Origin of the sequence: Nocardia sp. NPDC051981 (assembly GCF_040680715.1) — a bacterium.
GTDB lineage: Bacteria > Actinomycetota > Actinomycetes > Mycobacteriales > Mycobacteriaceae > Nocardia.
This window is the reverse complement of sequence record NZ_JBFAXK010000011.1, coordinates 1-115,343: the sequence shown is the minus strand read 5'-3', so window position 1 is coordinate 115,343 and position 115,343 is coordinate 1. Positions and strand designations below refer to the sequence as shown.

At 68.9% G+C, this 115,343-nt stretch carries 105 protein-coding genes and 1 pseudogene (1 of these 106 running past the window's edge); 67 read left to right on the top strand and 39 right to left on the bottom strand.

Going from position 1 to position 115,343, the window contains the following annotated elements:
* On the bottom strand, window positions 1-183 hold the 5' end (the start) of the coding sequence (locus AB0L60_RS20690) for a PASTA domain-containing protein (RefSeq protein WP_364616246.1). 1,818 nt of this gene lie to the left of the window's left edge; 183 of the gene's 2,001 nt are visible here — the first part of the coding sequence; the start codon lies at window positions 181-183; its stop codon lies off the left edge, out of view.
* A 120-nt stretch (window positions 184-303) separates the two neighbouring features.
* Between AB0L60_RS20690 and AB0L60_RS20685 the strand changes: the two genes are divergently transcribed.
* Window positions 304-672, top strand: coding sequence for an Rv2175c family DNA-binding protein (locus AB0L60_RS20685; RefSeq protein ID WP_354843075.1), 369 nt, complete (start codon window positions 304-306; stop codon window positions 670-672).
* Between the two features lie 206 nt (window positions 673-878).
* Here the strand turns inward: AB0L60_RS20685 and AB0L60_RS20680 are convergent, their stop codons facing one another.
* The 4 genes from AB0L60_RS20680 to AB0L60_RS20665 form a co-directional block, all read right to left on the bottom strand.
* Window positions 879-1,832, bottom strand: a complete 954-nt coding sequence (locus tag AB0L60_RS20680) for a phytoene/squalene synthase family protein (RefSeq protein WP_364616242.1) — start codon at window positions 1,830-1,832, stop codon at window positions 879-881.
* 11 nt (window positions 1,833-1,843) lie between these two features.
* The gene (locus AB0L60_RS20675; RefSeq protein WP_364616239.1) at window positions 1,844-3,505 is read right to left on the bottom strand and encodes an alpha-(1->6)-mannopyranosyltransferase A; all 1,662 of its coding nucleotides are present in this window, start codon (window positions 3,503-3,505) and stop codon (window positions 1,844-1,846) included.
* A gap of 63 nt (window positions 3,506-3,568) precedes the next feature.
* Complete coding sequence (gene crtI, locus AB0L60_RS20670) at window positions 3,569-5,182, bottom strand: phytoene desaturase family protein (protein WP_364616236.1); 1,614 nt, start codon at window positions 5,180-5,182, stop codon at window positions 3,569-3,571.
* Between the two features lie 25 nt (window positions 5,183-5,207).
* The gene (locus tag AB0L60_RS20665; protein WP_364616233.1) at window positions 5,208-6,353 is read right to left on the bottom strand and encodes a polyprenyl synthetase family protein; all 1,146 of its coding nucleotides are present in this window, start codon (window positions 6,351-6,353) and stop codon (window positions 5,208-5,210) included.
* Window positions 6,354-6,492: 139 nt separating this feature from the next.
* Between AB0L60_RS20665 and AB0L60_RS20660 the strand changes: the two genes are divergently transcribed.
* Together AB0L60_RS20660 and AB0L60_RS20655 are read left to right on the top strand one after the other, a co-directional pair.
* Entirely contained in the window at window positions 6,493-7,491 is a 999-nt protein-coding gene (locus AB0L60_RS20660) for a methylenetetrahydrofolate reductase (protein ID WP_364616230.1), read from the top strand.
* A 93-nt stretch (window positions 7,492-7,584) separates the two neighbouring features.
* On the top strand, window positions 7,585-8,370 hold the full coding sequence (locus AB0L60_RS20655) for a hypothetical protein (RefSeq protein WP_364616227.1): 786 nt from the start codon (window positions 7,585-7,587) through the stop codon (window positions 8,368-8,370).
* A gap of 9 nt (window positions 8,371-8,379) precedes the next feature.
* Here the strand turns inward: AB0L60_RS20655 and AB0L60_RS20650 are convergent, their stop codons facing one another.
* The 5 genes from AB0L60_RS20650 to AB0L60_RS20630 form a co-directional block, all read right to left on the bottom strand.
* Entirely contained in the window at window positions 8,380-9,546 is a 1,167-nt protein-coding gene (locus AB0L60_RS20650) for a glycosyltransferase family 2 protein (RefSeq protein ID WP_364616224.1), read from the bottom strand.
* Entirely contained in the window at window positions 9,543-10,226 is a 684-nt protein-coding gene (locus tag AB0L60_RS20645; protein WP_364616221.1) for a DUF3153 domain-containing protein, read from the bottom strand. The genes AB0L60_RS20650 and AB0L60_RS20645 overlap by 4 nt, the downstream gene beginning before the upstream one ends.
* Window positions 10,227-10,334: 108 nt before the next feature.
* Window positions 10,335-11,147, bottom strand: coding sequence for a carotenoid biosynthesis protein (locus AB0L60_RS20640; protein ID WP_364616219.1), 813 nt, complete (start codon window positions 11,145-11,147; stop codon window positions 10,335-10,337).
* A 261-nt stretch (window positions 11,148-11,408) separates the two neighbouring features.
* Window positions 11,409-13,025 carry an NAD(P)/FAD-dependent oxidoreductase gene (locus AB0L60_RS20635; RefSeq protein WP_364616217.1) on the bottom strand — a complete coding sequence of 539 codons (1,617 nt, stop codon included), beginning with the start codon at window positions 13,023-13,025 and terminating at the stop codon, window positions 11,409-11,411.
* Entirely contained in the window at window positions 13,022-13,633 is a 612-nt protein-coding gene (locus tag AB0L60_RS20630; protein WP_354843045.1) for an N-acetyltransferase, read from the bottom strand. The genes AB0L60_RS20635 and AB0L60_RS20630 overlap by 4 nt, the downstream gene beginning before the upstream one ends.
* A gap of 208 nt (window positions 13,634-13,841) precedes the next feature.
* Between AB0L60_RS20630 and AB0L60_RS20625 the strand changes: the two genes are divergently transcribed.
* The 23 genes from AB0L60_RS20625 to AB0L60_RS20515 all read left to right on the top strand — a co-directional run bounded on the left by AB0L60_RS20625 (window position 13,842) and on the right by AB0L60_RS20515 (window position 39,994).
* Window positions 13,842-14,282 (top strand): SAV_6107 family HEPN domain-containing protein, encoded by a 441-nt coding sequence (locus AB0L60_RS20625; protein WP_354843042.1) that lies wholly within the window; start codon window positions 13,842-13,844, stop codon window positions 14,280-14,282.
* Between the two features lie 125 nt (window positions 14,283-14,407).
* Window positions 14,408-14,833 carry a DUF3040 domain-containing protein gene (locus tag AB0L60_RS20620; protein ID WP_364616212.1) on the top strand — a complete coding sequence of 142 codons (426 nt, stop codon included), beginning with the start codon at window positions 14,408-14,410 and terminating at the stop codon, window positions 14,831-14,833.
* Between the two features lie 460 nt (window positions 14,834-15,293).
* Window positions 15,294-15,725 carry a division/cell wall cluster transcriptional repressor MraZ gene (mraZ, locus tag AB0L60_RS20615; protein WP_213560465.1) on the top strand — a complete coding sequence of 144 codons (432 nt, stop codon included), beginning with the start codon at window positions 15,294-15,296 and terminating at the stop codon, window positions 15,723-15,725.
* A gap of 184 nt (window positions 15,726-15,909) precedes the next feature.
* Window positions 15,910-16,890: a 16S rRNA (cytosine(1402)-N(4))-methyltransferase RsmH gene (rsmH, locus tag AB0L60_RS20610; RefSeq protein WP_364616208.1), complete on the top strand. Its 981-nt coding sequence runs from the start codon at window positions 15,910-15,912 to the stop codon at window positions 16,888-16,890.
* A gap of 55 nt (window positions 16,891-16,945) precedes the next feature.
* Window positions 16,946-17,614: a hypothetical protein gene (locus AB0L60_RS20605; protein ID WP_364616205.1), complete on the top strand. Its 669-nt coding sequence runs from the start codon at window positions 16,946-16,948 to the stop codon at window positions 17,612-17,614.
* Between the two features lie 235 nt (window positions 17,615-17,849).
* Window positions 17,850-19,607, top strand: coding sequence for a penicillin-binding protein 2 (locus tag AB0L60_RS20600; RefSeq protein ID WP_364616561.1), 1,758 nt, complete (start codon window positions 17,850-17,852; stop codon window positions 19,605-19,607).
* Window positions 19,608-19,846: 239 nt separating this feature from the next.
* Window positions 19,847-21,463 carry a UDP-N-acetylmuramoyl-L-alanyl-D-glutamate--2,6-diaminopimelate ligase gene (locus tag AB0L60_RS20595; protein WP_364616202.1) on the top strand — a complete coding sequence of 539 codons (1,617 nt, stop codon included), beginning with the start codon at window positions 19,847-19,849 and terminating at the stop codon, window positions 21,461-21,463.
* Window positions 21,460-22,944, top strand: coding sequence for a UDP-N-acetylmuramoyl-tripeptide--D-alanyl-D-alanine ligase (gene murF, locus AB0L60_RS20590; RefSeq protein ID WP_364616199.1), 1,485 nt, complete (start codon window positions 21,460-21,462; stop codon window positions 22,942-22,944). Before AB0L60_RS20595 ends, murF begins: the two co-directional genes overlap by 4 nt.
* On the top strand, window positions 22,941-24,017 hold the full coding sequence (gene mraY / locus AB0L60_RS20585) for a phospho-N-acetylmuramoyl-pentapeptide-transferase (protein ID WP_354843024.1): 1,077 nt from the start codon (window positions 22,941-22,943) through the stop codon (window positions 24,015-24,017). The genes murF and mraY overlap by 4 nt, the downstream gene beginning before the upstream one ends.
* A gap of 49 nt (window positions 24,018-24,066) precedes the next feature.
* Entirely contained in the window at window positions 24,067-25,509 is a 1,443-nt protein-coding gene (gene murD / locus AB0L60_RS20580) for a UDP-N-acetylmuramoyl-L-alanine--D-glutamate ligase (RefSeq protein WP_364616559.1), read from the top strand.
* The gene (ftsW, locus tag AB0L60_RS20575) at window positions 25,506-27,005 is read left to right on the top strand and encodes a putative lipid II flippase FtsW (protein ID WP_364616195.1); all 1,500 of its coding nucleotides are present in this window, start codon (window positions 25,506-25,508) and stop codon (window positions 27,003-27,005) included. The genes murD and ftsW overlap by 4 nt, the downstream gene beginning before the upstream one ends.
* A gap of 77 nt (window positions 27,006-27,082) precedes the next feature.
* Window positions 27,083-28,528: a UDP-N-acetylmuramate--L-alanine ligase gene (gene murC, locus AB0L60_RS20570; RefSeq protein WP_364616557.1), complete on the top strand. Its 1,446-nt coding sequence runs from the start codon at window positions 27,083-27,085 to the stop codon at window positions 28,526-28,528.
* 6 nt (window positions 28,529-28,534) lie between these two features.
* On the top strand, window positions 28,535-29,395 hold the full coding sequence (locus tag AB0L60_RS20565) for an FtsQ-type POTRA domain-containing protein (protein ID WP_364616192.1): 861 nt from the start codon (window positions 28,535-28,537) through the stop codon (window positions 29,393-29,395).
* 320 nt (window positions 29,396-29,715) lie between these two features.
* Window positions 29,716-30,969 (top strand): cell division protein FtsZ, encoded by a 1,254-nt coding sequence (gene ftsZ, locus AB0L60_RS20560; RefSeq protein ID WP_364616188.1) that lies wholly within the window; start codon window positions 29,716-29,718, stop codon window positions 30,967-30,969.
* Between the two features lie 139 nt (window positions 30,970-31,108).
* Window positions 31,109-31,849, top strand: a complete 741-nt coding sequence (gene pgeF, locus AB0L60_RS20555) for a peptidoglycan editing factor PgeF (RefSeq protein ID WP_364616185.1) — start codon at window positions 31,109-31,111, stop codon at window positions 31,847-31,849.
* Entirely contained in the window at window positions 31,846-32,619 is a 774-nt protein-coding gene (locus AB0L60_RS20550) for a YggS family pyridoxal phosphate-dependent enzyme (protein WP_364616182.1), read from the top strand. Before pgeF ends, AB0L60_RS20550 begins: the two co-directional genes overlap by 4 nt.
* A gap of 104 nt (window positions 32,620-32,723) precedes the next feature.
* Entirely contained in the window at window positions 32,724-33,521 is a 798-nt protein-coding gene (gene sepF, locus AB0L60_RS20545) for a cell division protein SepF (RefSeq protein WP_364616179.1), read from the top strand.
* Window positions 33,522-34,006: 485 nt separating this feature from the next.
* On the top strand, window positions 34,007-34,309 hold the full coding sequence (locus tag AB0L60_RS20540) for a YggT family protein (RefSeq protein ID WP_364616176.1): 303 nt from the start codon (window positions 34,007-34,009) through the stop codon (window positions 34,307-34,309).
* Window positions 34,310-34,381: 72 nt separating this feature from the next.
* Window positions 34,382-35,212, top strand: coding sequence for a DivIVA domain-containing protein (locus tag AB0L60_RS20535; RefSeq protein ID WP_357005481.1), 831 nt, complete (start codon window positions 34,382-34,384; stop codon window positions 35,210-35,212).
* A 126-nt stretch (window positions 35,213-35,338) separates the two neighbouring features.
* The gene (locus tag AB0L60_RS20530) at window positions 35,339-35,542 is read left to right on the top strand and encodes a hypothetical protein (protein ID WP_354843223.1); all 204 of its coding nucleotides are present in this window, start codon (window positions 35,339-35,341) and stop codon (window positions 35,540-35,542) included.
* A gap of 311 nt (window positions 35,543-35,853) precedes the next feature.
* Window positions 35,854-39,033: an isoleucine--tRNA ligase gene (ileS, locus tag AB0L60_RS20525; protein ID WP_364616171.1), complete on the top strand. Its 3,180-nt coding sequence runs from the start codon at window positions 35,854-35,856 to the stop codon at window positions 39,031-39,033.
* A 13-nt stretch (window positions 39,034-39,046) separates the two neighbouring features.
* A complete protein-coding gene (locus tag AB0L60_RS20520) occupies window positions 39,047-39,220 on the top strand; it encodes a type II toxin-antitoxin system RelE/ParE family toxin (protein WP_364616168.1) in 174 nt (57 codons plus the stop codon).
* A gap of 237 nt (window positions 39,221-39,457) precedes the next feature.
* On the top strand, window positions 39,458-39,994 hold the full coding sequence (locus AB0L60_RS20515; RefSeq protein ID WP_364616165.1) for an NlpC/P60 family protein: 537 nt from the start codon (window positions 39,458-39,460) through the stop codon (window positions 39,992-39,994).
* A 6-nt stretch (window positions 39,995-40,000) separates the two neighbouring features.
* On the opposite strand, the gene AB0L60_RS20510 is transcribed toward AB0L60_RS20515, so the two are convergent.
* On the bottom strand, window positions 40,001-40,414 hold the full coding sequence (locus AB0L60_RS20510) for an organic hydroperoxide resistance protein (protein ID WP_364616162.1): 414 nt from the start codon (window positions 40,412-40,414) through the stop codon (window positions 40,001-40,003).
* A gap of 110 nt (window positions 40,415-40,524) precedes the next feature.
* Here AB0L60_RS20510 and AB0L60_RS20505 point away from each other — a divergent pair, with 110 nt between their 5' ends.
* Window positions 40,525-41,064 (top strand): TetR/AcrR family transcriptional regulator, encoded by a 540-nt coding sequence (locus AB0L60_RS20505; protein WP_364616159.1) that lies wholly within the window; start codon window positions 40,525-40,527, stop codon window positions 41,062-41,064.
* A 7-nt stretch (window positions 41,065-41,071) separates the two neighbouring features.
* On the opposite strand, the gene AB0L60_RS20500 is transcribed toward AB0L60_RS20505, so the two are convergent.
* Window positions 41,072-42,139 carry a hypothetical protein gene (locus AB0L60_RS20500; protein WP_364616155.1) on the bottom strand — a complete coding sequence of 356 codons (1,068 nt, stop codon included), beginning with the start codon at window positions 42,137-42,139 and terminating at the stop codon, window positions 41,072-41,074.
* Window positions 42,140-42,194: 55 nt separating this feature from the next.
* Here AB0L60_RS20500 and AB0L60_RS20495 point away from each other — a divergent pair, with 55 nt between their 5' ends.
* Entirely contained in the window at window positions 42,195-42,641 is a 447-nt protein-coding gene (locus tag AB0L60_RS20495) for a MarR family transcriptional regulator (RefSeq protein ID WP_364616152.1), read from the top strand.
* A 42-nt stretch (window positions 42,642-42,683) separates the two neighbouring features.
* Here AB0L60_RS20495 and AB0L60_RS20490 read toward each other — a convergent pair whose 3' ends face one another.
* Complete coding sequence (locus AB0L60_RS20490; protein WP_364616149.1) at window positions 42,684-43,691, bottom strand: alpha/beta hydrolase family protein; 1,008 nt, start codon at window positions 43,689-43,691, stop codon at window positions 42,684-42,686.
* A gap of 223 nt (window positions 43,692-43,914) precedes the next feature.
* Window positions 43,915-44,793 carry a UTP--glucose-1-phosphate uridylyltransferase gene (locus AB0L60_RS20485; RefSeq protein ID WP_354842978.1) on the bottom strand — a complete coding sequence of 293 codons (879 nt, stop codon included), beginning with the start codon at window positions 44,791-44,793 and terminating at the stop codon, window positions 43,915-43,917.
* A gap of 176 nt (window positions 44,794-44,969) precedes the next feature.
* Here AB0L60_RS20485 and AB0L60_RS20480 point away from each other — a divergent pair, with 176 nt between their 5' ends.
* From AB0L60_RS20480 to AB0L60_RS20460, 5 genes are all read left to right on the top strand, one after another.
* The gene (locus tag AB0L60_RS20480) at window positions 44,970-46,349 is read left to right on the top strand and encodes a DNA polymerase IV (RefSeq protein WP_364616553.1); all 1,380 of its coding nucleotides are present in this window, start codon (window positions 44,970-44,972) and stop codon (window positions 46,347-46,349) included.
* A gap of 252 nt (window positions 46,350-46,601) precedes the next feature.
* Window positions 46,602-47,102: a hypothetical protein gene (locus AB0L60_RS20475; RefSeq protein WP_364616146.1), complete on the top strand. Its 501-nt coding sequence runs from the start codon at window positions 46,602-46,604 to the stop codon at window positions 47,100-47,102.
* A 238-nt stretch (window positions 47,103-47,340) separates the two neighbouring features.
* Window positions 47,341-47,601, top strand: a complete 261-nt coding sequence (locus AB0L60_RS20470; RefSeq protein WP_364616143.1) for a hypothetical protein — start codon at window positions 47,341-47,343, stop codon at window positions 47,599-47,601.
* Between the two features lie 11 nt (window positions 47,602-47,612).
* Entirely contained in the window at window positions 47,613-51,062 is a 3,450-nt protein-coding gene (locus AB0L60_RS20465) for a hypothetical protein (RefSeq protein WP_364616140.1), read from the top strand.
* Between the two features lie 350 nt (window positions 51,063-51,412).
* The gene (locus AB0L60_RS20460) at window positions 51,413-54,712 is read left to right on the top strand and encodes an arabinosyltransferase domain-containing protein (protein ID WP_364616137.1); all 3,300 of its coding nucleotides are present in this window, start codon (window positions 51,413-51,415) and stop codon (window positions 54,710-54,712) included.
* Between the two features lie 117 nt (window positions 54,713-54,829).
* Here the strand turns inward: AB0L60_RS20460 and AB0L60_RS20455 are convergent, their stop codons facing one another.
* From AB0L60_RS20455 to AB0L60_RS20445, 3 genes are all read right to left on the bottom strand, one after another.
* Window positions 54,830-55,291 (bottom strand): VOC family protein, encoded by a 462-nt coding sequence (locus AB0L60_RS20455; protein ID WP_364616134.1) that lies wholly within the window; start codon window positions 55,289-55,291, stop codon window positions 54,830-54,832.
* 121 nt (window positions 55,292-55,412) lie between these two features.
* Window positions 55,413-56,126 (bottom strand): hypothetical protein, encoded by a 714-nt coding sequence (locus AB0L60_RS20450; RefSeq protein WP_364616131.1) that lies wholly within the window; start codon window positions 56,124-56,126, stop codon window positions 55,413-55,415.
* A complete protein-coding gene (locus AB0L60_RS20445; RefSeq protein WP_364616128.1) occupies window positions 56,114-57,121 on the bottom strand; it encodes a hypothetical protein in 1,008 nt (335 codons plus the stop codon). Before AB0L60_RS20445 ends, AB0L60_RS20450 begins: the two co-directional genes overlap by 13 nt.
* A gap of 164 nt (window positions 57,122-57,285) precedes the next feature.
* On the opposite strand from AB0L60_RS20445, the gene lspA reads away from it, so the two are divergent.
* From lspA to AB0L60_RS20425, 4 genes are all read left to right on the top strand, one after another.
* Window positions 57,286-57,843, top strand: a complete 558-nt coding sequence (gene lspA, locus AB0L60_RS20440) for a signal peptidase II (RefSeq protein WP_364616550.1) — start codon at window positions 57,286-57,288, stop codon at window positions 57,841-57,843.
* Window positions 57,840-58,766, top strand: coding sequence for an RluA family pseudouridine synthase (locus AB0L60_RS20435; protein WP_364616125.1), 927 nt, complete (start codon window positions 57,840-57,842; stop codon window positions 58,764-58,766). The genes lspA and AB0L60_RS20435 overlap by 4 nt, the downstream gene beginning before the upstream one ends.
* A gap of 13 nt (window positions 58,767-58,779) precedes the next feature.
* On the top strand, window positions 58,780-59,442 hold the full coding sequence (locus AB0L60_RS20430) for a hypothetical protein (protein ID WP_364616122.1): 663 nt from the start codon (window positions 58,780-58,782) through the stop codon (window positions 59,440-59,442).
* A 178-nt stretch (window positions 59,443-59,620) separates the two neighbouring features.
* Entirely contained in the window at window positions 59,621-59,725 is a 105-nt protein-coding gene (locus AB0L60_RS20425) for an AraC family transcriptional regulator (RefSeq protein WP_364616547.1), read from the top strand.
* 356 nt (window positions 59,726-60,081) lie between these two features.
* Here the strand turns inward: AB0L60_RS20425 and AB0L60_RS20420 are convergent, their stop codons facing one another.
* Complete coding sequence (locus tag AB0L60_RS20420) at window positions 60,082-60,870, bottom strand: inositol monophosphatase family protein (RefSeq protein WP_364616119.1); 789 nt, start codon at window positions 60,868-60,870, stop codon at window positions 60,082-60,084.
* A 109-nt stretch (window positions 60,871-60,979) separates the two neighbouring features.
* Here AB0L60_RS20420 and AB0L60_RS20415 point away from each other — a divergent pair, with 109 nt between their 5' ends.
* Window positions 60,980-62,431, top strand: coding sequence for a DUF222 domain-containing protein (locus tag AB0L60_RS20415; RefSeq protein ID WP_364616115.1), 1,452 nt, complete (start codon window positions 60,980-60,982; stop codon window positions 62,429-62,431).
* A gap of 2 nt (window positions 62,432-62,433) precedes the next feature.
* Window positions 62,434-62,611 (top strand): annotated as a pseudogene (locus tag AB0L60_RS20410) (IS110 family transposase); the annotation flags it as partial.
* Window positions 62,612-62,812: 201 nt separating this feature from the next.
* Here the strand turns inward: AB0L60_RS20410 and AB0L60_RS20405 are convergent.
* From AB0L60_RS20405 to AB0L60_RS20395, 3 genes are all read right to left on the bottom strand, one after another.
* Window positions 62,813-62,995 carry a hypothetical protein gene (locus AB0L60_RS20405; protein WP_364616112.1) on the bottom strand — a complete coding sequence of 61 codons (183 nt, stop codon included), beginning with the start codon at window positions 62,993-62,995 and terminating at the stop codon, window positions 62,813-62,815.
* Window positions 62,996-63,292: 297 nt separating this feature from the next.
* Window positions 63,293-63,814 (bottom strand): pyridoxamine 5'-phosphate oxidase family protein, encoded by a 522-nt coding sequence (locus AB0L60_RS20400; protein WP_364616109.1) that lies wholly within the window; start codon window positions 63,812-63,814, stop codon window positions 63,293-63,295.
* Between the two features lie 69 nt (window positions 63,815-63,883).
* On the bottom strand, window positions 63,884-64,669 hold the full coding sequence (locus AB0L60_RS20395; RefSeq protein ID WP_364616106.1) for an acyl-ACP thioesterase domain-containing protein: 786 nt from the start codon (window positions 64,667-64,669) through the stop codon (window positions 63,884-63,886).
* A gap of 201 nt (window positions 64,670-64,870) precedes the next feature.
* Here AB0L60_RS20395 and AB0L60_RS20390 point away from each other — a divergent pair, with 201 nt between their 5' ends.
* The gene (locus AB0L60_RS20390; protein ID WP_364616103.1) at window positions 64,871-65,782 is read left to right on the top strand and encodes an ADP-ribosylglycohydrolase family protein; all 912 of its coding nucleotides are present in this window, start codon (window positions 64,871-64,873) and stop codon (window positions 65,780-65,782) included.
* Between the two features lie 5 nt (window positions 65,783-65,787).
* Here the strand turns inward: AB0L60_RS20390 and AB0L60_RS20385 are convergent, their stop codons facing one another.
* Together AB0L60_RS20385 and AB0L60_RS20380 are read right to left on the bottom strand one after the other, a co-directional pair.
* Window positions 65,788-66,615, bottom strand: coding sequence for a PhzF family phenazine biosynthesis protein (locus tag AB0L60_RS20385; protein ID WP_364616100.1), 828 nt, complete (start codon window positions 66,613-66,615; stop codon window positions 65,788-65,790).
* Between the two features lie 187 nt (window positions 66,616-66,802).
* Window positions 66,803-69,238 (bottom strand): cation-translocating P-type ATPase, encoded by a 2,436-nt coding sequence (locus AB0L60_RS20380; protein ID WP_364616097.1) that lies wholly within the window; start codon window positions 69,236-69,238, stop codon window positions 66,803-66,805.
* Between the two features lie 217 nt (window positions 69,239-69,455).
* Here AB0L60_RS20380 and rarD point away from each other — a divergent pair, with 217 nt between their 5' ends.
* Complete coding sequence (gene rarD / locus AB0L60_RS20375; RefSeq protein ID WP_364616544.1) at window positions 69,456-70,322, top strand: EamA family transporter RarD; 867 nt, start codon at window positions 69,456-69,458, stop codon at window positions 70,320-70,322.
* A 48-nt stretch (window positions 70,323-70,370) separates the two neighbouring features.
* Here the strand turns inward: rarD and AB0L60_RS20370 are convergent, their stop codons facing one another.
* Genes AB0L60_RS20370 through AB0L60_RS20360 form a run of 3 tightly spaced genes read right to left on the bottom strand, consistent with a single transcriptional unit; the run spans window position 70,371 to window position 73,164 of the window.
* A complete protein-coding gene (locus AB0L60_RS20370) occupies window positions 70,371-71,423 on the bottom strand; it encodes an ABC transporter substrate-binding protein (protein WP_364616094.1) in 1,053 nt (350 codons plus the stop codon).
* Window positions 71,424-71,426: 3 nt separating this feature from the next.
* Complete coding sequence (locus tag AB0L60_RS20365) at window positions 71,427-72,314, bottom strand: ABC transporter permease (RefSeq protein ID WP_364616091.1); 888 nt, start codon at window positions 72,312-72,314, stop codon at window positions 71,427-71,429.
* Window positions 72,304-73,164, bottom strand: coding sequence for an ABC transporter ATP-binding protein (locus tag AB0L60_RS20360; protein ID WP_364616088.1), 861 nt, complete (start codon window positions 73,162-73,164; stop codon window positions 72,304-72,306). The genes AB0L60_RS20365 and AB0L60_RS20360 overlap by 11 nt, the downstream gene beginning before the upstream one ends.
* A gap of 161 nt (window positions 73,165-73,325) precedes the next feature.
* Between AB0L60_RS20360 and AB0L60_RS20355 the strand changes: the two genes are divergently transcribed.
* The 3 genes from AB0L60_RS20355 to AB0L60_RS20345 all read left to right on the top strand — a co-directional run bounded on the left by AB0L60_RS20355 (window position 73,326) and on the right by AB0L60_RS20345 (window position 76,614).
* Window positions 73,326-75,389, top strand: coding sequence for an ATP-binding protein (locus AB0L60_RS20355; RefSeq protein WP_364616085.1), 2,064 nt, complete (start codon window positions 73,326-73,328; stop codon window positions 75,387-75,389).
* On the top strand, window positions 75,371-76,054 hold the full coding sequence (locus AB0L60_RS20350; protein WP_364616082.1) for a response regulator: 684 nt from the start codon (window positions 75,371-75,373) through the stop codon (window positions 76,052-76,054). Before AB0L60_RS20355 ends, AB0L60_RS20350 begins: the two co-directional genes overlap by 19 nt.
* A 161-nt stretch (window positions 76,055-76,215) precedes the next feature.
* On the top strand, window positions 76,216-76,614 hold the full coding sequence (locus AB0L60_RS20345) for a VOC family protein (RefSeq protein WP_364616541.1): 399 nt from the start codon (window positions 76,216-76,218) through the stop codon (window positions 76,612-76,614).
* Window positions 76,615-76,642: 28 nt separating this feature from the next.
* On the opposite strand, the gene AB0L60_RS20340 is transcribed toward AB0L60_RS20345, so the two are convergent.
* Together AB0L60_RS20340 and AB0L60_RS20335 are read right to left on the bottom strand one after the other, a co-directional pair.
* Window positions 76,643-77,257, bottom strand: coding sequence for a methyltransferase domain-containing protein (locus AB0L60_RS20340; RefSeq protein WP_364616079.1), 615 nt, complete (start codon window positions 77,255-77,257; stop codon window positions 76,643-76,645).
* Between the two features lie 59 nt (window positions 77,258-77,316).
* Complete coding sequence (locus AB0L60_RS20335) at window positions 77,317-78,708, bottom strand: alpha/beta fold hydrolase (protein WP_364616076.1); 1,392 nt, start codon at window positions 78,706-78,708, stop codon at window positions 77,317-77,319.
* Window positions 78,709-78,887: 179 nt separating this feature from the next.
* On the opposite strand from AB0L60_RS20335, the gene AB0L60_RS20330 reads away from it, so the two are divergent.
* Entirely contained in the window at window positions 78,888-80,147 is a 1,260-nt protein-coding gene (locus AB0L60_RS20330; RefSeq protein ID WP_364616073.1) for a serine hydrolase domain-containing protein, read from the top strand.
* 115 nt (window positions 80,148-80,262) lie between these two features.
* A complete protein-coding gene (gene dnaE, locus AB0L60_RS20325; RefSeq protein WP_364616070.1) occupies window positions 80,263-83,817 on the top strand; it encodes a DNA polymerase III subunit alpha in 3,555 nt (1,184 codons plus the stop codon).
* 164 nt (window positions 83,818-83,981) lie between these two features.
* On the opposite strand, the gene AB0L60_RS20320 is transcribed toward dnaE, so the two are convergent.
* Complete coding sequence (locus AB0L60_RS20320; protein ID WP_364616067.1) at window positions 83,982-84,206, bottom strand: hypothetical protein; 225 nt, start codon at window positions 84,204-84,206, stop codon at window positions 83,982-83,984.
* 86 nt (window positions 84,207-84,292) lie between these two features.
* On the opposite strand from AB0L60_RS20320, the gene AB0L60_RS20315 reads away from it, so the two are divergent.
* Both AB0L60_RS20315 and ilvA read left to right on the top strand, forming a co-directional pair.
* Window positions 84,293-84,730, top strand: coding sequence for a nitroreductase family deazaflavin-dependent oxidoreductase (locus tag AB0L60_RS20315; RefSeq protein ID WP_364616064.1), 438 nt, complete (start codon window positions 84,293-84,295; stop codon window positions 84,728-84,730).
* Between the two features lie 124 nt (window positions 84,731-84,854).
* On the top strand, window positions 84,855-86,210 hold the full coding sequence (gene ilvA / locus AB0L60_RS20310; protein ID WP_364616061.1) for a threonine ammonia-lyase IlvA: 1,356 nt from the start codon (window positions 84,855-84,857) through the stop codon (window positions 86,208-86,210).
* Between the two features lie 65 nt (window positions 86,211-86,275).
* Here the strand turns inward: ilvA and AB0L60_RS20305 are convergent, their stop codons facing one another.
* Complete coding sequence (locus AB0L60_RS20305) at window positions 86,276-86,953, bottom strand: response regulator (protein WP_364616058.1); 678 nt, start codon at window positions 86,951-86,953, stop codon at window positions 86,276-86,278.
* A gap of 189 nt (window positions 86,954-87,142) precedes the next feature.
* On the opposite strand from AB0L60_RS20305, the gene AB0L60_RS20300 reads away from it, so the two are divergent.
* Complete coding sequence (locus AB0L60_RS20300; RefSeq protein WP_364616055.1) at window positions 87,143-88,315, top strand: DUF2235 domain-containing protein; 1,173 nt, start codon at window positions 87,143-87,145, stop codon at window positions 88,313-88,315.
* 12 nt (window positions 88,316-88,327) lie between these two features.
* On the opposite strand, the gene treY is transcribed toward AB0L60_RS20300, so the two are convergent.
* Genes treY through AB0L60_RS20285 form a run of 3 tightly spaced genes read right to left on the bottom strand, consistent with a single transcriptional unit; the run spans window position 88,328 to window position 93,427 of the window.
* A complete protein-coding gene (gene treY / locus AB0L60_RS20295; RefSeq protein WP_364616052.1) occupies window positions 88,328-90,736 on the bottom strand; it encodes a malto-oligosyltrehalose synthase in 2,409 nt (802 codons plus the stop codon).
* Window positions 90,737-90,747: 11 nt separating this feature from the next.
* Window positions 90,748-92,859 carry a glycogen debranching protein GlgX gene (glgX, locus tag AB0L60_RS20290; protein ID WP_364616049.1) on the bottom strand — a complete coding sequence of 704 codons (2,112 nt, stop codon included), beginning with the start codon at window positions 92,857-92,859 and terminating at the stop codon, window positions 90,748-90,750.
* Window positions 92,860-92,869: 10 nt separating this feature from the next.
* Window positions 92,870-93,427, bottom strand: coding sequence for a helix-turn-helix domain-containing GNAT family N-acetyltransferase (locus AB0L60_RS20285; RefSeq protein ID WP_364616046.1), 558 nt, complete (start codon window positions 93,425-93,427; stop codon window positions 92,870-92,872).
* 194 nt (window positions 93,428-93,621) lie between these two features.
* Between AB0L60_RS20285 and AB0L60_RS20280 the strand changes: the two genes are divergently transcribed.
* From AB0L60_RS20280 to AB0L60_RS20265, 4 genes are all read left to right on the top strand, one after another.
* Entirely contained in the window at window positions 93,622-94,869 is a 1,248-nt protein-coding gene (locus tag AB0L60_RS20280; RefSeq protein ID WP_364616538.1) for an adenosylmethionine--8-amino-7-oxononanoate transaminase, read from the top strand.
* A gap of 55 nt (window positions 94,870-94,924) precedes the next feature.
* Entirely contained in the window at window positions 94,925-95,425 is a 501-nt protein-coding gene (locus AB0L60_RS20275; protein WP_364616043.1) for a MarR family transcriptional regulator, read from the top strand.
* Window positions 95,422-96,231: an ATP-binding cassette domain-containing protein gene (locus AB0L60_RS20270; protein ID WP_364616040.1), complete on the top strand. Its 810-nt coding sequence runs from the start codon at window positions 95,422-95,424 to the stop codon at window positions 96,229-96,231. The genes AB0L60_RS20275 and AB0L60_RS20270 overlap by 4 nt, the downstream gene beginning before the upstream one ends.
* 64 nt (window positions 96,232-96,295) lie before the next feature.
* Window positions 96,296-97,036: an ABC transporter permease gene (locus AB0L60_RS20265; protein WP_364616535.1), complete on the top strand. Its 741-nt coding sequence runs from the start codon at window positions 96,296-96,298 to the stop codon at window positions 97,034-97,036.
* Between the two features lie 57 nt (window positions 97,037-97,093).
* Here AB0L60_RS20265 and AB0L60_RS20260 read toward each other — a convergent pair whose 3' ends face one another.
* A complete protein-coding gene (locus AB0L60_RS20260; protein WP_354842875.1) occupies window positions 97,094-97,387 on the bottom strand; it encodes a hypothetical protein in 294 nt (97 codons plus the stop codon).
* A 105-nt stretch (window positions 97,388-97,492) separates the two neighbouring features.
* Between AB0L60_RS20260 and AB0L60_RS20255 the strand changes: the two genes are divergently transcribed.
* The 8 genes from AB0L60_RS20255 (at window position 97,493) to AB0L60_RS20220 (ending at window position 105,877) form a co-directional block, all read left to right on the top strand.
* Window positions 97,493-98,647, top strand: a complete 1,155-nt coding sequence (locus AB0L60_RS20255; protein WP_364616036.1) for an 8-amino-7-oxononanoate synthase — start codon at window positions 97,493-97,495, stop codon at window positions 98,645-98,647.
* On the top strand, window positions 98,644-99,336 hold the full coding sequence (gene bioD, locus AB0L60_RS20250; protein ID WP_364616033.1) for a dethiobiotin synthase: 693 nt from the start codon (window positions 98,644-98,646) through the stop codon (window positions 99,334-99,336). The genes AB0L60_RS20255 and bioD overlap by 4 nt, the downstream gene beginning before the upstream one ends.
* Before the next feature lie 155 nt (window positions 99,337-99,491).
* Complete coding sequence (locus AB0L60_RS20245; RefSeq protein ID WP_364616030.1) at window positions 99,492-100,715, top strand: DUF1800 family protein; 1,224 nt, start codon at window positions 99,492-99,494, stop codon at window positions 100,713-100,715.
* A 16-nt stretch (window positions 100,716-100,731) separates the two neighbouring features.
* Window positions 100,732-101,988, top strand: a complete 1,257-nt coding sequence (locus AB0L60_RS20240) for a DUF1501 domain-containing protein (protein WP_364616027.1) — start codon at window positions 100,732-100,734, stop codon at window positions 101,986-101,988.
* Window positions 101,985-102,674, top strand: a complete 690-nt coding sequence (locus AB0L60_RS20235) for a response regulator transcription factor (protein WP_364616024.1) — start codon at window positions 101,985-101,987, stop codon at window positions 102,672-102,674. Before AB0L60_RS20240 ends, AB0L60_RS20235 begins: the two co-directional genes overlap by 4 nt.
* The gene (locus tag AB0L60_RS20230) at window positions 102,671-104,068 is read left to right on the top strand and encodes a HAMP domain-containing sensor histidine kinase (RefSeq protein ID WP_364616021.1); all 1,398 of its coding nucleotides are present in this window, start codon (window positions 102,671-102,673) and stop codon (window positions 104,066-104,068) included. The genes AB0L60_RS20235 and AB0L60_RS20230 overlap by 4 nt, the downstream gene beginning before the upstream one ends.
* A 30-nt stretch (window positions 104,069-104,098) precedes the next feature.
* A complete protein-coding gene (locus tag AB0L60_RS20225) occupies window positions 104,099-104,566 on the top strand; it encodes an SRPBCC domain-containing protein (protein WP_364616018.1) in 468 nt (155 codons plus the stop codon).
* 162 nt (window positions 104,567-104,728) lie between these two features.
* Complete coding sequence (locus tag AB0L60_RS20220; RefSeq protein WP_364616015.1) at window positions 104,729-105,877, top strand: alpha/beta hydrolase; 1,149 nt, start codon at window positions 104,729-104,731, stop codon at window positions 105,875-105,877.
* Window positions 105,878-105,922: 45 nt separating this feature from the next.
* On the opposite strand, the gene AB0L60_RS20215 is transcribed toward AB0L60_RS20220, so the two are convergent.
* Complete coding sequence (locus AB0L60_RS20215; RefSeq protein WP_354842849.1) at window positions 105,923-106,507, bottom strand: TetR/AcrR family transcriptional regulator C-terminal domain-containing protein; 585 nt, start codon at window positions 106,505-106,507, stop codon at window positions 105,923-105,925.
* 111 nt (window positions 106,508-106,618) lie between these two features.
* On the opposite strand from AB0L60_RS20215, the gene bioB reads away from it, so the two are divergent.
* From bioB to AB0L60_RS20200, 3 genes are all read left to right on the top strand, one after another.
* Window positions 106,619-107,656, top strand: coding sequence for a biotin synthase BioB (gene bioB, locus AB0L60_RS20210; protein WP_354842846.1), 1,038 nt, complete (start codon window positions 106,619-106,621; stop codon window positions 107,654-107,656).
* 101 nt (window positions 107,657-107,757) lie between these two features.
* Window positions 107,758-107,973 carry a hypothetical protein gene (locus AB0L60_RS20205; protein WP_354843205.1) on the top strand — a complete coding sequence of 72 codons (216 nt, stop codon included), beginning with the start codon at window positions 107,758-107,760 and terminating at the stop codon, window positions 107,971-107,973.
* Window positions 107,973-108,689 carry a DUF2567 domain-containing protein gene (locus AB0L60_RS20200; protein WP_364616010.1) on the top strand — a complete coding sequence of 239 codons (717 nt, stop codon included), beginning with the start codon at window positions 107,973-107,975 and terminating at the stop codon, window positions 108,687-108,689. The genes AB0L60_RS20205 and AB0L60_RS20200 overlap by 1 nt, the downstream gene beginning before the upstream one ends.
* A 263-nt stretch (window positions 108,690-108,952) precedes the next feature.
* Here the strand turns inward: AB0L60_RS20200 and AB0L60_RS20195 are convergent, their stop codons facing one another.
* The 3 genes from AB0L60_RS20195 to AB0L60_RS20185 all read right to left on the bottom strand — a co-directional run bounded on the left by AB0L60_RS20195 (window position 108,953) and on the right by AB0L60_RS20185 (window position 110,833).
* The gene (locus tag AB0L60_RS20195) at window positions 108,953-109,534 is read right to left on the bottom strand and encodes a carboxymuconolactone decarboxylase family protein (RefSeq protein WP_364616007.1); all 582 of its coding nucleotides are present in this window, start codon (window positions 109,532-109,534) and stop codon (window positions 108,953-108,955) included.
* Window positions 109,534-109,851 (bottom strand): hypothetical protein, encoded by a 318-nt coding sequence (locus AB0L60_RS20190; RefSeq protein ID WP_364616004.1) that lies wholly within the window; start codon window positions 109,849-109,851, stop codon window positions 109,534-109,536. The genes AB0L60_RS20195 and AB0L60_RS20190 overlap by 1 nt, the downstream gene beginning before the upstream one ends.
* 103 nt (window positions 109,852-109,954) lie before the next feature.
* On the bottom strand, window positions 109,955-110,833 hold the full coding sequence (locus AB0L60_RS20185; protein ID WP_364616001.1) for an alpha/beta hydrolase: 879 nt from the start codon (window positions 110,831-110,833) through the stop codon (window positions 109,955-109,957).
* 231 nt (window positions 110,834-111,064) lie between these two features.
* Between AB0L60_RS20185 and AB0L60_RS20180 the strand changes: the two genes are divergently transcribed.
* Both AB0L60_RS20180 and AB0L60_RS20175 read left to right on the top strand, forming a co-directional pair.
* On the top strand, window positions 111,065-111,928 hold the full coding sequence (locus tag AB0L60_RS20180; protein ID WP_364615998.1) for a helix-turn-helix domain-containing protein: 864 nt from the start codon (window positions 111,065-111,067) through the stop codon (window positions 111,926-111,928).
* Window positions 111,929-112,025: 97 nt separating this feature from the next.
* Entirely contained in the window at window positions 112,026-113,027 is a 1,002-nt protein-coding gene (locus tag AB0L60_RS20175; RefSeq protein ID WP_364615995.1) for a methyltransferase, read from the top strand.
* A 153-nt stretch (window positions 113,028-113,180) separates the two neighbouring features.
* Here AB0L60_RS20175 and AB0L60_RS20170 read toward each other — a convergent pair whose 3' ends face one another.
* A complete protein-coding gene (locus tag AB0L60_RS20170) occupies window positions 113,181-113,669 on the bottom strand; it encodes an aminoglycoside nucleotidyltransferase (protein WP_364615992.1) in 489 nt (162 codons plus the stop codon).
* A gap of 388 nt (window positions 113,670-114,057) precedes the next feature.
* On the opposite strand from AB0L60_RS20170, the gene AB0L60_RS20165 reads away from it, so the two are divergent.
* Window positions 114,058-115,343: 4Fe-4S dicluster domain-containing protein (locus AB0L60_RS20165; protein ID WP_364615989.1), on the top strand; the 1,286-nt coding region annotated here is incomplete at its 3' end.

The window sequence follows — 115,343 nt, the reverse complement described above, 5'->3', positions numbered from 1 at the left end:
GAGTTTGGCCACGGCCCGCGCCTCGAGCTCGAAGCGGGTGAGGAATTGCGGATCGCTGGCGAACTTCGGGTCCATCACCTTGATGGCGACCGGTCGATCCAATCTGGTGTCCACCCCCCGGAACACCATGGACATGCCACCACGCGCGATCGGCGCATCGATGCGGTAGCGCCCTTCCAGCATCTGGCCGATCAAACTGCAACCCTTCCGATTTTCCCGAGTCCGCCCGGTGCGGCTCACCCGATGGTAGTCGCGTCGGGGTGTGATGCGACGGTCGCGACGCGAGAGACTACCGTGGTCGGCGTGAGTGCCTTTCCATGCAGCGAAGACGTCCTGCCGGATTCGGTGACCCTGATCCCGCTGCCCGACGTGGCCGACCAGTTGGGCATGGTGGTCACCCGGGTTCACCAGATGCTGCGCGACCACCAGATCCTCGCCGTCCGCCGGGACGGCGTGGCCGGTATCCCGAAGGAGTTCTTCGACTCCACGGGCGCCGTCGCCAAGCATCTGACCGGTCTGATCACGGTGATGCGCGACGGCAAGTACACCGACGAGGAAATCCTCGAGTGGATCTACACCGAGGACGACAGCCTCCCCGGCCGTCCCATCGACGCCATCCACGGCCCGCTGGCCCGTGAGGTCCTGCGCCGCGCCGCGGCCGACCCCTTCTGAGCCGCCTCCCGCCTCCCCGCGGCTCATCCGCCTCTCCGCGCCTCTTGCCGGTCGTGGGGAGCCCCCTCACGTAGGTCGCCGGGCCGACGGTAGGGAGCGGGTTGGCTTATGGGCGTACCCGACGAGTTACCCGCACGGCGCCAAATCAGTTGGCGCCCAGCGATCGGGACACCTGCGGGTCGTGTCGTGTTTCGAGCGGCCCGCAGTCAGTTCTGGTTGACGCGCCGGGTAGTGGCAAGTTCCTGTGCCGCGACGCGTAACCGGCGATGCCGCGGTACCACCGCTCGGCGGGTGAAGACGGCGTAGTCGGCGCGTTCGATCTCGTCGAGGATGCCGCCGTAGAGCGTGGCCGCGGTACGGATGGCCGGGCGCACGCGGGGGCTGAGCAGTTCTATGCCAGGGGTGGCGCGGCGGTAGACGCCGCGGTTGACGGCGATCAGGTGGGCCAGCGCGCGTCGGACCCGCGGGTCCGTGCGGCCGGATTCCCGGCAGTGATGTAGTAGTCCGGCGTCCACACCGAAGGCCGCCAGTTCGTCGGCGGGCAGGTATACCCGCCCGCGATCGAGGTCCTCGCCGATATCGCGCAGGAAGTTGGTGAGCTGGAAGGCCTCTCCCAGCGCCGCCGCCGCGGGTTCGGCATTGGCCACCGGGACGACGGTGCCCAGTACCGGCAGTAGTTGCAGTCCGATGGCGGCCGCCGAGCCGCGCATGTAGTCGCGCAGGTCGGCCATGGTGGGGTAGCGGTCGCGATACTGCGGCCCGCCGGGGATGTCCATGCGCATGGAGTCCAGGAACACCCAGAAGTGTTCGGCGGCAATCGAATACCTGCGGATGGTGTCGGACACCGCGAGCAGCGCCGGGTCCTCGGGCCTGTCGCCCGCGTCGATGGGCGCGTTCACCAGGCGGGCCCGCAGCTCGTGTTCGATCCGATCCAGTCGCGCCGCGGATTCCGCTGCGCGACTGGGCGCGTCGCTCGCGTCGACGATGTCGTCGACCGTCCGGGCGAAGGCGTACAGCGCGTGCACGGCCGGTCTTCGCTCCGGTTCCAGCAGCCGGGTAGCCAGGAAGTAGGTGCGGCCGTGGGCGGCCGCGATCCGGCGGCAGTCGCGGTAGGCGCGGTCGAGTCGTCCGGAATCCGGCAGTACGGTCCGGTCGGGCACGGCGGGCTGGTTCACGCCGGGCCGGGCGCGGGCGCGACGCCGAGCTGATCGGCCGGGCGGGCGGCCCGCAGCTTCAGCGGATCCATCGTGCACAGCGACAGCGCCGCCACCACGGCCGCGAGGATGGCCAGCGTGCCGTGCACGGAATTGGTCACGGGCGAACCGTCCGGCTGGAACACCAGCATGAGCCAGGTGCACAACCCCACCAGCACCTGCAGGGTCCGGGTGGACAGCGCGAATCCGGCGGCCAGCGCCAGCGGCCACGAGTAGTACCAGGGCAATGCCGCGGGCGAGAGGATCACGATGGCCACGAACGCGACGAGAATGCCGAGCACGGCCTCCCGCTCACTATTCCTGAACCGCCACCAGGCCCACACCAGGCCGGCCACCATCACGACCGCGCACAGGGTGCGAGTCCACGGCAGCACCGACTCCAACGGCAGCGGGGTCACCCAGCTGACCACGTGCGCCATGATGGTCGGCAGCGACAGCCAGTTGATGATCTTCTTGGACCCGGACAGCGCGGTGAGCCAGCCGATCTGGTGGTCCCGCAGGCCGGTGGCCCAGGTGGCCAGCGCGAACACGGCCGCGAAGATGGCCACGCCGAGCGCGGTGATCTTGGCGAAGGTGCGGATCGGATGCGGCAGATCGCCCTCGTCCTGCGCCGCGCGTCGCTCGCGTTCGTGAATCATCCAGATCCACACCAGGAAGGGCAGTGCCACACCGGCGGTCGCCTTCACCGCCACCCCGATCGCGACCACCACGATGCCCGCCACGTGATGATGCTCGAGCACCAGCGCGATGCCCGCGGCCATCAGGCCCACCATCAGCATCTCGTTGTGCACGCCGCCGATCAGGTGGATCAGCACCAGCGGATTCAGCACCGCCAGCCACAGCGCGATGGTCGGCTTGCCGCCCAGATGCTTGGTCAGATGTGGGATCGCCCACACCATCAGCACCAGACCCGGCAGCATCACCAGCCGCAGCGCGATGGTGCCCGCCACCACATTGTCACCGGTGATGGTGGTGATGGCCCGCCCGATCAGCAGGAAGACCGGACCGTACGGCGCGGTCGTGTTGAGCCAGACGGGGCTCACATTGTCCAGTACCGCAGCGGCATTCGCCTTCAACTCCGACGGACCGAACACGTACGGGTTGATGTGGTCGCGGAGCATCGCGCCCTGGGCCAGATACGAGTAGGCGTCGCGGCTGAACAGGGGGACCGAGAACAGCAGCGGGAAGATCCAGATGCCGACGATGGCGCGCAGTTCGTTGAGCGACACGGTGGCGCCCGGCTGCTTGCCGATCACGATGCGCCCCAGCCGGACCCACGCGGTGATCATGGCGATGACGCCGAGCCACACGAACACCGACGACAGCACCAGCCCATGCCCGAACCGCAGCCACGACAGGTGCATGACCTCGAGCAGCGGGTCGCTGCGCCGCACACTGCCCGCGCCGAACCCGCCGAAGGTGATCAGCAGGGCGCCGAAGAATCCGAGCGTCGCCGCGTGTCCCTCGGGGCTGCGGGTGAAGTCGGAGGCGTGGCGCAGCCAGCGCTGCGTGGCGGTGCCCTCGGTGGCGGGGGCGCTCGGGATGGCCGGTTCGGCCGGTGCGAGGCGCGTGGCGCCCGCGGCCTCCGGGGTGGCGGCGTCCATGGAGGGGGTCGGCATAGGCGGTCGTTCCCCCCGGAAAGGTAGGCGGCGGCAGCCGCGTTGGTTCAGGACGCGGTCAGTCTAGTGTGTGGGCGCGGGGGCCACAGCCCCGGAGTCGGCGGATCCGATACCGGCATGTCGTGGATCGCCAGTCAGGCGCGCCGCTGCCAGTTTCCCGGACAACAGCACGGTCGGCACGCCGACACCGGGCACGGTGCCCGAGCCTGCGAGAACCACATTCGCGCGGCCCCGCACCAGATTCCGGGTGCGGAACGGCCCGGTCTGCCGGAACAGGTGCGCGGCCGAGAACGGGGTGCCGGCGATCATGCCCTTGTCCCGCCAGGTGCGCGGGGTGTCGAGGTGGTCGATCCGGAAGTATCGCGAAATGCCTTGATAGCCGCGCTCTTCCAGGGCGGCGAGCAGTTCGCGCAGGTAGTGGGGGCCGAGCTGTTCCCAGGCCAGGGGCGCGGCGTCGAGATTCGGGCACGGGGCCAGCAGCGAGAGCGGCTCGTAGCGCACGGTGTCGCGCAGGTGCCCGTCCCGGTCGATGTGCTGTTCAGCGCGCTCGATGTAGAGGGTCGGATCGGTGAGCGCGGGCCGGGTGAGCAGCAGCGAGGGATCGCTCATCAGCCGCCCGTGGCCGCGCCGGGCGGCGATCTCGCGGAAGGTCCGGTCCCACTCCTGGCCGAAGTCGATGGTGTGATGCGCCTGCACGGGCCAACTCTGGGCGACGGCGGCCGGAATCGTGCCGTGCGCCACCACCGCCGACGGTGAGGCCCGCAGTCCGATCCGGCGCCGCAGCCCGAAGCGCGGCAGCGATCCGAGGTCGGCGGTCACCACGACGGCGTCGCAGTCGAAGACCCGTCCGTCTGCGGTGCGCACGGCGGTGGCCCGCCGGCCTGCGTAGTCGATGCCGATCACCTCGGCGTTCAGTTCGAGCGTCCCGCCCGCGGCGGTGAACGCGCGGCCGAGCGCCTGGGCGATGGCCCGCATCCCGCCCTCGGGGTAGGTGACGCCCAGGCAGGTGTCCATGTACGGGATCGCGCCGTACACCCCGAGCGCCCGGTTCGGCGCCATCCCCGCGAACAGGGCCTGGAAGCTGAACAGCCGCGCCACCTCCGGGTCCCGCACCAGTCGCCGGACCTTGGGCCCGAGCCGCCCGAACGCGCCGAGCCGCACCAGTTTCGCCAGCGCCACCCGCTTCTCCGGAATCCGCACCATGTCCAGCGGGGAATCGAAGTTGGTGTCCATGAACTGCCGGAACTCGGCCTCGTACACGTCTTTCAGCCAGCCGCGCAGCAGCCGGTAGCGGTGCGCCGTGCCCGGCCCGCGCACCTGCGCGACCTCGGCCGCCATCTGGTCCTCGTCGGAGTAGACGCCGATCTCGGAGCCGTCCGCGAACCGCGCCCGATACGCCGGGGCCAGATCCAGGATCCGCAGGCCGACCGACTCGCGCGTCTGCCCGACCACCGCGAGCGTCTCGTCGATGAGCTCGGGCAGGGTGAGAATCGTTGCCCCGGAGTCGATCTCGTAGTCCGGTCCGCGATACGCGCCGACCCGCCCGCCCGGGCGATCATCGCGTTCCAGGATGGTCACCTGCCGTCCGGCCGCCACCAGGTGCAGCGCGGCGGCCAGCCCGGACAGTCCGGCACCGATCACCACGACCCGATCGGCCGGTCCCCCAACAGTTCTCATGCCCCGCACCCTCGCACCCGGCCGGTCAGTAGGAGCGCGCGGTGGCGGCCAGGGCCATGGCGCGCAGCTGCCGTTTGGCGTCCGGGGTGGCGGTGCTGGCGTCCAGGGCGGTGAGCGCCTGGTCGGTGAGCGAGCCGATCCGCTTCTCCACGGCGTCGGCCGCGCCGAGTTCGGTGAGGACCGTACGCAATTCGGCGACCTGCTCGGGGGTGATGTCGGTGCCGAGGCTGGAGCGGATGAGGTCCGCGGCGGCCGGGGCGGTGGCGTCGGCGCGCCGCAGGGCCTCGGCGATGAGGACGGTGCGCTTGCCCTCGCGCAGGTCGTCGCCGGAGGGCTTGCCGGTGACGGCGGGATCGCCGAAGACGCCGAGCAGGTCGTCGCGCAGTTGGAAGGCGATGCCGATATCGGTGCCGAATTCGCGGTAGGCGGCGACCAGCTCGGGGGAGGCCCCGGCCAGCGCCGCGCCCAGGTGCAGCGGGCGCTCGATGGTGTATGCCGCGGTCTTGTACCGGTTGATCCGCAGCGCGGCCTCCACGGTCTCGTCGCCGGCGGACTCGCCGTGGATGTCGAGCAGCTGACCGCCCAGCACCTCGGTGCGCATGGCCGCCCACACCGGGGCGAAGCGCGCGGCGGCGTCGGCGGGCAGGCCGGCGTCGCGGGTCATGTCGTCGGCCCAGGCCAGGGCCAGATCGCCGATGAGGATGGCGACGCTCACGCCGTAGTGGTCGCTGTCACCCACCCAGCGCTGATCCCGGTGCCGCTGTTCGTAATCCACGTGCACGGTCGGGAAGCCACGCCGGGTGCGCGAGGAGTCGATGATGTCGTCGTGGATGAGCGCGCACGCCTGCACCAGTTCCAGCGCCGAGCACGCGGTGAGCACGGCGTCGGCGTCGGGGTCCTCGGCGCTGCGGCCCGCGCCCAGCCAGCCGGTCCACGCGAAGGAGGGCCGGGTCCGCTTGCCGCCGCGAATGACGAAGTCCTCCAGGGCCGCCGCCGCATCCAGGAACACCGGTCCGAGCGGCGCGACGATCGGTTCCCGGGTGCGGAAGAAGGCGATGAGACGGTCCTCCACGGCGGCGACGAGTGATCCCGCGCCGACCGGGTGGCGGGTCGGGGTACCGGGTCCGGCGGACAGGGGAGCCTCCTTGGTGAGAGCCGCGGCGCGGCGCATGCGCAGCCAGCGGGGTTGTGTCCGACTCTACCGACCACCGTGTCGCCGACGGGAATCGGTCGGGTTCGAATCGGTCTCACCTGCTGGGATAAGCGCAGGTCGCGGTCCAGCACCCGGTGCGGGCCCGTAAAATGTTCGCGTGAGTTTCGACAATGTACGGGGATATTCGACCCCAGGCCGAGTTTCCCGCACGCCTCGGGCGTCCGGAACTCGCTCCATAGTTCAGCAGCTGGGCCCGCGCCCGGACGGGTCGATTCCGTTCTCGGTCGAGTTCAATCCGCCGCGCGACGCCGCCGGTGAGGCACGGCTGTGGCGGGCCGCACGCGAGTTCGAGCGGCTGCACCCGGCCTTCGTGTCCATGACCTACGGTGCGGGCGGCTCCACCCGCGATCGCACCATCCGGGTCACCGGCCAGCTGGCGCGTGAGACCACGCTGCTCACGGTCGCGCACCTGACCGCGGTGGATCACTCGGTTGCCGAGCTGCGGTCGATCGTCGGCGCCTACGCCGACGCCGGCATCCGGAATCTGCTGGTACTGCGCGGCGATCCGCCCGGCGACGTGCTGGGGGAGTGGGTCAAGCACCCCGAGGGCGTCGAGTACGCCGACGAACTCGTGCGCATCGTCCGTGACCTGGGCGACTTCCATGTGGGTGTGGCCTCGTTCCCGCAGGGCCACCCGCGCTCCACCGACCTCGACCAGGACACCCACTTCCTGGTGTCGAAACTCCGTGCGGGCGCGGAGTATTCGATCACCCAGATGTTCTTCGACGTGGAGCACTATCTGCGCCTGCGGGATCGGGCCATCGCCTGCGATCCGGTCGAGGGCGCCAAGCCGATCATTCCCGAGCTCATGCCGGTCACCTCGCTGCGCACGGTGCAGCGCGCGGAGGAGCTGTCGGGCCGTCCGCTGCCGGCCGCGGTGATGGAGCGGCTGCGGAAGGCCGCGGGCGACGGGCCGGAGGAGGATCGCGCCGCGGTCCGCGAGGTCGGCATCGAGATCGCCACGGAGATGGCCCAGCGCCTCATCGCCGAGGGCGCGCCCTGCCTGCATTTCATCACGCTGAATTTCGCCAAGACCACCAGCGAAGTTCTAGCGAACCTTGGTTACACCATGTCGGCGACTCCGGCGAACGCCTGATCCAGCCACCCGGCATGCCGGATCAAATCCCAGGTATGTGCTGGTCAGCGGAGTAGCGTCGCCCTCGATTCGTGACCTCGAGGGGAGCTATCCATGTCCGTGTTCCACAGTCTCGTCCGTGTCGCAGGCGCTGTCGGCGCCTGCGCCGTCCTGACTGCCGCCGGTCCGGCAACCCTGGCCGGCCCGGCCGCCGCGGCCCCCGCCGATTCGCCCGCGGCGGCCGTAACCCAGGAGGCGGCCGCCGCCCTGGCAGCCATCACCGCCGTGGGCAATACCGCCGGGTCCGATCGATCGGCCAGATCCAATACCGCCGGCCCATCCGACTGGCTCTCGGCCTACGATCAAGCCGTCGACGGCTTGAAGGCCCTGGGCATCCAGCCCTTCCTCTACCCGACCGCCTCCCCCTTCTGCCTCGGCGGCACCACCCTCGGCATCGCCCCCGGCGTGGCGGGCGCCATCCCCGGCCCGTGGCCCAAGTACACGGTGTCCATTCCCGGCCTCGATCTTTCGGCCGTCAAGGCGGGTCAGACCATGTTCGCCTTCGTCCCCTACGGCATCAGCCCCGACGGCGCCGACACCTCCGGCATGCAGGTCGCCTGGTTCAACCTGTCCACCGGCCGCGGCGGCCTCGTCCCCATGGGTCCCCTGAGTCAGGTCCTCAACGCCATGATCCCGCCCCAGGTCCCCGCCGAACTCCGCCCCACGGTCGAACAGGCCGTCCACGACTACTTCACCGCCGCGCTCCCCGTCGGCGGCGTCCGCGCGGTCCCCGTCACCACCGGCTCCGGCACCGTCCTCGCCGCCGTCTTCGGCACCGTTCGCAACGGCACCTCCACCTGCTTCTTCCTCCCGACCATCGGCATGGCCCCCGTCTCCTGACGGGCAGGGTCAGCGGGTGCCGAGCGGGCGGTCCCTCCAGCGCAGCCCGCCCGCCCGGTGCGCGCGATGGGAGCGGGCCGACAGCGTCAGGTAGACCGCGACCGACAACGGGTGTGCCAGCGCGGCAACGACATCCGCGCTGCCCGGGGTGCCCCCGCTCTCGGTCGAGCGGGCCAGCAGCCGGGCGGTGACCGCTGCGCCGTAACCCAGCAGTCCCATCCGGCGCAGCCGCCCCCGCCCGCAGATCGCTGCCAGTGGCGGGGCCCAGAACGCCAGGGCCGCAATCGAACCGACCGCGAGGCTGCCGGCCGGGCCGCCGTAGGCGGACCACAGCCAGCGGGTGTATCCCTCGGTCAGTTCATTGGCGTTGCGGTACATCCGTGTTTCGGCGAGGGGACCCGCCGTAACCAGGGCGGTGTGGCCTCCGCTGCGGCGGAGGCGGCGGGCGATCGCCAGGTCTTCGGTCATGCTGTCGGCGACGGTCGCGTGACCACCGAGGGCGGCGTAGGCCGCGGCGTCGAAGACCAGGAACTGGCCGCAGGCTACGGCCATCGAGGGGCGCAGGGTGCGGTTGGCCAGGGCGACGGGCAAGGTCGAGGCCCAGGACCAGCACAGGAGCGGCTGGATGAGGCGCTCCACGGGCGATTCGGCGCGCTGCCGAGGCCACGGGCACACCAGGTCCGCTGGGGCCGAACGCAATTCGCGCACGGCTGCCGCCAGCGCGGCGGGCGCGAGTCGGATGTCGGCGTCGAGGAAGATCAGCGCGCCGGCGCGGGATCCGGATGTGGGCGGCTCGAGGGCGAGATCGGCCAGGCGGGCGCAGGCGGCGGTCTTGCCGGTCCAGCCGGGGGCGGGATCGATGTCGTTGCGGGAGAGCAGGAATCGGTTGTCGTCGCCGATGGCGGTGCGGGCGGCGGCGGTGGTGCCGTCGGTGGAGCCGTCGTCGAGGATGAGGATCCGGAGCCGTGGAATGCCCTGCTGGGCACGCAGATCGGCGATGAGGGCGGGGATGCGGGCGGCCTCGTTGCGAGCGGGGACGCAGACCGTGACCGGTTCGGTGACGGGTCGGTCGGCCGGCCGGAGGCGGCGGGTGCCGAGGCGGTTCGCCAGGGCGGTGGCGGCGCCGAGGGCGGCGACGGCGCTACCGGCCGCCACCGCCCTGGCGGCGAGGGTCATCGAGTCTTGGTGCGATCGGGGCGCAGCCAGCGGGCCGCGCGGACGTAGGCCGGCGGGTCGGGGTTGCGGGTCATGAAGGCGAGGACCGCGACCACGGCCGCCACCGCGAGGGTGATGCCGCCGACGATGCCCGCCCAGCCGGCGAAGGAGCGCGTATTCGGGTCCGCGTAGCCGACTTCCGCGCGCAGCGTGCTGACATCGCCGGCGGGAAGCTTCCAGGACACCACGGAGTCGCCCTCGCGGGTGCCGTTGGTGGTGGCGACGCGCGCCGGGAAGGCCACGGTCAGCTGCACGTCGGAACCCTGGGGCGGCAGGCTCTTCAGGTCCACCCGGCCGGTCAGGGTGACCAGGTCGCCGGTGCGGCTGAAGACCAGGTTGAACATGCCGGAGGTCTGGTCGGACATGCCGCCCAGCTGCTGCACCTCACCGAAGGTGAGGTCGTCGAAATACACCTGGCTGCCGACGTATCCGTCCTGCGTGTAGGAATCCACCCGCACCTTGCCCTGCAAGCCGTCGGGCGCCTTCAGCTGCGGCCCCTTGTCCTTGTCGTTCTGGGGCACGGCCGCCGCGACGATGCGGCCCGACACCCGGTCATTGGAGGACACACCCATCGACACCTGCACCCGCAGGCATCCGGTCAGCATGACGGCGAGCCCCGCGAACAGGACTACGGCCAGCATCCGCACCCACCGGCGCGGTCGCCGCGCTCCCGATGCGCTGGGATCCGACGGTGTCATGGATTCGGGCGTTTCCTCTGCTGTCGACATGTTGGGACTCGGCTGCACGGGTCACATCGTGCCATGCGCCCCGGGCCACAGGGTGATTCGACGGGCGCTCAGCGTCCGAACCAGCGGAATCCCCAGCAGACCGAGCCCACAGAACCCGTAGCCGGCCGAGATCGGCAGCCCCAGGAACACCGCGTGCGCCAGCGTCGAGCCCAGCCAGGTCCACAGGAACAACGCCACCGGCACCATTCGCGCCGCGCCGGTATCCGGAGCGGTCCGATCCCACCACTCCAGCAATCCCGCCATCGCCAGCGCGACCGCGAACCAGCCGGCATAGTTGGTAACCGGAATCTGGCCCAGCCCGGGCAGTCCGGCTACCGTCGAGCGCCACGTCCACCGCCCATCCGCGACCATCTGTGGATCCAGGAACAGATCCCACCCGACGGCCCCGAGCGCCGTCAGCGAAATCCGTCCGGCCGCACCACGAACCAGTATCCCGGCCACCACCCACACCGGATACAGGCCACCGGTCCAGGCCAGCGGCACGATCAGCGGCACCCCGAGCAGCTCGGGCCCCAGCCGCCCGCTCGCATAGTCGTAGCTACCGAACGGGAACCCGGTCGCGATCCCCAGCGCCTCCGCACCGAACCCGATCCCGGACACGATCGCCAGCAAACCCACAGCCCACCGCACCCCGTGCGTCACCCCGGCATGCACGAGGGCCGTCCCCAGCGAGAGCAATACGACCGCCACGGTCACCCGATCCCGCACCACCCCGTGCGACAGCGGATACGCAATCTGCATCAGCACCAGCAACACCGCCGGGATCGCAGTGATCCTCGTGGCCTGGTCGGCCGCCGCGGTCAACGTATGCATCCGGCTGCCCACCATGTCCCGATCAGCCGATCTCCGGGCCGGTCGCCGTGTCGGACCCGCGACTGCTCGGCGGCCGGATGGTCGAAACGGGACGGCATCCGCGAACCGGCCGTCGAGGGTGCGGTGCGGGCCACGTCACCGCCGGCGCCGTACAGGAGGCGGGCCGCGCGCCGGTCCGCCATGCGGTATCGCCGCCGGGTGCCGTCGGCTCCGGTTCAGCCGCAACCGGATTCGCGGCGGAGCAGGATAGTCCGGGGTCCGTCATCGACGCGGCGCGAGGAGGCGGCGCGGTCGCAGGTCGTGTTCGACCAGGCGGGCCGCGCTGCGTCCGCTCGCACCGGAGACGCCGCCGCCGGGATGCGTGGACGCGCCCGTGAGGTACAGCCCCGGCGCCCCCGGAACCCGCTGCCCCGAGAGTTCGGGCAACGGCCGCCACATGAACATCTGGTCGATGGACATCTCGACGTGCATGACATTGCCGCCCAGCAGGCCCATCTCGCGTTCCAGGTCGGCGGGCGTCTGGACGAAGCGCTGCGTCACCGTCCCGGCGAATCCCGGTGCGTGCGCGTCGACTTCGGCGATGATGCGGTCGGCCTCGCGGTCGGCGTGCGCGGACCAGGCGGTGCCGTCGGCCAGGTCATAGGGATGCCACTGCGACCACAGCGTGACCTGATGCTCGCCCGCGGGCGCGATGCTCGGATCCAGGGCGCTGAAACTCATGGCCAGCACGACCGGTCGCGGCGGCAGATCCCCGGCCAGCGCGGCGCCGTGCGCGCGGCGCAGGTCGCGGCGATCGGTGACGAGAAGCTGCAGCCCGTGGGCGGACTCGGCGGTCTCCGCGCCCGGATACCGGGGCAGGTCGCTGAGTGCGGCCCGCACCACCATGCCGATGCCCGGCCCCACCCGGATGCGCCGCCGCCAGCCGGCGAGCACCCTGGCGTCGAATCCGCCCTGCTCCAACAGGTTCAGCGTGGTGAGGATGTGGGTGCCCGCGATCACGGTGTCCGCCTGCACGTTTCGCCCGTCCGCGGTGCGCACCTCCCAGGCGTCCCCGGTCCGGGCGATGGCGGTGACCGCGTCCCCGGCGCTCACGATGCCGCCGTCGGACTTCAGCCGCGCCACCAGCGCCGTCGTCAGCGCCCCGCTGCCGCCGACCGCCCGTCCAGGCGGCAGTGTGTGCATGAGTGCCGCGAATCCCACCATGGGCGCGGACCCGGGTTCGGACATGGGTGGCCCGGACTGTGCGCCGAACCAGGCCAGCGCGGCCTTGAGCCGTTCACTGTCGAAGAGGCTGTCCAGCAACGCGTCTCCGGTCTGCATCATCTCCCGCGACAGGGCCCCGGCACTGGTGCGGCCGGTCGCCCCGGCGGCCTCGCGAGGGTCCATGCCCCAGAACGCCTTCAGCAGGTTCCCGCCCGTCGGCGTCGCCGAGAACGCCCGCATCACCCGGGCGCTGCGCGGCCCCCACACCGTCACGAACCGTCGATACGCCTCGGCATCCCGTTCCCCGCACGCCGCCGCGATGGACGCGCAGGTCCGGTCCACATCGCGATGGAACACGATCGGCGGCAGCCCGCTCCCGGGCGGTGCGGGCGCGAAAGCCCATGGGTCGCAGTCGATGTACCGCAGCCCGAACCGGGCCAGCTCCAGTTCCTCGATGATCCCGGTGTGCCGGATCATGATGTGCGCCGACGAGCCCCGATCGACCAGGTGACCCGGGAACCGTTCCACGGTGGACACCGCCCCGCCCAGCACGGTGTCGCGCTCGAGCACCTCGACCCGATGCCCGGCCCGCGCCAGATAGCAGGCCGCGACCAGCGCATTGTGCCCGGAACCGACGATGACGACGCGGCGGGCGCCGAGGTCGCCGCGGCTCACAGGGGCAGCCGCCGGCCGAGCACCGCGAAGCGCCGGGTGTCGCCGGAGAAGATGAAGTGCCGCACCACATCTCCGAACCCCTGCCGCCGATACAGCCGCCAGGCCCGGTTGGATTCCCGATCCACCTCGGGTGTGGACAGCAGCACGGTCGGCTCGGGCCGGTTCTGCAGCAGCCGGGTGAGCAGGATCTCGCCGAGCCCGCGGCCCTGGGCCGCCGGGTGCACGTGCAGCTCGGTGAGTTCGAAGTAGTCCGAAAGCAGTTCTCGTGCGGCGTGTTCAGGCCATCCGGTGCGCCGCATGCCGCTGTACACCTGCTGGTGCCACCACTGGTGCGGCGCGCCGTGATACCCGTAGGCGATGGCCACGATGGGCGCGGTGCGCAGGTCGAGCCGTCCGTCGTCGTCGGGCAGCACCGCCGCCACCGCCTGCCAGCCGGGCCGGGTGGTGTGCTCGGTCCACATGGGCGCGCGCTGGTGTTCGGTGCCGCGCGGGTAGTCCATCGCCGCCACGTAGACCGAGAGGGCGTCGTGCAGCCGGTGCCGCAGGGTAGCGGCCGACAGGTCGACCACCACGGGCGCGGGCGTCGGTTTGGGGGTGACTGCGGTCATCGGCTGGACGCAACTCTCGTTGGCGCGGACGGATGGGTCGACAGTAGCGCCACGCGGAGGCGTCAACTTGTCGGTGGGTCTCTCTATATTCAAACGCACGAGAAACCTTCGAATATCTGTTCGATCTTTCCGGCGGGCGAAATGCCTGATCGGGACCGGATGTCCTCCTGGAAGGCGAATCAGGTGTACGAGTGGGGAGGTACCCGAAATGAGCGGGAAAACTGAACGACCGGGCCATCCCGGCCGCGCCGGCGATCTACTGCGCAAGGCGGACGGTCTATTGCTGGCAGCCCAGGGGGAAACCGACCCGGCGGAGCGCTTTCGTACGGCCTACCTCGCCGCCCTGCGCGGTGCGGGCGCTGTGCTGGCCCTCACAGGGGCAGACCGCGCGCCCCGCGCGCGTTCTCGCAACGCCTGGGTCCTGATGCAGCGCGCGGCACCGGAATTCGTGATGTGGGCGGACTATTTCACCGGTCAATCCGAGACCAGAGCGGCCCTGGAGGCCGGGTTGCCGCGGCCCATCGACGATCGCCGCGCGGACGAGTTCGCTTCGCGGGTAAACGCATTCCTGCACGACGTGGCGGACCTGCTGGCCGCCGCCGCCCGCCTGCGCCCCAGTTCAGGGTGGGTAACCGGAATGCTGGCGTGAGTATCGGCGAGTAGGTGGTCGCGGTCTGATCGAACTCGTATTATTGGTGACAGACAGCCGCCAAGGTCGGCTATCCGTCGCTTACCCGGAGGCGACCGCCACCACCTAGTGCCGGGGGAGGTACCGTGCCACTCTCCGAGCACGAGCAGCGCATGCTCGAACAGATCGAGAGCGCGCTCTATGCTGAGGATCCGAAGTTCGCCTCGACTGTTCGGGGTGGACGGTTACGTTCTGCCACCGGTCGACGCAGACTTCAGGCGGCCGCCCTGTTCGTCCTCGGTCTGTTCCTATTGGTGGCCGGTATTGCCGCACCGTTCAAGCCGGGCGGCTTCCCGATCATCAGTCTGGTCGGATTCATCGTCATGTTCAGCGCGGGTGTGCTGTTGCTGATCGGTGGCCCTCGGATGGGTGCGCCGAGCAGTCGCGGCTCCGATGCGCATCCCAGCGCGGGTGGCGCTCCCGGCGCCGGCCGCGGGAAGCCCCGGAAGCAGGGCGGGTTCTCCGCGCGGATGGAGGACCGGTTCCGCAAGAGGTTCGAACAGGACAGTTGACCGGGCTGCCGTGCCGCCGAAGGCTTTCGGCGCCGCGCGGCAGCGGACCGTGATCGGCTAACTGAATATCCAGCGACACGCCGTGGCGCCACACCGATTTGAGGTGTGGCGCCACGGCGTTTCTCGTTGGCGCCGATTCGGCGTGTCGGGTGCGGTCGGGGACTCCCCACACCTCCCCACGGGGCTTCCCGACCGCGCCCCACGAATGCCGGAAATGCACGCTATCTGCGGGTTTGCTGGCGGTTTTCGGATGCCCGCCGGCGCGCGTCGCGCGTGTCGGGGGAACTGGGCGAAATCTCCCCCACCTCGGTGATAGCTGGTGTGACCTGCGAAGTTAGCCAAGTGGGGACCGAGATCACCGACGCTTTCGATTGAAAGTGGGGGAAAGTGGGGTAATGTGGAGCCCGCACTACAGGAGGCCGAACAGTCGAGAGGGTGATCCGGCAGGAGGTGTCGAGGCTTGTTTCTCGGGACCTATACCCCTCGGTTGGACGACAAAGGGCGACTGACGTTGCCTGCGAAGTTCCGGGACGAGCTGGCGGGAGGGTTGATGGTCACGAAGGGACAGGACCACAGCCTTGCCGTGTATCCCAAGGACGAGTTCACCGCGCTGGCGCGGAGAGCCGCGGCGGCATCCCGGTCCAATCCGCAGGCCCGCGCATTCGTCCGGGCCTTGGCCGCTTCCAGTGATGAGCAGCGTCCGGACGCACAGGGCCGGATCATGCTGTCGGCCGAGCATCGCCGCTACGCCAATCTGTCCAAGGATTGCGTGGTGATCGGCTCGGTCGACTTCCTCGAAATATGGGACAAGACGGCGTGGGATTCCTACCTCGCCGAACACGAGGAGGATTACTCGCAGGCCAGAGACGAGTCGCTGGGCGAGATCTTCTAGCCCGCAACGAGGCGAGTGCCCTGCGGCCTCTGCCCGACACCGACCCTGACGTACTTCCCCAACGCCAGGTGCGGTGCTTCGGTCAGAGACCACGGGGCATTCGCCCAATTCGAAGGTCCTTTTCGCTAGCGACCCCAGGTGGCCGTGCGAATGAAACGTGAGGCAGGAATTCCGGGAGGTCGACGTGCACCGAGGCAGTGACGGCCCCCGCCATGTTCCGGTTCTCCTTCATCGCGCCGACGAAATCCTCGGTCCCGCACTGCATTCCGAGGGTGCGGTCTACCTGGACTGCACGCTGGGGCTCGGCGGTCATGCCGAGTACTTCCTGCAGACGTACCCGAACATCCGCCTGGTCGGGCTGGATCGCGACGCCGCGGCGCTGAAACTGGCGGGCGAGCGACTAGCCCCGTTTCGGGACCGGATCACCCTGGTGCACACCAGGTATGACGGCATCGCGCCCGCGCTGGAGCAGGCCGGGCTACCCGACAAGGGTTCGGTCAGCGCGATTCTGATGGACCTGGGTGTGTCCTCCATGCAGCTGGACGAGGCCGACCGCGGCTTCGCCTACTCCATCGACGCACCGCTGGACATGCGGATGGACTCCAGCACCGGTCCCACGGCCGCCGACGTGCTCAACACCTACAGCCACGGCGAGCTGGCCCGGGTGCTGAAAACCTATGGTGAGGAACGGTTCGCGGGCAAGATCGCCGCCGAGATCGTGCGGCGTCGCCAGCGCACCCCGTTCACCACCAGCGCGCAGCTGGTGGAGCTGCTCTACGACGCCATCCCGGCCGCGGCCCGGCGCACGGGCGGGCATCCGGCCAAGCGCACCTTCCAGGCCTTGCGGGTGGAGGTCAACCGCGAACTGGAGTCCCTGGAGGCCGCGCTGCCCGCGGCGCTGGACGCGCTGGCCCCGGGCGGCCGCATCGTGGTCATGAGTTACCAGTCCCTGGAGGACCGGGTGGTGAAGGCGGCGCTGGCCAAGCGGTCGGTATCGCGCACCCCCCTGGGCCTGCCGGTCGAATTGCCGGGTATGGGACCGGAATTCAGGATTCTGACCCGCGGCGCGGAGAAGGCCACCGAGCAGGAGATCGAGGACAACCCGCGGGCCGCTCCGGTGCGCATGCGGGCGGCCGAACGGATCGTAGGGGAGGAGCAATCGTGAGGTTCCGGGGTGGAACGGCGCATCGAGCGGGCATCCGCTGGATCGGAGCCGCACTATGACGATCAGGACGCAGGCGACGGGCCGGGGGGCCCGCCGGGTGCAGGCCGCCGAACGGGTGAAATCGGGTGCGGCGCAACGGGCCTACGCGCGCCGGCGCAATCGGGAGGGCGGGGCCGACCTGCCGGGTATGCGCCGCGGTCGGCGCAGCGATCCGATGCCGCGCGGCCGCATGTCCTTCGTGGCCACCATCATCGCGCTGCTGGGCTGCGGTCTGGCGCTGACGCTGCTGCTCACCACCCGCGCCACCGAGGACAGCTATCAGCTCGGCGATCAGCGCCGCGCCAACCAGAAGCTGTCCGACGAGCGGGACGCGCTGCAGCGTGAGGTGGCCTCCGCCGATTCGGCTCCCGAATTGGCCAAGCGCGCAGCCGAACTGGGCATGATCCCGGCCAAGGATCCGGCCCGGCTGGTGATCGGCCCGGACGGTCAGGTCACCGTGGTCGGCAATCCGCAGCCCGCCGAGGGCGCGCCCGCACCGCCGCTCAACACGACGCCGCCGGCCCCCCCGCCGCCATCGAAGCTGCAGCAGGCTCAGGGTGAGCGGGTGGTCCCGGTGACCACGACGCCCGCCCCGCCGAGCACCACCGCCGCGAATCCCGTTCCGGCGGCGCCGATCACGATTCCGCAGAACCCGCAGGTGCAGGCGAACGGAGCGCCCCGATGAGCCGCGCCGCGGCGCCGGCGAACGGGGCTGGTCGATGAGCCCTACCCGCGCGGGGCGCGGGCGCGATTCCGGCCGGGGCCGGTCCGATTCCGGTCGAGGGCGGGTCGCCGCCGCCGGCCGGAGCCGGTCGGGTTCCGGCCGTGCCGGTTCGGGGCCGGGCCGGCAGTCCAGACCGCGGCCCGCTCCGGGATTGGACTCGGGCACGCGCTTCCGGTTCGGGGTGGGCCGGCTGGTCATGCTGGTGGCGCTCGCGGTGGCGGCCATCCAATTGCTGTGGGTGCAGAGTATTTCCGCGCCGAAGCTGTCGGCGGAGGCGGCCAGCCAGCGCACCGTGAAGGTGGCCGATCCGGCCAACCGGGGGCCGATCACGGATCGGTACGGGAAGTCGCTGGCATTCACCATCGCGGCGAAGGAGCTGAGCTTCCAGCCGGTGCGGGTGCGCAAGGATTTGGCGGACGCGCACGACAAGACGCCGAAGACCGCGCCGGATCCGGATGATCGGCTGGCGGCCATCGCGAAATACATTCACGAGAAGCTGGGCAATGACGCGCCTGAGAAGGACATCCTGGCCAAGCTGAAGAGCGACGAGCCGTTCGTGTACCTCGCGCGGAATGTGGACCCCCGGGTCGCCTCGGACATCACTCTGCAGTTCCCCGAGGTCGGGATGGATCGGCAGGATATGCGCGAGTACCCGGGTGGGTCCCTGGCCGCCAATGTGATCGGCGCGACCGGCTGGGACGGGCACGGCCAGATCGGCCTGGAGTCCTCGATGGACGCGCTGCTGGCCGGCTCCGACGGCTCGGAGACCTACGACCGCGGCTCCGACGGCGCGGTGATCCCGGGTTCGTGGCGTGATCGCCAGCCCGCGGTGAACGGCTACGGCCTCGAGCTCACCCTGGATTCGGATCTGCAGTACTACGTGCAGCAGCAGGTGCAGCAGGCCAAGGACCTCTCGGGCGCGAGCGCGGCCTCGGCGGTGGTGCTGGACGTGCACACCGGCCAGGTGCTGGCGATGGCCAATGACAACACCTTCAATCCCGCCATGGGACCGCGGTATTGGTCCACCACCGATCTGGGCAATCCGTCGGTGCAGGAGGTGTTCGAGCCGGGCTCCGTGAACAAGATCGTCACCGCGGCCGCGGCCATCGAGTACGGCCTCACCACTCCCGATGAGGTGCATCAGGTTCCGGGCAGCATCTTCATGGGCGGCGTCACCGTGCACGACGCCTGGGAGCACGGTGTCGCCCCCTACACGACCACCGGCATCTTCGGTAAGTCCTCGAACGTGGGCACCCTGATGCTGGCGCAGCGCGTCGGCGAGGACCGCTATTTCGACATGCTCAAGAAGTTCGGCCTGGGCCAGCGCACCGGCGTCGGGCTGCCGGGTGAGAGCGCGGGCGTGGTGCCCGCCCGGGACCAGTGGTCCGGCTCCACCTTCGCCAACCTGCCCATCGGCCAGGGCCTTTCGATGACGACCCTGCAGATGACCGCCATGTACCAGGCCATCGCCAATGACGGCGTGCGGATGCCGCCGCGCATCGTGAAGGCCAAGATCGCCCCGGACGGCACCCGCACGGAGGAGGAGCCGCCGGAGGGCGTCAGGGTGGTCACCCCGCAGACCGCGCAGACGCTGCGCCAGATGTTCCAGGCCATCGTGCAGAAGGATCCGCGTGGTATCCAGAGCGGCACCGGCAGTCCGGCCGCCGTGGAGGGCTATCAGATCGCGGGCAAGACCGGCACGGCCCAGCAGATCGACCCGAAGTGCCGCTGCTATTCCAGCGACCGCTACTGGATCACCTTCGCGGGCATGGCCCCCGCCGACAATCCCCGCTATGTCATCGGCATGATGCTGGATGCGCCGGTGCGCAGCTCCGACGGCAGTGGCGGCGGTTCGGCCGCGCCCCTGTTCCACAGCATCGCCTCGTGGCTGTTGCAGCGCGACCGCATCCCGCCGTCGCCGCCTGCCAAACAGCTGATTCTGCAGGCGAGTTAGAGCAGGGAGCGGATGGTTGTGACGCCCATCGCCGCCGGTGCGTACACCGGCGGGTGACGGAACTCCGCCGTGCCGATAGCGCGTCGATCGAACACAGGTAACCTGACACGTCGATCCGGTCATCCGGACCGATTCATGCATATGACCGCCCCTTGGAGAGGAGCTTCGTGCCCGCGCAGTCGGTTCCGTACAGCGGTGATCGAGCAGAGCCGCCGAGCGGAAGAACGGCGGAGCCGCAGGTGCTTCGGCCCGCCGCGCCGCCGGCGACCACCCTGCGCGCGGTGGCGGAGCTGACGGGCGCGCGGCCCGCGGAATTCGCAGTGGCTCTCGAGGACATCCAGGTCACCGGCATCGAGCAGCGCTCGAACGCGGTGCTGCCGGGTGACCTGTTCGCCAGTCTGGCCGGAGCCCACGCGCACGGCGCGCGCTTCGCCCACGACGCGGTCGAGCGTGGCGCGGTCGCGGTGTTCACCGATCCGGCGGGCGCGGAACTGATCGGCGAGATCGCCGTCCCGGTGCTCGTACACGACGCGCCGCGCACGGTGCTCGGCGAGTTGTCCTCGGCCCTTTACAGTGATCCGTCTCGCAAACTCCGCATCGTCGGTATCACCGGTACGTCCGGCAAGACGACCACGTCGTATCTGGTGGAGGCCGGGCTCGCCGCGGCCGGGCTGCGCACCGCCCTGATCGGCACCATCGAGACCCGTATCGGCGGCGTCCGGGTGCCCTCGGCGCTCACCACGCCCGAGGCTCCGCAGCTGCACGCCATGTTCGCGCTCATGGTCGAGCGGGGTGTGGACGCGGTGGTCATGGAGGTCTCCAGTCATGCCCTGGCGCTGGGCCGGGTGGACGGGGTGAGTTTCGCGGTCGGCGCGTTCACCAACCTGTCCCAGGACCACCTCGACTTCCACTCCGATTTCGAGGACTATTTCGCCGCCAAGCGCCGCCTGTTCATTCCGGACGGGCCGGACTCGGCCGCCGCGGCGCGCCCGTCGGTAGCCGCGCGCACGGCCGTGATCTGTGTCGACGACACGTGGGGCCGGCGCCTGGCAGACGACGTATCCGACTGTCTCGCAGCCGGATCCGGTGATACCACCGGCCGCTTGCGTACCGTGGCGACCCGGCCGGGCGTGCCCGCGGACTGGACCGCCGGTGCGGCCACCGCCGGACTGGGCGGCACCCAGGAGTTCACCGCTTCGGGGCCGGGTGTCAATGTGGATGTGCGGCTGCGGCTTCCGGGTGCGTACAACATCGCCAATGGAATCCTGGCCGTCGCGGTGTGCGCGGCAGCCGGGGTCGAGGCGGAGACTGCCGCTGCGGCGCTCGGCACGGTTGATGTGCCGGGCCGCATGCAGCGGGTGGATAAGGGTCAGGAGTTTCTGGCCGTGGTCGATTACGCGCACAAGCCCGCCGCGATCGAATCGGTCGTGGCGACCCTGCGCACGTGGTTGGCCGAAAAGGGGGAGGGCCGTCTGGCCGTAGTGGTGGGTGCGGGCGGTGATCGCGATGCCGGCAAGCGGCCCCTGATGGGTGCGGCGGCGGCGCGCGGCAGCGACCTGGCCATCATTACCGACGACAATCCGCGCAGCGAGGACCCGGCCGCCATCCGCGCCGCGGTGCTCGCCGGTGCCAGACAGGTACCGGTCGCGGAACGCGGTGAGGTCCGGGAGGTTGGGGACCGGGCGGCCGCGATCAAGACCGCCGTCGACTGGGCGCAGCCCGGCGACGTGGTGCTGGTCGCGGGCAAGGGACATGAGACAGGGCAGGAGATTTCAGGCGTGAAGCATCCGTTCGACGACCGCGAGGTACTCGCGGCCGCCCTGTCGGAAAAGACGAGGGACCTGACGCTTTCATGATCGAGATGACTTTGCGGGAGATCGCGGAGGTCGTCGGCGGCACGCTGCACGACGCCCCCGATCCCGAGGCGAAGGTCACCGGCTCGGCCGAATTCGATTCGCGCCGTATCGGTTCCGGTGACCTGTTCCTGGCGCTGCCCGGTGAGCGCGCCGACGGCCACGACTTCGCGGCGCAGGCCGTCGCGCAGGGCGCGGTCGCGGTGCTGGCCGCCCGGCCCGTCGGGGTGCCCGCCATCGTGGTGACACCCCGCCCCGGGAACACGCGCGCCATCGCGCTGGCCCACGACACCGACGGCTCCGGCGCGGCGGTGCTGGACGCGCTGGCCGCGCTGGCCCGCGTCAGTGTGGACCGGCTGGTCCGGGCCGGGAACCTGACGGTGGTCGGGGTGACCGGTTCCGCGGGCAAGACCTCCACCAAGGATCTGCTGGCGGCGGCGCTTGCCCCGCTGGGACCCGTTGTGGCCCCGCCCGGTTCGTTCAACAACGAGCTCGGCCACCCGTGGACCGCGCTGCGCGCCGACGCCGGCACCCGCTTCCTGGTGCTCGAGCTGTCCGCCCGCGGGCCCGGGCACATCAAGGCGCTGACCGAGATCGCCCCGCCGGGCGTGGGTGTGGTGCTCAATGTCGGCACCGCGCACCTGGGCGAGTTCGGCAGCCGCGAGGTCATCGCGCAGACCAAAGGCGAACTCGTCGAGGCGCTTCCGGCCTCCGGCCTGGCCGTCCTGAACGCCGACGACCACCTGGTCGCCAAGATGGCCGAACGGACCGCCGCCCGTGTGGTGACCGTCGGCCACGCCGCGCAGGCCGATGTCCGCGCCTCCGACGTGGTGCTCGACGATCGGGCCCGCGCCCGATTCACCTTGCACGCCAACGGCGAATCGATCGAGATCCAGCTGGCCGTGCACGGTGAGCACCAGGTCGGCAATGCGCTGTCCGCGGCCGCCGTCGCCCTGGACCAGGGCGCGGACCTCGCGACCGTCGCGCGGGCGCTGTCCGGCGCTACCGCCGTCTCGGCGCACCGTATGGACGTGCGGACCCGTGCCGACGGCGTCACCGTCGTCAACGACTCCTACAACGCCAACCCGGATTCGGTGCGCGCCGCGCTCAAGGCGCTGGTCACCATGTCCAAGGCCGGGACCGAGCCGCGCCCCAGCTGGGCGATACTCGGCGAAATGGCGGAACTGGGCGAGGAATCCGTCCTCGAGCACGACCGGATCGGCCGCCTGGTGGTGCGCCTGGATGTGGATCGGCTGGTCGTGGTCGGCCAGGGCCGCCCCGTGCGGGCCCTGTTCCAGGGCGCGGTGCAGGAGGGCTCCTGGGGTGAGGAGGCCGTCCACGTGCCGGACATCGACGCGGCCATCGCCCTGCTCGACGAGGAATTGGAGCCGGGTGCGGTGGTGCTGGTGAAGGGTTCGAACTCCGCGGGCCTGTGGACGGTCGCCGACCATCTGATCGGTGCGGATCAGGAGGCCGCGCGATGACCCAGATCCTCTTGTCGGCGGCCATCGCGCTGACCGTCTCCATCCTGCTGACCCCCGTGGTGATCCGCTACTTCGCCAAACAGGGCTTCGGACAGGAGATCCGGGTCGACGGCCCCGAGAGCCACAAGGCCAAACGCGGCACCCCCACCATGGGCGGCGTGGCCATCATGATCGGCATGTGGGCCGGCTACCTCGGTTCGCACCTGATCTCCATGACCTACGGCGAGCCGGGCCCCTCGGCCTCGGGCCTGCTGGTCATGGGCCTGGCCACCGCGCTGGGCTTCGTCGGCTTCACCGATGACCTGATCAAGCTGCGCAAGCAGCGCAACCTGGGCCTGACCGCCGCCGGCAAGTACATCGGCCAGCTCACCGCGGCCGTCGTCTTCGGCGTCCTGGCCCTGCAGTTCAAGAACATTCACGGCCTGACCCCCGGTGACAAGCGCCTGTCCTACACGCGTGACATCAATACGCTCTCGATGAGCGTGGTGGTCTTCCTGGCATTCGTCTGCCTGCTGGTGGTGGCCTGGTCCAACGCGGTGAACCTGACCGACGGCCTGGACGGCCTGGCCGCCGGCTCGATGAGCCTGGTGCTGGGCGCGTACATGATCATCACCTTCTGGCAGTGGCGTAACTCCTGCTCCGCGCACGCGGTCGCGGGCTGCTACCAGGTTCGGGATCCGCTCGATCTGGCCCTGGTCTGCGCCGCCGGCGGTGCGGCCTGTATCGGCTTCCTATGGTGGAATGCCGCGCCCGCCAAGATCTTCATGGGCGACACCGGCTCGCTGATGCTGGGCGGTCTGCTCGCGGGCCTGTCCATCACCACCCGCACCGAGCTGCTGATGGTCGTCATCGGCGCGCTGTTCGTGGCCGAGGCCGCGTCGGTGGTGCTGCAGGTGGCGGTCTTCCGCGCCACGCGCAATCGTCTGTTCAAGATGGCACCGTTCCATCACCACTTCGAGCTGAGCGGGTGGGCAGAGACCTCGGTCATCATCCGGTTCTGGTTGCTGGCCGGTATGGCCTCGGCGATCGGACTGGGCCTGTTCTACAGCGAATATCTTTCTGCGGCAGGGTGAGTGAGCAATGTCCGAACATTCTCCGAGGGTCCTGCGGTCGCCGGGGCCCATGCTCGAATTCCTGCGTGGCCGTGATGTGCTGGTGGCCGGTTGGGGCGTCTCCGGACGCTCGCTGATCGAGCCGCTGCAGGACATCGGCGCGCGCCCGGTGGTCACCGACAGCGGCGAGAAGGCGCTCACCGAGGCCGCCGAACTGGGCCTGGGCACCGCCACCAGCGCCGACCTGCTCAAACCCGATGCGCTGCAACGTTTCGCGCTGGTGATCACCAGCCCGGGCTGGCGGCCGGACTCCCCGGTGCTGGTCTCGGCCGTCGCCGAGGGCATTCCGGTGTGGGGCGATGTCGAGTTCGCCTGGTGGGTCGATCAGGCCCGGATCTACGGCCCGGTCCGCAAGTGGCTGGTGGTGACCGGCACCAACGGCAAGACCACCACCACCCAGATGACGCACTCCATCCTGCGCGCCGCCGGAATTCCCTCGGTGGCCTGCGGCAATATCGGCCTGCCCATCCTGGACGCGCTGCGCCGCACTCCGGGCCCGCAGATCCTGGCGGTGGAACTGTCCTCGTTCCAGCTGCACTGGGCGCCGTCGGTGCGCCCGGAGGCCGGCGTGGTGCTGAACGTGGCCGAGGATCACCTGGATTGGCACGGCGGCCTGGACGCCTACGCCGCCGCCAAGGCGCGCGCGCTGACCGGACGGGTCGGCGTGGTCGGCCTGGACGACGCCGTCGCCGCGGCGCTGGCGCGAAAGTCCAAGGCGCGCCGCACCGTCGGCTTCCGCATCGGCGTCCCCGCCGACGGCGAGCTGGGTGTGGTGGACGGCAAGCTGCTCGACCGTGCCTTCACCAAGGCCGCCATCCTGGCCGAGGTCGGCGACATCAGCCCGCAGGGCCCGGCCGGTGTGGCCGACGCCCTGGCCGCCGCCGCTCTGACCCGATCCATCGACGTGGCACCGCAGTTCGTGAAGGAGGGCCTGCAGGAGCACAAGGTCGGACCGCACCGGGCGGCCTTCGTGCGGGAGCTGTCCGGCGTGGAATTCATCGACGACTCCAAGGCCACCAACCCGCACGCCGCGCGCTCGTCGATCCTGGCCCACCCCAGCGTGATCTGGGTGGCCGGCGGTCAGCTCAAGGGCGCCAGCGTCGAGGACCTCATCGAGGAATGCCGCGACCATCTCGTCGCGGCCGTGCTGTTCGGCCAGGACGCGCCGGCGATCGCGGCCGCACTCACGCGACACGCGCCCGATGTGCCGGTCGTGGAGCTGAATTCGGGGGACGATGCTCGGATGGGTGACCCCTTCACCGAGATCGAGCCCGAAGCGGTGATGGCGCGCGCGGTGCGCGTGGCGGCGGGCTTCGCCCACCGCGGCGATACCGTGCTGCTGGCCCCGGCCGCGGCGTCCCTGGACATGTTCGCCGACTACACGCACCGCGGCCGCAGCTTCGTGGCCGCCGTGCAGGCCCTGGACGAGAAGGACATCGGGAGAACCGAATGACGACGGCGACGCCGCGGCGGGCCGGGAACCAGACCCAGCGACCGAGAATCGGATGGTTCGGGGCCTGGCTGGCCCGCCCGCTGGCGTCGTTCCATCTCGTGGTGGCGATCGCGGTGCTGCTCACCGTGCTGGGCCTGGTCATGGTGCTCTCGGCGTCCAGCGTCGAGTCCTACGCCGACGGCGGCTCGGCCTATCGGCTGTTCATCCAGCAGGCGGTGCTGGCCGTCTTCGGCGCGGTGCTGTTCTATATCGCGCTGCGGGTTCCGATGCGGGTGATGCGCCGGTTGTCGTTCCCGGTTTTCGCGCTGTCGGTGGTGCTGCTGGTGCTGGTGCTCATCCCCGGTATCGGCAGTGAGGTGCAGGGTTCGCGGCGCTGGTTCGACCTCGGCGTGGTGTCGGTGCAGCCCTCGGAGATCGTGAAAGTCACTCTGGTGGTGTGGGGTTCGCACCTGCTCGCCTCCCGGCAGACCGAAAAGGCCGGGTACAAGGACATTCTCATGCCGCTGGTGCCCGCGGGCCTGCTGGTGTGCTTCCTGGTCGTGCTGGAACCCAACCTGTCCACCACCATCGCGCTCGGCATCGTGCTGACCTCGCTGCTGTGGTTCGGTGGGCTGCCGCTGCGCATGTTCGTGACCATCGCGGTCTCGGGCGGTGTCGCGGCGGCGATCCTGGCGCTCTCGGCCGGCTACCGGTCCGACCGCATGCGCGCCTTCTTCAGTCCGGGCGACGACCCGCAGGGCATCGGCTACCAGGCCCGGCAGGCCATGTACTCGCTGGCCGACGGCGGCATCTGGGGTCGCGGCCTGGGCCAGTCCCGGGCCAAGTGGAGCTATCTGCCCAACGCGCACAACGACTTCATCTTCGCCATCATCGGCGAGGAACTCGGGTTCCTCGGATGTGCGCTGGTGCTGGGGCTTTTCGCACTCTTCGTCTACGCCGGATTGCGGATCGCGACCCGCTCGGTGGATCCGTTCATCCGGCTGCTCACCGCCTCGGCCACCACCTGGATCACCTGTCAGGCGCTGATCAATGTCGGCTATGTCGTCGGTTTGCTGCCGGTGACCGGTCTGCAGCTGCCGCTGGTGTCGGCGGGTGGTTCCTCGCTGGCCATCACGCTGCTCATGTTCGGCATCATCGCCAATGCCGCCCGGCACGAGCCCGAGGCGGTGGCGGCCCTGCACGCGGGCCAGGACGGCCGCTTCAGCCGGCTGCTGCGCCTGCCGAAGCCCGAGCTGTACTCGCCCGCGCGGGCGCAGGCCTCCCGGGCCCGCAGCAAGGCCAAAGCCAAGGCGAAGGCCAAGGTGAAGTCCGCCCCGCAGCGGCGCGCGCTACCCTCGGGTCGGAGCCGGGGCGGCTCGGAGTCACCGGCGCGGCGGTCGATAGATTCGGATTCGGCCCGGCGCACCAGCCGCTCCACGGAGTCGTGGCGCAGCACCCGGGCCTGGGAGCCCAACTATCCGATGAAACACGCCAGGGAACGGGGTAATTCGAGGTGACAGTGGAGCGGCCGGACAGCGATGTGGGAACCGCCGAGGCTCACACCGACCTACCCGACCATCTGCAACGCGTGCACATGATCGGCATCGGTGGTGCCGGTATGTCCGGAATCGCCCGAATTCTCCTGTCGCGTGGCGGCATGGTCTCCGGCTCCGACGCCAAGGAGAGCCGCGGCGTGCTGGCCCTGCGGGCGCGCGGCGCGCAGGTGCGCATCGGCCACGACGCCGGCGCCCTGGACCTGCTGCCCGGCGGTCCCACCGCCGTGGTGACCACCTACGCCGCTATTCCCAAGACCAATCCCGAGCTGGTGGAGGCGCATCGGCGCGGCGTGCCGGTGCTGCTGCGCCCGGCCGTGCTGGCCTCGCTCATGCAGGGTCACAAGACGCTGCTGGTGTCGGGCACGCACGGCAAGACCTCGACCACCTCCATGCTGGTGGTGGCCCTGCAGCACTGCGGGTACGACCCGTCCTTCGCCGTCGGGGGCGAACTCAACGAGGCCGGCACCAATGCCCACCACGGCACCGGCGGCATCTTCGTGGCCGAGGCCGACGAGAGCGACGGGTCGCTGCTGCAGTACGCGCCCGACGTCGCGGTGGTCACCAATATCGAGTCCGACCACCTGGACTACTTCGGCACGGACGAGGCCTACGTCCAGGTCTTCGACGACTTCGTGGACCGGCTCGAACCGGGCGGCCGCCTGGTGGTGTGCGTGGACGATCCGGGCTCGCTGGGCCTGGCGCGGCGGTCGGTGGCCCGGCTGGCCGAGGATCCGCGCGGCATCCAGGTGATCGGTTACGGCTCCGGCGATTTCGCCACGTCCGGTGTCCCGGTCGGCGCGCAGCTGCTGTCCTGGGAGCCGCGCGATGTCGGCGGCGTGGCCGTCTTCCAGCTCGCCGACGAGCATGCCCCGCGCACCCTGCGCCTGTCGGTGCCCGGCCGGCATATGGCCCTCAATGCGCTGGGCGCGCTGCTGGCCGCCCGCGCGACCGGCGCCGATATGGGCGAGATCATCCAGGGCCTGGAGGGTTTCGGCGGCGTGCACCGCCGTTTCCAGCTCACCGGACGCGAGAACGGCGTGCGCGTTTTCGACGATTACGCCCACCACCCGACCGAGGTGCGCGCGGTGCTCTCCGCCGCCGCCGAACTGGTCGCGCAGGAGGCGCGTGACGGCGCGCGCTCGCGGCCGGGCCGGGTGATCGTGGTGTTCCAGCCCCACTTGTACAGCCGCACCGCCACTTTCGCGACCGAGTTCGGCGCGGCGCTGTCGCTGGCCGACGAGGTGGTGGTGCTCGATGTGTACGGCGCGCGTGAAGAACCGCTGCCGGGTGTGAACGGCGCGCTGGTGGCCAACGCGGTCACCAAACCCGTGCACTATCAGCCGGATATGTCCCGGGTCGGCAAGCAGGTGGGCGCGCTGGCGCGGCCCGGCGACGTGGTGATCACCATGGGCGCGGGCGATGTGACCATGCTGGGCAGCCAGATTCTGGACGGGCTGCGCGCACGACCCTCACACGGACGGTGAGCCACCGTGGGCTCGGGTGGGGGAGCGGCGGATCGGCCGGATCCGGCCGCCGGCGATAGCTACGACGCGGACGATTACGACACCGAATCCGCTGTGGCAGCGGACAACAGCGCCGAGTCCGCGGGCGAGAGCGCGGCGGCCCGGCGGGCCCGGCTGCGCCGTGGGCGGGTCCGCCGCGAATCGCGGATCGTGGCGGCGTGGCAGTCGCGCTGGGTGCGGTGGGGAGCCCTGGCCGGGGTCGTGGTGCTGATCGCGTTCGGACTGGTCGCCTGGTTCACGCCACTGCTGTCGGTGCGCACGGTGCAGGTGGACGGGCTGAGTGCCGTTCCGGAACAACAAGTTCAGGACGCGCTGGAGGTACCGGACGGTCTGTCCATGATGCGGCTGGACACCAATGCGATGGCCGAACGGGTATCGCAGCTGCCCAAGGTCCGTTCCGTGCGCGTACAGCGGGTGTTCCCGTCCACGGTCCGGGTGACGGTGGTGGAGCGCATCCCCGTGCTGTACTTCGACAGTCCCGACGGCGCCCATCTGCTCGATTGCGACAGCGTGGAATTCGCGATCGAGCCGCCGGGACCGGGGATCCCCAAACTGGTGACCGATCATCCGGGCGGATCGGACCCGGCGACCAAGGCCGCGGTGGCCGTCATGGCCGCGATTCCTGTTCCGCTGCGCGACGAGGTCGGCGTGGGAGCGGTTGTGGCCCGCTCGGTTTCGGATATTGCCCTCGAGTTGCGTGACGGCCGGACCGTGCTCTGGGGCGGAACCGCCGACTCCGCGCGCAAGGCCGCGGTGGTCGGACCCCTGCTTTCCCAGCCGGGCAAGGTATTCGATGTTTCGAGTCCGAATCTGGTCACGGTAAAGTGAGCGATACCCATTGGGCTGCCGAAATTTTCGGTGGTTTGCCGGAAGGGCACCGTCGGTTCCGATCCAGGGCCGGAGGGCAACCGTCCACGATACGATGCTCGGGTGGGTCGGACGAGTCGAATCACACAAGATTCTGATGCTCGGTTCGGCGCGCCTGCGCCCGTAACGCGGTGGCTGCGAATACCGTTCGGCACCAGTCGGATACTTGACATAACGCTGAACCTATGGTTGAGGGTTTATCGGACCGAGACCATAGTGCCGGTATTTTGCGAGTAGCCGAAGACGACAAGCTGTTTCAGATCGAAGGAAGGCGAGAGCCCATGACGCCCCCGCACAACTACCTTGCTGTGATCAAGGTCGTCGGTATCGGCGGCGGCGGCGTGAACGCCGTCAACCGGATGATCGAACAGGGACTCAAGGGAGTCGAGTTCATCGCCGTCAACACCGACGCGCAGGCGTTGTTGATGTCGGATGCGGACGTGAAGCTCGATGTCGGCCGGGAACTCACCCGCGGTCTGGGCGCCGGCGCCGATCCGGAGGTCGGCCGCAAGGCCGCCGAGGATCACAAGGACGAGATCGAGGAAGTCCTCAAGGGCGCCGACATGGTCTTCGTGACCGCCGGCGAGGGTGGCGGCACCGGCACCGGCGGCGCGCCGGTCGTGGCCTCCATCGCGCGCAAGCTCGGCGCGCTCACCATCGGTGTTGTGACGCGGCCGTTCTCGTTCGAGGGCAAGCGCCGCAGCAACCAGGCCGAGGCCGGCATCCAGGCGCTGCGCGAGTCCTGCGACACCCTCATCGTCATTCCGAACGACCGGCTGCTGCAGCTCGGCGACGCGGCCGTGAGCCTGATGGACGCCTTCCGCTCCGCCGACGAGGTGCTGCTCAACGGTGTTCAGGGCATCACCGACCTGATCACCACCCCGGGTCTGATCAATGTCGACTTCGCCGACGTCAAATCGGTCATGTCCGGTGCGGGCTCGGCCCTCATGGGCATCGGCTCGGCCCGCGGCGAGGGCCGGTCGGTGAAGGCCGCTGAGGCAGCGATCAATTCGCCGCTGCTGGAAGCATCCATGGACGGCGCGCACGGCGTGCTGCTGTCCATCGCGGGCGGCTCCGACCTCGGCCTGTTCGAGATCAACGAGGCCGCCTCGCTGGTGCAGGAGGCCGCGCACATCGAGGCCAACATCATCTTCGGTACGGTCATCGACGATTCCCTCGGCGATGAGGTCCGCGTCACCGTGATCGCCGCCGGCTTCGACGGCAGCGGCCCCTCCCGGCGTATCGAGCCCGCGGTCAGCCGGTTCACCAATACCAGCGGCACCGCGAGCGCCAGCGCCGGAAGCGTCGGCCGCTCACCCGAATACACCTCGGCCCGCACCTCCGAGCCCGCTCCCGCCCCGCGCCCCGAGCCGGCCCCGCCGCCGCAGCCGGTCGCCGAGCGCGGCCCGGCCCCGTCCTACAGCGCGCCCCGGCCGGCCGTGGACCCGACGGTCGCGAGCAACACTCGCGGCCACATCCAGCCCCCGGACGCCGATGACGACGACGTCGACGTCCCCTCGTTCATGCGCCGCTGACGTTGTGCCACTGACGGATTCATCCACCGCGCCCGCTCCGGCTCCGGAGCGGGCGCGATGTCGTTCCCGGGCGGTGGTGTCGTTGCGGGCGCGGTGGTGAGTTCGAGGTTGCCCGCCGGTGACTACTACCCTCGAAGGCATGACAGCAGCGGCACGGGTATTTCGGACCAGACGGGTTGTGACGACGCGGGCGGGCGGGTTCTCGGCCGCGCCCTACGACTCGTTCAACCTGGGCGATCACGTGGGTGATGATCCGGAGGCGGTGCGGCGCAATCGGGTTCGGCTCGCGGAGAACCTCGGGCTCGCACCGGACCACCTGGTGTGGATGGAGCAGATCCACGGCCGGAACGTCGAGATCGTGGACGGGCCGCGCGCCGAGCCGGTACCCGCCACCGATGCGCTGGTGACCACCCGCCGCGATCTCGCGCTGGTGGTGCTGACCGCCGACTGCGTGCCGATCCTGCTGTCCGACGACGAGGCCGGCGTCATCGCCGCCGTGCACGCGGGGCGGATCGGGGCCCGGATCGGGATCGTGCCGCGAGTGCTGGAGGCCATGATGTCGCTGGGCGCGCAGCCCGAGCGCATCGGCGCGTTCCTCGGCCCGGCGGCCAGCGGTCGCCAGTACGAGGTGCCCGCCGCCATGCGCGCGGATGTCGAGGCGCATCTGCCCGGCAGCGCGACCACCACGGTCAAGGGCACGCCCGGCCTGGATCTGCGCGCGGGCATCCGCCGGCAACTGGAGGCGGCCGGCGTGGGCGCGGTCGCGGTGGATCCGCGGTGCACCATCGAGGACCGGACGCTGTTCTCGCACCGCCGCGACGCGCCGACCGGACGACTCGCCGGTGTGATTTGGATGTCATCCGAGGGAGTTTCAGAATGACCGAAAGCTTCACCGCCGCAGAGGGATCCGATGCGGCGCAGGTCACGTCCGCCGGTGGTCGCGCCGGCGAGCTCGCCACCGCCCTGTCGGTGCTCAGCGAGCGAATCGACGCAGCGTGCGCGGCCGCGGGCCGGGCGCCGGGTTCGGTGCGCCTGCTGCCGGTCACCAAGTTCTTCCCCGCCTCGGATATCGAGATCCTCTATGGATTGGGCTGCCGCGAGTTCGGCGAGTCCCGTGAGCAGGAGGCGGCGGGCAAGGTGGCGCAGCTGCGACACCTGTCCCAGATACGCTGGGACTTCATCGGACGCCTGCAGCGGAACAAGGCGAAATCCGTTGCACGCTGGGCCGATACCGTCTACTCGGTGGACAGCGACCGGCTCGCGAGCGCCCTCGACGCCGCCGCGGAGGCCGCACTGGACGACGGATCCCGCACGACCCCCTTGCGCGTGCTGCTCCAGGTGTCCCTGGACGCGGACCCGTCCCGCGGCGGCGCCCGCGACGCGGCCCTGTACGCGCTCGCCGATCAGGTCGCCGCCTCGCGATCCCTGCAGCTCGCGGGCCTGATGGCCATCCCGCCGCTGGACGTGGAACCGGATGCCGCCTTCGAGCAACTGGCCCGCATCCACGCCGCATTAACGACTGTCCACCCCGATGCGAAAGAACTGTCGGCGGGCATGTCCGGCGACTTGGAGTCGGCCATCCGCCATGGATCCACCTGCGTGCGTGTCGGTACAGCCCTGATGGGCACGCGACCGATAACCTCGGCGTAGCAAAGAAACCTCACCAGTCACATTCGAAACATATGCTTGGTGACAGACGAGGACTGAGCAGGACAACACCCCAGGCCAACCGGGGCCGAAGGAAGGTCGACCAGATGAGCACGCTGCACAAGTTCAAGGCGTACTTCGGGATGGTTCCGCTCGAGGATTACGAAGACGATTACGTCGACGACCGCGGAGCCGCCCGGAGCGCCGATGAGCGTGGCCAGCGTCGTCCCCGGCCCTACGCCGAACGCGAGCGCGATTACGACCGATACGGCGAGGGCCGCTACGACGACGAGCCCGCCTACGAGCCGTCCTACAAGGCGCCCTACAAGCCCGGGTACAGCGTGTCCCGCCGGGACGACTACGCCGACGACCACCGCGAGCGCGACCACCGCGACCGCTACGACGCCGACGACCGTTACGACGCGCCCCGTCGTCCCACCCGCATCGACACTGCCCCGTCCAGCCGCACCCGTGCCATGGGCGGCAGCGCGCCCTCGGTGCGCGGCAGCACCCGCGGTGCGCTCGCGATGGATACCGATGCGGAGCGGCGCATCGAGGAGCTGCGGGAGCAGGAGCGCCGGATCGAGGCGGCCCGCCGTCCCCAGATCTTCGAGGACGGAGGCACCTTGTCCAAGATCACCACGCTGCGCCCGCGCACCTACGCGGAGGCCGCCATCATCGGTGAGCGCTTCCGCGACGGCACCCCGGTGATCATGGACCTGGTCGAGATGAGCAACTCCGACGCCCGCCGCCTGGTGGACTTCGCCGCGGGCCTGGCCTTCGCCCTGCGTGGTTCATTCGACAAGGTCGCCACCAAGGTGTTCCTGCTCTCACCGGCGGACGTGGACGTCTCCGCCGAGGAGCGCCGCCGGATCGCGGAAAACGGCTTCTACAACCAGAAGTGACGAGCTGCCGCAGCCGCGAGTACGCGGAGGCGGCAGCCGGGGTTCGACCGTTGCGCCAAAACTGAACGGCGGCAACGAATTGCGTTCGTCAACGGGGGTTGCGAAATAGTCGCGGGGGATTCGTGGGGGAGTCTTGCGCCCGAGTTGTCGGGTATCGCACGCTCATTCGGATGGGCATGTCATGAATCACATGCCTGGACCCGGGCTCTAGATGTGGTCCCTTTGCTGGGGTTCCCCAGAAGTTCGCGGCCCGCCTCGGCCTCGATTGCGCTTCGCCTCCCCGCGCTTGGAGCGGAGGAGCGAACCGGGGGAGCGTAGCAGGGAAGGCCGAGGTAACAGGGCCGCGGACCCGCCCGGAGCGAAGCGGAGGGCAATCGGACACAGCCGAGGTAACAGGGCCGCGGACCCGCCCGGAGCGAAGCGGAGGGCAATCGGGTCCAGTGTTTCTATTTTGCTGATCATGGAATCTAGGGCACAGTGGTGCGGTGGCCCTGTTCCAGGTGTTGAACCTACTGCTGTTCCTCTTCTGGCTGCTGCTGATCAGCCGAGTCATCGTCGAGTTCATCCGCAGCTTCGCGCGAGACTGGCGGCCGACGGGCTTCGTGGTGATCATCCTGGAGGTGGTCTTCACGGTCACCGACCCTCCGGTGAAACTTCTGAGGCGTTTGATACCCCCAGTGAATCTTGGGGGAATTCGGCTCGATCTGTCCATTATGGTCCTGCTTTTCATCGTGTTCATCTTGATGACGATCACGGGCCAGGCAGGGCAGTCGATTGCTCAGGTGTGACAGAATGGCCGGAAAGAAAGCTTGCCCAGATCTACCGCTAGATCTCCATACGAAGCGTGAAGGGATCGTTCCATGCCGCTGACCCCCGCCGATGTTCATAACGTCGCGTTCAGCAAACCGCCGATCGGGAAGCGCGGCTACAACGAGGATGAAGTCGATGCCTTCCTCGACCTGGTCGAGCAGGAGCTCTCACGCCTCATCGAGGAGAACGCTGATCTTCGCCAGCGAGTTGCCGAGTTGGACGCGGAACTGGCTGACGCCAAGAAGAATCGGGGTCCCGCGGTTCAGCCGGTGAAGGCGCCCGTCGCGCCGGAGCCCATCAAGGCCGCTCCGCCGCCGCCCCCGGCCCCCATGCCGGCTCCGGTCCCGGTGGCCGCCGTCAAGCAGGACGCGCCCTCCGCGGACGCGAATCTGCAGGCCGCCAAGGTGCTTTCGCTGGCCCAGGAGATGGCCGACCGCCTCACCTCCGATGCCAAGACCGAGGCCGAGCAGCTGCTGGCCAACGCCCGGGCCAACTCCGAGCGCCTGGTCAGCGACGCGCGTACGCGTTCCGAGGCGATGATCGCCGATGCCCGCCAGAAGGCCGAGGCCATGCTGTCCGACGCGCAGACCCGCTCGGATTCCCAGCTGCGCCAGGCGAAGGAGAAGGCCGACGCCCTGCAGGCCGACGCCGAGCGCAAGCACACCGAGATCATGGCCACCATCACCCAGCAGCGCAGCGTGCTGGAGAGCCGGATCGAGCAGCTCAAGACCTTCGAGCGCGAATACCGTGTGCGCCTGAAGTCCTACCTGGAATCGCAGCTGGAGGAGCTGGAGAACCGTGGTTCGGCGGTCCCGGTCGACGGCGGCGAGTTCGGCCAGGATGCGTCCGGCAACGGCGCACTTCTCAAGGGCAGCAAGTAAAGTCGTAGATACGGCCAGCGATGCCAGGTCGCGCGGGACGAACTCCCGGGTGGCGCGGTATCGCCGCCAACCTTTCGAGTCCTCCGATAGCCGTCGCTATCGAAGCCCAACGAGGGGGTGGTGCACTTGCTCGTGGTGACGCTCGCGCTCGCAGCCGTGGGTTTCGGCCTGCTGGTGACCGCACTGACCACCGGTTCGGTGATCTGGGCATGGGGCTGCATCATCGTGTGCGTGATAGGCGCGGTGCTGCTGCTCGTCAGTGCGTTGTCGCTGCGGACCGATGACGAGGACACCTCGTCACGGCCGGGTGGAAGACATGCGAAGCACTAGTGGGGCGGGTCCGCGGAATATCCACTGGACCGGCCCCGCTAGACTGTAGAGAGCTATACGGCGTTGATCCGGCCATCACCGGGGAGCTTTCGGAAGAACGGCGGGCGTCTGCGTTCAGCAGTGAACGACAGGCCCTCGCTCACTAGAACCGAACGGGTGAGCCCGTCACAGCTCACAACGAGAGGCTCGGTCCTGCAAGGGTTTTCGTGATCCTGGACCGGGCAAGCGGGGTGGTACCGCGGTTACGGCGCACCGAGCGCCGGCATCGTCCCCGTGCCCACAGTGCTGGCACGAGGAGCTGAGAGGCCGCGATGGCGGACGAGACCACCACCCGAAGCGCATATCCGCGCGTTGACCTGAGCCGGACGTCCGGTCAGGTGTCGTTCCCTGAGCTGGAGCAGCGGGTCCTGGACTATTGGGCCGCCGACGACACCTTCCGTGCCAGCATCGAGAACCGTTCCGATGCAGAGGAATTCGTCTTCTACGACGGCCCGCCCTTCGCCAATGGGTTGCCGCACTACGGCCATCTGCTCACCGGATACGTCAAGGATTTGATCCCGCGATTCCAAACCATGCGCGGGAAGAAGGTGGAACGACGATTCGGTTGGGATACTCACGGCCTCCCCGCGGAAATCGAAGCGGAGAAGCAGCTCGGTATCACGGACAAATCACAGATCGATGCCATGGGTCTCGCGGAATTCAATGCCGCGTGCAAATCCTCGGTACTTCGCTACACGAACGAGTGGCGTAACTATGTGACACGCCAGGCCCGGTGGGTCGACTTCGACAACGACTACAAAACCCTCGACCTCGACTTCATGGAATCGGTCATGTGGGCGTTCAAGTCGCTGTACGACAAGGGCCTGATCTATCAGGGCTTCCGGGTACTGCCCTACAGCTGGTACGAGCAGACCCCGCTGTCCAATCAGGAGGCGCGGCTCGACGACTCCTACCGGATGCGCCAGGATCCGGCGGTCACCGTCGACATGGTGCTGCGGGTTCCCGCCGAGCACCCGCTGCGCGCGCTGGACGGCGCCAACGCCCTCATCTGGACCACCACGCCGTGGACGCTGCCGTCCAACCTGGCGATCGCGGTGCACCCCGACATCACCTACGCCCACGTCCAGGGCAAGGACGGCAAGCGGTACGTGCTTGCCGCCGAGCGGGTCTCGCACTACGCGCGCGAGCTGGGCGAGGAACCGACTGTGCTGTCCGAGTATTCGGGCGCGGCGCTGGAGGGCCTGCACTATCTGCCGCCTTTCGACTTCTTCCTCGGCCACCCGAACGCGCACCGGGTGCTCAACGCCGACTACGTGACCACCGACTCCGGTACCGGCGTGGTGCATCTGGCGCCCGCGTTCGGTGAGGAGGACATGGATGTGGCCTCCGCCAATGGAATCGAGGTCGTGCAGCCCCTCGACCCGGGCGGCAAGTTCACCTCCATGGTGCCGCCCTACGAGGGCCTCATGGTCTTCGACGCCAATCCGGTCATCATCAAGGACCTCAAGGCCGCCGGAAAGCTGTTGCGGCACGAGACCATCGAGCACTCCTACCCGCACAGCTGGCGCTCGGGCCAGCCGCTGATCTACATGGCGGTGCCGTCCTGGTTCGTGGCGGTCACCACCTTCCGCGACCGTATGGTGGAGCTCAACAAGGAGATCACCTGGGTTCCCGAGCACATCCGTGACGGCCAGTTCGGCAAGTGGCTGCAGAACGCGCACGACTGGAACATCAGCCGCAACCGCTACTGGGGTGCGCCCATCCCGGTATGGATCTCCGACGACCCGGCCTACCCGCGCGTGGACGTGTACGGCTCGCTGGATCAGCTGGAGCAGGACTTCGGCGTGCGGCCGAGCGATCTGCACCGGCCCGGCATCGACGAGCTGGTGCGCCCGAATCCCGATGACCCGACCGGGAAGTCGATGATGCGGCGCACGCCCGAGGTGCTGGACTGCTGGTTCGAGTCGGGCTCCATGCCGTACGCGCAGGTGCACTACCCGTTCGAGAACAAGGAATGGTTCGAGGGCACCCCTACGGAGTCCACGGACGGCACCGCCGTCGCTGCCGCGCACAGCCCCGGCGACTTCATCGTCGAGTACAACGGCCAGACCCGCGGCTGGTTCTACAATCTGCACATCCTGTCCACCGCGCTGTTCGACCGCCCGGCCTTCAAATCGGTGGTGGCGCACGGCATCGTGCTCGGCGACGACGGCCTCAAGATGTCCAAGTCCAAGGGCAACTACCCGGACGTCAACGAGGTCTTCGACCGCGACGGCTCCGATGCCATGCGGTGGTTCCTCATGGCGTCCCCGGTGCTGCGCGGCGGCAACCTCATCGTCACCGAGCGCGGTATCCGCGAGGGTGTCAGCCAGGCCCTGCGCCCGCTCTGGAACGCGTGGACCTTCCTGCAGCTCTACGCCTCCAAGCCGGGTACCTGGCGCACGGACTCGGCGAACGTGCTGGACCGCTACATCCTGGCCAAGCTGGCGCAGACCCGCGATGTCATGACCGACGCCCTCGAGATCTACGACATCGCGACGGCCTGCGACGAGCTGCGCACCTTCGCCGACGCGCTCACCAATTGGTATGTGCGCCGGTCGCGTTCGCGCTTCTGGGAAGAAGACCGCGACGCCATCGACACCCTGCACACGGTGCTCGAGGTGACCACCCGGCTGGCGGCCCCGCTGCTGCCGCTGCTGACCGAGGTGATCTGGCGCGGCCTCACCGGCGAGCGCTCGGTGCACCTGGCCGACTGGCCGAGCGACACCGACCTGCCGCACGATGCCGAACTGGTGTCGGCCATGGACGAGGTCCGCACGGTCTGCTCCACGGTGCTGAGCCTGCGCAAGGCCCAGAACCTGCGCGTGCGGCTGCCGCTCTCGGAGGTCACCGTGGCCGCCGCCGACGCGGAACGCCTGCGGCCCTTCGTGGATCTGATCGCCGACGAGGTGAACGTCAAGAAGGTCGACCTCACCACCGATGTGGCCGCGCACGGCCGCTTCGAGCTCGTGGTGAACGCCCGCGCCGCCGGACCGCGCCTGGGCAAGGAGGTCCAGACGGTCATCAAGGCGGTCAAGGCGGGGGAGTGGAGCGAAGCCGCCGACGGCACGGTGTCCGCCGCCGGCATCGCCCTGCTGCCGGAGGAGTACACCCAGCGCCTGGTCGCCGCCGAACCCGAATCCACCGCCGCCCTGCCCGGCAATATCGGTCTGGTGGTGCTGAATTCGGCGGTCACCGAGGAGCTGGAGGCCGAGGGCTGGGCCCGCGACCTCATCCGCGACCTGCAGGAGACCCGCAAGTCCCTGGGCCTGGACGTCTCCGACCGCATCACGGTCGTGCTCGAAGTCCCGGCCGAGCGCCTGGGCTGGGCGGAGACCCACCGCGAGCTGATCGCGGGCGAAATCCTCGCCACCACACTGTCTCTCGGTGAGGTGGATGCGGATGCCCCCGAGATCGTCGGCGGCGTGAAGGTCTCGATCGTCAAGGCATAGCCACGTTTGATCGTTGCCGAAGAAGCCAGGGGCGGAACCGAACCGGTTCCGCCCCTTCACTTTTCGTCGGAAGCGGGACGCAGGGCGGATCCGGTTCGGGCAGTACCGAATCGTCTACAGCGTCGACGACGAGGCCGATGTGGTCACCATCTTCACAGTGGCCGAGCGATCGGATGTGTATCGATAAATCGACCGAGTGGCATCAGCAAACTCAGAGCGTCTTCCCGGGGTCAGGGCGGGCGCTCTCGGTTGTTTCTGGATTCAATCCCCTGAACGGGTGATTTTGAGGTGGGTGACCGGACTAAGAGACACGCGACCCTAGTTCTCTTGTGACGCATGTTGCACGTGCGATACAACAGCTATCAGTTAGCTATTTGTCTGGCTCGAAATGTTGCTGCGGTATCGCCGATGAAGGGGCACGCATATGGCTCGAAGGCAGGTTCACCGTTTCGCATCATTCGTCACGACGACCTCGGCCCTGGTGCTGAGCGCCGCGCTCTGGGCGGGCCTGGCGCACGCGGACACCGGCTCGGCGTCGGGGTCCGCCTCCGGCAGCGCCAGCGGGCCGACCTCGGGCAGCGCCAGCGGTTCCGCGCAGCTGCCGGTGGCCAGTCCGCGGGCCATGGTCGCGCTCGCGCTCGCGACCACTCAGATCGGTAAGCCCTATCGCTGGGGTGGCACCGGCCCGGACGCCTGGGACTGCTCGGGCCTGGTGCAGTGGGCCTTTCGCAGCGTCGGCATCGATATGCCGCGTACCACTTGGCAGCAGGCCGACGCCGGACTCGAGGTGCCCGTCGGCGCCATGCAGGAGGGTGACGTCGTCATTCTCAATGACGACGCCTCCCACGTGGGCATCTACGCGGGAGGCGGCAATGTGCTGAACGCGTACGACTGGGGTGTGCCCGTCGGCCTGACTCCGCTGAGCCAGTTCGATATCTACACCATTCGACGCTTCTACTGAATCGTCTTACTCGACAACCAGTTCCACGGGGATGTTGCCGCGGGTGGCCTTGGAGTAGGGGCACACCTGGTGGGCGGCCTCGACCAGCTCGCGGCCCTTGTCGTTCTGCAGCTCCTCCGGCAGTTCGACGCGCAGCACGACGGAGATGCCGAAACCGGTCTCCTCGTCCTTGTTCAGGCTGACGTCGGCGGTCACCGAGGTGTCGCCCAGCTCGATGCCCTGGTTGCGGGCGACCACCTGCAGCGCGCCGGCGAAGCAGGCCGAGTAACCCACCGCGAACAGCTGCTCCGGGTTGGTGCCGTCACCGCTGCCGCCGGCCTCCTTGGGCTGGGCCAGCTTCAGGTCGAGGTAACCGTCGGAGCTGACCGAGCGGCCCTCGCGGCCGACGGAGGTAGCGGACGAGGTGAAGAGCGTAGCCATTTCGAATCTCCCTAGACAGACTTGTCTGTTCAGACGCGACTCAGGGTAGACAGACCTGTCTGCTATCGTCAATACCGAAGCCCGATGAGGGGAAGGAGTGCAGGTCAGCCATGAGCGAAGCCCGTGATCGCCTGCTGGACACCGCGACCCGGCTGTTCTATGCCGAGGGCATCCACACTGTCGGCATCGACCGCATCATCGCCGAGGCGGGCATCGCGAAGGCCACCTTCTACCGGCACTTCAAGACCAAGGAGGACCTGGTCGTCGCCTACCTGGTGCGCGAATACGGCCGCCAGCGCGAGGTATTGGAGGCCATCCCCGGCGCCGGCACCGACTCCATCGTCGGCATCTTCGAGCGGCTGGGCGAGCTCAGCTGCGGACCGGGCTTCCGGGGCTGCCCGTTTCTCAATGCGGCCGTGGAGTTCCCGAATCCGGAGCATGCCGTGCGCAAGGTCGTCGACGACTATCGCGGCTGGTTCCGGGATCTGATGGCCGACCGGCTGCGCGCCGCGGGGCGCGCCGACATCGAGGATGCCGCCCGGGCGCTGCTGCTGACCCGCGACGGCGTGGCCGTCAGCGGGGGCATGGGAGACAACGAGACGGTCCGGGTGGGCATCCGGACCGCCTTGTCGCAGTTGGGTATTCGGTAAGCCAGACTCAGACGCCGACCGTCTCCTCCATCTCCTCCTCGGCTGCCACCGCGGTCTCGGCGGAAGGGGCCTGCCCGACGGGCTCGGGGGCGGCGTGGCGCGGCGCCGATTGCGCTGCGGCCTGCCGCTTTTCGGTCAGGCCCGCCACGATCATGAGCAGCACGCCCGCCGCCAACCAGAGCGCCAGGCTCGCCATCCGGCCACCCAGTCCGGTGCTGTCGAAGTAGAGCAGGCTGCGTGCGCCCTCGACGAAGCCCGCGCCGTTCCAGAAGTGGTGCAGCGTGCCGAAGAAGTCGTTCTGCAGCCACGGGCTGTAGACGCCGCCGGAGCTGGTGAAGTTCAGCATGACGAACAGCACCATCAGGGCCAGTGTGGTCCAGCGCTTCAGGAAGGTATGCAGGCCGATGCCGATGGTCAGGATGCCCGCGGAGTACAGCCACGACATGCCCCAGATCGCGCCCAGGTCGTGGTCGACCACGTGGAAGACCGGGCCGGCGAGGGCCAGACCGATCAGGCTCACCAGTAGCGAGGTGACCAGGCCGATCGCGCCGCGCAGCCACATGGACAGGCCCGCGCCCGCCGCGCCGATGGCGGCGACGCTGCCGTAGGAGCCGATGCTCAGGGCGACCAGGAGGAAGAAGATGCCCTGGGCCGTGGGGTCGCCGGAGCTGGGGGTAGTGACGTCGGTGACGGTCAGCGGCGCGTTCTGCAGCCCGGCGACCTGGCCGAAGACGGCTTCGGCGGCCATGGCCGTGGTATCGGATCCCGCCTTGGCGACCAGCAGTTCGGGCTTGTCGGTGTCGGGGACGTACGCGCCGGCCAGGTCGCGGTGGCGCAGCTGGCTCACCGCGTCGTCGCGGGTGGGCACGGTGATCACGTCGAGGGCATTGCCGCTCTTGTCCTTCAGGGTCTGCGCGAGGACCTTGACCTGCGGGTTGTCGCCGACGATGGCCACCGCCAGGTGGTTGGGCTCGGGCTGATGGAACGCGCCCAGGTACGCCAGCCCCATGCCGAGACACATGAGCAGCGGGGTGAGCAGGTGCGCGGCGACATGCCGGATCTGATGCGAGGCCATGGGTTCTTCTCCAATAGTTGGTAAATACAACCAATCGAGGTTGTAGTCTACAACTATGAAGAGCGCTGACGCATTCCCCGGCCGATCCGATGCGATCGAGGTCATACAGCGCGAGCTCACCGCCTTCGCCCGGCGCGCCCGCGGGCGCGCCGCCGGACTGCATCCGGAGCTGTCGCTGGTGGCCTCCAGCATTCTCGACCTGGTCATCGAGCGGAACGGGTGCCTGGCCTCGGATCTGGCCGGGCACTTCCACCTCGACAAGTCCACGGTCAGCCGCCAGGTGGCGGCGCTGGAACGCGACGGCTACCTGGCCCGTGAGGTCGACCCGGCCAACCGCCGCAACCTGGTGCTGCACGCCACCGCCGAGGGCAGACGGGTGGCCCGCGCCGCGGCGCGCAGCCGCAGTGCCGCGTTCACCGAGCGGTTCGCCGACTGGGACGACGCGGATGTCGAGCGGCTCGCGGCCTATCTCGTTCGCTACAACGCCGCCGACGAGGGCTAGCGGCTTCGCCGGAGGACACCGAGGGCCGGAACCGGCTGCGGCTCAATCCGTTTCGGGCAGCTCCAGGCCCTTGGCCAGCACCGGCCACGAGGCGCGCAGCGCGTCCTGCCAGTAGCCCCACGAGTGCGTGCCCGGCTTGGCGATATCGAAGGTCGCGGGAATGTCCAACTGGTGCAGGCGGGTCTTGAGATTGCGGGCGCACCAGTCGCTGGCCGCCTCCAGGATGCCGCCGACCAGGATCTGTTGCGGCAGACCGCCGTCCGCCGGACCCAGGCTGCGCACGTCGGCCACATTGTCGTGGCGGCCGGGCAGGCCGGAGCCGTTGGAGACATAGATCCCCAGGCCGCGCAGCGCCTCGGCGTGCACGTAGGGGTCGTTGGCGGCCCACTCCGGATCGTCCATCGGCCCGTACATGTTCACCGGATTCCCGCCGCCGATGGAGACCACCAGGTCGGTGAACTTCTGGCCGACCGGATCACTGATCTGGGCGCACCCGCTGTAGGCGGCGACGGCCCGGTACAGGCCGGGCGCGGCGATCGGAAGCTGCAATACCGAGGTGCCCGACATGGACATGCCCGCGATGGCGTGAATCCCATTGGTGGCCAAGGCCGCGTCGACCAGCGGGGGTAGCTCCTCGGTGAGGAAGGTCTTCCACATGGGCTGGCCCAGCCGGGGATCGGGGCTGCGCCAGTCGGTGTAGTAGGTGAACGCGCCGCCGATCGGCATCACCACGTTCACGTTCTTGTCCATGAAGAACTGGGTGGAATCGGTATTGCGCTTCCAGGTCGCCGTGTCCTGGCCGCCGCCCGCGCCATTGAGCAGATACAGCACCGGGCGCGGCTCGGAGGTGTCGGCGGGACGCTGCACCTCGACCGTGATATCGGAGTTCATGGCCGCCGAGTGCACGTGCAGCGTCAGGTTGCGGGAGTCGTGCACCTCGAAGGAAGTGACGGCGGAGCCGTCGTCGGACACCGCGGTGCCCGCCAGGCTCGCCGTGCTGGTTATCGGGTCGGGCGGGGCACCGAAGGCCGGACCAGCGGGCACGACCATGGTGAACGTAGTGACAAGAGAACAACTTGCCGCCGCGAGCAGTGCCGCCCGGGTGCCCAATCCGCCTAGCAAAACCGACCTTCGATCCAGAGGGGTATCCCGACCCACCGGCATGATCGTCGAAACATGCCCCCATGTTTCGGGTTTCGACAAATTCGGTCTGGCATGGTTGGGCGCACGGCACCTGTGCGCCGAACCTGGCGGCCTGTGGGGCGGCGGCGGACTACTCGGCGACGAGCTGCCGCAACAGCGGACCGTACTCCGGATGCGCCAGCGCCGAGGCGAATTGCGCGGTCAGATAGTCGGCCGGGTTGCCGGTGTCGTACCAGCGCCCGCGGATCACCTGGCCGTACACCGGATTCTCGGCGGCGAACACATTGATGGCATCGGTCAGATACACCTCGCCGGTGCGGTGGGTGTACCAGTTGTCGACCTGCTTGCGCAGTTCGGCGATGATGCCCGGGGTGACCACGTAGCCGCCGATGGCGGCGAAGGAGGACGGGGCGTCTTCAGGCTTGGGCTTCTCCTTCAGGCCGCTGATCCGCATCAGACCCTCGCCGACCGTCTCCTCGACCACCGGGACGCCGTAGCGCTGCGACTCGGACGGATCCATCGGCATGAGCGCCAGCACCGGCGCGTTGGTCTTCTCGTAGGCGTCGATGAGCTGCTGGGCGCGCGGCACCTCGGCGACGAACACGTCGTCGGGCCACAGCACCAGCATGGGCTCGTTGCCGAGGTGGCGGGCCGCGTTCAGCACCGGGGTGCCGTTGCCGTACGGGCCGTGCTGGTCCAGGTAGGTGATGTGGCCCTGCCGGCTCAGCTCACCGACCTCCTCCACCGCGTCGGCGAAGGCGGTCTTGCCGTCGGCGCGCAGCTGGGCGACCAGGGCGGGGTTGGGGCGGAAGTGATCCTGGATCAACGACTTTCCGCCGCTGACCACGATGGTGATGTCGGTGATGCCGGAGGCCACGAGCTCGCGGACGGTGTGTTCGATGACGGGCTTGTCACCCACCGCGAGCATTTCCTTCGGGATCGCCTTGGTCAGCGGCAGCAGGCGCGAGCCGATACCCGCTGCGGGAATCACGGCCTTGCGAATCGTCATGGACGAATCATCACACATCCGGCGGGTCGTGCCTGTCGGTAGTCGCTTGTAGATTTCCCGGTGTGAACACGTCTGCCGACCCCGCGAACCGGGACATCATGCCTGGTGGAGTCGGTTGTGCAGGGCCGGAGGGCAGGGGCGGCGGGCCCGCCGGGGCGGGCGCGGACACACAGCAAATCGACAGCGGGTCCCGAGGTACGGGACAGCGGCGGTGGGTGCTCCATATAGATATGGACGCCTTCTTCGCCTCGGTCGAGCAACTGACCCGCCCGACCCTGCGCGGGCGGCCGGTGCTCGTGGGCGGCATGGGCGGGCGCGGCGTGGTGGCGGGCGCCAGCTACGAGGCGCGGGTGTTCGGGGCGCGCTCGGCCATGCCCATGCATCAGGCGCGGCGGCTGGTCGGCGGGGCGGCGGTGGTGATCCCGCCGCGCGGTGCGGTGTACGGCGAACTCAGCGGGCAGGTCTTCGATACCCTGCGGACCCGGATCCCGGTGCTGGAGACGCTGTCGTTCGACGAGGCGTTCGGGGAACCCGCGGAACTGTCGGGGGCCACTCCGGCGCGGGTGCTCGAATTCTGCGAGGAACTGCGGGCGGCGGTGCGGGAACGCACCGGGCTGGTGGCCTCGGTCGGGGCGGGCAGCGGCAAGCAGCTCGCCAAGATCGCCTCCGGGCTGGCCAAACCCGATGGGGTGCGGGTGATTCCGGCCGCCGAGCAGGACGGGTTCCTGTCCGCGCTGCCGGTGCGCAAACTGTGGGGGATCGGGCCGGTGGCCGAAAGCCGGTTGCGCTCACTGGGAATCGAGACCGTGGGGGCGCTGGCGGCGCTGCCGGAGTCGGAGGCGTCCTCGATTCTCGGCGGCAGCATCGGGGTGGCGCTGCACCGGCTGGCCCGCGGTATCGACGACCGGCCGGTGGCCGAGCGCGCGGAGGCCAAGCAGATCAGCGCCGAAACCACCTATGAGACCGACATTCTCACCCTCGCCCAGCTGCGCCCGGCCATCGACGCCATGGCCGCCTCCGCCCATCGGCGACTCACCACCGATGGCCGCGCGGCGCGCACCGTGGTGCTCAAGCTCAAGAAGACCGACATGAGCATCGTGACCCGCTCCTCCACGCTGCCCTACGCCACCGAGGATCTCGCCACCCTCACCGCCGCCGCACAGCGGTCCGCCCTGGACCCTGCCGAGATCGGGCCGATTCGCCTGGTGGGAGTGGGTTTCGCCGGACTCTCGGAGATCCGGCAGGAATCGCTGTTCCCCGAGTTGGATCAGACGGTCGACACCGATGGCCCGGTCTCCGAGGAACCCACCTTCGCCGTGCCCGAGGGCCCGGGTCCGGTGGTGCCGCCCGCGACCCGCTCCTTCGCCGTCGGAACCTGGTATCCGGGACTCGATGTCGAACACCCCGAATTCGGGCACGGCTGGGTCCAGGGCGCGGGCCACGGGGTCGTGACCGTCAGGTTCGAAACCCGTTCCACGGGGCCGGGTCCTGCCCGCACGTTCCCCGCCGAGGACCCCGACCTCACCCGTGCCGACCCACTGGGCAGCCTGCGCTGAGCCGGTTCCGGCGCCATCCGGGGTACGGGAGCCGGCCCGTCCTCCTTACTTTTCGGGGCTATCGGGGCCTGTCCCACCGTTAAGGCCCGAATGCGCGAATTATGAGGATTCAGCCTGAAAATGCCGCGCCGTCCGGCGCGCAGGCGGCTTCTGAGACGCCACGTTGGTAGTGTCGCGTGTCGTGCAGCGCCGCCGGTCGGGTGTAGCTGGCACGTTGTCGAACGGACCTACTCGAACGCAAAGGACGAGCAGTTGAAGCTTCAGAAGACTGGACGCATCGCGGTCGCCGCACTGGCTGTCGTGACCGTACTCGGGCTGTCGGCGTGTGGGAGCGGTGACAAGAAGGAGAGCAAGCCCGCCAAGGTCACCACCTCCAAGACCACCGCGGCGCAGACGAACTACCCGCCGGCCCCGACCGCGGCGGACCTGAACACCGAACTGCAGAAGGCACTGGACCCGAGCATCCCCGACGCGGAGAAGCTCGACATGTTGCAGGGCGTCTCGGCCGACCCGAGCCTGCCCAGCCGGCTGGCGGAGGCCTACAAGCAGAACAACGCCACCATCACCGTCACCAACGTGACCGATCTCGGCAACGGCACCATCACCGCCGACGCCCAGGTCGCGATCAACGGCGGCGCGCCGCAGCAGGCCGTCGTGCCCTTCGTGGCCGAGGACGGCAAGTGGAAGGTCCAGAAGGAATGGATCTGCAACGCACTCTCGCTGGCCAACCAGACCTCCCCGGCCTGCAGCTAGTCCCGTGTGACCGGTCCGGCATCGAACGGCGGATGCCGGACCGGGTTTTGCCTGTCCCACATGGAGTCTCGTCAAGAAGACGGCGAAACCTGTCAGGGCGGCGTTAATTCGGGGTCGCCGGCCTGTTGCGCGGCCCGCTCCCGTTGCCATCGTTGATCTTCCGTCCATCGGCGAAAGGGCAACAGTGGCAACGAAAGTCGGCGTTACTCCTGGTCGGTTGCGTGGTGCCGCAGGGCAGATGCAGGACCTCGAAAGCCGCGTCAACGGCATTCTCACCACCCTGGAACAGGCGCTGTCCGCCAAGGGCGCGGCCTGGGGCGAAGACAGCTACGGCAGCACCTTCGCCGACGGCGGACAGGGGTACGCCGCGGCCCACGCCAATCTGCGGGACGGACTCCGCACTATGGCAACGACCCTGGGGTCGTACGCGTCCGGGCAGAACGAGGCCGCGGACACTCTGGAGCGGATGGACCACGGCAACGCTGTCCACTACCGGTAGACCGGCCGCCATTGTCCATCGATATTCCGGGCGAACTGCGGTGGCTGGGCTGGGTCGCCGGTTCGGCCTGGCCGCAGGGCGACGAAGACGCGATGTGGGACATCGCCTCCGACTGGAGCACCGCCGCGCGCCAATTGCGTGACCTGATACCCGAACTGGAGGCCGCCAAGAAGGCCACCATCGCGGCCTACCCGTGGGGCGACGGTCTCGAGGCCATGATCACGGCCCTGAACAAACTCGATTCGGGCCCGCAGTCCTTTCAGGCGCTGGCCGACATCCTCGATCAGGTGTCCGAGGCGGCCGACGGCCTCGGCACCGAGATCGAGTACACGAAGATCATGATCCTCTCCTCTCTCGGCATGCTCGCCGTGGAGATCGCACTGGCGTGGTGCTTCCCGCCCACCGCGCCCGCGGAGGAGGCCGCGGCCACCCTGATCACGCGCACCGCCGTGCGGCTGCTGGGCGAGCGCGCGGTCTCCGCCATCGCCCGCTACGCGGAGAAACTGGGCGTCGCCGCGCTGGCCCGCTTCCTCGCGAAACATGTCGTCTTCAGCACCGTTCTGGGCGCTGGTCAGGACGTCGCCATTCAGGGGGTCCAGATCGCCGAGGGTCACCGCAAGGGCATGGACTGGGAACGGGTCGGCATGACCGCCCTCACGGCGGCCGCCGCGGGCGCGGTCGGCGGACCCGCCGGTGAGATCTTCGGCAAGGCCGCCACCCGGCTTCCGTTCGCGGGCAATCCTTTCGGCAACGCGGTTCGCGGCGCTCTCGTCGGCACCGGCGCGGGCATGGCCGGAGCCTTCGCCTCGTGGGGCGTGGGCGGCCTCCCCACCCTGATCACCAAGGGCACCACGGACGGCTGGACCTGGGACCCCCGGCTGCTCACCAGCGCCACCTCGTACGGCGTCCTGACCGGCGGCACCAAGGGCTTCCGCCTGCCCACCGGTGGCGGCGTCCACCCAGGTTCCTTCGAGGCACCCTCCGGCGCGCACATGAACATGCCTACCGGGGGCGACGGCAGCGCCCCGGCCCCCCATCCGGAACCGGCGACGACCTCCCACCCGACGGCCACGCTCGATCCGTCGGGCGCGCCCGCGGGGACTCCGCACCCCCAATCCATGGCCGCGGGCCTGTCCACCGGCGACCCCGGCACGCAAACCCACACGTCCGCAACCAGTTCCACCACGGAATCGCCCCGACCCCTCACCAACCTGTTCGGCGACCCCGCCACACGCCCCGAACCCTCGTCCGCTCCGGACCCGGGTACGCGCGGAACCAGTTCGCCTGCCACCGAGCCGGGTTCGCGCGGCGGCACCCCGGCCGCCTCGGAGTCCGGCACTCGCGGGACCACACCCAGCGGCGAGTCCGGCCCGCGCACGGGCACTTCACCTGCGGCCGAGCCCAATTCGCGTCCTGGCGGTTCGACTGCGCCCGAGCCGACCACGCGTGCCTTGAATCCGGGCGCGTCGGAGCCCAACTCGCGTGCCGGGAATCCGGGCGCGTCGGAGACGACTTCGCGTGCCTTGAATCCGGCCGCCTCGGAGCCGAACCCGCGTGTCGGAAACCCGCCGGGCGGCGATACGACCGGGCGCGGCGCGAATCCCGCTACCAGCGAACCTGGTTCGCGCGCGGGCTCTCCCTCGACGACCGAACCCGCAGCCCGGGCGGGTACCGATCCCGCCAACCCGTCGCGCCCGGCAACCGGCGGACCTGCCGCCGAGTCGCGCACAGGTTCGCCTGCGCGTGGCGATGGCTCCGCACCGGTCCCGACCCGGTCCGAACCGGTGGCCGTGCACGAGTCCGGGACCGAGCCGAAGGGCGGGTCCGCGCCGGAAACCCGGCCCGAGTCCGGCGGCACGGGTGGGCCGGAACCGCGCCCGCACGAACGGGAACCGGTCTCGGGCGGCGAGCCCAAGCCGCACCCGCAAACCAGTCGTGGACCGGAGTCGGCGCCGGAGTCCGGGGAGAAACCAGACCCGGAGCCGCAGTCCGGGCGGCCGCGCACGGCCGCCGAAGCACTGGATTCGGCTCGCGCACTGCTGCGTTCGCTGGGCATCGATCCGGAAGGAATGAGCCCGGAGCACATGGGCCGGGCCGGTATGGACGCGGTCATGCGCCGCACGGCCGAGCTGTCGGATGCGCAGGCCCGCCTCGACGAGGCGAACCTGCGCCCGGACAGGTATTTCCAGCAGCGCGAAGGCATCCAGCAGCGCATGCGCGATCTGGGAGACATCCGCAGGCAACTACGCGCCGACCTCGACGACTACCGTCGAGCCGGCCAGGCCGAAAACCCCGCCACCCCAGCCCGTCCCGCTCCGGATCCCCGCTCGGCCACCGAGCCTCGGCAGACCCCGGCACCGGAAGCCGGGCCCGAGCCGGAGACAGGGACCAAGCCCGCGCCCGAAACCGAGCCGAGACAGCAACCCGAGCCGAGGTCTGGCGTGCAGCCGGAGCTCGAACCTGGCGTGAAGCCGGAGTCCGACGGGTCGACCGGGTCTGAGCCGAAGACCGCATCCCAGTCGGCACTGGAATCGCTTCGGGAGCAGGTGCGTTCGCTCGGCGTAGATCCCCACGGGTTGAGCCCGGAGCAGCTCCGACGGGCCGGACTGGAGGCCGTTGTGCGTCGGCTGTCGGAGTTGGATGGCGATTACGGGCGGCTCATTGACGACTTCGGGCAGTTCACCGAGAAATTCGGAGGTGAGGTCGGCGACGGCCCACCGCATGCGGCGCCCGAGCCGAAGCCGTCCGGCGACACCGAGCCGGGCCCGGCCCAACCCCCGCACGGCAAGGAATCCGCCCCTGCGAAACAGCCCGCGAAAGGCGGAAACTCCGAATCCCCCCGACCTGGCGAAGCCCAGGACCCGCGCTTGGCGTGGCGTCTGCCGGCCGAAAATGAGGGCTCGGCTCCGGAGTCCGGCAGCAGTCCTGTGCGGGGTCAGGATCCGCGCTTGGCGTGGCGTCTGCCTGTTGAAGGCGAGGGCTCGGCCCCAGCGCCGAGCAATCCTGCGCGGGGGCAGGATCCGAGACTGACATGGAGGTTGCCTGAGGAAGGTGAGGGTTCGGCGCCGGAGCCGGGTGCTCGTGCCCCGGGGCAGGATCCGCGGTTGACGTGGCGGGTGCCTCCGGGAAGTGAGGATCCGACGGTTGAGCTGCCGCGGCCGCCTCATGATGACGATGTGCCGGATACGACGTCGCTGATTCCTTATACGCCGCGGTACTTCTCGATTCCGCCGATTCCGGCGTACACCGCGCCCGCGCCTTCGCCCGAGAGCGTGTGGGAACCCGAGCAACCGCCGAAGCCGGCCCCGCCGCCGCACCCCGGGCCCGAGCCGAAGCCAGTGCATCCCCACCCACCGAACCCAGTCCCGCCGCACCCGCCACATCGGCCGGGACACGGCCACAGGCAGGGGCAAGAGCATGGCCACGGACCTGGACATGGCCACGGGCCGGGGAACAGGTAGCCATGGACACAACCCCGGACAGGGGCAAGGCCACGGATACGATCCCGACCAAGGCAAGGGCCGCGGTGATGGTGGTGGCCCAGGGCACAGTCATGAGCCGGGGCCAGCACATCGAAAATAGCCATAGGCCGGGGAACGGCCGTCATGGACCTGATTCAGGCCATGGGCCAGGGCACGATGTTGGCCGAGGTGTTCGGTCTGGATCGGGCCTGGAAATGTGAGGTGTCGCACGGTATGTGGTGCGGGAGCATGGATATTCGAACGAGTGGGGTGGTGTCCCGGGGGTTTGGGGGGTCGATCGTGGAGAGGGGGGAGCGGGGGAAGATGAGTTCCGCTTAGGATCGGCGGTCGTGACCGACGTGTTGGAGAAGGCGGGGCAGGATGCCGCCGGGAGTGCTGGTGCTGAACCCGAGAGAAGGATTCGGGGGGGCTGGGCGCGGCCGACCGCTCTGATCGCCGGTGTGATCGCGGTGCTGGCGGCGCTGGCGGTGCCGTTCCTGCCGGTCCGGGTGGACCACACGACTTTGACTTGGCCGCAGGGGAATTCGGCGCAGAGCATCGAGGCTCCGCTGGTGACCTACGCGCCGTTGAACTTCGACGCCACCATTCCCTGTTCGGCTGTGGCGCAGCTGGGTTCGAAGGGCGGCACGCTCGCCGCCACCGCGCCCAATGGTGCGCCGGACCTCGAGAAGTACGGCTTCGTGGCCCGGGTCACAGCGGCATCCACCACCGATGGTGTGACCACGCCGGGCAAACTGGAAGCGATCCTGCATCACAAGACGCTGGTGAGCGTGCCTGTCGACCAGCTCGGCGCGGGTTGCGCGCTCACCGTGCACTCGGATTTCACCTCCTCCACCGCGACCCTGAGCGGATCCACGGCCGCCCCGGTCACTCTGAACGGTGACTACCGGCCGCAGCTGGTCGGCATCTTCAGCGACCTGACCGTCTCCGACGGCGCCAAGGTCAGCGCACAGGTGGACAGCCGCTTCACCTCGACGCCGAGCACGATCAAGCGGATCGCCATCTGGACCGCCATCCTCGGCACCCTCGTCGCCCTGTTCGCGCTGTTCCGCCTGGACCGCCTCGACGGCCGTCGCGCGCGCCGCTTCCTGCCGCAGCACTGGTGGACCTTCAAGCCCGTCGACGCCGTGGTGCTGGGCACGCTGATCCTCTGGCATTTCATCGGCGCGACCACCTCCGACGACGGCTACCAGTACGGCATGGGCCGGGCCTCGATCCACGCCGGCTACATGGCCAACTACTTCGGCTACTTCGGTGTCCCCGAAACCCCGGTCGGCACTCCGTATTACGACCTCATCGGCCACATGGCGCAGGTCAGCCCGGCCAGCGTGTGGATGCGCCTGCCCGCCCTGCTGGCCGGCATCGTGATCTGGCTGGTGCTCAGCCGCGAGGTGATCCCCCGCCTGGGCGCGCGAATCCGCCGCGACCGCGTCGCGGTGTGGACCGGCGCGCTGGGTTTCCTGGCCGTCTGGCTGCCGTACAACAACGGCCTGCGCCCGGAACCGCTGGTGGCGTTGGGTGTCCTGCTCACCTGGGTCTCGGTGGAGCGGGCCATCGCAACGGGCCGGCTGCTGCCCTATGGCGTGGCCATCATGATCGGCGCGTTCACCTGCACCGTCGGCCCGTCCGGCATCATCTGTTTCGCGCCGCTGCTGGCCGGTATCCGGCCGGCCTGGCGGATCCTCAACAAGCGCGCGACCGTGCTCGGCAAGCCGACCGCCCCCGGCGTGAGCGCCTTCACCATCCTGAAGGCCCGTTTCGGCGCGTACCTGACCCTCGCCGCTCCGCTGGCGGCGGCCGGTGCGGTGGTGCTGGCGATCATGTTCTGCGATCAGCCGCTGTCGTCGATGTTCGAGATGAGCCGGGTGCACACCGCGGTCGGCCCGGATGTGCACTGGGACGGCGAATACATTCGCTACCAGTACCTTTTCATGCCCACCATCGATGGTTCGCTGGCGCGGCGCTTCGGCATGTTCGCGTTCTGGATCGGCCTGCTGGTGTGCGCATTCGTGCTGCTGCGCAAGGGCGGCCGGATCCCGTTCACCGCGCCGGGACCGGTGCGCCGGGTGCTCGGCACCGGTGTGGGCGTCATCGCGCTGATGATGTTCACCCCCACCAAGTGGACCCACCACAATGGCATCTACGCCGGATTGGCCGGAGTTATTGCGGTTTTGACTGCGGTGGCGGTCGGCCCGCGGGTGATGCGCTCCCCGCGCAACCGCGCGTTGTTCGCCGCGGTGATCGCGTTCGCGCTCGCGGTCGCGTTCTCCAGCATCAATGGCTGGTGGTACGTCTCGAACTGGAATGTGCCCTGGCACGACAAGTCGGTGGTGCTGGCCGGGATCGAGGTCGACAAGATCTTCCTGGCGCTGACGGTGGCGCTGCTCGCCCTGGCCGGCTGGTTCCATGTGCGCGCGCCGGAACAGCCCGGCCCGCACCGGATCTCGAAGCTGGGCTGGCGCTTCGTGGCGATTCCGCCGCTGACCGTGGCGGCCGCGTTCATGGTGCTGTTCGAGGTGGGCTCGCTCGCCAAGGGCGCGGTCGCGCAGTATCCGGCGTACTCGCTGGCGCGCTCGAATGTGGATGCGGTGCTGGGCAAGCCATGCGGCCTGGCCCGCGACGTGCTGGTCGAGACGGACCCGAACCAGGGCATGCTGAAGCCGCTCAACGGCGATGCACTCGGTACTTTCACCGCGGACGCGGTCGGCTTCTCACCCAAAGGAGTGTCCACCGACCTGCGTCCAGACGATGACGTCGACACCGGTGGCAGCGTCTCCAGTGCAGTCAGCAACCGCGGCAGCACTACCGTGGACGGAACCACCACCGCGCCACTGCCTTTCGGGCTCGCCGCCGATACCCCGGTGCTGGGCAGTTACAACAGCTCCGAGGCGGTCTCCACGCTGACCACTGGCTGGTATGCCCTGCCCGGGCAGCAGGATCGTTCCGGCATCATCGCGATGACGGCCGCCGGGCGGATTCGCTCGGTGAGCAAAGACGGCATCGTGACGCCGGGCCAATCGGTCGAGATCGAGTACGGTGTCCCCGGCGCTGAGGGTTCGGTCGAACCGCAGGGGCGCGTCACGCCGATCGACATCGGCCCCGCGCCGACCTGGCGCAATCTGCGGGTGCCGCTGAGCGATATTCCGGCGCAGGCCACCGCGATTCGCGTGGTGGCCGAGGACCGTGACAGCGATCCCAAGCAGTGGGTGGCGCTCACCCCGCCGCGCATCCCGCAGACGGTGACGCTGGAGGACTATGTCGGCCGGGACAAGCCGGTGCTGCTGGATTGGGAAGTGGGCCTGCAGTTCCCGTGCCAGCGGCCGTTCGATCACCTCGACGGGATCGCCGAGGTGCCCGACTACCGCATCATGCCCGACCGTGGCGGCGCGGCCATGACCACGCTGTGGCAGAGCCATGACGGGGGCGGCGCGCTGGGCTGGAGCTCGATGCTGCTGCGCCCGGTCACCCTGGCGACCTACCTCGACCACGACCCGCGCATGGACTGGGGTGAGCTGCAGCGGCTCGAGCGGATCGATGGTTCCGCGCAGACCGCCAAGCCCGTGGTGGCCACCGACCAGCACGGCGGTCTCTGGAATCCCGGCCCGATCACCGTGACCGGCTGGCAGTGATCACCGTGGCCGGGCGGCTGTAGCCGCCCGGCCGGCGACCGCGATCCGCACCCGTTTCCTTGCCGAAACGGGTGCGGAGGCGTTTTCGAACCGTGCTACCGGACCGCATGCCGGGCCTCAGCCCTGCATATCGGCCATACGCTTGGCCATCTCCTCCGGCTCGACATCCTCGACGTGCAGGGCGAGGGTCCAGCGGTGACCCCACGGATCCTCGATGCCCGAGGTGCGGTCACCGTAGAACTGGTCGGCGGGCGGCTGTAGCTCCTGAGCCCCGCCCGACAGGGCCGTGGCGTGGGCGGCGTCGACATCGTCGACATAGACGTACAGATTGACCGGTGTGCCGCCGATCGCCTTGGGATCCAGGAACCCCATGGACGGCGCCGGGTCGCTGAGCATGATCACCGAAGAGCCGAACTGCATTTCGCAGTGTGCGACCGTGCCGTCGGGCCCGGGCATGCGGAAACGTTCGTCGGCGCCGAAAACATGTTTGTAGAAGTCGATCGCCTGCGCGGCACCGTTGCAGGCGAGCGAGGGGCAGACGGTCGGGTAGCCCTCGGGAATGGGTTTGACATCGGACATCGAAAACCTCCGTTCGAGGTTGTTGCCGGACGCGTCGAGCTTATGCCCCGGTGCCGGCAAGAATTACTCGAATTTCCGAATGATCACCCGAATTGCCGCATATGCGGGAAAAGTTCCGTGACTACGGACCCGCAGCCCCCCGCAGCTTGCGCACCTGTGCTGCGGTCATGGCGCTGAGCTGCTGTGGATCGGGTTCCTTCGCATCCGAGTAGGCGATCTGCACGACCGTCGAACCCACCAGCGTGATGCTCACATCGGTGTACAGCGTGAGCCCGTCGCTGGTGGTGCGCACCTGGAATGCGGTCGAGCCGTCACCGGCCTGCGGCTGATTCAAACCGCCCAGCCGGAATTCCACTTTCGTATTGTCGGCATCCTTACCGGAATACTTGGTGCAGCCCGGCAGAATGGACTGGACGGTGGAAAAAGCCTGTGCCGCTCCGCCATTCGCATACGACGCCGCATCGATATCCACACTGGCGAAATTCGGCCCGCCGAACTGGGCCGCGGCCTGCGCCGCCGACCCCGGAGCCTGAACGGCTATGGCCGCCAGCACAGTCGCGCACGGCGCCGGATCGGTCTTGGCGCCCGCCCCGCCGGAACTCCCGGGCGGCGGATCGTCGAGCGCGGTGAACCCCGCGGGCATCACCGACACGTCCAGCAGCTCCGAACGCAGCGTGAACTGGTCGAGAACCGGTGCGTCCCCGGGCGTTCCGGACGGTTGCACGGCCGGCCCCAGACTCGGCAGCGCGGGCGCGGAATCCTTGTGGCTGCCGCAGGCGGTGGCGGCCAGCGCCAGTACCCCCGCCAGCAGCGCGAGCCGCGTCAGGCGCCCCACTGCACCTCCGTGCGCAGGGTCTGCCGCAGCGTCACCGAGCTGCGCGGGTCGCGGTAGGTCTGGTTGCCGCCCACCTCGACCGAACCGGAAACCGGTAGCGGCAGACCGAGATCCACCGTGATGGTGCCGGTGCCGTGCATGAGGTAGTCGACGATCTCCAGCTGGCCCGCCTCGTTGGGCAGATGCCACACAGTGGATTTCGGCGTCTGCACCACATTCAGGTCGATGGTGAGCTGGTTGCCGTCCCGGGAGGTGAGGGTGCAGGTGGTCACCTGCTCCAGCGGCACACTGCCGGAAACCTGTTGCCGCACCGTCCACACCGCGCCCACGCCGACGGCGTCGGGCGGGAAGGCGATGGACTGGTACACGGCCTGATAGAACGCCTGCTCCAGCGCTGCCCGCGCGGAGTCGGAGGTGGCGGGCTTGGGCGCCAGCTTGAGCGCGGTGATCGCCCCCAGTTCACTGACGTCGAAGCCGACGTGGGAACCGTCCGCGGGCAGCAGCGCCTTGGCCAGGGTCGGGTCGGGGGAGGTGGCATTGCCGACGGTCAGTTCCACCCCATCGGTGCCGGACTCCGCGGTGAGCGGAATGGTCATCGCGGGCGGGGAGATGTCGCGCAGCGCCTGCTGATTGATCTGCTGCTCGATGTGATGTTCGGTACTCAGTGTGACCTGCTGGGTGGCGCCCGCCTCGAGGGTGCGGCGCAGCGGCGAGCGGGGCTCGGCGCCCGGGTGGACGACGGTGGCGGTCACGGCCTCGATGGGCATGGTGACCTCTTTGTTGATGCCCACCGGTTCGGTGCCGTCGGCCTCGGCTGTGGTCTCCGTACGATCGCTGCAGCCGACGCCGAAGGCGGTCAGGGTCACCGCGAGAACCAGGAGCAGGACCCCCGAGCGCGTGGTGCGCGTGCCCGCGCCTCGCCGCGGCGGGCGCGGGGTGCCGGAACAGGGTGCGGTGGCTTTCGCCGAGCTGGGGGAGGAAGACAACACCGTCACGTCGAACAGGTTACGGCGCGTTCCTGAAAAACAGCTGGGATCCTGTGAGGCCGTGGTTTCGGGGTGTTCAGAGGCGCCCGACATGAATAAGGAATGATGTCAGGGTGAGTACCGATCGGCCGCGCGAATCCGGCGCAGAGGAACCAGACACATCGCCAGGGGAGATCAGCCCCGCGGACGATGCCGGGACTTCCCCCGCGCAGCCGTTGCGTCTGCCGGTGCTCCTGCTCATCGCGGTGGTGCTGCTGGGCCTGGATCTGCTGACCAAGACCATCGTGGTCGCGACCATGACGCCCGGTAAGCCGATCTATCTCATCGGCGACAGCGTGCGCCTGACCCTGGTCCGCAATCCGGGCGCCGCGTTCTCCATGGCCACCGGCATGACCTGGCTGCTGACCCTGGTCGCCGCGGCCGTGGTGATCGGTGTCATACGCATCGGCCGGACCCTGCGCTCGCTGCCGTGGGCCATCGGCCTGGGCATGGTGCTGGGCGGCGCGCTCGGCAATCTCATCGACCGTTTGTTCCGCGCGCCCGGCCCGCTGCAGGGTCATGTGGTGGATTTCGTGGCGGTCGGCTGGTGGCCGGTGTTCAATGTGGCCGATTCGTCGATCGTGTGCGGGGCCATTCTGCTGGTGGCGCTGACGGTGTTCGGTTTCGAGCCCGACGGCACCCGCATGCATCGGCAGAAGGGGGCGTCGAGCGCGGAGGGGAAGGCAGCATGAGGGAGACCCGCAGCATGCCGGTGCCTGACGGGCTGGACGGTATGAGAGTCGATGCCGGGCTGTCGCGCCTGCTCGGGCTGTCGCGCACCGCGGTGGCCTCGATGGCCGAGGACGGCGGCGTCCAGTTGGACGGCGTCTCGGCCGGCAAGTCGGACCGGCTGACCGCCGGTGCCTGGCTGGAGGTCGAATTCCCGGAGCCCAAGCGGGAACTCACCGTGGAGGCGACCCCGGTGGAGGCGATGAAGATCCTCTACGCCGATGACGACATCGTGGCCGTCGACAAGCCCGTTGGGGTGGCGGCGCACACCGGCGTCGGCTGGACCGGCCCGACAGTGGTGGGCGGCCTCGCGGCCATGGGCTACCGCATCTCGACCTCGGGAGCCCATGAGCGGCAGGGCATCGTGCACCGGCTGGATGTCGGCACCTCGGGTGTGATGGTGGTCGCACAGTCCGAGCATGCCTACACCCAGCTCAAGCGGGCGTTCAAGTACCGGACCGTGGAGAAGCGGTATCACGCGCTGGTGCAGGGTCACCCGGATCCGAGCAGTGGCACCATCGACGCTCCCATCGGACGCGCACGTGGCAACGACTGGAAGTTCGCGGTCACCGCGGACGGCCGCCCGTCGATCACCCATTACGACACCGTCGAGGCCTTCCAGTCGGCGAGCCTGCTCGACATCCACCTGGAGACCGGTCGCACCCACCAGATTCGCGTGCACTTCTCGGCGGTGCGGCATCCCTGCTGCGGCGACCTCACCTACGGCGCGGACCCGCGTCTGGCCGAGCGACTGGGGCTGGAACGGCAGTGGCTGCATGCGCGCCAGCTGGGCTTCAACCATCCCGCAGACGGCCGCTGGATCGAGATCACCAGCGAGTACCCCGCCGATCTGGAACACGCCCTCGACGTCCTGCGCGCGCACTGATCCGGGGTCTCGAGTGGATGCGCTGACGCCGCGCCGCGCCGGGATCGGTGTGGCCGCAGTGCTTTTCGCGATCCTGATCGTGGTGCTGGGGTGGGCGATCCCGCCCCGGTCGGCGATCATCTCCACCGACCGGCTGGGGCCGGAGAGCGGTGAGCCGGTGACGCACTACCTGGAGCGGGCCCAGAAGTCGTTGCAGGGCACCGACTCCGATGGGCACTGGGCTTTGCTGTCGTTCACCGAGGGCATCACCGCCGACCGCATCCCGGAATTCAGTGGCGGCCTGCGGATCTCGGAGGTCGACTACCACGTGGCTGTCGACCGGGTGGCGACGCCGATCATCTCCATCGGTGTCCCCGCGGGCGATGCCGTGGCCGTGGCGTCGGTGAAATCCGCTGCCGCCCAAATGGAGTCGATGCCCACCTACGACGACCGCTCCACCCGGGTGAAGAACCTCGTGGCGAGCCGCCTGGGTGCCGACTGCCCGTGCGTCGTCGCCATCGTTCTGCAGGGCACGCCGGCGCAACTCCGCACTCTGGCCGCGCACCCGGGAGTTCGCGCCGTCGAGGCACTCCCCGCCGACGCATCCGCCGCCGTCTTCGCGGTATCCCCGCTCCTGCCCGAACAACTCGAATCCGCCAGTCCGCCCCTCGACGACGGGCCGGTTCCCGACAACTGACCTACGTCAGCGCGCGGTCCTCGATGACCAGTGCTCAGATGTGTGGAGTCTCCAGGAGGACGCAGTACACCGCTCTGACGAAAACGGACGGTGTCACGCCCGCCGCGCTGCTGCGAGAGATCCGCCTCGGGCGTGCGCGTGAGCGGCTGTCTCACCCTGGGGCCATCGAGAGGGCCAGATTGCCGAGGCGGCGGGCTATTCGTCGGTTCGCCGGTTCAGCTCAGCCTTTCAGCGTCAGTTCGAGCTGACCCCGCAGCAGATGCGCGAACGGCTGCTCGGATAGCCGCACCGCGAAGTCGGGAAATTGTGTTGCTGGACAACAGCATTCACCCATTTCGTGTCCGCGACGCAGGGCGATCGAGCGCCCGGATCGACATCATGACCGTCGGCGGCTCACAACGATCGCACGACCCGCCTTGCCAAAATGCGTCGCAAACTTGCCAGAAATGTCTCGGACTTCGCGGTTAGCGTCTTCTATGCCCCAAGGAGGCGGCACCGACAGGTTCTACCGGCCGATGCGGTCTGTGAGAGGCCCTCGAATCTATCGCGGATTGAAACGCTTCGGCCCCCGTCGGTTCGCATCCTGCTACTGGCCGGTGCGGCGCTGGTCGCCGACACTCTCGTGCACCATGCCTCGCTCTAACGAGTCCCGGCGATGATGTTGAGCAACCGGCCGTGGGTGACGGGGTCGGCGGCGGCCAGCAGGCCGTGCGGTGGAACGTGGAGGGGTTGCCCGGTAAGGCCGGTGACCGTGCAACCGGCTGCCCGGCACACGGCGATGCCGGCGGTGAAATGGACGTCGTCGCGGAGATCACGGTCCACGACGTAGGCGGCGCGACGGCCCGCTGCCACCCAGACCAGGGCCAGTGCAGTGGACAGAACGCGGGGATAGAAGGCGGCAGTGAAGGACTCGTCGGCCATGAGCCGGCCGGAGGAGAACCAGTCCGTGTAGGGCGACGGGTTTTCGGCGTCGATGTCGACCAGGCGGCTCGCGGATTGGGGGAGCAGGGGGTGGTCGTAGCCGTCGCGGCGGACGGCGGCGGTGGTCCCGTCGGTCCAGAAGATCTCCCCGGAGAAGGGATCCGCCACCGCGGCCGCCGTAACGGCCTCCCCGGCGCGCAGCGCGATATTCACCGCGACAAGCGGTGTCCCCGCAGCGAAATTCCGCGTGCCGCAAAGCGGATCGATCAACCAGGTGCGGTCCGAACGGTCCCCGGTGGTACCGGACTCCTCGGCGAGGAAACGATCGCCGCGACGAGCGGCCCGGAGGATATCGAGGATGGTCCGCTCGGCGGCGAGATCAGCCTGGGTAGCGAAGTCGTCATCCTCCTTGTCATAGCGGGTGACCGGGCCACGGAACTGATCCCGGATTACTCCGGATGCACCTTCCGCAGCTCGAATGGCAAGGGCGACATCGGATTCCTCCATACCTGGCACTTTACCGTGGTTGAATTCGAAATGGTTCAATGTCTGAAAACTGTTGTATCACAACGAAATTTGACTTCTATCGCGGTCGCTGTAGCGGTAGAATTAGCGCATGGATTCGAAAGGGGAAACACTCGACACGTGCGGCATCGCCGACCTGGCGACCGCCGTGGAAACCCTGTCGAATTCCGTCCTCCACGGCAACCTGAACCCGTATTCCGATGGTGATGTCGTGGAGTTGATGCAGCGGCTGGAAACCTGCAAACGTCAACTGTCGGCGCTGGATTCACGCCTGATCGTCGAAGCCTGCAATCGTTCGCTGCCCGAAGGCAGCGGGGCGAAGGGCGTGGTGCCGTTCCTGCGGCAGACGTTGGGCCTGTCGCGGTACGACGCGTCGGTGCGGGTGAAGATCACCCGCCAGTGCGGCGAATTCTTCGAACCCAGCGGACACCTGTGCCCGGCCGCGTTGGAGAAGACCGCCGAAGCCTTTGAGGCAGGCGATATCTCGCGCGATCATGTCCGCAACATCATCGACGTGATGACCCACCTGCCTGCCGACATCCCCGCCGAGACGCGCGCGGAGGCCGAGAACATCCTGGTCGGCCACTCCCGCACTGGTTGGCCCGATGACCTGCCCAAGATCGGGCGCGACATCCTCGCCCGCATCGACCCCGACGGCAAGGTCGTCTCCGACACCGACCGTCGCCGCCGCCGCGGCCTGATCCTGGGCCGCCCCGGCGTCGATGGCATGTCGTGGATCGAAGGCTGGATCACCCCCGAACTGCGGGCCCTGCTGGATGCGGTGTTCGCCAAGCTCGCGCGTCCGGGTTTGTGCAACCTCGACGACGCCGACAGCGTTGCCGCCACGGTCAGGGTGGTCGATTCGACGGTGTTGGAGGCTGCTGCGCGTCGTGACCGTCGTGATGCCGGGCAGCGCACCCACGACGCGTTGTTCGCGTTGCTGCAGCCCGGTGTCGACCCGGCCAGGCTGGGTTCGCATCGTGGTCTGCCGGTGCAGGCCATCCTGACCATGAACCTCGCCGACCTCGAGCGTGGGGCCGGGGTCGCGACCACCGCTTCCGGCGGGCACGTCTCGATCGACGAGGCGTTGAAGATGGCCGAGGGCACGCGTCCGGTGCTGGCGGTCCTCGACGCCGACGGGTTGCCGCTGTATCTGGGGCGCTGCCAGCGCCTGGCCACCCCGGCTCAGCGGTTGGCGTTGATCGCCCGCGACAAGGGTTGCACCCGCCCGGGATGCGAGGCCCCCGCGAGCATGTGTGCGGTGCACCACATCACCGACTGGGCCAAAGACGGCCCCACCGATCTGACCAACCTGACCTTGGTGTGCGATCACTGCCACGCGCTGGTCAACGACAGTGCCGAGGGTTGGAAAACCGTTGTCATGGACAAGGATTCCCCGTATCGGGGACGCACCGGGTGGATTGCCCCGAAACGTCTCGACCCCACGGGCACGGCGCGGGTGAACGATCGACATCACGTGGGGGAGTGGGTCGCCGCTGCGATCGATTCGAGTTGCCGGAGGTGGGGTGCACGGGCGGCGTGATTCCCGCGCGCTCCGGCAACTACAAACTCGAACGCGCGCTGTTTCTGTCAGCGTTTGCCGCCCTGCGCGACCCAGCCAGCCGCGCCTACTACGACCGCAAACGCGCCGAAGGCAAAAATGCACAACGCCGCCCTCGTCTGTCTGGCCCGGCGCCGCTGCGAGTTCTCTACTCCGTACTGAAAACCAAACAGCCCTACCGCAACCCCGCCGCCGTCTGAACTGGCCACACCACCGGCCGGGTCAGGCGTCCGGATCCTCTGCACTGCGGGCGTTGGCCGACGCGCCGCGCTGCCACCAATCGATGGGGTTGCCGTCATCAGCCATGCGCTGAATCAAGTGCGCGGTCGATTCCATCTGCCTGCCGGACAGGGCGCAGAACGATCACAGCTGCCGGGCCGCCCGATGGAACTGATGGATCACCGCGTCGACCTCGAACGCATCCCGCTCACCAGTCCGAAAACGGTCCACCGCCCGGCCGACATGCTCAATCAGCACACCGAGCTGCGCCTCGTGATACGCAGCCACCACGCCGCGGGCAGCCTGCCGTTCAGCCTTCGTCGACACCCAAATCACGCTACCGACAACCAGCTTCGTCCAACACCCCTACCAGCCAGAACACCCGACCCGCGACTTGACAACACCCTGGTCCCCTTTGCCTCTTTTCGAGTCAGGACGACCGTCGCGGGTTCACCCCCGTCGGGCGGTCACGTCCGGGGGAGCCGGACGCAACTGCCGAGCGTCAAACCGTCCGAATTCAATGTCGGCCTGCGCGGCCGGGACCGGCGATCTGGGTGAAGGGATGGGGCTTTGCTATGGGTCGGATTGTCGAATCCTGGGGTCGCCCTGACGGGTTGATGGCGGTCAGTGAGCGAAGTGCCAGCGGGTGGCGCCGTGGGGGTCGGTCAGGGCCACGCCTACTGCGGTGTGAATGGTGAGGCGGTAGAGGTGCCAGGGGGCTGGTCCGGCGCTCTGGGCGCTATAGGGTGCGGTGATCGCGTCGCCGGATCGTTCTGCGGGCCAACCGCCGGCGCGGTAGACGGCGGTGACGCGATCGAGTTCGGCGGGGTCGATGATCCGGTGCGCTGCTCCGGACAGTACGAGGTCGACGTCCGGGAATCGGATGGACAGCGTGCAGAACGGGTTGGTGGACAGGTTGCGTGACTTCTTGCTGGCGGGCCCGCTGGTGAAGTAGATGTGGCCGTCGGCTTCGATGCCGCCGATCCCTGCTGAGCTCGGCTTGCCGGATGGGCTGACGGTGCCGAGGAATTGGGGGGTCTCGGGTAGCCCGATCCATGCGTCGATCGCCTTCTGGACGCGGTCCCAGGGCAGCTCGGCCTTGCCGTAGATGTTCAGGTCCTCTGCCGTTACCGGATCTGCGAGCATCGTTCCTCCTCGGTGGGCTGATACGAGTCGAGACGGGCCGAGACCGTCGTAATCATCGACCCGGGACGATCAGGATGCGACGGGGCGGAGTTGGGCGATGGCCCGGGTGCCGTGGTCGACGGAGAACCAGAGGGTGAGGGCGTCGGGTGTGCGGGCGGTATGGATGTCCAAGGTTTCGCCGTAGCGGATGGGCTTGTTGTATTCGAGGATGAAACGGTGCGGTCCCTGGACGAGATCCGTTGCGTCGGCGGTGAATTCATGGACGGCGTGCCAGTAGGCCGTGTTGGTGATGTGCTGGAAGTGGTCGGTGTCGGTGCGGCGCAGGGGGAAACGGGTGGCGGGCGTGGACGGCTGGGGTTCGTCGAGCCATTGCCGCCAGCGCAGCCGGTGCTCGTCGGTGGTGGTGCTCATGAGCTCGAAGAATTCGTCGGCCACCCGGGACGGGCTCATCGTCTCCTTGTTCATGTGGATCCAGAAGCCCTCGGTTTCGATCAGGCCGCCGGTGTCGGAGTCGATACGGACCCGCATGGTGCACCAGCGTGGAGAGATGCCCGAGCACCAGCGCCGGATGCGGAGCTGGGTGGGCCAGGTGATGGGGCGCAGCACGTCGATCACAGTGCGGCGCACGATCCAGTGCGGATGCGATTCGAGGGCGCCGATGTGCGCGAGGTGGTCGACGCCGGCGTCCTGCAGGTGGCGGGCGGTGCCGTCGATGCGCAGGTACTGGTTCTCGTCCATGTCGACGGTGCCCAGGCGGCGGGTGACGTCGAAGATGTGGCCGGAGCCGGGAACGGGGACGAGTGGCGTGGCCGACGGGTGTGCCGCGGTCAGGGCGGGGTCGGCGACCTGGTTCATCGGCAGAACCTCCGGATCTTCCATCCGAGTAACGGAGCGGGAGTGCACGGAACAACTGCGGCGGCGACGCTGCATGGGAGTGTCTTCGAGCGTAGTGCAGAACCCGTAAAGACGGCGGCTGCGCGGTTCGGCGTGCCCGCGCGGTGGGTAACGTCGTGATAGATCGATGTGGACGCATCGGAGCGGAAGAGGCGAGCGCACATGGAATTGACGCCGGAGCAGGCCGACCGGGCCGCCGGGGTACTGCTGGGGACCGCGGCCGGAGACGCGCTGGGGGCGTACTACGAGTTCACCGTGCCCGGTCCGGACGCCGAGATCCGGATGCGGGGCGGCGGCGCGTTCGAGTGGGAGCCGGGTGAGTGGACCGACGACACGGCCATGGCGGTCGCGGTGGCGCGGGCGGCCGCGCGGGTGGGGGACCTCTGCAGCCCGGAGGGGCTGGACGCGGTCGCGGCCGAATTCGTGGCATGGTGGGATTCCGGGCCCAAGGACATCGGCAACCAGACCCGTGAGGTGCTGCAGTGGCGTGATCGGACCGGGCGCGCCATGCAGATGCGCGCCCACGATCTGACCGGCCTGACGGCGGGCAATGGTTCGCTCATGCGCACCGCCCCGGTCGCGCTCGCCTATCTCGACGATGCCGAGAAGTGCGGCAAGGCAGCCAAACTAGTCAGTTCACTGACCCACTACGACATGCAGGCCATGCAGGCGTGCAAGCTCTGGACCCTGGCCATCCGCCACGCCATCCTGTTCGGCACCTATGACGGCCTGCGTGAGGCGCTGTCCCAGGTGGACACCGGATTCTGGGAACCGTTGCTGGACAAGGCGGAAACCGGCAGCCCCGTCGACTTCCCCAAGAACGGCTGGGTGGTGCACGCCCTGCAGACGGCCTGGTGGGCCATCACCCATGCCGAAACCCTGCCCGCCGCACTGGAACTCGCGGTGCGCGCGGGCGGCGACACCGACACCACGGCGGCCATCGCGGGCGGCCTGCTCGGCGCTCGCTGGGGCGCCTCGGCCGTCCCCACCGAATGGCTGGAGCTGCTGCACGGCTACCCGGGCTACCGCATCACGGACCTGAACGCCCTCACCCGGCAGGTCACCGAGCGCTGAATTGCTCAGTCCGGCAGGCGGACTACGCCGTCGAGGTAGCGGCGGCACCGGCCGGTGAGCCGCACCCGGTCGCCGGTGAGGGCGCAGCTCAGGGCCCCGCCGCGCCGGGACAGCTGGCGGGCGGTGAGGCTGGTGCGCCCGAGTTCGCGACTCCACAGCGGGGTGAGCTGGGCGTGCGCCGACCCGGTGACCGGGTCCTCGGGAATGCCCTGGCCGGGCGCGAAGACCCGGGACACGAAGTCGACCTCGTCGCCGGTCGCGGTGAGAATGGCGGCGCGGTTCAATTCGGGAAAGGCCGAGAAGTTCGGACGGGATTCGCGCACTTCGTGTTCGGCGGTGACGACCAGCACCACATCGGTCCCCTCGAACGCGCGCAGCGGCCGCACCCCCAGCGCCTGCGCCAGCTGATGCGGAAGTCCGTCGTGCACATCGATTTCCACCGACGACACCAACGGCAGGTCGAGCACGAGATCGTCCCGGTCCCGATCCACCCGCAACCACCCACTGCGCGTATAGAAGTGGACCCGATCCGCCCCCGGATGCATGTCGTCCAGGATCTGCGCGGCCGCGGCCATGGTGGCGTGCCCGCACAGGTCCACCTCCACCGTCGGCGTGAACCACCGCAGATGGAAGGCGGGCGAGTTGTCCGGCGGCGCACCCGCTTCCGCCGGCAGCGCCGAGGTGTAGAAGGCTGTCTCGGCGAGATTGTTCTCCTCGGCCAGCCGCTGCAGCAGTTCGTCCGGCAGCCAGGACAGCAGCGGCATGACCGCGGCGGGATTGCCCGAGAACGGCGCGTCGGCGAATGCGTCGAGCTGATGCAGCAAGACCTCCATGGCGCTCAAAATACCTGCGAATTCAACTGCTGCCCAGGACGGCACCACCCACGGCGAGCCAAACCATGCGACCAATTCGACCGTCACCGCAGGTCCAGGCCGTTGAGGCGCTCCACATGCTCTCGCGCTGAACATGATTCGAGCCGGGGTCGCGGCGGCACGGCCTCGGCTCGAAACGGCTTCTGGATCAGGCGTCTTCGTCCGCCGGTACCGGCGTGTGGGGTGACTCGCCGAGGTACTTGGCGCTGAGCCACCAGGCAACCTCGACCAGGACGACGCCGATTCCACCGCACACGATGGCCAATGTCGTCAGCGCGATGTTGGACGGGTCCAGTTTGAAGAAGTGGCGGGTGAACGGCACCGCGAACAGGATCAGATATCCGGCGATGGAACCCGCCACCAGCAGGATCTTCCACCAGTTCCACGGGCGGGCGACGATGGCCAGCACCCACACCGCGATGATCAGCAGCGTGATCAGGGCGGTGGTGCCGGCCTGGATCTTCGCGGTCTCGCTGACGTCGGGCCCCTTGTAGGCGATCAGGTACGAGATGAAGGTCATCACGCCGATCACGACACCCGACGGGACCGCCAATCGCATGACGCGGCCGACGAATCCGGTGCGGGCGCGCTCGTTGTTGGGGGCCAGCGAGAGGATGAAGGCGGGGATGCCGATGGTGAACCAGGCGGCGATCGTCACGTGGCGGGGCAGGAACGGGTAGCCGATGGCCTTGTAGCTGAAGATCTGCGACCCGATGCCGGCGATGCCGACCAGGAACGCCAGCACCACCGAGTAGACGGTCTTGGTGAGGAACAGGTTGGAGACCCGCTCGATATTGCCGATCACCCGGCGGCCCTCGCCCACGACGTAGGGCAGGGTCGCGAACTTGTTGTCCAGCAGCACGATCTGCGCGACCGCGCGGGTGGCCGGGCTGCCCGAGCCCATGGCGACGCCGATATCGGCGTCCTTGAGGGCGAGGACGTCGTTGACACCGTCGCCGGTCATGGCGACGGTGTGACCGCGCGACTGCAGCGCACCGACCATGGCGCGCTTCTGATCCGGGCGGACGCGGCCGAACACGGTCTTGTGCTCCAGCACGTCCGCCAGCTCGTTCTGATCGGTCGGCAGCTTGCGAGCGTCGACCGGGTCATTGCCCCCGGGCAACCCCAGCGAGGATGCCACCGCGCCGACCGACACCGCATTGTCGCCGGAGATGACCTTGGTCGAAACATGCTGGGAGGCGAAGTATTCCAGCGTCCCCTTGGCGTCGGGGCGCACCTTCTGCTCGAGCACCACCAGCGCGGCCGGGGTGACCTGCCCGGGCGCGTCGGGCGCGTCCACCGGCCGGTCGCTGCGGGCCAGCAGCAGGACGCGCAGCCCCTTGGCCCCGATGTCCTGTGCGGTGTCGGCGATCTCGGAGGCCGGGTCCAGCAGCACGTCCGGCGCACCCATCAGCCAGTTGCCGTGCTCGCCGTAGGACATGCCGCTCCACTTCTTGGCGGAGGAGAACGGCGCGACCCCGGTGGAGTCCCAGCCGGGCGCGCCCGGCAGTGCCTCCTTGATGGCCAGCACGCTGGCATTGGGCCGCGGGTCGTCGGCGGCCAGCGCGGCGAGTACCTCGCGCAGTGTCGCCTCCGGAATGTCGTTCACCGGGCGGACTTCCGCGAGCCGCATGCCGTTCTCGGTGAGGGTGCCGGTCTTGTCCGCGCACACCACGTCCACCCGGGCCAGCCCCTCGATGGCGGGCAGCTCCTGCACCAGGCACTTGCGCGCACCGAGCCGGACCACGCCGACCGCGAAGGCGATGGAGGTCATCAGCACCAGGCCCTCGGGCACCATGGGCACCAGCGCGGCCACCATGCCGTTGACGGCGGGCCGCCAGGATTCCTTGGAGGAGAACAGCTGGTTGTAGATGGACAGCAGGCCCGCCGGAATCAGCAGGTAGGTAATGACTTTCAGAATGGTGTCGATGCCGCTGCGCAGCTCCGACTTGACCAGCGTGAACTTGCTGGCCTCGTCGGCGAGCTTGGCGGCGTAGGCGTCCTTGCCGACCTTGGTGGCCCGGTAGGCGCCGCTGCCCGACACCACGAAGCTGCCCGACATGATATGCGCGCCAAGGGTTTTGTCGATGGGGTCGGCCTCACCGGTGAGCAGTGACTCGTCGACCTCGAGCAGTTCGGTCTCGATCACCTCGCCGTCGACGACGATCTGGTCGCCGGGCCCGAGTTCGATGATGTCGTCGAGCACGATCTCCTGCGGCACGACGGCGCCGGCGATGCCCTCGCGGCGCACCACGGGCTTGGCCTGCCCGACGATGGCCAGCTTGTCGAGGGTGTTCTTGGCCCGGAGCTCCTGGATGATGCCGACCGCGCTGTTGGCGATGATCAGCAGCCCGAACATGCCGTCGATGAGCGAACCGGTGGCCAGCACCAGGATGAACAGCACACCGAGGATCGCGTTGATCCGGGTGAACACATTCGCCTTGACGATGTCCTTGACGGACCGGCTGGCCCGCTCCGGCACGTCGTTGGTCAGGCCGTCCCGCCGCCGCTGCTCCACCTCGGCGGAGGTGAGCCCCAGCGTGGGCGGGCTGGGTGGACTAGCTGCCTGCGCAGTAATCGACATGCCCTCCACAGTAAAGGGCGACCAAAGAAACTGGCCCGTAGCTGCCCGTCACTCGCGGGATAGGGGTGTGAGGATCATCCTATGTATTCGCGGTCGTGACGTTTGTTGCTCGGGCTAACGTATTTGGGTGACGGAAGGACCTGGGAACTCGGACGCAGCGGTCGATACGACGCGGCGGGATCGGCCGACGGGACACGAGGGCTCCCGGGACGCGGGCATCGCCTTCGGCATCGGGGCGTACTTCATCTGGGGACTGTTCCCGGCCTTCTTCGGACTGCTGTCCTTCGCGAGCGCCGGGGAGGTCCTGGTCGAGCGGATTCTCTGGACGCTGGTGGTCTCGCTGCTGGTGATGACGCTCGCCGGGCGGCTGGGGGAGCTGCGGCGGATCGACGCGCGGACCTGGCGGCTGGCGGCCGTGGCGTCGGCGGCGATCTCGATGAACTGGGGCGCATACGTCTACGGCGTGATCTCGCATCACGTGGTGGAGTGTGCGCTGGGGTACTTCATCAATCCGCTGGTGACGGTGGCATTCGGGGTCATCATCTTCCGGGAGCGGCTGCGGGCTCCGCAGTGGGTCGCGCTGGGGCTGGGGGCCACGGCGGTGATCGTGCTGACCATCGATTACGGCCGGCCGCCGTGGATCGCGTTGATCCTGGCCTGTTCCTTCGCCACCTATGGGCTGGTCAAGAAGGTGATTCGGCTCGACGCGCTACCCGGCCTGGCGGCAGAGGGATTGGCGGCCGCGCCGTTCGCGCTGATCGCGGTGATCGTGATCGCGGCGACCGGTAACGCGACCTTCGGTTCCTCACTTCCGCATACGGGATTGCTCATGCTGACCGGCCCGGTCACCCTCGTGCCACTGGTGTTGTTCGCGCTCGCGGCTCCGCGAGTGCCGTTGTCCACCATGGGAATTCTGCAGTACCTCACGCCCGGACTGCAGCTGGCCTGGGGTGTGGCGGTGGGGCACGAGCCCATGCCCGCGTCCCGCTGGGCGGGGTTCGCGCTGATCTGGCTGGCGCTGGCCATCTTCACCGTCGACGCCCTGCGCCGCTCCCGCCGCCCTCTGGTCGCCGTCCCGGAATAGCGCGAAACCGCACACCCCTCATTCGATGTGCGGTTCCACGTGGGCCGGTCAGGGTTTACGAGCTCCCTGGGCCTTCTCCACGAACTCGTTGGTGTAGGTCGCGTCGAGGTCGATGCGCTCCTGCACCGGTGCGACATTGCGCGAGTACTGGCCGAGAATGCGCAGGACGTTCTGCGCGCCTTCGGGTTTCATCAGGCCGTCGCCGTTGAACATGCTGATCGAGTCGGCGATGGACTTGACGTAGAGCTTCGGATCGCCGCCCGCGTACTGGCCGGGCATCGTGGCGGCGATCTCCTCGGGGGAGTGGGTCTTGATCCACTGCAGGGTCTGGACGAACGAGTTCGCCAGCTTCTGCACGATGTCCGGGTGGCCGGCCACGGTCTCGCAGCGCAGGTAGAGCGAGGCGGCGGGGTAGAGGCCGCCGAGCGCCGCGCGGGTGCCCTGCTCGTTGCGCATGTCGACCAGCACCCTGGCGTCGCCGGAGGTGACCATCTTGGCGACGGTCGGGTCGGTGGTCATGCCCGCGTCGATGCCGTTGTGGTTCATGCCCGCGATGAAGGTCTGTCCCGCACCGACTTTCACCCGGGTGTAGTCGGAGGTCCGCAGACCGGCCTGCCCGGCCAGCGCCTGGGTGAGGAAGTCGGTGGACGAGCCCAGCGACGTCACGCCCAGATTGCGGCCCTTGAAGTCCGCCGGGGACCTGATGGCGTCGGCGTCCTGCTTCGACACCAGCTCGACCTCGCCGGGCACGTCGGCGAACTGCACGACCGTCTTCAAGCACTGGTCCTTGGCCTGCAGATCGATGGTGTGGTCGTAGAAACCGACCACGGCCTGGACGTCGCCGGTGAGCAGCGCGGTCTCGGCGGTCGCGCCGGACTGCTCGCCCAGCAGGTGCACGTCGATGTCATTGGCCTGGAAGAAGCCCAGCCTCTCGGTGAGCATGGCCGGCAGGTAGATGACCTTCTCCAGCCCGCCCACCATGATGGTGATCTGCGGCCGCCCGTTCTCGGTCGGAATGCGGCGCGAATCGCGGCAGCCGGTCACCAGCAGCAGCGCACTGATCGTCAGCAGAACCACGGCAATGTGCTTGCGGTACTTCATGGCTCAGATCCCGTGGCCCGAGGCGGCCTGCGAGGGACGCCATTTCAGCAGCCGGTTCTCCGCCAGCCCGATCAGCCACTCCGCCACCAGCGCGACGACGGTGATGATGATCATGCCCGCGTAGATGCCCGCCGCGTCGAAGGTGCCCTGCGCATTGCTGATCAGCAGGCCCAGGCCTTTGCCGGCGCCGGCGTACTCCCCGACCACCGCGCCGATCAGCGCGAAACCGAAGGCGGTGTGCAGCGAGGACAGGATCCAGGTGGTCGCGCTGGGCAGCACGATGGAGCTCAGCACCTGACGGCGGCTCGCGCCCAGGATGCGGGCATTGTTGATGACGTTGCCGTCCACCTCACGTGCACCGGTGAAAGCGTTGAAGAACACCGCGAAGAACACCAGCACCACGACCGTCGCCACCTTGGACTGCAGGCCCAGGCCGAACCAGATGATGAACAGCGATGCCAGCACGATGCGCGGCACCGCGTTGAGCGCCTTGATGAACGGGGCCAGCACGTCGGCCCAGTAGCGGGAGCGGCCCAGCAGGACACCCAGCACGATGCCCGCGATGGTGCCGATGGCGAAGCCCAGCACCGCCTCCTGCACCGTCGTGTACAGCTGCAGCCAGATGGAGCCGAATTGCGTGCCCTCGGTGAACCATTCGACCAGCCGGTCCCAGATCAGCGAGGGCTTGGAGTAGAAGAACGGGTCGATCCAGTAGGTGGCGGTGAGCTCCCACGCGCCCAGCCACAGGGCCACGATGAGCGCGCGCAAACCCCACGTCCGGATCTTGTTCCGGCGCGCCTGCGACCGCACTCGCGCCAGGATCTGCTCCTCGGTCTCCACCTCGAATTCCGTTGCGGCGATAGTGGTCTGCGGCATGGCATCAAGCGACACGGGACGCTCCCTTCGTGCGGGCCGCCTCGACCTGATCGCGCAGCGTTTCCCAGATTTCCTTGTAGAGGTCGCGGAATTCCCCGGTGAGGCGGACCTCCTCGACATTGCGCGGCCGGTCCAGAGTGACCTCGAAGTCGCCGCACACGGTGGCGGGGCTCGCGGTCATGACGACGACCCGGTCCGCCAGGGCGATGGCCTCTTCCAGATCGTGGGTCACGAAGATGACCGCCGCCCGGCCCATTTCCCGGCCATCCGAGTCGGTGCCGGACCACACGCGCAGCAGTTCGTCCTGCATGAGCTGGCGCGTCTGCACGTCGAGCGCGCTGAACGGCTCGTCCATGAGGATGATCTCGGGATCGTTGACCAGCGTCTGCGCCAGCGCCACCCGCTTGCGCATGCCGCCGGAGAGCTGATGCGGGTAGTAGTTCTCGAACCCGGCCAGCCCGACCGTGCGCACCCAGCGGGCAGCGCGCTCACGGGCTTCGGCCTTGGACACGCCCCGGAGCTTCGGGCCCAGCGCCACATTGTCGATCACCGACTTCCACGGCAGCACGGCGTCCTGCTGGAACATGTAGCCGACGCCGTCCGGAATATCGCGAACATCCTTGCCGCGCACCAGGGTCCGGCCCGCCGAGGCCGGTTCCAGGCCGGACACCAGCGACAGCGTGGTGGACTTGCCGCAGCCGGTGGGGCCGACGACGGCGACGAATTCGCCGGCCGCGACGGTGAAGTTCAGGTCGCGCACCGCGGTGTGGATGCCGCCGTTGTTGCCGGGGAACCGCTTGGTCGCGCCCCGCAATTCGATCAAAGGCGCGGGACCCGGCCCGGGCTCAGTGGTCGTTGTGCTCATCAGTGCTCCTGTTTCCGATGCCGCCGCTGCGGCGCTGGACAGAAGCTACGTGGGCCGGGTCACACTCCACCCGGTTGTGCGCGCAAGTCACACAAGCGGCGATTAGGTCGTTCTGCGCTTTCTGCTCAGGCGGTTGCGAGGGGTTGTCTACACTGTCGCCCGTGTTTTCGCTCGGCCCCCGTTCCGTCCGGCTCCGGACCCAGATCCTGCTGTTGCAGATCGCTGTGGTGGGCCTGACCGTCGGGCTGGCCTTCGGCGTCTTCGCCTACGTCAGCGGCGACCGCCTCTCCGGCGAGTACGGCCAGCGTGCCCTGGCCATCGCCCGTACCGTCGCCTCCGACCCGCAGGTCCGCGCCGCCGTCGCGCGGTACGCCGACAGCCCGCTGCAGGCCGGTCCCGCCCTGAAATCGGAGCTCGCGGGCGGCGACCTCGAGCAGATCGCCGATAACGCCCGCCTGCGCACCGGCGCGCTCTTCGTGGTGATCACCGATGACGCGGGCATCCGCCTGGCCCACCCTGACCACGACCGGCTCGGCGAAATGGTCAGCACCGACCCCTCGCGCGCGCTGGCCGGGGCTGAGGTGGTGATCCAGGAACACGGGACCTTGGGCGAATCGGTCCGCGCCAAAGTCCCTGTCCTGCGGCCGGATACCGCACAAGCTTCGCCGCCGGGAGCCGCGGGTCCGGCAACCGGTGCACCGAGTGCCCAGGCGGCCGACTTGACACCGAACGGGCAGCCGAGCGGCGGTCAGGGCCGCGTGGTGGGGGAAGTCAGCGTGGGGATTTCCACTGCGGCGGTACATGATCAGCTGCTGCGCGATCTACGCCGCGCGGGACTGCTGATCGGGGGCGCATTGCTCGCCGGCATCGCCGGATCAGTGTTGCTGGCCCGTCGCTGGCATGGGTTGACGCTGGGATTGGAGCCTTCCGACCTGGCGGAGCTGGTCCGCGAGCAGGACGCCGTCCTGCACGGCATCGGTGAGGGCGTGGTCGCGGCCGACACGAAATCCCGGGTCACGGTCGTCAATGACGAGGCTCGCCGCCTGCTCGGCATCGACCCGGAACCGGGCAGCGATGTCGAGTCGATCGGCCTGACTTCCCGTGTCCTGCAAGCCTTCCGGGCCGTGGATGGCCAACCCGTCCAAGCCGCGGTCGGCGATCGCATCGTGGTCGTCACCGCCCGCGCCGTCACCTGCGACTCCCGCCCGCTCGGCGCGGTCCTCTCCGTCCGCGACCGCACCGACGTGGAATCGCTGACCCGCCAACTGGATGCCGTCTCCACCATGAGCACCGTCCTGCGCGCCCAGCGCCACGAATTCGCCAACCGCCTCCACCTGCTCAGCGGCCTCCTCCACACCGGCCGCCCCGACGAGGCCACCCACTACATCGAAGAACTCCTCGGCTCCGGCCCGCTCGGCGCGGCCCTCCCCGGCATCGACACCATCCGCGACCCCTACCTGCAGGCCTTCCTCTCCGCCAAGGCCGCCCACGCCCGTGAACAGGGCGTCCACCTCCGCCTCGGCCCCAACACCTGGGTCGACGCGAACCTCGCCGCCCCCGTCGATGTCACCACCGTCCTCGGAAATCTTCTCGACAACGCCATCGACGCCGCCGCGGCCGGCGGTGGTGCGGGTTCGGCTGTGTCCGAGCGGAATCCGGACGGTTGGCGTACTGAACGCCCTGGCGGCGGCGTGTCGGCAGATTCCGCTGGGGCCGTGGCCTCGGCTGCTGACGTGGATTCCAGTGGTGGCAGCGTGGGCGGCAGCCTTCGTCGCGCGGCGAATTCCGGCCCGATCGACGCCTCCGGCGCTCGGGTCTATGGTGACGTGAATCCGGATGGCGCTGTGGAGTTTCGAGACACCGCTGTCGGCGAGGGGGTGGGGCCGGTGGTCGAGGTGGAGTTGGTGCAGGAGGGCGGGACACTGCACATCGCGGTCGCCGACAATGGGGCGGGCATCGCGCCCGGGCTGGTGGATTCGGTCTTCGCGGAGGGGGTTTCGACGAAATCGGGCGGTGGCCCGGGTGGGCGAGGGCTGGGCTTGGCGCTGTCGCGACAGGTGGCACGGTCTCGGGGCGGGGATGTGCGTTTGGCCGACCCTGGAGGCGTGGGGGCAACCGGGGGCCGTTCTGACGCCGGTGAGACACCGTTGGGCGGAGCGGAGTTCATTGCCCGGATGCCGGGTGTGCTGATGGACGAGGAGGCGGCGTGGGCCGAGGAGAGCTGACCGTGCTGGTGGTCGACGACGACTTCCGGGTGGCCAATCTGCATGCCGGAATCGTCTCGGCGCTACCGGGATTCGCGGTGTCGGCGACCGTGAACACGCTCGCCGCCGCGCGCACCGCCATGGCCGAGACCCCCGTCGATCTGGCCCTGGTGGACGTCTACCTGCCCGACGGTTCCGGTATCGACCTGGTTCGCGAGATGCCGTCCGACGCCATGATGCTCACCGCCGCGACGGAATCGGAGACCGTGCGTGCCGCCCTGTCGGCCGGGGCGCTCGGCTACCTGGTGAAGCCGTTCGACCATGCCGTGCTCGCGGCCCGGCTGGCGGGGTACGCGCGATATCGGCGGCTGCTCGCCGCCCCGGAGGTCACCGCCGGCGACGTGGATGCCGCCCTGGCGGCGCTGCGCCCGGTCGCCGCCCCGGCCGGTGTCGCCGTCGGTGCGCCGACCGTCGCCTCACCCACGAAAGAGCTTGTCCTGCAAGCGGTCCGCAATGCCGATGCTCCGATGTCGGCAGCCCAGGTCTCGGCCGCCATCGGCATCTCCCGTGCCACCGCCCAGCGCTACCTCGCGAGCCTGGTCGGCGTCGGCGACCTGCGCATGCAACTGCGCTACGGCAGCACCGGCCGCCCGGAACAGGAGTACTCCGCCCCCCGCCGGCCCTGAGCCGCCCCCATTTTCTGGGGCCGCTGCGGGCAGTGACGGTTCGCACAGGGCGCTTGGCGGAATCGGCGGCGGGTGGCTACCGTCGTGGGCGTGGCGATGCTCCTGTCGGCCGACTTGTACCGGTCCAGGGTCGGGATCGTCACGAACACAGGAGAATTCCTATCACTATCCAGTTCAACCACACCATTGTCGCGTGCACGGACAATCGGGTCTCCGCCGAATTCTGGGCGGACATCCTCGGGGTGGAGGTGGGCAAGCCGTACGGTCCATTCATTCCAATTACCGTCGGTAATGGCGTCACCTTCGACTTCGCCAATCTGCCACCGGGTTTCGAGGGCGAGCCGCAACCGCAGCATTACGCCTTCCTGGTCTCCGAGGAAGAATTCGACGCCGCCTACGACAAGATCAAGCGGTACGGCATGACCTACTGGGCCGATCCGCGTCAGCAGGGCGTCAACGAGATCAACCACAATGACGGCGGCCGGGGGATCTATTTCCTCGACCCCGTCGGCCACTACATGGAGTTGATCACCGTCCCGTACGGCGGCTGGCCGCAATAGTTCTCACGCGGGTGACCGCGGTAACTCCTCACCCGGCTACCGCGGTGCCCAACGAGAAGGCAACCCAGGGCTTCGGCCCCTGCTGGTAATACCGATCGATATCGCGGATCTCGAATCCCGCGGCCTCGATCAACCCGCGAATATCGCGGTCGAGATGGCAGCCACCGGCCAGTGCCTTCTGCACCGGGTTGAACCGGTGCTGCCACTTCTGGACACCGGCATCCGGTGCGAGACCGTGCTCGACGAAATGAAAAGTGCCGCCGGGCGCCAGCACCCGGCGCACCTCGGCGAGCGCGGCCTCGACATCCGGGATGGTGCACAGCGTCCACGTCGACAGCGCGGAATCGAAGCTGTCGTCCTCGAACGGCAGGGCCTGCCCGTCCAAGCCGGCCCGTTCCACCGGAACCGTCGCCGCGGCCAGTCGACCGGCGGCCATTCGCCATCCGAGGTCGGCGGGTTCGACCGCGCTCACCGACTGCACCGAATCGGGATAGAACGGCACATTGCGCCCGGATCCGAACCCGATCTCGACGACGCGCCCGTGCAGCCCGGCGCAGACCCGCTGCCGCTCGGAGTTCATCTGCTGCGAACCACAGCACAGGTCGACCAGCCTGGGCAGTACCCGGTCTTCATAGATTCCCACGACACCACTCTGGCAACCGGATCGCACGCACGCCACTACTTCGGGCAAGGATGAATCGGTCAGTGTGCGGTGGGGAATCGCTGCGTCAGCCAGTTCGTCACGAAGGTCAGCACCTGCGGATCGATGGTCGTCTCGATCTTGGCGTACTCGTCGGGAGTGCCCTTGTCGGCGGGCTGCATCAGGTGATTGAGCCCGTCGAAGACGTGCACGGTCGCATCCGGATCGGCGGCCAGCAGCGTGCGCGCCGGGCGCTCGTTCTGGGCCGCGGGCACCTGGAGATCCTTGCTGCCGTAGAAGGCCAGCACCGGCACCCGCAGCGCCGACAGCGCCGGGGCCGGGTCGTAGCCGACCAGCGCCGCCATGTACGGCGTCACCAGCTCGTCGATCTGCGCGTCGGACAGCTTCTTGTCGGCGGGCAGGCCGTCATTGTGCTGTCGCACATAGGTTTTGGCGGCCTCCAGATCCCCGGAGCGCAGCAGGGCCGACAGGGTGGAGTTGAACGCCACCTGCTGATCGATCTGCTCCGCGGTGGCGCCCTGCGCGGTGAGGATCAGCCGATTCTGTTCCACCAGCACATCCGAGCCCGGCACCGCCGGCCCCGCCATCATGATCACGAACGCCACTCCGCTGTCGGGCCGCATGGTGTACAGCGGCGCGAGATTCCCGCCCTCGCTGTGCCCGAGCAGGCCGATCCGCTTGGCGTCGATCTCCGGCCGCCCGCGCAGGAAGGCTATTCCGGCGCCGATGTCGTCGGTCAGATCCTGATAGCTCGAGGTGTCCAGGTGCCCGCCGGTCTTGCCGACGCCGCGCTTGTCGGTGCGCAGCACCGCGTAACCCGCGCGGGTCAGGGTGTCGGCCAGCAGCAGGAACGGCTTGTGACCCAGCAGTTCCTCATTGCGGTCGTTGGCCCCGCTGCCATTGATCAGCACGACCGTCGGGAACGGCCCGCCGGTGTTCGGCTCGGTCAGCGTCCCGGCGATGGTGAGGCCCCCGCTGGGGAAGCTGACATCCTCGGACTTGTACGGGAACGGCGGCTTCGGCTCCTGCGGGCGCGGCGGGCCCTCGACCTTGCCGCGCGTCAGGTTCAGCGGAAACGTCTGGCCGGATTGGCTGAACTTCCCCTGGATGCTCTCGGAGCCCTTGTCGTACTTGCCCTGGAACGACGGATTGCCCGGAATCTTGGTGATGGTCCAGGCCACGCCGTCGGCATCGTTCTTCACCCCGCTCAGCGGCGCGGCCTCGACACCCTGGGCGGGAATGTCGATGGTGGCCTGGTCACCGCTGGTGAAGCTGACCCCGACGGCCAGCGGATGGCCGGGAATCTCGATGCTCCCGTGCCAGTCCCCGGTCAGGCCGGCGGGCGCGGCCTCCTGCTTCGACGACGAACACCCGGTCAGCGCCAGGGCGATCACGAGCAGTACCGCCGGAACCAACGACCACGCCCTTCGCATGGCGACAGCCTACGCAGCCCTCGCCGGCACTCCCGGGAACTCGCCCTGATCTCGGAAAGGCTCGCTCCGATAACGCCGGTGTCACTACCCGGACACCCGGAATAACCACTGGGCCGACGGGAGTAACTCTCTCCGTTTCGTCATTGCCGGTGTCACTCGGCGCTCGTACCGTGGAATTCGTGAGCAATGACGCTTCCCCGCCGGGTCTCATGGACCTGCCGGCCACGGTGGGCGGCTACGCGGCCGCTGAATTCGGTCCGTTGGTGCGCACTTTCGCGCGGATGGTCGGCGGTCGCCCGGGCGCCGGGGGCGCGCTCACGGTGCACCTGCGCGGGGAACCGCTGGTCGAGATCTGGATCGGGGAGGCCGGGCCGCGCCGGCCCTGGGATGCCGACACCGGCGCCATCGTCTTCTCCGCCACCAAAGGCATTGCGGCCACGGTCATCCACCGGCTCGCCGATCGCGGCCTCATCGACTACGACGCCCCGGTCGCCCACTACTGGCCGGAATTCGCCGCCAACGGCAAGGGGCGGATCACGGTACGTCAGGTGCTGTCCCACCGGGCCGGGCTGTACGGGCTGCCCGAGATCGCCCGCGGCCTGGACGACGTGCTCGACCACCGCATGATGGAAGACCGCCTGGCCGCCGCCAAACCCGATCATCTGCTGGGCATCCCGACCTATCACGCCCTCACCTTCGGCTGGCTGCTGGCGGGACTGGCCCGCGCGGTCACCGGCCGCGGCATGGCCGAGCTGTTCCGTACCGAGGTCGCCGAACCACTGGGCACCGACGGCATCCACCTGGGCAACCCGCCGGCCGGGTCGCGCATCAGCGCCGCCCTGCTGCACGGCAACAAGCTGTCGGCGGCCGGCACCAACTATGCCTCGCTGGTACTGGGCCGGGCCTACTCGCTGCCCGGTCCACTCGGCGCGGTCGCCCGCGCGCTGTTCCTGCCCGGCCTGGACCAGCTGCTGGAAGGCGACGAACCGCCCATCCTGCGCACCGAACTGGGTGCGGGCAACGGCGTCTGCACGGCGACCGGCCTGGCCACCGTCTACGACCCGCTCGCCAACAGGGGCATGCACCAGGGTCGCCGCTTCCTCTCGCCCGAAACCATCAGGGCCATGCGGCAGGTGGAGAGCTACCGGCTCGACCGTGCGCTGTTCTATATCCCGATGATGTGGCACATGGGCTATCACTCGCTGCCCGTTCCGGGAGCCCACGCGGGCTTCGGGCACATCGGTCTGGGCGGATCGTTCGGCTGGGCCGAACCTCGCCTGGGACTGTCGGTCGGCTTCGTCCACAATCGGCTCGGCATCGGGTCGATGAGCCTGGACCAACTCGCGTCGGCATGGGTGCTGCCGCTGGTGGTGCGGGGCGCCAATGCGGCGCGCCGCACCACTATCCCCGCCCTGCCCGCTGCCGCTTCGGTCGCATAGCCGCGGGCCGCGCCGCGTGACGTCGCACACGACACGCGGAGTCCGCCACGCCGATTCGAGTGAGCGCCACCGCGTGCCTTCGGAACTCGTCGGTGGGGCCGCATAGTATGTCCGGGTGTCAGCCTCGTCGGGATCATTCGTCCATCTCCACAACCACACCGAGTACTCGATGCTCGACGGCGCGGCGAAGATCACGCCCTTGTTCAAAGAGGCGACACGGCTCGGGATGACCGCCGTCGGAATGTCCGACCACGGCAATATGTACGGCGCGTCGGAGTTCTACAACTCCGCCAAGAAGCAGGGCATCAAGCCGATCATCGGCATCGAGGCGTACATCGCGCCGGAGTCCCGGTTCAACACCAAGCGCGTGCTGTGGGGCGACCCGTCGCAGAAGAGCGATGACGTCTCGGGTTCGGGTTCCTACACCCACATGACCATGGTCGCCGAGAACGCGACGGGTCTGCGCAACCTGTTCAAGCTGTCGAGTCTGGCCTCCATCGAAGGTCAGCTCGGCAAGTGGGCGCGTATGGACGCCGACATCATCGCCGAGCACGCCGAGGGCATCATCGCCACCACCGGCTGCCCCTCGGGCGAGGTGCAGACCCGGTTGCGCCTGGGCCACGAACGCGAGGCCCTCGAAGCCGCCGCCAAGTGGCAGGAGATCTTCGGGCCGGAGAACTTCTTCCTTGAGATCATGGACCACGGGTTGTCCATCGAACGCCGGGTGCGCGAGGGCCTGCTCGAGGTCGGCAAGAAGCTGGGCATTCCGCCGCTGGCCACCAACGACTGCCACTACGTGCACGAGCACGACGCGTCCAATCACGAAGCGCTGCTGTGTATTCAGACCGGCAAGACGCTCTCGGACCCGACCCGCTTCAAGTTCGACGGCTCCGGCTACTACCTGAAGTCCGCCGAGGAGATGCGTGCCATCTGGGACGCGGAAGTCCCCGGCGCGTGCGACAACACGGTGCTGATCGGCGAGCGCGTCCAGTCCTACGACGACGTCTGGGCCCACCGCGACCGGATGCCGATCTTCCCGGTGCCCGAGGGCCACACCCAGGCCACCTGGCTCGAGCACGAGGTGATGGTCGGCCTGGACCGTCGCTTCCCGAGCGGGCCGCCGGAGGAGTACATCTCGCGCGCCAAGTACGAGCTCGGCGTCATCAACGAAATGGGCTTCCCCGCTTACTTCCTCGTCGTCGGTGACCTCATCACCTACGCTCGCTCGGTCGGCATCAATGTCGGCCCGGGCCGTGGTTCGGCGGCCGGCTCGCTGGTCGCCTACGCCATGGGCATCACGAACATCGACCCGATTCCGCACGGTCTGCTGTTCGAGCGCTTCCTGAATCCCGAGCGCGTCTCGATGCCCGATATCGATATCGACTTCGACGATCGCCGCCGCGGTGAAATGGTCCGCTACGCCACCGACAAGTGGGGCAGCGACCGGGTCGCCCAGGTGATCACCTTCGGTACGATTAAAACCAAAGCGGCGCTGAAGGACTCGGCCCGCGTGCAGTTCGGCCAGCCGGGCTTCGCCATCGCCGACCAGATCTCCAAGGCGCTGCCGCCGCCGATCATGGCCAAGGACATTCCGCTCTCGGGCATCATGGATCCCGAGCACGAGCGGTACAAAGAGGCCGCCGAGGTCCGCGAGCTCATCAACACCAACCCGGACGTCAACAAGATCTACGAGACCGCACGTGGTCTCGAGGGCCTGATCCGCAACGCGGGCGTGCACGCCTGCGCGGTCATCATGTCGTCCGAACCGCTCACCGACGCGATCCCGGTCTGGAAGCGCGCGCAGGACGGCGCCATCATCACCGGCTGGGACTACCCGTCGTGTGAGGCCATCGGCCTGCTGAAGATGGACTTCCTGGGCCTGCGCAACCTCACCGTCATCGGTGACGCGCTGGTCAATATCAAGGCCAACCGCGGCATCGAACTCGACCTCGACACCCTGCCCCTGGAAGACCCGGCCACCTACGAACTGCTCGCGCGCGGTGACACCCTCGGCGTGTTCCAGCTCGACGGTGGCGCCATGCGAGATCTGCTGCGCCGCATGATCCCCACCGGCTTCGAGGACATCGTCGCCGTGCTCGCGCTGTACCGCCCCGGCCCCATGGGCATGAACGCGCACAACGACTACGCCGACCGCAAGAACGGGCGGCAAGAGGTCAAGCCCATCCACCCGGAGCTCGAAGAGCCCCTCGAGGACATCCTGCGCGACACCTACGGCCTGATCGTGTATCAGGAGCAGATCATGCAGATCGCGCAGAAGGTGGCCGGGTACTCCCTCGGCCGAGCCGACATTCTGCGCCGCGCCATGGGTAAGAAGAAGGCCGAAGTCCTCGAGGCCGAATTCGAGGGCTTCGAAAAGGGCATGCTGGAGAACGGTTTCACCAAGCCGGCCATCAAGGCGCTGTGGGACACGATTCTCCCGTTCGCCGGTTACGCGTTCAACAAGTCGCACGCCGCCGGCTACGGCCTGGTGTCGTTCTGGACCGCGTACCTGAAGGCCAACTATCCCGCCGAGTACATGGCCGGTCTGCTCACCTCCGTCGGTGACGACAAGGACAAGGCCGCCGTCTATCTGGCCGACTGCCGCCGCCTGGGCATCCAGGTGCTGCCGCCCGACGTGAACGAGTCCGAGCTCGAATTCGCCTCCGTGGGCAACGACATTCGCTTCGGTATGGGCGCGGTACGCAATGTCGGCGCGAACGTGGTGGCCTCGATCATCGCCGCGCGCAAGGAGAAGTCGAAGTTCACCGACTTCTCCGACTACCTGAACAAGATCGACGCCATCGCCTGCACCAAGAAGGTCACCGAATCCCTCATCAAGGCAGGCGCTTTCGACTCGCTCGGGCATCCGCGCAAGGGCCTGCTGCTGGTGCACTCCGATGCCATCGACGCGGTCATGTCGACCAAGAAGGCCGAGGCCATCGGCCAGTTCGACCTCTTCGGCGGCCTCGACGACGCCGACGAGTCCATTGCCAGCGTCTTCAATGTGAAGGTCCCCGACGAGGAATGGGAGACCAAGCACAAGCTCGCCCTGGAGCGGGAGATGCTGGGCCTCTACGTGTCCGGGCACCCGCTCAACGGCGTCGAGCACGTGCTCGCGGCCCAGTCCGACACCCAGATCCCCGCCATTCTCGAGGGCGACATCAAGGACGGCGCGCAGGTCACCATCGGCGGCATCTTCGCCAATGTCACCCGCCGGGTGAACAAGAACGGCCTGCCCTGGGCCTCGGCCCAGCTCGAGGACCTCACCGGTGGCATCGAGGTGCTGTTCTTCCCGCAGTCCTACTCCGTCTACGGTATGGACGTCGCCGAGGACGCCATCGTCCTGGTGAAGGCCCGTGTCAGCGCCCGCGACGATCGCGTCTCCCTGATCGCCAACGACCTTGTGGTGCCGGACCTCTCGTCCATCGGCGTGGACAAGCCGCTGTCGGTGGTCATCCCCACCCGGCTGTGCACCCCCGACAAGATCGGCGAGCTCAAGCGGGTGCTGTCCCGGCATCCGGGCACCGCGAACGTGCACATCAAGCACGTCGGCTCCCGGGATCGCACCACCATGCTGAAGGTGGCCGACAACCTGCGGGTCTCACCCTCCTCGGCCCTCATGGGCGACCTGAAGGCCCTCCTCGGCCCGGGCTGCCTGGGCGCGGTCTGATCCCGATACCCCCGTCGCACGTGTGCCCCTCGCTTTGCCGAGGGGCACACGTGTTGTCACAGCCGGGTGGGATCGCCGACGATGCGATCGACGGACTCGTCGCGATTACCGACGGTGAAACTGCCGAACGTGGACTGATAGGTCCGTGAGCCGGAAGGGCCGGATCAGCGGAGGCCGCGCGCCCCGCCGATGATCCAGCGCAGCGCCGCGATCACCGTCGCGCCGAGCACCGCGGCCTGCACCGATCCGGTGATCAGAGCGAGTGTCAGGCAGACCACCACACCGGCGAACAAGGCTTCGAGCTTGTAGACCGGCCATGCCGTCCCGGCGATGTCCACGGAAGCGTGCGAGCGGGGCCGCTCGGTGTCCGTAGGGTGAACCACTGCCATACGGTAAGGGTAGACGGTGATCCAAAGTTCGGGCAACCGAAACCTCTGTCGGGAACAACGCATGATCGTGGATGGTTACCCAGTTCATGCCACTTATCGGAGAGTACGAACCCAGCCCGTCCGACTGGTCGCGAGAGCAGGCCGAGCAGTACGAGAACTCCGGCGGCGCGGAGGCCAACCTCCTGCAAGGTGTGCCGATCATCCTGCTGACCACCCGCGGCAACAAGTCCGGCAAGCTCCGCAAGACCCCGCTCATGCGGGTCGAGCACGACGGCGAGTACGCGGTGGTCGCCTCCCTGGGCGGCGCGCCCAAACACCCGGTCTGGTACTGGAACGTCAAGGCCGACCCGCATGTGGAACTGCGCGACCGCGACGTGGTCAAGGACTACGACGCCCGCGAGGTCACCGGGGACGAGAAGACCATCTGGTGGAAGCGGGCCATCGAGGTGTGGCCCGACTACGCCGAATATCAGAAGAAGACCGACCGCCAGATCCCGCTGTTCGTCCTCACCCCGCGCCCCTGAGCGCCGCCCGCCGTATCACCGGGAAGCACGGCGGTCGGTGAGAGAAGGTCCCGGTCCGACGTGACCGGGACCTTTTCGTGGCGCTGCCGCAGGCGCGCCGCATGCTCCCAGCTAGCATGTTCGGGTGTCTGATCCGCTTGATATCGCCGAGAGAGTGTCCGGTTCGCTGCCCGAGTTGACAGCGGACGAGATCGATGCGGCCGCGAAGCGAATTTCGGACATTATCGAGCCGACGCCGCTGCAACGGATTCCGCGGCTGTCGGCGCTGACCGGGGCCGAGGTCTACCTCAAGCGGGAGGACCTCACCGCCGTCCGCTCCTACAAGCTGCGCGGCGCCTACAACCTCATGGTGCAGCTGACCACCGCCGAGAAGGCCGCGGGCGTGGTCACCGCCAGCGCCGGAAACCACGCGCAGGGCGTTGCTTTCGCGTGTAAGGCCATGGGCGTCACGGGCCGCATCTACGTGCCCACCACCACCCCGAAGCAGAAGCGCGACCGAATCCGCGTCCACGGTGGCGAATTCGTGGAACTCATCGCCATCGGCGACACCTTCGACGCGGCCGCCGCGGCCGCCGCCGACGATGTGAAGCGCACCGGGGCGACCATGGTCCCGCCCTTCGACGATCCGCGCACCGCCGCCGGTCAGGGCACCATCGCCGCCGAATTCCTCGAACAGCTCGGCCGCGAGCCCGATCTGGTGGTGGTGCCGGTGGGCGGCGGTGGCTGCCTGGCGGGTATCGCCACCTATCTGCGGGAACGGTCGCCGCACTCCGCGATTCTCGCGGTGGAGCCGGCGGGCGCGGCGTCCATGACGGCCGCGCTGGTGGCAGGCGGCCCGGTGACGCTGCCCGAGATCGACCCGTTCGTGGACGGTGCCGCCGTGCGCCGGGTCGGCGGGGTCGGCTACCAGGCGGTGGTGCGCTTCGGCGGCCAGGTCCGCTCGCACGCCTCGTTGCCCCTGCTGACCAGCACCGAAACCGGTTCGGGCGCAGGCTCTTTCCGCATGATGCACGTGGACGAGGGTGCCATCTGCACCGCCATGCTGGAGCTGTACCAGAACGAGGGCATCGTCGCCGAGCCGGCGGGCGCGCTCGCGACGGCGGCGCTGCGCGAGGCCGAGATCGAGCCGGGTGCGACGGTGGTGGTGCTGCTCTCGGGCGGCAACAACGATGTCTCCCGCTACGGCGAGGTGATCGAGCGTTCGCTGGTGCATCAGGGCCTGAAGCACTATTTCCTGGTGGACTTCCCGCAGGAGCCCGGCGCGCTGCGCCGCTTCCTGGACGAGGTCCTGGGCCCCGACGACGACATCACCGTGTTCGAGTACGTCAAGCGCAACAACCGCGAAACCGGCGCCGCCCTGGTCGGTATCGAACTGGGCACCCCGAAGGGCCTGGAACCGTTGCTCGAGCGAATGGACAAGTCGCCGATCCAGTGCGAGCGCCTGGATCCGAACTCGCCCGCCTACCGGTATCTGACCTGACCGGTGACCCGTGTGATCCGACCCCTCGTTCGGATCACACGGGTCCGGTTGCCCCGGTGGGGCTTTCAGGCGTGCAGGAGGTATCCCGCCGCCGAGCTGTGAATGATCCGCGGCCGGCCGAGCTTGCGGTCCAGCCGGGTGATCACCTCGTCCACGCCCGCGGTCGAGGTGGAATCGCTGCAGAAGGCGGCGATCTCGGCCGGGGTGACGAGGGTCCCGGCGCGCGCGGCCAGCAGTTCCAGCGCGCAGAATTCGCGGGTGGTCATGGTCAGCAGGATTCCGCTGCGGCGCACCCGCCGGCGTATTCGGTCCACCACCAGATCCCCGATGGTGAGCACGGGCGAGTGTGGCGAGCGCCGGGGCGAGCACAGTGCCCGCACCCGTGCGGCGAGCTCGCCCAGTGAGAACGGCTTGGCCAGATAGTCGTCCGCGCCGCCCGCGTAGCCCTCGCGGCGATCGGCCGGGCTGTCGCGCGCGGTGATCAGCAGTGCGGGGGTGCGATCACCCGATTCCCGTTGCCGCCGTACCAGTTCCAGTCCGTCGCCGTCGGGCAGCCCGCGGTCCACGATGAGGCAGTCGTAGATCCGCACCCCGCACTGCTCGGCGGCGTCGGTGAGATTGCGGGTCAGATCGACGATGAATCCGGCCGCCCGCAGTCCGTCCGCGACCCGCTCGCCCAGCCGCTCGTCGTCCTCGCACACCAGGACACACACGCTGCGGGCGCTCACTCCATCGTCGGACATGCCGCCACCGTGCCACAGGGATCGTGAACGAATCGTGAGCGATCGCCGGGCGAGCGCCCGACGTTAACGCCGCGGGGAGGGGTACTTGTGGGGGCACGCGCCGGGGTTAACGACCGCGTGGCCCGGGCGCGATGATCAGGTAGTTCACTACGCGTGAAACCGAACGGTCAGGGCGGGAGGCTGACGTTCATGAAAAGGCTGGTCGTGTGTTGCGACGGCACCTGGAAGGCCGAGTCGAGCTCGACGGTGTCGAACATCGTGAAGATCGCGGAAACGGTCAAGCTGACCGGGACGGACAGGGAGGGGAAGTCCGTCGGTCAGCGCATCAACTACGTCTCCGGTCCGGGCTCGCGCGGTTTCATGTCCGACAAGGTGCTGGGCGGCGCGTTCGGTCTGGGCCTGGAGGCCAATCTGTCGGCCGCCTACTGGCAGCTGGCCCTGAACTGGGAGCCCGGGGACGAGATCTACATCTTCGGCTTCAGCCGCGGCGCGTACACCGCCCGCAGCCTCGCGGGGATGATCAACCGGCTCGGAATCCTGACCTACGAGGCCATCATCGGGGGTAAGTACCCGAAGGCGCTGGAGATCTACAAGACCCGCAAGAAGAACCCCGACGATCCGGATCCGCCGGAGTGGGCGGCGTTCCGCGCCGCGAACTGCCACCCCGAGAGGCCGGTCATCAATTTCCTCGGCGTCTTCGACACCGTGGGCGCGATGGGCGTCCCGGGTATCACCTCGTGGCTGCACAGCTTCCACGATGTGCGGCTCTCGCGCATCGTGCTGTGCGCGCGGCAGGCCCTGGCCATCGACGAGCGGCGGCGCGCCTTCGCGCCCTGCCTGTGGGAGATTCCCGCCGACCAGCGCGAGCTCTACAACCGTCCCGACCGGGTGAAGCAGGTCTGGTTCGAGGGCGTGCACAGCGATATCGGCGGCGGCTACGCCGACTGCGGGCTGTCCGACATCACCCTGCGCTGGATGATCGCCGAGGCCGAGGCCGAGGGACTGGCCTTCGATCACGACCGCCTCGACACCCTGCTCAGCAGCTGCCCGTTCGACGCCACGCACCTGCACGATTCGCTGAGCCCGGGTTTCCGGGTGCTGAACTACGCCCGCATGGCGACCGGCTGGCGCAGCCCGCGCTTCTACTGGGATTCCTGGCGCAAGCTGCTGCAGCCCGAGGACCAGGACAGCTTCCTGGCCGCCAGCGTCCCGGACCGGAAGGGCTACCGCCCGGCCAATATTCACCGCTGGTGCGAGCATCGGGGCGGTCCGGTGCCGCCGGATCTCATCGAGCCCGTCGACCAGGTGCCGCGCGCCGCCGATGACGGCGCGGGCGGCGGTCCGGAAGCATCCGCCGCCTGAGCGGCCGGCCGTTCAGCGCACCAGCAGGGCCACCGGCAGCCGGGCGAACAGCTTCTCCAGTCGCGCGCGCCCGGAGAAGGTGTGGCCGGTGAGCCGGTCGGTCCAGTGTCCCTGCGGCAGATCCAGCACGGTGTCGGCCCAGCCGCCCGCCTCGTCCAGCCGGATGCTGTGCCGGGTGACGGCCACGATCACCTCGGGGGTCTCCCCGGTGCGGCCGCGGGCGTAGGCGAGCAGGTGCTGGGCGCGGTCGCCCGCAGCGAACAGCGGGATGTAGGCGCCGCCGACGAAGCAGTCGGGACGTTCCCGGCGCAGCCACAGCGCGTATGCCACGATCCACATCTTGACCGCACCGGTCGGGTCGAGATCCGGTGTGCCGGTGAGGGATTGCAGCAGCAGGGAGCGGTGTGTGAAGTCCACCGGGCGGCGGTTGTCGGGATCGACGAGCGAGTCCTCCCACAGCTCGCAGCCCTGGTAGACGTCCGGGATGCCGGGGCCGCACAGTTGCAGCAGCTTCTGCGCCAGCGCGTCGGTCCAGGCGTGCCCGGCCAGATCGGCCACGAACTCGCCCAGTTCGGCGCCGACCGGTCCGTCGATGACGGTGTCGATCCAGCGGTGCACCGCCGTCTCGAACTCGACATCCGGTTCCTCCCAGGAGGATTGGGTCCCGGCCTCGCGAACCGCCTTCTCCGCGAACTGATGTAGCCGCTCGCGCAGCCCGGGCACGGCCGCGGCGGGGCGGCCGTCGGCGGGCCACACCCCGAACATGTTCTGCAGCAGGAACAGTGTGGTCGCGCCATCGGGTCCGGGTGCGATCTCCTCCCAGGTGCTGACCGAGCGCGCCCAGATGTCGGGCACCTGCGAGAGCATGCCGACGCGGGCGCGCACGTCCTCGCCGCGCTTGGTGTCGTGGGTGGACAGCGCGGTCATGCCGGCCGGCCAGCGTTGCGCGCGTTCGGCATTGGCGAGGTGGAACTCGATGGGCGAGCAGCCGAAGCGGGCCGGGTCCGCGCCCATCTCCTGCAGCGACACCAGCCGCGCGGCGCGGTAGAACATGGTGTCCTCCACGGCTTTCGCGCTCATCGCCCCGCCCACCTGGTGGAAGCGGGTGGCGGCCTCGCCGCCGGTGGCCAGCGCGGTCACCAGCACCTGCAGCGGCGCGGTCAGCTCGGCATTGCGCCGTGCCACCTCGGCGACGACGGCCCCGACCATGCCCGCCAGCGGCGCGTAGTCGGTGCGGTAGACCGGCATGAACGACAGCACCTCGATGGCGGCATTGGTGAGCGCCATGGTGTCGAAGGCGTCGGCGCGGGCGTCGCGCTTGATCGCGGCCACCAGCCGCCGCACCTCGGGTACCAGCATGGTCTCGGCGACGGCGCGGCGAATCCGGTGTTCCTGCTCGGTGAACCAGGATCGGTCGCTGCCGTGCCCGGTGAACTGCCGCGACAGGTCGGTGAGCTGTTTCTCGCCGTCCGGGTCGATGAGCACGCCGCCGATGTCGGCGAGGGAGTCGTAGCCGGTGGTGCCGTCGATGGGCAGGGTGGCGTCGAGCGGCTCACGATTGGAGAGCACCTTCTCCACCAGCAGCAGCCGCTGCGGACCGATGAGCTGACGCAGCCGCCGCAGGTACTCGGCGGGCTGGGCCAGTCCGTCGGGATGATCCACGCGCACACCGTCGATGAGGTCGTGCTCGCACCAGGCGGCCAGCTCCCGATGGGTGGCCTCGAAGACCGCCGGCTCCTCCTGCCGGATGGCGGCCAGCCCGCCCACGGTGAAGTAGCGGCGGTATCCGCACAGCCCCGACTTCCAGTTGACCAGACGGTAGTGCTGCTTGTCGTGAATGCGCAGCGCGTTCTCGCCGTCGGTGCCGGGCGCGATGGGGAAGCGCAGATCGTGCAGTGCCAGCATGGGTTCGGGCCCGGAGCGGTCCACGGTCAGCGCCGCCGGATCGTTCTCACCGGCCAGCACCGGCAGGGCGATCCGCCCGCCCGCGCCATTGCCCGGCGTCCAGTCGATATCGAACCAGGTGGCGTATTTGGACTTCTTGCCCTGCCGCAGCACATCCCACCACCACTGGTTCTGCCGCGGATCGGCCACCGCCACATGGTTGGGCACCAGGTCGACGATGAGTCCCATACCGCGGCTGCGCACCTCGTCGGCCAGGGCCTTGAGCCCGGTCGGCCCGCCCAGCGCGGCCGACACCGTGGTCGGATCGGTGACGTCGTAGCCGTGGGTGGAGCCGCGTGTCGCGGTCATGACGGGCGACAGGTACAGATGCGAAATGCCCAGTTGCTGCAGGTATTCGGCGATGGCGCGCGCGTCGGTGAAGGTGAGCGCGTCGGGCCGCAGCTGCAGGCGGTAGGTGCTGCGCACGGGCGTCTGCCGGGCGATGGGTCCGGTGAGGTGTTCGGGCGAGCTGGTCATGGCGGTATCGATCATGCCGTACGGCGCAGCACGAGTAGACAGCGTGCGGGCACTTGCACCGTCGCCGCAGCGGGGAGGACGGTGTCGGCCGCGGGGCGGCCGGTGGGCGTGGCGCAGTCCAGGGCGACCGACCAGGCCTTACCGTGCCGGTCGTCGGGGAGGGCGAAATCCAGGGCTTGGTCGTGAGCGTTGAAGCACAGCAGGAACGAGTCGTCGGTGATGTGTTGCCCGCGCGGGCCCGGCTCGTTGATGCCGTCGCCATTGAGGAACACCGCCAGCGAGCGGGCGAAGCCGGTCTTCCAGTCGGCGTCGGTCATGGCCGCGCCGCCCGGGGTGAACCAGGCGATATCGCCGAGGTCGTCGGGATCGGGCGCCGGATCGAAGAAGCGGCGCCGCCGGAACACCGGGTGCGCGGCGCGCAGCGCGACCGCGCGCCTGGTGAATTCGAGCAGATCGGCATTGGTGTCCATGAACGTCCAGTCCATCCACGACAGCGGTGAATCCTGACAGTAGACATTGTTGTTGCCGCGCTGGGTGCGGCCGAATTCGTCGCCGTGCAACAGCATCGGGGTGCCCTGGGAGAGCATCAGGGTGGCGAGCAGATTACGGGATTGCCGTGCGCGCAGGGCCAGGATCTCCGGATCCTCGGTCGGGCCCTCGACGCCGCAGTTCCAGGAGCGGTTGTAGTTCTCCCCGTCGTGATTGCCCTCGCCATTGGCGTCGTTGTGTTTCTCGTTGTAGGACACCAGATCCGCCAGCGTGAATCCGTCATGCGCGGTCACGAAATTGATGCTGGCGCTGGGCCGGCGGCCGGTGGCCTCGTACAGATCCGAGGACCCGGTGAGCCGGGAGGCGAACTCTCCCAGTGTCGCCGGCTGCCCGCGCCAGTAATCCCGCACGGTGTCACGGTATTTGCCGTTCCATTCGGTCCAGGCCACCGGGAAATTGCCGACCTGATATCCGCCCTCGCCGACATCCCAGGGTTCGGCGATGAGCTTCACCTGGCTCACCACCGGATCCTGGTGCACCAGGTCGAAGAAGGTGGAAAGCCGGTCCACATCGTGCAATTCGCGGGCCAGGGTGGCCGCCAGGTCGAAGCGAAATCCGTCCACGTGCATCTCGAGGATCCAGTAGCGCAGCGAATCCATGATCAGCTGCAGGGCGTGCGGGTGGCGCATGTTGAAGCTGTTGCCGGTACCCGTGTAATCCATGTAATGCTGCGGATCATCGTCCACCAGGCGGTAATACGCGGCATTGTCGATGCCGCGGAAGCTGATGGTCGGCCCGAATTCATTGCCCTCGGCGGTGTGGTTGTAGACCACGTCGAGGATCACCTCGATACCGGCGGCGTGGAAGGCGCGCACCATGGTCTTGAATTCGGTGACGGCGGCGGCGGGGGAGGAGCCCGCCGCATAGCCGCGATGCGGCGCGAAATAGCCGAAGCTGTTGTAGCCCCAGTAATTCCGCAGTCCCCGGTCCAGCAGAATGCGGTCGTCGAGGTACTGGTGCACCGGCATGAGCTCCACGGCCGTCACGCCCAGCCCCCGCAGGTGTTCGAGGATCGCCGGATGCGCCATGCCCGCGAAGGTGCCGCGCAATTCCGGCGGTACTTCCGGATGCGTGACGGTCATGCCCTTCACGTGCGCCTCGTAGATGACGGTCTCGTGGTACGGCCGTTTCGGCGCACGATCGTGGGCCCAGTCGAAATACGGGTTGATGACCACCCCTGTCATGGTGTGCCCGAGCGAGTTCTGCCCGAAGTTGTAGGGCGCGGTGGCGGTCCCGAAATCGCCCTCGAACGCCTTGCCGTACGGGTCCAGCAGCAGCTTGCTGGGATCGCAGCGCAGCCCCCGCTCGGGATCGAAGCCCCCGTGCACCCGGAAACCGTATCGCTGCCCGGGCCCGACGCCGGGCAGATAGGCGTGCCAGACATAGCCGTCCACCTCGTCGAGCGGCACCCGGGTCTCGCGGTGGTCCGCGTCGATCAGGCACAGTTCCACCCGCCGGGCCACCTCGGAGAACACCGAGAAATTCGTTCCGGCGCCGTCGTAGGTCGCGCCCAGCGGATAGGCGGTCCCCGGCCAGACACCGAGCGCGGTGGTGCCGGGAGTCGCGGGAGACATGATCCAGACCCTAGCGGGCCGGATCGTCCTCCCCGCCGAGTCCCCGCCGCCAGGTCTGCCCGACCAGATCGACGCCGAAGCTGTGGTGCGGATTCGATTCCACCAGTTCGAATCCGGCGCGCTGGTAGACGTGGCGCGCGGCTTTCAGCACGCTGTTGGTCCACAGCACCATCTCGGTGTATCCCGCCGCGGTGGCGAAGCGCAGGCATTCGCCGACCAGTGCGCTGCCCACGCCGAGCCCGCGGGCGGACGGTTCGGTCAGCTCCACCACCTGCCGCCGGCCGTCGGCGTCGGATCGGCGGCGGGCGACCAGGCCGCGCTCCTCGAACCGGGCCAGGATGCGGCTCAGGTATCCCGGGTCCAGATCCAGAGCCAGCCGCAGGTCCACCACCTCGGTGGCCCCGAAATGGGCCAGCTCGAACAGGATTCTTCCCTCCGTGAGCGAGTACTCGGTGCCGAGCATCTCGCCCTGCAGGACGCCGATGATGCGGGTGTAGCGCCGGTTGAAGGCGCGGACGGCGGCGATGTGCTGTGCCTCGACCGGGCGATCGGTCGTCTCGACGGCCATGCTGGCTCCAATCCTTTGACCGAGTCAAAGAATACGCCGGGGGTGCCGGTGGGTGGCCGGGTTCGTGGTAACTTGAACGCCGTTCAAGCCCGCTCCTCGAAGGACTTCTCGTGGCATCGACCGAGCCTGTTGCGGCACTGACCGAAACCGTTGCGGCACCGACCGAGCCTGTCGGGGCGCAGCCCTCCGGCGAGATCACCGCGATCGACGCCGCCCACGTGTGGCATCCGTACGGCGGCTTCCCGGCCACCACCGCTCCGCTGGTGGTCGCCTCCGCGTCCGGCACCCGGCTCACCCTGGCCGACGGCCGGGAACTGGTCGACGGCATGAGCTCCTGGTGGGCCGCCGTGCACGGGTATCAGCACCCGGTACTGGACGCTGCCCTGCTCGCCCAGTCGCGGAAGATGAGTCACGTCATGTTCGGCGGGCTCACCCACGAGCCGGCGGTGCGGCTGTCGCAGTTGCTGGTCGAGCTCACGCCCGAGGGCCTGGACAAGGTCTTCCTCTGCGACTCCGGCTCGGTGTCGGTGGAGGTCGCGGTGAAGATGTGCCTGCAGTACCAGCGGGCGCTGGGGCGGCCGGAGAAGCATCGGCTGATGACCTGGCGCGGCGGCTACCACGGCGACACCTTCACCCCCATGAGCGTCTGCGATCCCGAGGGCGGCATGCACTCGCTGTGGACCGATGTCCTGGTCCCGCAGGTCTTCGCGGGTCCGCCGCCGGAAGTCTATGAGCCGCAGTACGTCTCGGAGCTGGAGCGGACCCTCGCCGCGCACGCGCATGAATTGGCCGCGGTCATCGTGGAACCCGTGGTGCAGGGCGCGGGCGGGATGCGCTTCCACGATCCGCGCTACCTGGCCGATCTGCGCCGACTGTGCGACGAGCACGACGTCCTGCTGGTGTTCGACGAGATCGCCACCGGATTCGGCCGCACCGGAACACTTTTCGCCGCCGAGCAAGCGGGTGTCCGGCCCGACGTCATGTGCGTGGGCAAGGCCATCACCGGCGGCTACATGAGCCTGGCCGCCGCGCTGTGCACCACCGAGATCGCCGAAACCATCAGCCGCTCGCACGGCGGCCTCATGCACGGCCCGACCTTCATGGGCAACCCCCTCGCCTGCGCGGTCGCGGTGGCCTCGATCGAATTGCTGCTCTCGCGTGACTGGCAGCGCGAGGTCCGCGACATCCGCACCGGCCTGGCCGAGGGCCTGGCCCCCGCCCGCGACCTCCCCGCCGTCACCGACGTCCGCACCCTCGGCGCGATCGGCGTCATCGAACTCGACCACCCGGTGGATATGCGCAAAACCACCCACGCCGCAGTCGAATCCGGCGTCTGGCTACGCCCCTTCCGCAACCTCATCTACTGCATGCCACCCTTCATCAGCACCCGCGACGACGTCCACCGCATAGCCGCCGCCATGTACGCCGCCGCAGCCGTCTGACCACCGGATTCGCGCTCCTGTCGAAATACCTCTGAAACGGAGCTATTGTGGGAGCGTGTCAGAGACTCCCCGGGAGAACGCCGACAGCGAAGCCTATGCCGAGCTCATGACGCTGCTGTTCGGCTCCATGGGTCGGCTGCGGCGGCAGGTCGGCCGGCTGGCCGGGCGGTCGTTCGATGAGCCGGGGCTGTCCGGGGCGCAGTCGGAGTTTCTGCGGCTGGTGGGGCGGCGGCCGGGGATCTCGGTGAAAGAGGCTGCCGGAGAACTGGGTTCGGCGCCGAACAGTGTGTCGACGCTGGTGACCGAGTCTGTCAAGGCGGGGCTCATGGTGCGTGAGCCGGATCCGCGGGACCGGCGGACGATGCGACTGTCGCTGACCCCGGACGCACAGCGGATCGCCGACGAGACGCGGCGGCAGCGGCACGCCGTGGTTGCCGAGGCGCTCGACCAGCTCACCGAAACCGAACGCGCGCAACTGCGCAACGGTCTGGCGGCCATGACGCGCCTCACCGATCTGCTGCACGAACGCGAGCACTCCCGCGGAGGCGACCGATGACCAGCGTGCCCGCCGTCGAATGCGTCGGCCTGACCCACCGCTACGGAACCAGCACCGTGGTCGACGATCTCGCCCTCACCATCGAACGCGGTGAGGTATTCGGCCTGCTCGGCCCGAACGGCGCGGGCAAGTCCACCACGATTCAGCTGCTCACCACGCTCATGCCCATCCAGTCCGGCGCTGTCCGGGTGTTCGGGCTCGATGTCACGACCCGTGCCGCCGACGTCCGGTACAACCTCGGCTATGTGCCGCAACAACTCTCGATCGAGGCCGGGCTGACCGGGCGGCAGAATGTGGCCTGGTTCGCCCGGCTGTTCGACGTGCCGCGCGCCGAGCGGGCCGAGCGGGTGGACGAGGTGCTCGACGCCATGAACCTGCTGGACGTGGCCGACCGGCTGGCCGGCGGCTACTCGGGCGGCATGATCCGCCGCCTCGAACTGGCCCAGGCCCTGGTCAACCGCCCCGCCCTGCTGGTGCTGGACGAGCCCACGGTGGGCCTGGATCCCATTGCGCGCGACAGCGTCTGGGAGCGGGTCGCCGAGATGCGAGCCGGCTACGGCACCACCGTGCTGCTCACCACCCACTACATGGCCGAGGCCGACGCGCTCTGCGATCGAATCGCGCTGCTGCACCAGGGCGTGCTGCGCGCGACCGGTTCACCCGCCGACCTGAAGGCCGGGATCGGCCCCGGGGCGACCCTCGAGGATGTCTTCCGGCACCACGCGGGAGAGGGCCTCGACGATGTGACCGAAGGGAACATGCGCAATGTCCGAAGCACTCGCCGGACCGCCCGGCGCGCGGGCTGACACGGCGTTCACGCCGGTCCTGGCCCCGCGCGGCTGGGCGCGCCTGCCCCGGCTGGCCTCCCGCATGGGCACCTTCGCGCTGGTGGAGATCCAGAAGCTGCGCCATGACCAGAGCGAAGTCCTCACCCGCGCAATCCAGCCCGTGCTGTGGATGGTGATCTTCGGGACCACCTTCTCCCGCCTGCACGCCCTGCCCACCGGTTCGGTGCCGTACCTGGACTTCCTCGCCCCCGGCGTGATCGCCCAGTCGGCGCTGTTCATCGCGATCTTCTATGGCATCCAGATCATCTGGGACCGGGATGCGGGCATTCTCACCAAACTGCTCGTCACCCCGACCCCGCGAGCCGCGCTGATCGCCGGAAAGTGTTTCGCCGCAGGCGTTCGCGCCATCGCCCAGATCCTGGTGATCGTGATCGTGGCGCTGCTCATGGGTGTGGCCCTCACCGGCAACCCGCTGCGCGTGCTCGCCACGGTTCCCGTGGTCTTTCTCGGCACGGCCTTCTTCGCCTGTCTGTCCATGACCATCGCCGGGCTGGTGCGCGCCCGGGATCGGCTGATGGGCATCGGCCAGGCCATCACCATGCCGCTGTTCTTCGCCTCCAACGCGCTCTACCCCGTGGACCTCATGCCGACGTGGCTGCGGGTCGTCGGTCACGTCAACCCGCTCAGTTACGAGGTGGACGCGCTGCGTGGCCTGCTGATCGGCACACAGGCCGACCTCTGGCTGGACTTCGGTGTACTGGCCGGGGCCGCCACCCTCGGCGTCGCCACCGCGTCGGCCCTGCTGGGCCGGTTGGTCCGGTAGGCCGACGCGGTCTCGGCTACCGGTGTGGTGCTGTGTCGGTTCTCGCGGTGCGAGCCGTCAACGGTTGGCCCGTCTTTCGCGCACCTTGTCTGAATTGTCACTGTCTGACAAAACTTCCCAGACCTTGAATACGCAGTGATAGTCGTCGGACCAGCCACGGGCGATCAGCATGAAGGTGTCGCCGTCGCGCAGGATGGTGCGGCGGCTGATCAACTTCGGATGATCGGGTTGGAATTTCGAGACGAGGTCCGGGACTTTCGCGAGGGCTTGTTCGCGGGTTCCCACCACCTCTGTGAGGATCTTCGGACTCCAGGTTTTGCTGTCGCCGAAGCCGGTCGTCTGCTCGACCACTATTGCCCATCGTGGCATCGCGCAGCCTCCTTACGACTTCCCAGCATAGCGCCGTGTACCGACACCCATGGCCCCCTGAACGGTGTTCAAGTATGCTTCCGAGCTGTGACTGCCGATCCCCTGAGCTGGCTCGACACGCGCGCCGCCGAGCGCGTGGACGTCGGGCTGCGCCGTGAACTGCGCCCCCGCACCTCCGACACGGTGAGCATCGACCTGGCCTCCAACGACTACCTCGGGCTGGTCCGCCACCCCGAGGTGATCGAGGGCGCCGTCGCCTCGGTGCGGTACTGGGGCGCCGGCGCGACCGGCTCGCGCCTGGTCACCGGGACCACCGCCGAGCACGAACAGCTCGAGACCGAACTCGCCGAATTCGTCGGCGCGGAGGCCGGATTGGTGTTCGCCTCCGGCTACGCCGCCAACCTGGGCGCGGTCACCGCGCTGGCCGGTCGTGGCGCACTGGTGGTTTCGGACGCGGGCAGCCACGCCTCGCTGGTCGACGCCTGCCGGCTGTCGCGGGCGCGGGTGGAGATCGCACCGCACTGCGACCCGGCGGCCGTGGACCGCCTGCTGTCCGAGCGCACCGAGGAACGTGCACTGGTCTTGACGGACTCGGTGTTCAGCGCCGACGGGGATCTCGCGCCGCTGACCGAGCTGCACCGGGTGACCCGGGCCAATGGCGCGGTGCTCATCGTGGACGAGGCGCACGGCCTGGGGGTGCGCGGCGACGGCGGCCGCGGCCTGGTGCAGGAGTGCGGGCTGGCCGGGGAGCCCGACCTGGTGATCACCGCGACCCTCTCCAAAGCCTTTGCCGCCCAGGGCGGCGCGGTGCTGGCCAGCGGACGGGTGCGCGCCCACCTCATCGACGCCGCCCGCACCTTCATCTTCGACACCGGCCTGGCGCCCGCCGCCGTCGGCGCGGCCCGCGCGGCCCTGCGGCTGCTGCGCAGCGACCCCGAGATGGCCCAGCGGGTGCTCGACCGCGCCGCCGATCTGGCCCGCATCGCCGGTGTCGGCCAACCGGATTCGGCCGTCGTCCCGGTCATCCTCGGCGATGCCCAGGTCGCCTACGACGCCGCCCAGGCCTGCCGCGCCCGCGGTCTCAGCGTCGGCTGCTTCCGCCCGCCGTCGGTCCCCGAGGGCACCTCCCGCCTGCGCCTGACCGCCCGCGCCGACCTCAGCGAGGCCGAGTTGGCCACCATCGCAACCGTTCTCGGCGAGGTCCTCGCCGAAGCCCGTGGGCGGCAGGTGGTCCCGGCATGAGCCGCCTCCTGTTCATCACCGGCACCTCCACCGACGTCGGCAAGACCATCGTCACCGCGGCCCTGGCGGCGACCGCCCGCGCCGCAGGTCTGGACGTCGCCGTCTGCAAACCCGCCCAAACCGGCGTAGCCTCCGGCGAACCCGGCGACCTCGCCGAAATCACCCGATTGAGCGGGGTCACCCGCACCCTGGAACTGGCCCGCTACCCGGAGCCCCTGGCCCCCGACACCGCCGCCCGGCGCTGCGGCCAGCCGCTGCTGACCCTGTCCGAGACCATCGCCGGCATCGAGTCCTGCGCGGACGCGGACCTCGTCCTGGTCGAGGGCGCCGGCGGCCTGCTCGTTCGCATCGGCGACTTCACCCTCCTCGACCTGGCCCAAAAGCTCAGCGCCCCGGTACTACTGGTAGCGGCCCCCGGCCTCGGCACCCTCAACCACAGCGAACTGACCACCCGAGCCCTGACCGCCGCCGGCGTCCCCTGCGCAGGCCTCGTCATCGGATCCTGGCCCGCCACCCCCGATCTCGCCTCCGAGTGCAACCGCACCGACCTCCCCGCCGTAACCGGCGTCGATCTCATCGGCTCCATCCCCTCCGGTGCCGGCTCCTGGCCCGGCCCCGATTTCACCGCCGCCGCCCCCACCTGGTTCGACCCGACCTGGACCGCCGGCCACCTCCTGACCCATGCCTAGCGATCGGCGGGGTAGGTCGGTGCCTCGTAGAGCCGCAATCCTCGCCGTCTGCTAGCCGCGCCGGCGACGCGAAGTGCCGCCGGCGCGATGCGGAGGACAGGTGGTGGGTGGGTTGCCTCATGAATTTCTAACGGGCGGTTCCGCATGCTGAGGGCATGGATGAGTTGGCTGCCGTTGCACATGTATTGCGGCGCACCACCTTCGGGCCATTTCCGGGGCGGGTAGAGGCCCTCGTAGACCGGGGTGGTGGCGGGGATGTCATCGAGAGTGTGCTGGACGTCGCTCCGATAGTGCCTGCGACGCCGATGTTCGACGAGGAGGCCGATGCCGCGTCGAGCGGGCCGGTTGGTTCGTGGCTGCGGGCGATGGCGGATCCGGCGGCCGGGGTGCACGAGAAGATGGTGTGGTTCTGGCATGGGCATTTCACGTCGAGCCATGACAAGGTCGACACCTGGGACCTGATGTGGCGACAGCACCTGTTGTTCCGGAAATTCGCGCTGGGGAATTTCCGGGAGCTGGCGCAGGCGGTGACGGTGGACGGGGCCATGCTGCAGTGGCTGGACGGCGCCGGGTCGGTTGCGCAGGCGCCGAATGAGAATCATGGGCGAGAGCTCATGGAGTTGTTCACTGTGGGGCGGGGCAAGTACACGCAGCGGGATGTGGAGGCCGCGGCGGTCGCCTTGTCCGGATGGAGTGTCGACGACCACGGGTCGGTGGCATTCGATCCGGAATCCGGGAATCAGCGGGCCGTGGAGCTGCTGGGACGCCAGGTGACCACCGTCCGCGATGCCGTCGACGTGCTGTGCGATCGGCCCGAGAGCGCGCGGTTCATCGCCGCGAAACTGCACCACTTCCTGGTCGGCCGGGTCGCGTCAGAGCAGCGGGTGGCCGAGCTGGCTGCGGTATTCACGCAGGCGCGCTTGGAGATTCGGCCCCTGGCGGCGGCGATCCTGCACGATCCGTCGTTCGCGGAGGCGAGGTACACGCGCCCGCGCTATCCGGTCGAATGGGTCACCGCCGCCCTCGCCGTGTGCGGGATCGACAATGCGGCAACCGCTTTCGAGACGATGACCGCGCTCGGTCAATCGCCGTTCTATCCGCCGAATGTGGCGGGCTGGCCGCCGGGGAATCGGTGGGTCGCGCCGGGTGCGGCCGTCGCGCGAGCGGCGCTGGCGGTGAACGCCCCCGCACTGACCGAGATCGCGGGGGCCGGCGACCCGGTCGCGGCCGCGTTCACCCGCGCCTCGATCTTCGACCCGAGCCCCGGAACCCGCACCGCCGCCCGCGATCTGGCGTTCGAACTGCGCCGGAACCCGGAACAGGCCGCGACGGCCCTGCTGGCCCTGGTCATCACCTCGCCGGAATTCACGCTGGCATGAACCGGAAGGACTTTCCATGGTCTCGTTGAATCGGCGCACCGTGCTGCGGGCGGGTATCGGCGCCGGGGCGGCGGCCGTGGTCGGCGGGGTGGCGGGCCATCGGCTGCTCGGCTCGTCAGGTGCGCCGGAGGTCTGGCATCCGCCCGCGCCGATACGGGCGGCGGCGCTCGACAAGCGGCGGCTGGTGGTGATCGAAATGGCCGGGGGCAGTGACGGATTGTCGATGGCCGTGCCCTACGCCGACTCCCGCTACCGCGACCTGCGGCGCGGCACCGCCATCGCCGCCGAGCACGTGCACGCCATCGACGGCGCGCTCGGCCTGCATCCACAGCTGAACGAACTTGCCGCCGGGGGCGTCTCGGTGATTCCGGGCGTGGGCACCGCCAAACCCGATCTGTCGCATTTCGAGATGCTGCACCGCTGGCAGACCGGCGATCCCGAGGGCACCGCCCGCCCGGACACCGGATTCCTCGGGCGGCTCTGTGACCACCTCGGCGACCCGGCCGCACCCGCGGTGGGCGTGTCGCTGGGCGTCGGCACCACACCCGCGCTCGCCTGTGAACGGGTCACCACACTGTCCGTGGATGCCGGAAACGACGGCCTGTTCCCGGTTTTCGAGGACGAGAACGTCCGCGCCGCCTGGCTGGCAGCCCAGCGGGCCATGGCGCACCCCGACCGCGCCGACGCACCGCTCTTCGCCACCGCCCGGGCGGGCAGCGCGGCCGCGCTGCGATTCTCGGATATGGCGGCTACCCTCCCGGCGGCCGCGGACGGTTATCCGGGCAGTGACCTGGGTGTCCAATTGCGTTTGGCCGCACGGCTGCTCGCCGACGACAACCACGGCCTGCGCATCGTGCACGTCCCCATGGGCGCGGACTTCGACACCCATGCGAAGCACCCGCGCCGCTACGAGACCCTGATGCGGGAGCTCGACACGGCGCTGGCCGCCTTCCGCCGGGACCTGGCCGCCCGCGGCATCGCCGATCGCGTGCTCGTCGCCGCGTACAGCGAATTCGGCCGCCGCGTCCCGGTGAACGACTCGGACGGTCTCGACCACGGCGCGGCCGGGACGGCCCTGCTGCTCGGGCCGACGAATCCCGGCGTCTTCGGCGAAACACCGTCACTGCGCGCCCTCGACGCGGACGGCAATCTGCGCGCCACGGTCGATATGACCGAGTTCTACGCCACCCTCGCCGAGAGCTGGTTCGGCGTCCCGGCCGCGGACGTCCTGCCCGGTTCCCCGCGTCCGCTGCCCGGGGTCGTGGCCGCGTGACCGGTACGGATGCTGTAATTGCGCAGGTGCGGGTACTGGTGTGCGAGGACGACAGGAATCTGGGCGACGAGGTCGCGGCCGGGTTGCGCGCGGCCGGTTTCGCAGTGGACCTGGCCCGCGATTGCGCCGACGCCGATCTGAAGATCACCGTCAATACCTACGACTGCCTGGTCGTCGACCGCGGCCTGCCCGACGGCGACGGCCTCGACCTGGTGCGCGCCCATCGGGACTCCGGGCAGCGCACCCCGGTCGTCATGCTCACCGCCCGCGACGCCCTCGCCGACCGGCTCGACGGCTTCGCCCACGGCGCCGACGACTACGTCGTGAAGCCGTTCGCCATGGACGAACTGGCCGCCCGTGTGGGCGCGCTGTGCCGTCGCCGGGAGCTGCCCGCACCCACCCGCACGGTCGTCGGCACCCTCGTGGTGGACCGGCCGCGCCGCCGCGTCCACCGCGCGGGCACACTGCTCACCTTGACTCCCAAGGAGTTCGGTGTCCTGGAGCTCCTCGCGGTCCGCGCCGGCACCGTCGTGACCCGCGCCGAACTCATCGAATGCTGCTGGGACGAAATGGCCGAACCCGTGTCGAACGTGGTCGACGTCGTGGTAGCCCAGCTGCGCCGCAAGCTCGGCGCCCCGCCCCTCATCGAAACCGTCCGCGGCGCCGGTTTCACCATCACGCCGTGAAGTTCCGGCGGCGCACGACATCCCACGGTCGCCCCGGTGATGCGGGTGCGCGACCGGCGAACGCCGATCCTGGTGCGGCCGACCATGATTCGCGCGGCCGGCTCGCCCGCTGGCGGCGAAGCGGGCCCACGTCGCAACCGACCACGCCGGGCCGGCTGCGGCGCACGCGGTGGCTGCTGACCGGGCTGTTCACCGCGCTGACCGCCGTCTGCCTGATCGTGCTCGCGTCCCTCGCGGCCTCTATCGATGGGCATTCGCGGGAGAAGGCCCTGGACGCGGGCGTCGACCGGGTGGTGACCGGGCTGGCGCGCGAGGTGTACTGGAACGAGGACGGCGGCATCGATCTGGAGACCGTGCGCGGCGACGACGATCTGGCGAGCGGCCCCAGCGCCGTCGCGATTCTGGTCCGCGACCAGAACGGCGGCTGGCAGGAACTGTTCGTGCACAGGCGATCCGGACTGCCCGCGGACCTGACCGGACTCGCGCAGCGGGCCGCCGATGCCGAGGACACCCAGTGGCACAGCCGCACCGACCGCGACGGCCATCCGGTACGGCTGGCGGCGGCCCCGGCCTGGGACAACGACTCCACGGTCGGCGCCGTCGTTTTCGCGGGCGGCGACCCGGCGCCGGGGGAGAGCGACCACCGCAGCCTGGTCGTGGCGCTGTGGGTCGGCGGGCTGACCCTGGTGGCGCTGGCCGCCCTGGCCGGGCACCTGCTATCCGGGGTGAGCATGCGCCCGGCGGTGCGCATGCTCGACCAGCAGGAGCGCTTCCTGTCCGAGGCCTCGCACGAATTACGCACGCCCCTTGCCACTTTGCGGCTCTATCTGGATGCCGCGCTGCGTGATCCGGCCGACACCCGGCGCGCGGTCACCGACGCCCGCGCGCTCACCGACCGCATGGGCCGCATGGTGGCCGGGCTGCTGGCCCGTACCCGCGCCGAAACCGGTGTGGGCGAACTGGATCGGCAGCGCCTGCACCTGGACCAGCTGGTAGAGGGCGTGGTCGCGGAATCCGGCGGCGACGTCACCCTCATCGCGGAACCCACTGCGGTGCTGGCGGATCCGGATCTGCTGGCCCTGGCGGTCCGCAATCTCATCGACAATGCCCTGGTGCACGGCGGCACGCCCGTGGAGGTGCGGGTGGCGGCGGGGCAGGTGCTGGTGCGCGATCACGGGCCCGGCCTGGACCCTGCGCTCACTGATCCCTTCCGGCGTGGCGCGGTCGGGGCGCGCGGACACCACGGCATCGGCCTGTCACTGGTGCGCTGGGTGGCGACCGTCCATTCCGGTTCGGTGACCCTGGCTCCGGCGCCGGGCGGCGGCACCCTGGCCACGCTCACGCTGCCGGTCGCGCCCGAGGACGTATCGGACAGCTCGGCGGAGTTGTCGTGATTTTCATCACATCGGGCGTAGGGTGGCGCGGTGCCTTCCACTCGAGTCGAGAAGTTCGTCGGTGCCCCACGTCCGAATGTCTTCCGGGCGCTCCTGGATGCGCATTCGGTGCGCACGTGGATGGTTCCCGACGGCATGACCGGTCGCATCCATGAGTTCGATCCCCGCGTCGGCGGGCGGATCCGGATCTCGCTGACCTACGACCTGCACACCCGGGCGGGGAAGACGGCCCCGCACACCGACACTTTCCACGGTGTGTTCTCCCGGATCGTGCCCGATCGCGAGGTGGTGCAGACCCTCGAATTCGAAACGGACGACCCCGATCTGCGCGGCGAGATGACGGTGACCTACACCCTCGACGACGTCCCGGGCGGGACCCGCGTGACCGCGTGCCACGAGAACCTGCCGCCGGGGCTCTCGCCCGACGAGAACGAGATCGGCTTCCGCGCGGCCCTGGCCAAACTCGCCGAGCACGCCGAGCAGGCCGCCGAGGACTGACGCCGGCCGCGAAATCCGCTGACATCGCCCGCGAATTCGCCGTCGACCCCTCGGCATTGCGCGGCGATGAGCACCGCCCACCGAGATGACCTGTGGGCTACCAGGAGATGGCCGGCAGCACAAGCCTGGATGACCAGCCGGAAATTCGTACAGTTGATTGGTATGGCGCTGCCGGGTTTTCCGAATCCGTCCGGCGTCGCCGACTACGACGACCGGCGGCGTCGCGCGCGCCTGCGCGCGACCCGCTCGGGCGTCGGCTGGGTCCGCTGGCGGCGGACCCGGCTGCTGGTCCTGCGGCTGAGCCTGGTGCCGCTGGTGGCGCTGGGCGCCTTCGCCGAATACATGGGTCTGGACGTGCTGCCGGAGCAGGCGCGGCTGGCGCGCACCGAACCCGCCGTGCTGCCCATCGCGGGCCCGTCGGACCCGCAGGCCGGCGGCACCGCCGTCTTCGATCTGGTCGGGCTGGGTGTCCTCGACGCCAGTGACACCGCCCGGGCGCTGCCCTCGCTGCGGCGGCTGGGATCGGTGTGGGCGGTGCGCTACGACAATGCCGGTATCGACACCAAGGTCATCTCGGATCTGATCGTGAAGGTCACCGACGCGGCCAAGGTGCCGAACGTGGTGCTGACCGGGCACAGTATGGGCGGGGTCATCGCGCTGGAGATCGCCAAGCACCTGCACCAGGACAGCAGGAAGCGGGTGCGGGCGGTGCTCCTGGACTGCACGCCGGTGGATCTGAACGCGGTCCGCCCCGAGAGCCGCGACCAGGGCGAGGAAATGCTGCGCTGGATGGGCTGGCTGCCCGGCGCGCGGGAGAGCCGGCTGCTGCGGCTGATCGTGGAAACGTATGCGCGCCATGGGAGTTTCGTCGGCGGACGCTATGTGATCCGCGGCGACGAGTTCCGCGAAGCGGTGAAGAACGTTCTGCGCGACAAGATCCTGAACACCAATGCCGCCAGCAACGGCCTGATCGAGGCCCAGTTCAAGGCCATCGTGGCCGGCGGCGCGGTCGACGATCTGCGGGCGCTGTCCAAACCCGTTGCGGGTAAACCCCGTCCGGCCATCGTGTTCATCCGGCCGCACAACCCGTACGACGATCCGATCGTGGATGTGGAGTACTCACACAAGGTGCTCATCGACCAGGTCGGTGGCGTGAACGGGACGCTACTGGTGGTGACCACGCGAACCACCGGGCACGCCAACCCGATCGAGCGGCCGCAGGAGTACAACGCGGTCATCGAGCAGCAGGTGGTGCCGTTCGTGCGGCAGGTGCAGGCCGACGAGGCGGCGGTGGTCTCGGTCGGGCGCTGACCCGATCGGCGAAGCAGCGCACCGCGTCGTCAGCGGCCGGGCGGATCAGCGGATGCGGCTGCCCAGCAGGTGGCGGACGCCGCTGACGAACAGTTGCAGCCCGAAGTCGAAACGTGCGGTGGCGTCGGGCATGTCGTAGAGCGGCGAGTTCTCCTCGGTCAGTGCGCCCGCGGAATCCATCTGGATGCGCGACTGCTCGTCCACCGTCTGGCCGAGCACGTAGTACAGCAGCGTGTAGGCGGCGAGTTCGGCTTCCTCGCGCGTCATGCCCGCGCGAATCGCGGCGCTGGCCAGGCGTTCCCGGCCCTTGCTGGTGGTGAGGCGGGAAGCGTAGGTGGCCGAGACCAATTCGGCGCCGTCGCGGTAGGCCAGCAGGCATTCGCGCAGCCGGTGCGCCAATTCGGTCATTTGCTTGGACCATTCGTCGGCCCGGACCGGTTCGTCCATGGGCGCGAGAATCCGGTCGGCGATCGCACCGAGCAGCGCCTGCTTGTTGGGGAAGTGCCAGTACAGCGCACCGGGCTGGACGTGCAGCGAGCTTGCCAGCCGGCGCATGGTGAGGTCCGCCAGACCGTACTGGTCGAGAATGGCGATGGCCCCGTCGACCACGTCCGTGCGATGGAGTTGCACTGAAAAACCCGACCCTCTCGTGTTCCGGCTCACGTTCCGGACTGCTAGCCTACCCTGAACACCGTTCAAGTTGCTCGGCCACACCGGTCGGACGAAGGGATTCGCGCGGACATGACTCAGGCAGCCGTCACCACCGATGCTGTGACCACAGCAGGCGATGACATTCTCGCCATCGCCCGCGAGCAGGTGCTCGAGCGCGGCGTCGGCCTGACCCAGGACCAGACCCTCGAGGTGCTGCGCCTCGGCGACGACCGGCTCGAGGAGCTGCTCGGCCTGGCGCACGACGTGCGCATGAAGTGGTGCGGGCCCGAGGTCGAGGTCGAGGGCATCATCTCGCTCAAGACCGGCGGCTGCCCGGAGGACTGCCACTTCTGTTCGCAGTCCGGCCTTTTCCAGTCCCCGGTGCGCGCGGCGTGGCTGGACATCCCGTCGCTGGTGGAGGCCGCCAAGCAGACCGCCAAGACCGGCGCCACCGAGTTCTGCATCGTGGCCGCGGTGCGCGGTCCGGACGAGCGGCTGATGGCGCAGGTCGCCGCGGGCGTCGAGGCCATTCGCAACGAGGTCGACATCCAGGTCGCCTGCTCGCTCGGCATGCTCAACCAGGAGCAGGTGGACCAGCTGGCCGCCATGGGCGTGCACCGCTACAACCACAACCTCGAGACCGCGCGCTCGCACTTCCCGAACGTGGTCACCACCCACACCTACGACGAGCGCTGGGACACCCTGCGCATGGTGCGCGAGGCGGGCATGGAGGTCTGCTCCGGCGGCATCCTGGGCATGGGTGAATCCCTGGAGCAGCGTGCCGAATTCGCCGCGCAGCTGGCCGAACTGGAGCCCGACGAGGTTCCGCTGAACTTCCTCAACCCGCGCCCGGGCACCCCCTTCGGTGACCTCGAGGTGCTGCCCGCCGCCGACGCCCTGCGCGCCGTCGCGGCCTTCCGCCTGGCCCTCCCGCGCACCATCCTGCGTTTCGCGGGCGGCCGTGAGATCACCCTCGGCGACCTGGGCGCCAAGCAGGGCATCCTCGGTGGCATCAACGCCGTCATCGTCGGCAACTACCTGACCACCCTGGGCCGTCCCGCCGAGGCCGACATCGATCTGCTCGGCGAGCTCAAGATGCCGATCAAGGCGCTCAACGAAACCCTCTGAGACGAGCGGGCTATGGAAAACCGGTACCGTGGCGGTACGGTCTCTGCGGCCCGCATTACCGTGCACTGCTATTGAGACACGAAGGATCCATCGAGGTGATCGTGGACATCGAGGAGCGCTACAACCCTTTCACGGGTAAGCGGATCGTGCCGGGTCTGGATGATCCGGTTCCCGCGGCCGCCGCTCTGGGCCTCGAGCCCCCGCGCTTCTGTGAACAGTGCGGCCGCCGCATGATCGTGCAGGTCAGCCCCGACGGCTGGTGGGCGAAATGCTCCCGCCACGGTGTTCTCGACTCCACGAGCCTGGAACACCGCTAGTGGCAACCACACTCACCGCCGAGCCGGGCGGACTACGCGTCGACGTACTGATGCGGGAAGTGCGCGCGGCGGCGGTGGTGTGCACCGCACTGGTCGCGGTGAGCGCCCTGGCCGGAGTGGTGTGGGCATTCCTCGCTCCCGCCGAGCAGCTGCTGGTGGTCGAACCCGACCGCGGCACCGCCCTCACCGGCGAGAGCATGCATCGTTTCGATGCCCTCGCCATTTTCGTGCTGATCGGCATCGTGCTCGGTGTCCTCGGCACGGCCGCGGCCTGGCGCTGGCGCCGGGCGCGGGGGCCCGTGCTGCTGTCGGGCATTCTGCTCGGCTCGCTGGGCGGCGCCTTCCTGATGAAGGTGGTGGGGGAGGCCGTCGCCGAGCAGTTGCACACCCGCCCCCAGCATCCTGCTGTCCACTCCATCGTGAATTTCGCTCCCGCCGTGGAGGGTTGGGCCGCGCTGATCGCCCAGCCGCTGGCCGCGGCCGTGGTGGCGCTCCTGCTGACCGCCCTCAGCACCTCCGACGATCTCGGTAGCGGCCAATTCCTCCCGTTCGGCGGCAGCCGCCCCGATCCGGCCGTGCTCGCCGGGCCCCAGTACGGTTCCGCCATCACCTACGGTCCGTACCCCGGTAGTGCGCAGCAGGCCATGGGCGTGCGAGAACCCGTGGTGCCCTTCGACACTCCCGGTTCGCTGCCCGATTCCGGCGCCACCCGCTGATCGGGCTCCGGCAATATTCGCTGGAGCCCGGGCGTTGTACGCCCTACCGTGTTCGCGTCCACGGATCCGAATCACCCAGGGGGACCCCATGAAGCCCGCACCTGCCGATCGTGCCGGCTCGGCACCGGCGGAACGCCCCGACCTCACCGCGTGGCGTCAGCGTTACGAACTCCGCAGATCCAATGCGTCCCAACCGATCCCGAGCGGCCGCCGCTACAAGCGCACCGCAAAACACCGCGATCGTCCCCAGGACCGGTGACCGTCTAGCGGTATCCACGTTTGAGCAGGTACTCGGCACCCGCGTGGAAGGCCGCCGGGGTGAGGAGTGCGAAGTCGAAGGCATCGGCGAGACGGTTGGTCGTATTGAATGCCGCGCAGACCGCCAGGGCGTCCTCGATCTGCTGCGGCGTGACGCCGGCCGACAGCACCTTGCGCATGTCCGCGCTGGTCACCGTGCCCTCGCGAGTGAGTGTGCCGAGCATCCGGAGGGTTGCCCGCAGACCGTCCTCGATCGGCGCCGAACCCACATCGGTCAGGACCGATTGGACACGGTCGTCATCCGCGTCGGCTTGGGCGGCGGTGGCGGTGTGCGCGCCGATGCAGAAGTCGCAGTCGTTGACCTTGGAGATATAGGCGGCCATCAGTTCCCGGTCGGCGACCGACCAGGCCGAGGGGCCGCGCATGGCCTCGTGCGTGAAGGTTTTCGCCTGGGCTCCATAGAAGTCGGGGCGGTAGAAGACCAGCTTCGCGGCATCCGGTACGGGCTGGCGGGAGAACAGTCTGATGAGGCCGAACAGGAGCTTGGTCGCCGGGCGGTAGCCGTTGTTGAGAACATCCGGTCGCATCAGGCGTCCTCCTCCGCGGCTGCCAGGGCGGCGAGCCCGGCCTCGTACAGCCGGGCCGACTGGCCGACCGCAGCGCAGACAACCAGTTCGAAGAGCTGATCCTGGCTGAAGCCCGCGGCCTCGGCGGCGGCGAAGTCCGCGTCGGCGGTCCGCGTCGGCCTGGTGGCGACCTTGTCGATGAGTTCGCGTAACGGGGGCGGAAGATCGGCATTGTGAAAGGCGCGGGCGCGCAGGTCCTCCGGCGCCGTACCCGTCCCGTTCAGCACCCGGTCCACCAGGGCGCGGTGTGCTGCTCGCTTCCTGTCCTCGGTTGCCACGACCGCCTCCGTCGGCTCAGCTACCTGCCTTTCCCTGTGACCACCATAGGCCCGCGCTCGATCCCGGCGCCGCGTGCTCCTCTCGTGACGGGTTCGGTGCCGTTCACGAGGCGTGAATCCTGGTGAAGGGCAACAGGATTTCGGCGGTGCGCGCGGGGGTCTCGACGAAGGGGGAGTGTCCGGCGTCGGGGATGGTCGTCACTGTCGCACCGGGGACGCGGCGGTATTCGTCCGTGGCGGTGTCGGGGCGCCAGCGGCGGTCCTGGTCACCGAAGATCACCAGGAGGGGTTTGCCGAGGTCGGTGAGGCGGTCCGGGAGGGTGCGCCGGGTGATGTAGTCGGTGCTGGCGGCGTCGGTCGCGATGAGAGCGTGGTAGGTCATGCCGCGCAGGTCGTCGACGAACTGCTGGGGTATCGGGTAGGTGTCGGTGGCGAAGGCGCTGTGCAGGGCCTGACGCAGGAGGTCGTCGGTGCGAACCTGCCAGAGCAGGTCGCCGACGCCGGGGGTGGTGAGCAGTTGGGAGGCCGGGCCTTCGGAGGTGTCGTCGCTCATGGCGGGGCCGGCGTCGATCAGGGCCAGGCCGGTCACCAGATCGGGGCGTTGTTCGGCGACCGAGGCGGCGACGGCGCCGCCGGTGGAGTGGCCGACGACGAGGGCGTGCCGGATGCCGAGCTGGTCCAGCACACCGGCGACCCGATGTCCTTGCTGCGGAATCGAATACTCGTCATCGGCGGGTTTGGCGGATCCGCCGTGGCCGAGCAGGTCGACGCGAATGACGTGATAGCCGGGCAGCAGCGGCACCACCTGGTCCCACCAGTGAGCGGACGCACCGAGGCCGTGGATCAGCACCAGAGCGGGATCATCGGCCGGGCCGTCATGGCTGATGTGGATGTCCTGGCCGTCGACGGTCAGCGTCGAATCGCCTGTGGCAGCGGCGCTCTGCGGTGTCGTCACCGCGGCGCAGCCCAGGACGAGAAGCACGCTGACGACGGTCGCGGCCACCGGGCGTCGCGGGCCGTACCTGCGGCCAGGTCGGCGGGCACGTTGTTCCTGCCGGTGGCGGGCCTGCTTTCTTTGCGAGTGGCCGGGGAGTCGGGTCGGAGTTTCTTCCGAATGGCCGGGGCGTGAGGCTGAGGAATTCACGCACCAACTGTCGCCGTCGCCGCACCCCTCCGGCTTGAACAAATGTTCCGCGGCCACCACCATGAAGGCGTGCGCGTCACCGCACCCGAACCTGTCTGGGATGTCGTCTGCCCCTCGCGGCCCGGCCGGCTCCCCGGTATCCGCATGGCCGGGTTCCGCGATCACGGGGTGAATCCTGTTGATCAGCTGGCGCTGCCGCATCCCGACATCACCCTGCTGCTGGAGTTCGGTACCGGCGCGGTCACCGTCGACGACGCCGCGGGCCGGTGCGAGGGCAGCCTGGTCGGCGGGCTCGGGACCGGCACCCGGCGCGTGCGCGGCGCGCAGATCGAATGTGTGCAGGTGCGCCTGTCTCCCCTGATCGCGGGTCCGCTCCTGGGCGTCTCCCTCGCCGAATTGTCCGACGCCCTGGTGCCTTTGGACGCCCTGTGGGGTCGCGAGTCCGCGCTGATCCGCGAACAACTGGCCGAAACCCCGTCGTGGGACCAACGTTTCGCACTGATCGAGGCCCTGCTCGCCCGCCGCTACGCGGCCGCGCCGTCGGCCGACCCGGAGGTGGTCTGGGCCTGGCGCCGCATCCGATCCGGTCACGGCCTGGTCCGGGTCGACGCCCTCGCCGACGAACTCGGCTGGACCCGCAAACGCCTGTGGTCCCGATTCCAGACCCAACTCGGCCTGCCCCCCAAACGAGCCGCCACCCTGATCCGCTTCGACCACGCCGTCCACCGCTTGGCCGCCGGCACCGACCCCGCGCGCGTAGCCGCCGAATCCGGCTACGCCGACCAATCCCACCTCCACCGCGACATAGTCGCCTTCTCCGGCATCACCCCCACCGCCGTCGCCGTAACCTCCTGGCTCGCCGTCGACGACATCGCCTGGCCGACAGCCGCCCACCAGCAGGCCATGGATCTCCGGCCCGCGGCTGAGATCTAGCGGAGCCGCCTTCGCGTACCTGTTCATCACCGGCTCGCCGGAGCCGTCGGACCTCCCGCCTGTGCGACCGGGAACAGGCCACGGCACAGTGGATCTCGTGGGAGGTACCGACGATGTCGAATCGATCCGCCGGATGGCCGGGCTGGCCACGCCGATGGCGCTGCGAGTAGCGGTGACCCTGGAATTGCCGGATCAGCTTGCCGGGGAGGGTACTTCGGTCGAGGAGGTGGCGCTCAGGGTCAGCGCCGATCCCATCGCTCTCGGACTCCTGCTCGACCATCTGGTGACGCTCGGAGTCGTCGAACAAACCGGCACCGGGTACCGGACAACGGATTTCGGTGCCAACCTCCGCGCCGACGCGGGCAATGGACTGACCGAGCTGCTGCATCTGAAGGCCGCGGGTGGACGGGCCGAATTGGCGTTCGTTGAACTCGCACACAGTATCCGCGATGGGGGAGCGGGCTACTCCCGGCGATACGGGCAGGACTTCTGGGCCGACCTGGCCGACCACCCCGGGCTGCGCGAGTCGTTCGACCGTCAGATGACGCAGCGGATGCGCGAGCAGCTTCCGCGACTGGTCGCCGGGTTCGACTGGTCCCGGTTCGGCACCATCGTCGATGTCGGTGGCGGCCGGGGAAGTGTGCTCGCGGCAATCCTGGCAGCGAACCCCCGCATGCGCGGCCATCTGGTCGACCTGGCACCGACCGCCGCCGAAGCCGATCGCACCTTCCGGGCTCACGGCCTCGAAGGACGCACCGAGGTTACGGCCGGTAGTTTTTTCGATCCACTCCCGGCTGGATCGGAGGCATACCTGCTCGTCGACATCCTGCACGACTGGGATGACGAGCACGCCCACCGCATTGTGGGCCGGTGCGTCGAAGCCGCTGGTCCGGACGGGCGGCTACTGATCGTGGAACCGGTCGGAGATCGCTGGGCAGGTAGCGAATTCAACCTTGCCATGCTGGTGATGTATGGAGGCCGGGAGCGCCGGGTCGACGAGTTCCGTGCGCTGTGCATGCCCCACGGCCTCGCGCTGGACGCGATCACCGACCTGACCGATCAGCGCTGCCTCCTCGAATTCAGGGTCGATGCGACATGACGATCGGATGTAGATCCTGGGTTCTCATCCGATTGTGGATGCCGTGCTCGATCGGCATCGGCGGGAGATCGATGATTCCTGGCCCGGCAAGCTGCCCGCTATGCGCTGACCCATCCGACGCGTCCGATGCCCATGGCCCGCTGGTAGTTCCGGCTATCGGTGCGAGGCGGGGATGGCGAAGCCGAATCTGGCGGCGAGGGCCTGGACGTCGGCGCGGTCCTTGGGGGCGGGCGGGTAGGCGGTTTTGAAGGTGAACATCCATGGGGCGGAGATGCAGTCGACCTCTTCGCCGTCGATGGTGCCGGTGCCGGTCAGGGAATCGGCGGGATATTCGATGCCGTAGGTGACACGACCGTCGGCGTCGTGGTCGAACACGTGAATGTCGACCGAGGTGTCCGGGCCCTTGGACATGACGTAGTTCCATGCCGTGTGGTCCGGCCGGGCGTCGGCGAGATAGCCCATCCCCGTGAGGATTTCGCGCACCCGATCGGCCTGACCGCGGCGCACCGCGATATCCAGGTCGCTGTGCGGGCGGGTCTGCTCGCCCAGCAGCGCGTCCACGCACCAGCCGCCGTCGATCCAGATGGTGAGGCCGGCCCGGGCGCAGGCCCGGTGCAGGTCGAGGACGTCGGCTGCTTTCATGCCGGTCAGCGTAGGGCAGCGCGGTCGGTGGAGGACGGGGACCAGCTCGGCGGGCGCGAGTCCACCAACTACACCTCAGCCCGCACCCGACCCGTCCGGTTCCGAGGGTGCGCCGGTGGTCCGCGACAAGCAGCTGGCCGAGGGTGGAGAGGGCCACCCTCGTCTCGAGGTCGGCGGCACAGGCGACGATCGGAGCCAGCAGACGGCCGAATGAATTTGCGGCACAACGCATCCGGCGCGCGTGGGGCACTGGGTCCGCCGGGAATGGTGCAACCCTACCCGAAGGTAACATAACTTGCGCTAAGTTACCCATGGGTAACTTAGCGCAAGTTATGATGCGACGAGCGCCGAGCGACACTGCGTCGCTTCGTGAATGAAAGGCCACTGCATGAGCCCCCTGCAAATAACGCTGGGCATCATCTCCATACTGGTCGGTGTGCCCGCGTGGGCCGGGTTCGTCTTGGCGGTGCGCAATATCGTGCGCACCATCCGGCTGGGGCAGCCGGCACCGGACCGGTTCGGGCCGTTCCTGCCCCGAATCGCCACCCTGGTCAAGGAATTCGCGGCGCACACCCGCATGGTGAAGTTCCGGACCGTCGGCTGGGCGCACTGGCTGGTCATGGTCGGCTTCCTGCTCGGGTTCGTCACCGTCTTCCAGGCGCAGGGGCAGATCTTCAGCCCCACCTTCACGTGGCCGTGGATCGGTGACACCCTCGTCTATCACCTGCTCGACGAGCTGTTGGGCCTGGGCACCATCGTTGGTGCGTTGGCGCTCATCATCATTCGGCAGGCCAACCACCCGCGGCGGCCCGCGCGGCTCTCGCGGTTCTCCGGCTCCAACTTCCTGGCGGCCTACTTCGTCGAGTTCATCGTGCTCGCCGAGGGCATCAGCATGGTCGGTGTGAAAGCCTTGGTGCAGGCCTACACCGGTGAGCACCATGCCGCCAGCGACTTCGTCAGCATGTATATCGCCAAGCTGCTGCCCGCGAGCGCCGCGGCGGTGTCGGTCTTCGCGTTCTGCAAGCTGATGACGGCGCTGGTGTGGGTCGTGGTGGTCGGCCGCAATGTCACCTGGGGTGTGGCGTGGCACCGGTTCGCCGCGTTCCCGAATATCTATTTCAAGCGTGAGGCTGATGGTGATGTCGCGCTGGGTGCGGCGAAGCCGATGATGTCGGGTGGTAGGCCGATCGAGATGGAGACCGCGGATCCGGACGCTGACACTTTCGGTGTGGGCCGGTTCGAGGACTTCTCGTGGAAGGACATTCTCGATGTCACGACCTGTACCGAGTGTGGTCGTTGTCAGTCGCAGTGCCCGGCCTGGAATACCGGTAAGCCGCTCTCGCCGAAGCTGTTGATCATGTCGCTGCGTGACCACGGTTACGCGAAGGCCCCGTATCTGCTTGCGGGTGGCCGTAAGGACATGGGCGGTGAGGAGATCGGTCTGGTCGATGCGGAGGGCAAGCCGGACGAGCGTGCGCTGTCGCGGATCTCGGAGGCCGCGCGTGCGGAGGCGGAGCGGCCGTTGGTCGGTGGTGAGGATGTGGGCGGCATCATCGATCCCGAGGTGTTGTGGTCGTGCACGACCTGTGGTGCGTGTGTGGAGCAGTGTCCGGTGGATATCGAGCATGTCGATCACATCATCGATATGCGTCGTTACCAGGTGCTGATCGAGTC

Excerpts from the sequence above, each read along its gene's own strand:
- AB0L60_RS20675 (WP_364616239.1), bottom strand. The coding sequence starts at position 3,505 with ATGCCGACCCCCTCCATGGACGCCGCCACCCCGGAGGCCGCGGGCGCC.
- crtI (WP_364616236.1), bottom strand. The coding sequence starts at position 5,182 with ATGAGAACTGTTGGGGGACCGGCCGATCGGGTCGTGGTGATCGGTGCC.
- AB0L60_RS20665 (WP_364616233.1), bottom strand. The coding sequence starts at position 6,353 with ATGCGCCGCGCCGCGGCTCTCACCAAGGAGGCTCCCCTGTCCGCCGGA.
- AB0L60_RS20655 (WP_364616227.1), top strand. The coding sequence starts at position 7,585 with ATGTCCGTGTTCCACAGTCTCGTCCGTGTCGCAGGCGCTGTCGGCGCC.
- AB0L60_RS20650 (WP_364616224.1), bottom strand. The coding sequence starts at position 9,546 with ATGACCCTCGCCGCCAGGGCGGTGGCGGCCGGTAGCGCCGTCGCCGCC.
- AB0L60_RS20645 (WP_364616221.1), bottom strand. The coding sequence starts at position 10,226 with ATGCTGGCCGTAGTCCTGTTCGCGGGGCTCGCCGTCATGCTGACCGGA.
- AB0L60_RS20640 (WP_364616219.1), bottom strand. The coding sequence starts at position 11,147 with ATGCATACGTTGACCGCGGCGGCCGACCAGGCCACGAGGATCACTGCG.
- AB0L60_RS20630 (WP_354843045.1), bottom strand. The coding sequence starts at position 13,633 with ATGACCGCAGTCACCCCCAAACCGACGCCCGCGCCCGTGGTGGTCGAC.
- AB0L60_RS20625 (WP_354843042.1), top strand. The coding sequence starts at position 13,842 with ATGAGCGGGAAAACTGAACGACCGGGCCATCCCGGCCGCGCCGGCGAT.
- AB0L60_RS20605 (WP_364616205.1), top strand. The coding sequence starts at position 16,946 with ATGACGATCAGGACGCAGGCGACGGGCCGGGGGGCCCGCCGGGTGCAG.
- AB0L60_RS20600 (WP_364616561.1), top strand. The coding sequence starts at position 17,850 with ATGCTGGTGGCGCTCGCGGTGGCGGCCATCCAATTGCTGTGGGTGCAG.
- murF (WP_364616199.1), top strand. The coding sequence starts at position 21,460 with ATGATCGAGATGACTTTGCGGGAGATCGCGGAGGTCGTCGGCGGCACG.
- mraY (WP_354843024.1), top strand. The coding sequence starts at position 22,941 with ATGACCCAGATCCTCTTGTCGGCGGCCATCGCGCTGACCGTCTCCATC.
- murD (WP_364616559.1), top strand. The coding sequence starts at position 24,067 with ATGCTCGAATTCCTGCGTGGCCGTGATGTGCTGGTGGCCGGTTGGGGC.
- ftsW (WP_364616195.1), top strand. The coding sequence starts at position 25,506 with ATGACGACGGCGACGCCGCGGCGGGCCGGGAACCAGACCCAGCGACCG.
- murC (WP_364616557.1), top strand. The coding sequence starts at position 27,083 with ATGATCGGCATCGGTGGTGCCGGTATGTCCGGAATCGCCCGAATTCTC.
- ftsZ (WP_364616188.1), top strand. The coding sequence starts at position 29,716 with ATGACGCCCCCGCACAACTACCTTGCTGTGATCAAGGTCGTCGGTATC.
- pgeF (WP_364616185.1), top strand. The coding sequence starts at position 31,109 with ATGACAGCAGCGGCACGGGTATTTCGGACCAGACGGGTTGTGACGACG.
- AB0L60_RS20550 (WP_364616182.1), top strand. The coding sequence starts at position 31,846 with ATGACCGAAAGCTTCACCGCCGCAGAGGGATCCGATGCGGCGCAGGTC.
- sepF (WP_364616179.1), top strand. The coding sequence starts at position 32,724 with ATGAGCACGCTGCACAAGTTCAAGGCGTACTTCGGGATGGTTCCGCTC.
- AB0L60_RS20535 (WP_357005481.1), top strand. The coding sequence starts at position 34,382 with ATGCCGCTGACCCCCGCCGATGTTCATAACGTCGCGTTCAGCAAACCG.
- ileS (WP_364616171.1), top strand. The coding sequence starts at position 35,854 with ATGGCGGACGAGACCACCACCCGAAGCGCATATCCGCGCGTTGACCTG.
- AB0L60_RS20515 (WP_364616165.1), top strand. The coding sequence starts at position 39,458 with ATGGCTCGAAGGCAGGTTCACCGTTTCGCATCATTCGTCACGACGACC.
- AB0L60_RS20510 (WP_364616162.1), bottom strand. The coding sequence starts at position 40,414 with ATGGCTACGCTCTTCACCTCGTCCGCTACCTCCGTCGGCCGCGAGGGC.
- AB0L60_RS20505 (WP_364616159.1), top strand. The coding sequence starts at position 40,525 with ATGAGCGAAGCCCGTGATCGCCTGCTGGACACCGCGACCCGGCTGTTC.
- AB0L60_RS20500 (WP_364616155.1), bottom strand. The coding sequence starts at position 42,139 with ATGGCCTCGCATCAGATCCGGCATGTCGCCGCGCACCTGCTCACCCCG.
- AB0L60_RS20495 (WP_364616152.1), top strand. The coding sequence starts at position 42,195 with ATGAAGAGCGCTGACGCATTCCCCGGCCGATCCGATGCGATCGAGGTC.
- AB0L60_RS20490 (WP_364616149.1), bottom strand. The coding sequence starts at position 43,691 with ATGGTCGTGCCCGCTGGTCCGGCCTTCGGTGCCCCGCCCGACCCGATA.
- AB0L60_RS20485 (WP_354842978.1), bottom strand. The coding sequence starts at position 44,793 with ATGACGATTCGCAAGGCCGTGATTCCCGCAGCGGGTATCGGCTCGCGC.
- AB0L60_RS20470 (WP_364616143.1), top strand. The coding sequence starts at position 47,341 with ATGCAGGACCTCGAAAGCCGCGTCAACGGCATTCTCACCACCCTGGAA.
- AB0L60_RS20455 (WP_364616134.1), bottom strand. The coding sequence starts at position 55,291 with ATGTCCGATGTCAAACCCATTCCCGAGGGCTACCCGACCGTCTGCCCC.
- AB0L60_RS20435 (WP_364616125.1), top strand. The coding sequence starts at position 57,840 with ATGAGGGAGACCCGCAGCATGCCGGTGCCTGACGGGCTGGACGGTATG.
- AB0L60_RS20420 (WP_364616119.1), bottom strand. The coding sequence starts at position 60,870 with ATGGAGGAATCCGATGTCGCCCTTGCCATTCGAGCTGCGGAAGGTGCA.
- AB0L60_RS20415 (WP_364616115.1), top strand. The coding sequence starts at position 60,980 with ATGGATTCGAAAGGGGAAACACTCGACACGTGCGGCATCGCCGACCTG.
- AB0L60_RS20400 (WP_364616109.1), bottom strand. The coding sequence starts at position 63,814 with ATGCTCGCAGATCCGGTAACGGCAGAGGACCTGAACATCTACGGCAAG.
- AB0L60_RS20395 (WP_364616106.1), bottom strand. The coding sequence starts at position 64,669 with ATGAACCAGGTCGCCGACCCCGCCCTGACCGCGGCACACCCGTCGGCC.
- AB0L60_RS20390 (WP_364616103.1), top strand. The coding sequence starts at position 64,871 with ATGGAATTGACGCCGGAGCAGGCCGACCGGGCCGCCGGGGTACTGCTG.
- AB0L60_RS20385 (WP_364616100.1), bottom strand. The coding sequence starts at position 66,615 with ATGGAGGTCTTGCTGCATCAGCTCGACGCATTCGCCGACGCGCCGTTC.
- AB0L60_RS20380 (WP_364616097.1), bottom strand. The coding sequence starts at position 69,238 with ATGTCGATTACTGCGCAGGCAGCTAGTCCACCCAGCCCGCCCACGCTG.
- AB0L60_RS20370 (WP_364616094.1), bottom strand. The coding sequence starts at position 71,423 with ATGAAGTACCGCAAGCACATTGCCGTGGTTCTGCTGACGATCAGTGCG.
- AB0L60_RS20360 (WP_364616088.1), bottom strand. The coding sequence starts at position 73,164 with ATGAGCACAACGACCACTGAGCCCGGGCCGGGTCCCGCGCCTTTGATC.
- AB0L60_RS20335 (WP_364616076.1), bottom strand. The coding sequence starts at position 78,708 with ATGCGAAGGGCGTGGTCGTTGGTTCCGGCGGTACTGCTCGTGATCGCC.
- AB0L60_RS20320 (WP_364616067.1), bottom strand. The coding sequence starts at position 84,206 with ATGGCAGTGGTTCACCCTACGGACACCGAGCGGCCCCGCTCGCACGCT.
- AB0L60_RS20315 (WP_364616064.1), top strand. The coding sequence starts at position 84,293 with ATGCCACTTATCGGAGAGTACGAACCCAGCCCGTCCGACTGGTCGCGA.
- AB0L60_RS20305 (WP_364616058.1), bottom strand. The coding sequence starts at position 86,953 with ATGTCCGACGATGGAGTGAGCGCCCGCAGCGTGTGTGTCCTGGTGTGC.
- AB0L60_RS20300 (WP_364616055.1), top strand. The coding sequence starts at position 87,143 with ATGAAAAGGCTGGTCGTGTGTTGCGACGGCACCTGGAAGGCCGAGTCG.
- treY (WP_364616052.1), bottom strand. The coding sequence starts at position 90,736 with ATGACCAGCTCGCCCGAACACCTCACCGGACCCATCGCCCGGCAGACG.
- glgX (WP_364616049.1), bottom strand. The coding sequence starts at position 92,859 with ATGTCTCCCGCGACTCCCGGCACCACCGCGCTCGGTGTCTGGCCGGGG.
- AB0L60_RS20285 (WP_364616046.1), bottom strand. The coding sequence starts at position 93,427 with ATGGCCGTCGAGACGACCGATCGCCCGGTCGAGGCACAGCACATCGCC.
- AB0L60_RS20270 (WP_364616040.1), top strand. The coding sequence starts at position 95,422 with ATGACCAGCGTGCCCGCCGTCGAATGCGTCGGCCTGACCCACCGCTAC.
- AB0L60_RS20265 (WP_364616535.1), top strand. The coding sequence starts at position 96,296 with ATGGGCACCTTCGCGCTGGTGGAGATCCAGAAGCTGCGCCATGACCAG.
- bioD (WP_364616033.1), top strand. The coding sequence starts at position 98,644 with ATGAGCCGCCTCCTGTTCATCACCGGCACCTCCACCGACGTCGGCAAG.
- AB0L60_RS20245 (WP_364616030.1), top strand. The coding sequence starts at position 99,492 with ATGGATGAGTTGGCTGCCGTTGCACATGTATTGCGGCGCACCACCTTC.
- AB0L60_RS20240 (WP_364616027.1), top strand. The coding sequence starts at position 100,732 with ATGGTCTCGTTGAATCGGCGCACCGTGCTGCGGGCGGGTATCGGCGCC.
- AB0L60_RS20220 (WP_364616015.1), top strand. The coding sequence starts at position 104,729 with ATGGCGCTGCCGGGTTTTCCGAATCCGTCCGGCGTCGCCGACTACGAC.
- bioB (WP_354842846.1), top strand. The coding sequence starts at position 106,619 with ATGACTCAGGCAGCCGTCACCACCGATGCTGTGACCACAGCAGGCGAT.
- AB0L60_RS20195 (WP_364616007.1), bottom strand. The coding sequence starts at position 109,534 with ATGCGACCGGATGTTCTCAACAACGGCTACCGCCCGGCGACCAAGCTC.
- AB0L60_RS20170 (WP_364615992.1), bottom strand. The coding sequence starts at position 113,669 with ATGAAAGCAGCCGACGTCCTCGACCTGCACCGGGCCTGCGCCCGGGCC.